The 115,343-nt window shown below is 49.6% G+C and carries 103 protein-coding genes, 3 tRNA genes, 3 rRNA genes and 2 pseudogenes (1 of these 111 running past the window's edge); 60 read left to right on the top strand and 51 right to left on the bottom strand.

Annotated elements, in window-relative coordinates; genetic code table 11:
* Positions 1-310, top strand: the 3' end of a protein-coding gene (thyX, locus tag SIB79_RS00555) for an FAD-dependent thymidylate synthase (protein WP_011130917.1). 323 nt of this gene lie to the left of the window's left edge; the window shows 310 of its 633 coding nt (coding positions 324-633); its start codon lies off the left edge, out of view; its stop codon occupies positions 308-310.
* 232 nt (positions 311-542) lie between these two features.
* Here thyX and SIB79_RS00550 read toward each other — a convergent pair whose 3' ends face one another.
* A complete protein-coding gene (locus SIB79_RS00550) occupies positions 543-1,496 on the bottom strand; it encodes an NAD(P)/FAD-dependent oxidoreductase (RefSeq protein ID WP_063402907.1) in 954 nt (317 codons plus the stop codon).
* 288 nt (positions 1,497-1,784) lie between these two features.
* On the opposite strand from SIB79_RS00550, the gene SIB79_RS00545 reads away from it, so the two are divergent.
* The 3 genes from SIB79_RS00545 (at position 1,785) to SIB79_RS00535 (ending at position 4,959) form a co-directional block, all read left to right on the top strand.
* On the top strand, positions 1,785-2,123 hold the full coding sequence (locus SIB79_RS00545; protein WP_063402908.1) for a hypothetical protein: 339 nt from the start codon (positions 1,785-1,787) through the stop codon (positions 2,121-2,123).
* Positions 2,124-2,296: 173 nt separating this feature from the next.
* On the top strand, positions 2,297-3,682 hold the full coding sequence (locus tag SIB79_RS00540; RefSeq protein WP_063402909.1) for a sodium/glutamate symporter: 1,386 nt from the start codon (positions 2,297-2,299) through the stop codon (positions 3,680-3,682).
* 755 nt (positions 3,683-4,437) lie between these two features.
* Positions 4,438-4,959 (top strand): pentapeptide repeat-containing protein, encoded by a 522-nt coding sequence (locus SIB79_RS00535; protein ID WP_236072487.1) that lies wholly within the window; start codon positions 4,438-4,440, stop codon positions 4,957-4,959.
* Positions 4,960-5,466: 507 nt separating this feature from the next.
* Here SIB79_RS00535 and SIB79_RS00530 read toward each other — a convergent pair.
* From SIB79_RS00530 to SIB79_RS00520, 3 genes are all read right to left on the bottom strand, one after another.
* On the bottom strand, positions 5,467-6,258 hold the full coding sequence (locus SIB79_RS00530) for a metallophosphoesterase (RefSeq protein WP_063402911.1): 792 nt from the start codon (positions 6,256-6,258) through the stop codon (positions 5,467-5,469).
* Positions 6,259-6,482: 224 nt separating this feature from the next.
* Entirely contained in the window at positions 6,483-6,761 is a 279-nt protein-coding gene (locus tag SIB79_RS00525; RefSeq protein WP_413681122.1) for a transthyretin, read from the bottom strand.
* Positions 6,762-7,795: 1,034 nt separating this feature from the next.
* Positions 7,796-10,606 carry an FAD-dependent oxidoreductase gene (locus tag SIB79_RS00520; protein WP_196757565.1) on the bottom strand — a complete coding sequence of 937 codons (2,811 nt, stop codon included), beginning with the start codon at positions 10,604-10,606 and terminating at the stop codon, positions 7,796-7,798.
* A gap of 758 nt (positions 10,607-11,364) precedes the next feature.
* On the opposite strand from SIB79_RS00520, the gene SIB79_RS00515 reads away from it, so the two are divergent.
* The 3 genes from SIB79_RS00515 to SIB79_RS00505 all read left to right on the top strand — a co-directional run bounded on the left by SIB79_RS00515 (position 11,365) and on the right by SIB79_RS00505 (position 14,162).
* Positions 11,365-11,814 (top strand): SHOCT domain-containing protein, encoded by a 450-nt coding sequence (locus SIB79_RS00515; RefSeq protein WP_155724548.1) that lies wholly within the window; start codon positions 11,365-11,367, stop codon positions 11,812-11,814.
* A gap of 730 nt (positions 11,815-12,544) precedes the next feature.
* Positions 12,545-12,658, top strand: coding sequence for a chlorophyll a/b-binding protein (locus SIB79_RS00510; RefSeq protein WP_081215614.1), 114 nt, complete (start codon positions 12,545-12,547; stop codon positions 12,656-12,658).
* 1,234 nt (positions 12,659-13,892) lie between these two features.
* Positions 13,893-14,162: a hypothetical protein gene (locus tag SIB79_RS00505; protein WP_063402929.1), complete on the top strand. Its 270-nt coding sequence runs from the start codon at positions 13,893-13,895 to the stop codon at positions 14,160-14,162.
* 322 nt (positions 14,163-14,484) lie between these two features.
* Here the strand turns inward: SIB79_RS00505 and SIB79_RS00500 are convergent, their stop codons facing one another.
* Complete coding sequence (locus tag SIB79_RS00500) at positions 14,485-14,814, bottom strand: hypothetical protein (RefSeq protein ID WP_236072489.1); 330 nt, start codon at positions 14,812-14,814, stop codon at positions 14,485-14,487.
* A gap of 1,190 nt (positions 14,815-16,004) precedes the next feature.
* On the opposite strand from SIB79_RS00500, the gene SIB79_RS00495 reads away from it, so the two are divergent.
* Positions 16,005-16,451 carry a cupin domain-containing protein gene (locus SIB79_RS00495; protein WP_413681121.1) on the top strand — a complete coding sequence of 149 codons (447 nt, stop codon included), beginning with the start codon at positions 16,005-16,007 and terminating at the stop codon, positions 16,449-16,451.
* 456 nt (positions 16,452-16,907) lie between these two features.
* Here SIB79_RS00495 and SIB79_RS00490 read toward each other — a convergent pair whose 3' ends face one another.
* Complete coding sequence (locus SIB79_RS00490) at positions 16,908-17,222, bottom strand: hypothetical protein (RefSeq protein ID WP_063402918.1); 315 nt, start codon at positions 17,220-17,222, stop codon at positions 16,908-16,910.
* A gap of 1,322 nt (positions 17,223-18,544) precedes the next feature.
* Here SIB79_RS00490 and SIB79_RS00485 point away from each other — a divergent pair.
* From SIB79_RS00485 to SIB79_RS00475, 3 genes are all read left to right on the top strand, one after another.
* Entirely contained in the window at positions 18,545-18,781 is a 237-nt protein-coding gene (locus tag SIB79_RS00485) for a hypothetical protein (protein ID WP_041384596.1), read from the top strand.
* 274 nt (positions 18,782-19,055) lie between these two features.
* Positions 19,056-20,354 carry a cytochrome P450 gene (locus SIB79_RS00480; RefSeq protein ID WP_063402920.1) on the top strand — a complete coding sequence of 433 codons (1,299 nt, stop codon included), beginning with the start codon at positions 19,056-19,058 and terminating at the stop codon, positions 20,352-20,354.
* 3,368 nt (positions 20,355-23,722) lie between these two features.
* Positions 23,723-24,049, top strand: coding sequence for a DUF805 domain-containing protein (locus SIB79_RS00475; protein ID WP_063402923.1), 327 nt, complete (start codon positions 23,723-23,725; stop codon positions 24,047-24,049).
* 2,041 nt (positions 24,050-26,090) lie between these two features.
* Here SIB79_RS00475 and SIB79_RS00470 read toward each other — a convergent pair.
* Complete coding sequence (locus SIB79_RS00470; protein WP_063402924.1) at positions 26,091-26,873, bottom strand: FkbM family methyltransferase; 783 nt, start codon at positions 26,871-26,873, stop codon at positions 26,091-26,093.
* Positions 26,874-27,518: 645 nt separating this feature from the next.
* On the opposite strand from SIB79_RS00470, the gene SIB79_RS00465 reads away from it, so the two are divergent.
* From SIB79_RS00465 to SIB79_RS00440, 6 genes are all read left to right on the top strand, one after another.
* A complete protein-coding gene (locus SIB79_RS00465) occupies positions 27,519-27,731 on the top strand; it encodes a hypothetical protein (RefSeq protein WP_155724549.1) in 213 nt (70 codons plus the stop codon).
* 30 nt (positions 27,732-27,761) lie between these two features.
* Positions 27,762-27,902 (top strand): hypothetical protein, encoded by a 141-nt coding sequence (locus SIB79_RS00460; RefSeq protein ID WP_155724550.1) that lies wholly within the window; start codon positions 27,762-27,764, stop codon positions 27,900-27,902.
* Positions 27,903-28,722: 820 nt separating this feature from the next.
* On the top strand, positions 28,723-30,354 hold the full coding sequence (locus SIB79_RS00455; RefSeq protein ID WP_155724551.1) for a carbamoyltransferase C-terminal domain-containing protein: 1,632 nt from the start codon (positions 28,723-28,725) through the stop codon (positions 30,352-30,354).
* A complete protein-coding gene (locus tag SIB79_RS00450) occupies positions 30,342-30,617 on the top strand; it encodes a hypothetical protein (RefSeq protein ID WP_413681120.1) in 276 nt (91 codons plus the stop codon). The genes SIB79_RS00455 and SIB79_RS00450 overlap by 13 nt, the downstream gene beginning before the upstream one ends.
* A 168-nt stretch (positions 30,618-30,785) precedes the next feature.
* Complete coding sequence (locus SIB79_RS00445) at positions 30,786-31,397, top strand: hypothetical protein (protein WP_063402758.1); 612 nt, start codon at positions 30,786-30,788, stop codon at positions 31,395-31,397.
* A gap of 20 nt (positions 31,398-31,417) precedes the next feature.
* Complete coding sequence (locus tag SIB79_RS00440) at positions 31,418-31,738, top strand: hypothetical protein (protein ID WP_413681119.1); 321 nt, start codon at positions 31,418-31,420, stop codon at positions 31,736-31,738.
* A 515-nt stretch (positions 31,739-32,253) separates the two neighbouring features.
* On the opposite strand, the gene SIB79_RS00435 is transcribed toward SIB79_RS00440, so the two are convergent.
* On the bottom strand, positions 32,254-32,526 hold the full coding sequence (locus SIB79_RS00435) for a hypothetical protein (RefSeq protein ID WP_063403090.1): 273 nt from the start codon (positions 32,524-32,526) through the stop codon (positions 32,254-32,256).
* Positions 32,527-32,672: 146 nt separating this feature from the next.
* On the opposite strand from SIB79_RS00435, the gene SIB79_RS00430 reads away from it, so the two are divergent.
* Both SIB79_RS00430 and SIB79_RS00425 read left to right on the top strand, forming a co-directional pair.
* On the top strand, positions 32,673-33,017 hold the full coding sequence (locus SIB79_RS00430; RefSeq protein ID WP_063403091.1) for a hypothetical protein: 345 nt from the start codon (positions 32,673-32,675) through the stop codon (positions 33,015-33,017).
* A gap of 66 nt (positions 33,018-33,083) precedes the next feature.
* A pseudogene (locus SIB79_RS00425) lies at positions 33,084-33,442 on the top strand (carbamoyl-phosphate synthase); the annotation flags it as partial.
* Positions 33,443-33,557: 115 nt separating this feature from the next.
* On the opposite strand, the gene SIB79_RS00420 reads toward SIB79_RS00425, so the two are convergent.
* The 4 genes from SIB79_RS00420 to SIB79_RS00405 all read right to left on the bottom strand — a co-directional run bounded on the left by SIB79_RS00420 (position 33,558) and on the right by SIB79_RS00405 (position 37,775).
* Positions 33,558-36,056, bottom strand: coding sequence for a tetratricopeptide repeat protein (locus SIB79_RS00420; RefSeq protein WP_063403092.1), 2,499 nt, complete (start codon positions 36,054-36,056; stop codon positions 33,558-33,560).
* Between the two features lie 359 nt (positions 36,057-36,415).
* Complete coding sequence (locus tag SIB79_RS00415; protein WP_063403093.1) at positions 36,416-37,198, bottom strand: transposase; 783 nt, start codon at positions 37,196-37,198, stop codon at positions 36,416-36,418.
* A 74-nt stretch (positions 37,199-37,272) separates the two neighbouring features.
* Entirely contained in the window at positions 37,273-37,599 is a 327-nt protein-coding gene (locus SIB79_RS00410) for a hypothetical protein (RefSeq protein ID WP_236072531.1), read from the bottom strand.
* Entirely contained in the window at positions 37,599-37,775 is a 177-nt protein-coding gene (locus tag SIB79_RS00405; RefSeq protein ID WP_155724580.1) for a hypothetical protein, read from the bottom strand. Before SIB79_RS00405 ends, SIB79_RS00410 begins: the two co-directional genes overlap by 1 nt.
* Before the next feature lie 95 nt (positions 37,776-37,870).
* Here SIB79_RS00405 and SIB79_RS00400 point away from each other — a divergent pair, with 95 nt between their 5' ends.
* Complete coding sequence (locus SIB79_RS00400; protein WP_413681118.1) at positions 37,871-38,107, top strand: hypothetical protein; 237 nt, start codon at positions 37,871-37,873, stop codon at positions 38,105-38,107.
* A 78-nt stretch (positions 38,108-38,185) separates the two neighbouring features.
* Positions 38,186-39,310 carry a THUMP domain-containing class I SAM-dependent RNA methyltransferase gene (locus SIB79_RS00395; RefSeq protein ID WP_063403094.1) on the top strand — a complete coding sequence of 375 codons (1,125 nt, stop codon included), beginning with the start codon at positions 38,186-38,188 and terminating at the stop codon, positions 39,308-39,310.
* 584 nt (positions 39,311-39,894) lie between these two features.
* Here the strand turns inward: SIB79_RS00395 and SIB79_RS00390 are convergent.
* Together SIB79_RS00390 and SIB79_RS00385 are read right to left on the bottom strand one after the other, a co-directional pair.
* Positions 39,895-40,281 carry a phage holin family protein gene (locus tag SIB79_RS00390; protein WP_063403095.1) on the bottom strand — a complete coding sequence of 129 codons (387 nt, stop codon included), beginning with the start codon at positions 40,279-40,281 and terminating at the stop codon, positions 39,895-39,897.
* Positions 40,281-40,745 carry a DUF883 family protein gene (locus SIB79_RS00385; protein WP_063403096.1) on the bottom strand — a complete coding sequence of 155 codons (465 nt, stop codon included), beginning with the start codon at positions 40,743-40,745 and terminating at the stop codon, positions 40,281-40,283. The genes SIB79_RS00390 and SIB79_RS00385 overlap by 1 nt, the downstream gene beginning before the upstream one ends.
* Positions 40,746-41,124: 379 nt before the next feature.
* Between SIB79_RS00385 and SIB79_RS00380 the strand changes: the two genes are divergently transcribed.
* Together SIB79_RS00380 and SIB79_RS00375 are read left to right on the top strand one after the other, a co-directional pair.
* Entirely contained in the window at positions 41,125-41,292 is a 168-nt protein-coding gene (locus SIB79_RS00380) for a hypothetical protein (protein WP_155724581.1), read from the top strand.
* 267 nt (positions 41,293-41,559) lie between these two features.
* The gene (locus tag SIB79_RS00375; protein ID WP_196757581.1) at positions 41,560-41,697 is read left to right on the top strand and encodes a hypothetical protein; all 138 of its coding nucleotides are present in this window, start codon (positions 41,560-41,562) and stop codon (positions 41,695-41,697) included.
* 100 nt (positions 41,698-41,797) lie between these two features.
* Here SIB79_RS00375 and SIB79_RS00370 read toward each other — a convergent pair whose 3' ends face one another.
* Positions 41,798-42,013 carry a Nif11-like leader peptide family natural product precursor gene (locus SIB79_RS00370; RefSeq protein ID WP_063399182.1) on the bottom strand — a complete coding sequence of 72 codons (216 nt, stop codon included), beginning with the start codon at positions 42,011-42,013 and terminating at the stop codon, positions 41,798-41,800.
* A gap of 391 nt (positions 42,014-42,404) precedes the next feature.
* Here SIB79_RS00370 and SIB79_RS00365 point away from each other — a divergent pair, with 391 nt between their 5' ends.
* The 3 genes from SIB79_RS00365 (at position 42,405) to SIB79_RS00355 (ending at position 47,592) form a co-directional block, all read left to right on the top strand.
* On the top strand, positions 42,405-42,761 hold the full coding sequence (locus SIB79_RS00365; RefSeq protein WP_063403098.1) for a hypothetical protein: 357 nt from the start codon (positions 42,405-42,407) through the stop codon (positions 42,759-42,761).
* A gap of 51 nt (positions 42,762-42,812) precedes the next feature.
* Positions 42,813-46,421, top strand: coding sequence for a chromosome segregation protein SMC (gene smc / locus SIB79_RS00360; RefSeq protein ID WP_063403099.1), 3,609 nt, complete (start codon positions 42,813-42,815; stop codon positions 46,419-46,421).
* 61 nt (positions 46,422-46,482) lie between these two features.
* The gene (locus SIB79_RS00355) at positions 46,483-47,592 is read left to right on the top strand and encodes a PRC-barrel domain-containing protein (RefSeq protein ID WP_063403100.1); all 1,110 of its coding nucleotides are present in this window, start codon (positions 46,483-46,485) and stop codon (positions 47,590-47,592) included.
* A gap of 13 nt (positions 47,593-47,605) precedes the next feature.
* Here the strand turns inward: SIB79_RS00355 and msrB are convergent, their stop codons facing one another.
* The 3 genes from msrB to SIB79_RS00340 all read right to left on the bottom strand — a co-directional run bounded on the left by msrB (position 47,606) and on the right by SIB79_RS00340 (position 49,486).
* Positions 47,606-48,040 carry a peptide-methionine (R)-S-oxide reductase MsrB gene (msrB, locus tag SIB79_RS00350; RefSeq protein ID WP_063403101.1) on the bottom strand — a complete coding sequence of 145 codons (435 nt, stop codon included), beginning with the start codon at positions 48,038-48,040 and terminating at the stop codon, positions 47,606-47,608.
* A 47-nt stretch (positions 48,041-48,087) separates the two neighbouring features.
* Positions 48,088-49,389, bottom strand: a complete 1,302-nt coding sequence (locus tag SIB79_RS00345; RefSeq protein WP_063403102.1) for a hypothetical protein — start codon at positions 49,387-49,389, stop codon at positions 48,088-48,090.
* A 15-nt stretch (positions 49,390-49,404) separates the two neighbouring features.
* Positions 49,405-49,486, bottom strand: a tRNA-Leu gene (locus SIB79_RS00340).
* Positions 49,487-49,609: 123 nt separating this feature from the next.
* Between SIB79_RS00340 and accC the strand changes: the two genes are divergently transcribed.
* Positions 49,610-50,956: an acetyl-CoA carboxylase biotin carboxylase subunit gene (accC, locus tag SIB79_RS00335; protein WP_063403149.1), complete on the top strand. Its 1,347-nt coding sequence runs from the start codon at positions 49,610-49,612 to the stop codon at positions 50,954-50,956.
* An 18-nt stretch (positions 50,957-50,974) separates the two neighbouring features.
* On the opposite strand, the gene SIB79_RS00330 is transcribed toward accC, so the two are convergent.
* Positions 50,975-51,295, bottom strand: coding sequence for a YggT family protein (locus tag SIB79_RS00330; protein ID WP_063403150.1), 321 nt, complete (start codon positions 51,293-51,295; stop codon positions 50,975-50,977).
* Between the two features lie 88 nt (positions 51,296-51,383).
* Here SIB79_RS00330 and psbX point away from each other — a divergent pair, with 88 nt between their 5' ends.
* The 4 genes from psbX to SIB79_RS00310 all read left to right on the top strand — a co-directional run bounded on the left by psbX (position 51,384) and on the right by SIB79_RS00310 (position 53,636).
* The gene (psbX, locus tag SIB79_RS00325; protein ID WP_011130957.1) at positions 51,384-51,503 is read left to right on the top strand and encodes a photosystem II reaction center X protein; all 120 of its coding nucleotides are present in this window, start codon (positions 51,384-51,386) and stop codon (positions 51,501-51,503) included.
* A 104-nt stretch (positions 51,504-51,607) separates the two neighbouring features.
* Entirely contained in the window at positions 51,608-52,588 is a 981-nt protein-coding gene (locus tag SIB79_RS00320) for a Ycf66 family protein (protein WP_063403103.1), read from the top strand.
* A gap of 38 nt (positions 52,589-52,626) precedes the next feature.
* On the top strand, positions 52,627-53,133 hold the full coding sequence (locus SIB79_RS00315) for a hypothetical protein (protein ID WP_155724583.1): 507 nt from the start codon (positions 52,627-52,629) through the stop codon (positions 53,131-53,133).
* Positions 53,130-53,636, top strand: coding sequence for a hypothetical protein (locus SIB79_RS00310; protein WP_063403105.1), 507 nt, complete (start codon positions 53,130-53,132; stop codon positions 53,634-53,636). Before SIB79_RS00315 ends, SIB79_RS00310 begins: the two co-directional genes overlap by 4 nt.
* A gap of 17 nt (positions 53,637-53,653) precedes the next feature.
* On the opposite strand, the gene SIB79_RS00305 is transcribed toward SIB79_RS00310, so the two are convergent.
* The 3 genes from SIB79_RS00305 to SIB79_RS00295 all read right to left on the bottom strand — a co-directional run bounded on the left by SIB79_RS00305 (position 53,654) and on the right by SIB79_RS00295 (position 56,290).
* Positions 53,654-53,812 carry a chlorophyll a/b-binding protein gene (locus SIB79_RS00305; RefSeq protein WP_063403151.1) on the bottom strand — a complete coding sequence of 53 codons (159 nt, stop codon included), beginning with the start codon at positions 53,810-53,812 and terminating at the stop codon, positions 53,654-53,656.
* A gap of 107 nt (positions 53,813-53,919) precedes the next feature.
* Entirely contained in the window at positions 53,920-55,923 is a 2,004-nt protein-coding gene (locus tag SIB79_RS00300; RefSeq protein WP_063403106.1) for an ABC transporter ATP-binding protein/permease, read from the bottom strand.
* Positions 55,924-55,948: 25 nt separating this feature from the next.
* Positions 55,949-56,290, bottom strand: a complete 342-nt coding sequence (locus SIB79_RS00295) for a histidine triad nucleotide-binding protein (RefSeq protein ID WP_063403107.1) — start codon at positions 56,288-56,290, stop codon at positions 55,949-55,951.
* A gap of 61 nt (positions 56,291-56,351) precedes the next feature.
* On the opposite strand from SIB79_RS00295, the gene SIB79_RS00290 reads away from it, so the two are divergent.
* Positions 56,352-57,917 (top strand): YifB family Mg chelatase-like AAA ATPase, encoded by a 1,566-nt coding sequence (locus tag SIB79_RS00290; RefSeq protein WP_063403108.1) that lies wholly within the window; start codon positions 56,352-56,354, stop codon positions 57,915-57,917.
* A gap of 511 nt (positions 57,918-58,428) precedes the next feature.
* Here the strand turns inward: SIB79_RS00290 and SIB79_RS00285 are convergent.
* Positions 58,429-59,160, bottom strand: a complete 732-nt coding sequence (locus SIB79_RS00285) for a DUF3747 domain-containing protein (RefSeq protein ID WP_063403152.1) — start codon at positions 59,158-59,160, stop codon at positions 58,429-58,431.
* 267 nt (positions 59,161-59,427) lie between these two features.
* Complete coding sequence (gene def, locus SIB79_RS00280) at positions 59,428-60,033, bottom strand: peptide deformylase (protein WP_063403109.1); 606 nt, start codon at positions 60,031-60,033, stop codon at positions 59,428-59,430.
* 66 nt (positions 60,034-60,099) lie between these two features.
* Between def and SIB79_RS00275 the strand changes: the two genes are divergently transcribed.
* The gene (locus SIB79_RS00275; protein ID WP_063403110.1) at positions 60,100-62,058 is read left to right on the top strand and encodes an alpha/beta hydrolase family protein; all 1,959 of its coding nucleotides are present in this window, start codon (positions 60,100-60,102) and stop codon (positions 62,056-62,058) included.
* On the opposite strand, the gene SIB79_RS00270 is transcribed toward SIB79_RS00275, so the two are convergent.
* From SIB79_RS00270 to sufB, 4 genes are read right to left on the bottom strand one after another with little or no spacing between them, the layout of a single operon-like run.
* Entirely contained in the window at positions 62,055-63,359 is a 1,305-nt protein-coding gene (locus SIB79_RS00270) for a SufS family cysteine desulfurase (protein ID WP_063403153.1), read from the bottom strand. The two genes, SIB79_RS00275 and SIB79_RS00270, sit on opposite strands and share 4 nt — an antisense overlap.
* Before the next feature lie 7 nt (positions 63,360-63,366).
* On the bottom strand, positions 63,367-64,617 hold the full coding sequence (locus SIB79_RS00265) for a SufB/SufD family protein (RefSeq protein ID WP_063403111.1): 1,251 nt from the start codon (positions 64,615-64,617) through the stop codon (positions 63,367-63,369).
* On the bottom strand, positions 64,617-65,405 hold the full coding sequence (gene sufC / locus SIB79_RS00260) for a Fe-S cluster assembly ATPase SufC (RefSeq protein ID WP_063403112.1): 789 nt from the start codon (positions 65,403-65,405) through the stop codon (positions 64,617-64,619). Before sufC ends, SIB79_RS00265 begins: the two co-directional genes overlap by 1 nt.
* A gap of 49 nt (positions 65,406-65,454) precedes the next feature.
* The gene (sufB, locus tag SIB79_RS00255) at positions 65,455-66,897 is read right to left on the bottom strand and encodes a Fe-S cluster assembly protein SufB (protein ID WP_063403113.1); all 1,443 of its coding nucleotides are present in this window, start codon (positions 66,895-66,897) and stop codon (positions 65,455-65,457) included.
* A 374-nt stretch (positions 66,898-67,271) separates the two neighbouring features.
* Between sufB and sufR the strand changes: the two genes are divergently transcribed.
* Positions 67,272-67,919: an iron-sulfur cluster biosynthesis transcriptional regulator SufR gene (sufR, locus tag SIB79_RS00250; protein WP_063403114.1), complete on the top strand. Its 648-nt coding sequence runs from the start codon at positions 67,272-67,274 to the stop codon at positions 67,917-67,919.
* A 67-nt stretch (positions 67,920-67,986) separates the two neighbouring features.
* Here sufR and SIB79_RS00245 read toward each other — a convergent pair whose 3' ends face one another.
* The gene (locus SIB79_RS00245; protein ID WP_196757582.1) at positions 67,987-68,178 is read right to left on the bottom strand and encodes a hypothetical protein; all 192 of its coding nucleotides are present in this window, start codon (positions 68,176-68,178) and stop codon (positions 67,987-67,989) included.
* A 59-nt stretch (positions 68,179-68,237) separates the two neighbouring features.
* On the opposite strand from SIB79_RS00245, the gene SIB79_RS00240 reads away from it, so the two are divergent.
* From SIB79_RS00240 to SIB79_RS00225, 4 genes and pseudogenes are all read left to right on the top strand, one after another.
* A complete protein-coding gene (locus SIB79_RS00240) occupies positions 68,238-68,378 on the top strand; it encodes a hypothetical protein (RefSeq protein ID WP_155724585.1) in 141 nt (46 codons plus the stop codon).
* 147 nt (positions 68,379-68,525) lie between these two features.
* Positions 68,526-69,623 (top strand): DUF4912 domain-containing protein, encoded by a 1,098-nt coding sequence (locus tag SIB79_RS00235; RefSeq protein WP_063403154.1) that lies wholly within the window; start codon positions 68,526-68,528, stop codon positions 69,621-69,623.
* A gap of 16 nt (positions 69,624-69,639) precedes the next feature.
* Positions 69,640-69,816, top strand: coding sequence for a hypothetical protein (locus SIB79_RS00230; RefSeq protein ID WP_011824978.1), 177 nt, complete (start codon positions 69,640-69,642; stop codon positions 69,814-69,816).
* Positions 69,817-69,846: 30 nt separating this feature from the next.
* A pseudogene (locus SIB79_RS00225) lies at positions 69,847-70,173 on the top strand (phospholipase D-like domain-containing protein).
* A gap of 72 nt (positions 70,174-70,245) precedes the next feature.
* Here the strand turns inward: SIB79_RS00225 and SIB79_RS00220 are convergent.
* Positions 70,246-70,884, bottom strand: a complete 639-nt coding sequence (locus SIB79_RS00220) for a hypothetical protein (RefSeq protein ID WP_155724586.1) — start codon at positions 70,882-70,884, stop codon at positions 70,246-70,248.
* Between the two features lie 239 nt (positions 70,885-71,123).
* On the bottom strand, positions 71,124-71,909 hold the full coding sequence (locus SIB79_RS00215; protein ID WP_063403118.1) for a hypothetical protein: 786 nt from the start codon (positions 71,907-71,909) through the stop codon (positions 71,124-71,126).
* A 623-nt stretch (positions 71,910-72,532) separates the two neighbouring features.
* Between SIB79_RS00215 and SIB79_RS00210 the strand changes: the two genes are divergently transcribed.
* On the top strand, positions 72,533-72,940 hold the full coding sequence (locus tag SIB79_RS00210) for a hypothetical protein (RefSeq protein ID WP_063403119.1): 408 nt from the start codon (positions 72,533-72,535) through the stop codon (positions 72,938-72,940).
* 172 nt (positions 72,941-73,112) lie between these two features.
* On the opposite strand, the gene SIB79_RS00205 is transcribed toward SIB79_RS00210, so the two are convergent.
* The gene (locus SIB79_RS00205) at positions 73,113-73,487 is read right to left on the bottom strand and encodes a hypothetical protein (RefSeq protein ID WP_063403120.1); all 375 of its coding nucleotides are present in this window, start codon (positions 73,485-73,487) and stop codon (positions 73,113-73,115) included.
* A gap of 113 nt (positions 73,488-73,600) precedes the next feature.
* Here SIB79_RS00205 and SIB79_RS00200 point away from each other — a divergent pair, with 113 nt between their 5' ends.
* Positions 73,601-75,259 (top strand): alpha-D-glucose phosphate-specific phosphoglucomutase, encoded by a 1,659-nt coding sequence (locus SIB79_RS00200; protein WP_063403121.1) that lies wholly within the window; start codon positions 73,601-73,603, stop codon positions 75,257-75,259.
* 2 nt (positions 75,260-75,261) lie between these two features.
* Here the strand turns inward: SIB79_RS00200 and SIB79_RS00195 are convergent, their stop codons facing one another.
* The 3 genes from SIB79_RS00195 to SIB79_RS00185 are packed head-to-tail and all read right to left on the bottom strand — an operon-like array spanning position 75,262 to position 80,125.
* Positions 75,262-75,546, bottom strand: coding sequence for a hypothetical protein (locus SIB79_RS00195; protein WP_063403122.1), 285 nt, complete (start codon positions 75,544-75,546; stop codon positions 75,262-75,264).
* A 4-nt stretch (positions 75,547-75,550) separates the two neighbouring features.
* Positions 75,551-78,988, bottom strand: a complete 3,438-nt coding sequence (locus SIB79_RS00190; protein WP_063403123.1) for an efflux RND transporter permease subunit — start codon at positions 78,986-78,988, stop codon at positions 75,551-75,553.
* Positions 78,989-78,997: 9 nt separating this feature from the next.
* Positions 78,998-80,125 (bottom strand): efflux RND transporter periplasmic adaptor subunit, encoded by a 1,128-nt coding sequence (locus SIB79_RS00185; RefSeq protein WP_063403124.1) that lies wholly within the window; start codon positions 80,123-80,125, stop codon positions 78,998-79,000.
* Positions 80,126-80,176: 51 nt separating this feature from the next.
* Between SIB79_RS00185 and SIB79_RS00180 the strand changes: the two genes are divergently transcribed.
* Positions 80,177-82,384, top strand: coding sequence for an AAA family ATPase (locus SIB79_RS00180; protein ID WP_063403125.1), 2,208 nt, complete (start codon positions 80,177-80,179; stop codon positions 82,382-82,384).
* Between the two features lie 83 nt (positions 82,385-82,467).
* Here SIB79_RS00180 and SIB79_RS00175 read toward each other — a convergent pair whose 3' ends face one another.
* From SIB79_RS00175 to SIB79_RS00165, 3 genes are all read right to left on the bottom strand, one after another.
* Positions 82,468-83,151: a hypothetical protein gene (locus SIB79_RS00175; protein ID WP_063414270.1), complete on the bottom strand. Its 684-nt coding sequence runs from the start codon at positions 83,149-83,151 to the stop codon at positions 82,468-82,470.
* A gap of 200 nt (positions 83,152-83,351) precedes the next feature.
* Positions 83,352-83,846, bottom strand: coding sequence for a thymidylate synthase (locus SIB79_RS00170; protein WP_236072536.1), 495 nt, complete (start codon positions 83,844-83,846; stop codon positions 83,352-83,354).
* A gap of 29 nt (positions 83,847-83,875) precedes the next feature.
* The gene (locus tag SIB79_RS00165; RefSeq protein WP_063403128.1) at positions 83,876-84,529 is read right to left on the bottom strand and encodes a 4'-phosphopantetheinyl transferase family protein; all 654 of its coding nucleotides are present in this window, start codon (positions 84,527-84,529) and stop codon (positions 83,876-83,878) included.
* A gap of 2 nt (positions 84,530-84,531) precedes the next feature.
* Here SIB79_RS00165 and bcp point away from each other — a divergent pair, with 2 nt between their 5' ends.
* The gene (gene bcp / locus SIB79_RS00160) at positions 84,532-84,999 is read left to right on the top strand and encodes a thioredoxin-dependent thiol peroxidase (protein WP_063403129.1); all 468 of its coding nucleotides are present in this window, start codon (positions 84,532-84,534) and stop codon (positions 84,997-84,999) included.
* Here the strand turns inward: bcp and SIB79_RS00155 are convergent.
* On the bottom strand, positions 84,977-85,732 hold the full coding sequence (locus tag SIB79_RS00155) for a type III pantothenate kinase (protein WP_063403130.1): 756 nt from the start codon (positions 85,730-85,732) through the stop codon (positions 84,977-84,979). The two genes, bcp and SIB79_RS00155, sit on opposite strands and share 23 nt — an antisense overlap.
* Positions 85,690-86,490, bottom strand: a complete 801-nt coding sequence (locus SIB79_RS00150; protein WP_063403131.1) for a phosphoadenylyl-sulfate reductase — start codon at positions 86,488-86,490, stop codon at positions 85,690-85,692. Before SIB79_RS00150 ends, SIB79_RS00155 begins: the two co-directional genes overlap by 43 nt.
* Before the next feature lie 72 nt (positions 86,491-86,562).
* Between SIB79_RS00150 and SIB79_RS00145 the strand changes: the two genes are divergently transcribed.
* From SIB79_RS00145 to SIB79_RS00120, 6 genes are all read left to right on the top strand, one after another.
* Positions 86,563-87,732 (top strand): NAD(P)/FAD-dependent oxidoreductase, encoded by a 1,170-nt coding sequence (locus SIB79_RS00145; RefSeq protein WP_063403132.1) that lies wholly within the window; start codon positions 86,563-86,565, stop codon positions 87,730-87,732.
* Positions 87,729-89,405 carry a GTPase HflX gene (gene hflX, locus SIB79_RS00140; RefSeq protein WP_063403133.1) on the top strand — a complete coding sequence of 559 codons (1,677 nt, stop codon included), beginning with the start codon at positions 87,729-87,731 and terminating at the stop codon, positions 89,403-89,405. Before SIB79_RS00145 ends, hflX begins: the two co-directional genes overlap by 4 nt.
* A gap of 2 nt (positions 89,406-89,407) precedes the next feature.
* Entirely contained in the window at positions 89,408-91,228 is a 1,821-nt protein-coding gene (locus SIB79_RS00135) for an SLC13 family permease (RefSeq protein WP_063403134.1), read from the top strand.
* Between the two features lie 105 nt (positions 91,229-91,333).
* Positions 91,334-92,737 carry a TrkH family potassium uptake protein gene (locus SIB79_RS00130; RefSeq protein WP_063403135.1) on the top strand — a complete coding sequence of 468 codons (1,404 nt, stop codon included), beginning with the start codon at positions 91,334-91,336 and terminating at the stop codon, positions 92,735-92,737.
* A 24-nt stretch (positions 92,738-92,761) separates the two neighbouring features.
* A complete protein-coding gene (locus SIB79_RS00125; RefSeq protein WP_011824937.1) occupies positions 92,762-93,466 on the top strand; it encodes a potassium channel family protein in 705 nt (234 codons plus the stop codon).
* 5 nt (positions 93,467-93,471) lie between these two features.
* Positions 93,472-94,611 (top strand): anhydro-N-acetylmuramic acid kinase, encoded by a 1,140-nt coding sequence (locus SIB79_RS00120; RefSeq protein ID WP_063403136.1) that lies wholly within the window; start codon positions 93,472-93,474, stop codon positions 94,609-94,611.
* A gap of 42 nt (positions 94,612-94,653) precedes the next feature.
* Here SIB79_RS00120 and SIB79_RS00115 read toward each other — a convergent pair whose 3' ends face one another.
* On the bottom strand, positions 94,654-94,953 hold the full coding sequence (locus SIB79_RS00115; RefSeq protein ID WP_011130998.1) for a ribbon-helix-helix domain-containing protein: 300 nt from the start codon (positions 94,951-94,953) through the stop codon (positions 94,654-94,656).
* 208 nt (positions 94,954-95,161) lie between these two features.
* Here SIB79_RS00115 and SIB79_RS00110 point away from each other — a divergent pair, with 208 nt between their 5' ends.
* Together SIB79_RS00110 and SIB79_RS00105 are read left to right on the top strand one after the other, a co-directional pair.
* Positions 95,162-95,503 carry a hypothetical protein gene (locus SIB79_RS00110; protein ID WP_063403137.1) on the top strand — a complete coding sequence of 114 codons (342 nt, stop codon included), beginning with the start codon at positions 95,162-95,164 and terminating at the stop codon, positions 95,501-95,503.
* Between the two features lie 61 nt (positions 95,504-95,564).
* Entirely contained in the window at positions 95,565-95,795 is a 231-nt protein-coding gene (locus SIB79_RS00105; RefSeq protein ID WP_011131000.1) for a hypothetical protein, read from the top strand.
* Here the strand turns inward: SIB79_RS00105 and SIB79_RS00100 are convergent.
* On the bottom strand, positions 95,773-95,967 hold the full coding sequence (locus tag SIB79_RS00100) for a hypothetical protein (protein ID WP_074161309.1): 195 nt from the start codon (positions 95,965-95,967) through the stop codon (positions 95,773-95,775). The two genes, SIB79_RS00105 and SIB79_RS00100, sit on opposite strands and share 23 nt — an antisense overlap.
* A gap of 79 nt (positions 95,968-96,046) precedes the next feature.
* On the opposite strand from SIB79_RS00100, the gene SIB79_RS00095 reads away from it, so the two are divergent.
* Positions 96,047-97,771 carry an ATP-binding cassette domain-containing protein gene (locus SIB79_RS00095; protein WP_063403138.1) on the top strand — a complete coding sequence of 575 codons (1,725 nt, stop codon included), beginning with the start codon at positions 96,047-96,049 and terminating at the stop codon, positions 97,769-97,771.
* A gap of 116 nt (positions 97,772-97,887) precedes the next feature.
* A complete protein-coding gene (locus tag SIB79_RS00090) occupies positions 97,888-98,076 on the top strand; it encodes a hypothetical protein (protein ID WP_074161310.1) in 189 nt (62 codons plus the stop codon).
* 124 nt (positions 98,077-98,200) lie between these two features.
* Here SIB79_RS00090 and SIB79_RS00085 read toward each other — a convergent pair whose 3' ends face one another.
* A complete protein-coding gene (locus SIB79_RS00085; protein ID WP_063403139.1) occupies positions 98,201-99,388 on the bottom strand; it encodes a trypsin-like peptidase domain-containing protein in 1,188 nt (395 codons plus the stop codon).
* Between the two features lie 330 nt (positions 99,389-99,718).
* Here SIB79_RS00085 and SIB79_RS00080 point away from each other — a divergent pair, with 330 nt between their 5' ends.
* The 8 genes from SIB79_RS00080 (at position 99,719) to SIB79_RS00045 (ending at position 107,445) form a co-directional block, all read left to right on the top strand.
* A complete protein-coding gene (locus tag SIB79_RS00080; RefSeq protein WP_063403141.1) occupies positions 99,719-99,994 on the top strand; it encodes a DUF2973 domain-containing protein in 276 nt (91 codons plus the stop codon).
* Between the two features lie 57 nt (positions 99,995-100,051).
* Positions 100,052-100,435: a hypothetical protein gene (locus SIB79_RS00075; RefSeq protein ID WP_036911765.1), complete on the top strand. Its 384-nt coding sequence runs from the start codon at positions 100,052-100,054 to the stop codon at positions 100,433-100,435.
* A gap of 212 nt (positions 100,436-100,647) precedes the next feature.
* Positions 100,648-103,209 (top strand): ATP-dependent helicase HrpB, encoded by a 2,562-nt coding sequence (gene hrpB, locus SIB79_RS00070; RefSeq protein ID WP_063403142.1) that lies wholly within the window; start codon positions 100,648-100,650, stop codon positions 103,207-103,209.
* Positions 103,210-103,313: 104 nt separating this feature from the next.
* Positions 103,314-103,460: a high light inducible protein gene (locus SIB79_RS00065; RefSeq protein ID WP_063399100.1), complete on the top strand. Its 147-nt coding sequence runs from the start codon at positions 103,314-103,316 to the stop codon at positions 103,458-103,460.
* A 116-nt stretch (positions 103,461-103,576) separates the two neighbouring features.
* A complete protein-coding gene (locus tag SIB79_RS00060) occupies positions 103,577-103,762 on the top strand; it encodes a hypothetical protein (protein ID WP_041374662.1) in 186 nt (61 codons plus the stop codon).
* The gene (gene xseA, locus SIB79_RS00055) at positions 103,752-104,909 is read left to right on the top strand and encodes an exodeoxyribonuclease VII large subunit (RefSeq protein ID WP_063403143.1); all 1,158 of its coding nucleotides are present in this window, start codon (positions 103,752-103,754) and stop codon (positions 104,907-104,909) included. Before SIB79_RS00060 ends, xseA begins: the two co-directional genes overlap by 11 nt.
* On the top strand, positions 104,906-105,238 hold the full coding sequence (xseB, locus tag SIB79_RS00050; RefSeq protein WP_063403144.1) for an exodeoxyribonuclease VII small subunit: 333 nt from the start codon (positions 104,906-104,908) through the stop codon (positions 105,236-105,238). The genes xseA and xseB overlap by 4 nt, the downstream gene beginning before the upstream one ends.
* Positions 105,239-107,085: 1,847 nt before the next feature.
* Positions 107,086-107,445, top strand: a complete 360-nt coding sequence (locus tag SIB79_RS00045; RefSeq protein WP_063403146.1) for a DUF2834 domain-containing protein — start codon at positions 107,086-107,088, stop codon at positions 107,443-107,445.
* A gap of 105 nt (positions 107,446-107,550) precedes the next feature.
* Here SIB79_RS00045 and SIB79_RS00040 read toward each other — a convergent pair whose 3' ends face one another.
* The 8 genes from SIB79_RS00040 to SIB79_RS00005 form a co-directional block, all read right to left on the bottom strand.
* A complete protein-coding gene (locus tag SIB79_RS00040; protein ID WP_011131011.1) occupies positions 107,551-107,907 on the bottom strand; it encodes a hypothetical protein in 357 nt (118 codons plus the stop codon).
* 1 nt (position 107,908) lies between these two features.
* Complete coding sequence (locus tag SIB79_RS00035) at positions 107,909-108,145, bottom strand: hypothetical protein (RefSeq protein WP_011131012.1); 237 nt, start codon at positions 108,143-108,145, stop codon at positions 107,909-107,911.
* Between the two features lie 60 nt (positions 108,146-108,205).
* Positions 108,206-109,150 (bottom strand): YihY/virulence factor BrkB family protein, encoded by a 945-nt coding sequence (locus SIB79_RS00030; RefSeq protein ID WP_063403147.1) that lies wholly within the window; start codon positions 109,148-109,150, stop codon positions 108,206-108,208.
* Between the two features lie 179 nt (positions 109,151-109,329).
* Positions 109,330-109,446: ribosomal RNA gene (gene rrf / locus SIB79_RS00025) — 5S ribosomal RNA — on the bottom strand.
* Positions 109,447-109,553: 107 nt separating this feature from the next.
* Positions 109,554-112,430: ribosomal RNA gene (locus SIB79_RS00020) — 23S ribosomal RNA — on the bottom strand.
* A gap of 491 nt (positions 112,431-112,921) precedes the next feature.
* Positions 112,922-112,994 (bottom strand) — tRNA-Ala (locus SIB79_RS00015).
* A gap of 9 nt (positions 112,995-113,003) precedes the next feature.
* Positions 113,004-113,077 (bottom strand) — tRNA-Ile (locus tag SIB79_RS00010).
* A gap of 182 nt (positions 113,078-113,259) precedes the next feature.
* Positions 113,260-114,744 (bottom strand): 16S ribosomal RNA (locus tag SIB79_RS00005).
* Together the 16S, 23S and 5S rRNA genes with 2 tRNA genes alongside form the textbook arrangement of a ribosomal RNA operon.
* Positions 114,745-115,343: the final 599 nt, after the last annotated feature.

Here is a 115,343-nt window from a genome sequence, read left to right as displayed (position 1 = left end):
CAGCATCGACGATCTTGATCAAGAGACAGTATCAAAACTGAGTTCAAAAGCGAACTTATTGTTTGAACAAAGTCGCGACCTATACCAAGAGATGCTTGCGGCTGGTGTAGCAAAAGAATGCGCAAGAGAAGTTCTTCCACTAGCAACTCCCACAAAAATCTATATGGCAGGGAGCGTTAGATCTTGGCTTCATTATATCGATCTGCGCTCCGCACATGGCACCCAAAAAGAACACCAAGATGTTGCTATCAAGTGCCGAGAAATACTCACAAAAGAGATGCCTTGCGTCTGCAATGCAATGTGGCCTTGAAAAGAAAATATTAAAGCCCGGATTGATATCACCAGAATTACCAGGGTTCAAATTTAATCTTTAGCCAGCATATAAGTCAATTAAATTAATCGCCTTAAAGATGACTTCTCATTCATCTTACTCTACACAAAAACTCATTCTTCAAACTCTAAAGTCAATTTCCTGATCGAACAAATCATCAGCCATGCAGAAAAGATCTGCAAGGCAAGGCCTGGTCGAAGGTGCGTTCTCATTAATGCACCCAATCAACACGAATCCCCTTGCGGCTATTCAGGAATCGATCGATCGCCATTGCTGCAATACAACCGTCTGATGCGGCCACTACTGCCTGCTTAAACGGGGTGTTCCGAATATCACCAATAGCCCATACCCCTTCCACTGTTGTGGCCATGAAGTCATCTACCACAACGCCACCATCCTCTTTAAAAGCCACCTGATCACCTAAGAAATCAGTGATTGGCTTAGAGCCACTCATGTAAACAAACACACCTTCAACCGCCAAGTCCTGCTCTGTCTCCTGAGTCCGATTTTTCAACTTGATGCCAGTCACGCCAGCATCATCTCCCTCGATCAACATCAATCTTGTGCGGCTCCAGTGTTGAACATTGGGCTGAGTCATCAACGCTTGCGCGTGCGCGTCATCTTCCTTGGGGTCACTCGTGGTAAGCCAATGCACTCTCGAGGCGAACTTGGTCAGCACCTGTCCTTCCTCAACAGCCTCTTTGTTTGCCCCAACAACAGCCACCTCACGTCCTTTATAGAAAGCACCATCACAGGTAGCGCAATAGCTCACGCCGCGGCCAAGGTACTCTGCCTCTCCCTTAAATGATGCTGGGCGCCCCAAAGCGCCAGTCGCTACAACCAGCGCCCTTGCCTTAAAAGTCCCTTCAGGGGTATACACCGTTTTCCACTCACCATTTACGTCCACACCAAAAACCTGGGCACGGCGATAATCACTGCCGAAAGAAACGGCCTGCTCACGCATCAAAGCCAGCAGCGCTTCACCACTCATCTCACTGGAAACGCCTGGATAATTAGCGATCTGATGAGTGATAGCCAAGGCGCCTACATCAGGATTCTTATCAAGGATGACTGTCTTCAAATCGGCACGCGATGTGTAAAGCGCGCAGCTGCAACCAGCTGGGCCACCACCCACGATCACCACATCGGCTTCGATTGTTTCCAAGGGGCAAAGGTCTCCAGCAGGGTGTCAAAGCTGCTCTGAACAGCTCATCAGCTTCAGATCAGGATGCGCCGTTCTGACAACAATCCCAAAAGCCACCCCAACCCTACTGAGTTCAACAGGTGATCTGTCTTAAAAGAAATGCCTGTTCTTTGGGCAATGCCATACCCCATCACTGGATTGGGAGCTTGCAAGTCGATAGCCCCTCAAGCGCTTCGCGATACCCTCCCCTTACTCATTTCCCCAGCTTGGTCGATGAGAATCGGCACAAACACACCGAGATGACAACTGATGAGCACTCCACCTAACGATCGTTACACAGCTACGCGAATTGAGATCTCACTTCAGGAGGAGGTCTTGGGTTGCCTCGATGACTATTGCGATGTTTACGCTATAGACAGGAGCATGGCCATCGGACATCTGCTGCAGGGCGCCCTGCATAGTGCTCTACCTGACCCTGATTGGTTAAAAGAAGACAAGCCACTCACTGCAAACGCCTCAGCCAACAGCGGGGATTCAGCATCGAGAACTAGCCCAGCAGAAACAAGTACAGCAACACCAATGGCTCCCCGCAATGAAGCACTCGCCGCCAATCCACTCATACAAAAGCGACACAACACTCAAGCCTGAGCAGGCACAAGCTCTCGATTCCAGCCATGCAAGCCAAAAAGGAGCGCTGAAATTAAAACCCTTGACATACAACAGTCATGGCTTTCACGATGGCGCAATACATATCGAAGTTCTCCAGAACACAAAACACCATCTGAACCGCTGCTTTGATCTAAAGCCACTAGACGGCTCCCATGGTTAACGGCTTGCAAAGCCTGCTCCATGCCACTCAGCCAACCAATTTGTGGCTGGCCCTAATTCTGCTGACTTTGCTGGCTTTGTTGCTGAGCTTGGGGCGAAGGCTCGAGCCTGCCTTGCGACTGGAGCGACTAGGCCTGCCTATTGCCCTGTTGGCCGGCACAGTAGGCCTGCTGCTGGGGCCCTATGGCCCCCTCCCCCTGCTGCCACTGAGCGTAACGGACATCTGGACTGAAGTCCCAACAGCGTTGCTTACCCTGGTCTTCGCCACCTTGATGCTCGGGCGCCCCCTCCCGAAAGGTCAAGGCTTATGGGAGCCCGTGGCATCCCAGGCCATGCTGGGAATGATGCTCGGTTTTGGTCAATACCTAGTAGGGGGACTAGCGGTCCTACTGGTGTTGATTCCCCTGTTGGGGGTTGATCCGCTCATGGGCTGCCTGATTGAAGTGGGTTTTGAGGGCGGCCATGGGGCAGCGGCCGTTATGGGTGAAAGCTTTCGCGAACTCGGCTTCCCTGGTGGCCAAGATCTTGGCCTGGCAATGGCAACAGTGGGCCTGCTCACATCAACCCTTCTGGGCAGTGTCCTGGTGATTTTCGGCCGTTGGCGTGGATGGGTTGCCCCCCATGGCCCCACAGAAATCGGAGACACAGGAGCTATTGAAGAAGAAACGAGTTTTGGCGAACAACTTCGCCTGCTGGCCGTCAATCTTGGCCTGGCTGGAGCCGCTGTGGCTTGCGGCGTGTTGATGCTCGAAGGCCTGCGATTATTGGGCCCTTGGCTGGGGGAGTTCTACCGGCAAGTCATTCACGTCTTCCCAGTCTTTCCTCTTGCACTAGGGGGTTCACTACTGATCCGACTAGCCCTGGAAGTCTCAGGCAAAACTCAATGGGTATCACAGTTATTGCAACGTGAAATCGGCATCCTGGCCACCGACCTGCTGATCACCACCGCAATGGCAAGCCTGAATCTGCCGCTGCTGCAACACGACTGGCTTCCGCTAACTGTGTTGTCTGTGACAGGGCTGGCCTGGAATCTATTGATCATGCTCTTTGTGGCCCGGTTCACACTGCGAGAGGAATGGTTCGAGCGCTCGATCACCGAGTTCGGACAGGCCACTGGAGTAGCTGCGAGTGGCCTTTTGCTGCTACGACTGGCCGATCCCCGCAACCTGACAAAAGCCTTACCTGTGTTTTCGATCAAACAATTGATCCTGCAACCAATTCTCTCTGGTGGGGTGATCACCGTTGTAGCCCCTCTAGCAGTAACTCGATTGGGACTGCTTGGCTGGACAGAGCTTTGCGGCTTTCTTACTGTCATATGTATTGGATTAGCGGCAATCATCAACATCACATCATCATCAGAATCAACAGAAGCTGTGTGAATAGCGATGACAGACCAATACACATTTGCTACCAATATTTTGACGCAATCTGCTAGTTTCTATACCTCCATGTAGCAGAAATCTACACTGTAATGGATTAGAGACTCATCATTGCCAAGAAAGAACTCTCTCAACGATTCACAAGGCCATCGGCATGAAGACGTAGAGGAACATCTCAATAAAGAACACGATCTAAATACTATAGAAAATACCTCCCCCACAGAGAAGTGATAGCTTCAGAATCATGAATTTACAACCGCAAGGAGCATTGCTACCAACCATTAAAAATGGAACTTGAGAATGAAACAATCATGATTGCAGAGCTGCCTAAAGCTATCAAATCCAACGCAAGGTAGCTTTTGAGAATTAGCTTTGCAATGATAGGTCTTTTTGCAAGAGAAATAATCGTAGCTTCTTGCAATGCATAGGAAAGAACCAATGTTTATTTGCTGGCCGTGATAAACATTTAAGCATCAGAGAGAGGCTGAAACGAGCGTCAGAATCACTTATCAAATCAGACAACAAACAGTAGCCAGACCAGGCACGGGAAGTAGCAAGAGTTACCTTAAACCGTAGATATTTTACGTTAAACTAGCACCTTGAATACAGCAATTATTTGCTTCCAATGAGATATTAATAGTGGCCAGATGGTTCTACGATGCAAGCCAATGTGGAAGATTAAGTCTTCAGTCCTGCGATCTCTACTACTGGGAATACTCATCCCAATTACCGCTTCTATTTATCTGACCCTGCCCTTGGCAGCTGATGCCACTTATCCAAGTATGTGGGAGAATGATCAGGGTGGAGCTGATCCATCGATGCTAGAGACTAGGAAGAATCTAGATGCTCTCAGCAAAAAGTATCCATTTCTCGAACAAGTTGAAGATGGCAAACCCTTAACAGCGGAATTTGTAAAATATGATCTTGCTGGTTTTGATTTAAGCGAGGCTGATCTGCGTGGATCAACATTCAGCGTAACGTCTCTGAAGAATGCCAATCTCCACGGTACAAACTTAGAGAATGTACTGGCATACGCCACTCGCTTTGACAATGCAGACCTCTCAGAAAGTATCCTACGCAACGCGAATCTAAGGAAAAGTGAATTCGCTGGAGCTTTGATAGATGGAGCTGACTTCACTAACGCCATGCTGGACAGGCAAGAACAAAAAGCTCTCTGCGCAAGAGCTAAAGGCAAAAATTCAAAAACTGGAGTGGATACATATACAAGCCTTGATTGCTCTGGAATCTCAGAACGATTTATTCCCGCCGGCAGATAGATAGATGATTGGAAAAATGATTAATCAAAACAAAGAGCCCTCAACGGTACTAACCGGGAAAGAGTTAAAATAAAAATCATAGCCTATCTTCTATTCATCAAGAATAAGTGGTTACTCGGCAAGACATGTATCAAATAGAGAGCTAATAATCAGTTTGTTCAAGTCTGAGAGGCAATACTCGCTTGATTTGCATCTGCCATGTGCTACCAAAGATTATTTCTCTAAGGTTTTGGATTACTATCTTAACGCAAAGACCACTGCAGGAAGAACTTATTCTTTAATAGATGACAGTCTTAATAGATGATTGGATGAGATCTTCTCTTGCATCAATAGATGTATGATTATGTCTACACACTCCCACTGCGGGATCGATTGCATTTGAGCATCTTATCAATAGATCACAGACTTGATCTCTGCAGCAATAACTGCATTGCGAGTCAAGAATTAATTGATGTCTTAGAAAGATATATTAGGACTCACAACATAAGGGCATCGATTCTGCTCTGGTTATCGACCCACATCAGCCTGGTCAAGATCGGGATATGACCATCGCAGGAGCTTTTCAAAAAAGTTGCCCCTTTCATCCAACTCAATCAAACGCCCACCAGGTTCATCTTCTCGACCCAGAAGGCATGGTTGTACAGCCTTAAAACTGCAAAGAGTGGAAGGGCAGCCAAGCACCAACACATCTTTACGCCCAGGCAATCCCCCTTGCCAGTGCTGATGGATATGACCACATACCACAGCGCATAACTCTTTTACAGGAGTGAGTAGCTTGATCAACGCCTCACCATCCACGAGACCAATGGCATCCAACCAGGAAGAGCCAATCGGCAAAGGTGGATGATGCACCGCCACCACTAATGGCCTGCCAGATTGCTCAAAATCTGATAAGCGCGCATCGAGCCATTGCAATTGTGATTCACCAAGTTGACCTGCTGTTCGACCTGAGACATGGCTACTAAGAAGAATGAGACGAACACCATCCACATTCAAATCTGCTGGGGCTGTAAAGGCATGGCGTCCAAGAGCCGCCTTGATGAACAAAGGGTTGTCATGGTTGCCAGGAAGAACAGCAACCTTTATTGATGGAGAAAGATTCTGCAATTGATGACGCAATAAAACATACCCACACCAGGTTTCATCATGGCAAAGATCACCAGTAATCAAAAGCAGATCCGGGGAATGAGACGCTCCATGTTGCAATGCATACTGAAAATTCAACAGAGGATTTTTACCTCGCACCAATCGTTGATTAAAGGCAACAAGATGAGGATCACTAAGCTGTACTAAGCGCATTTATTGTGGAGCGGATCTTCGCAGCGGTTTTGTCATGGAGGCTATCTCCCTTGTTCAAGCATGAGAAAAACCAGAAGCTGGTTTCTGCCTACTCGTAGATAGCTTACGTAAAATACTTGCAGCAACTATCAGGGAGAAAGCAAGGTTTTAATAAAGGTTTTTGGAATTCTAAATCAACAGGGATGACCTGGCTAGCATTAGCTTTCTGGCAATACAATCATCATTTAATGAGCTGGAGTGAATCGGGCAACTGATGGTGGCCTTACCTTAAGGAGATGCTGCCAGATATGCCTGCAAGCATCGTAGGCAAGGATCACTAGAGTGACGTTAATGGCCACGAGCTGGATCAGAAAAAGACGGAGCGGACCATGCAGGTATCGCCAATAGAAGATGCCAAAGGTGCGGCCTGTCACATAGCCACCTCTCACCATCAAGCGCATCAGGCTCTTCAGGCTTGAAAGCAAAGCGAAGTCAACTAAAAGGGTCATGACCACCTTTGACATAAAGACCATGCCAAGGAGGACGATCAGGGCTGTTGAAATTTGAGTGAAATGAATCATGAGCAGTTACCTCACATTCATCTTATTCCAGAACGGATGCGCAAGAGAAAATAAACCAGTTAGGTGGTTCATCAGTGGCCGTGGACTGCTGTGTAGCCTCAATCGCTTTCCAATGACTCCTTGCCTGCTTTTTATTGAGCTGACAAGGGCTTATTGACAGTTCGAGGCCAAGGCTGATTGAGTAGAAAATCAAGGCTTTGTAAGTGAAAACTTGAACATCAACAAAGTGTTTATTCTGATCTCTAAATCAAAGCCGAATCACATGGCGAAAGGCTAAGTGCTTTCATACTAATATGAAAGCCATACTCTGTCTATTGCAATCATCACCTTGCATTACCATTCTTCCTATAGTTTATCTTATAATACGTTTAAAGGTAGTGCCTGAAAAATCTGACTAAAGTTCCTTCAAAGTCACTGTAGGCTACAAAAGTCATTTCGAAGAATAATTTAATATAGCAATGGAATACACTAAAAAGCTTTTAGGCAAGTCGGATTATCTCTTGGCTATGAAGGAAAATGATCCTTTGGAGAAATTACTTATGGGGGGCAATAATTAGCAGAAAGAATATGAAAGAAGCCAAGCATTTCTGGAGACTCTCTCTCCATTCGGCGCATGATAAATCTTCTTTAAAATCTCATCATTATCAATAGTACGTATCAAATTCATTCAACCATTGGGAATATGAAAAGATCTACGATGCTCAGCCTCTTCTTTTGCTACCTGTTTGAGCTCTACATCAAACTCAACCTCTGATTCGATCCGTATGCACCACTGAAATAATTCCCGTTCAGCTCGGAGAAAGTCGTCTTGGCCTTCAAGCATCGATACACTAATAAAGCTCATATCGGTGATAATTAAAAAGATCGCAAAAAATTATTCAAGACGAAGAAGCGTCGGCTCATGTTGATTGACCTCTAAAATATACTCCATCTTCAATAATGCTATGAGTTAAAGCGTGAAATGTCTATTCCATGAATCAAGATTGCTTGATCATGAAGGCATGATTAATTTCTGCTGCTGCCTTGCGACCATCTCTAATTGACTGATGAATGCTACTGGAGCCTCTAATGATATCTCCACCGGCGAATACATTGACGTGACCCTGAACCTGTAGTGTGTCTAAGTCAACCAAGGCATCAACGTCAACCAAAAGGCTTGTACTTAGATGGTCCCTTAATTGAGCCTCAATACGCTGTTGTTCCAAACCTGCCATGATCACCTGATGAGAAGAACTACAGATTTTAGAGAAAGCTGAAGGATCTATTCTGGAGTGAATCTCAATTCCAAGTTCTTGCATTTCATTTAAACGCTTAGCCTGAGATTTCGATTGAAGTTCAGACTGCTCGTCAATCAGATAAACCTTCTTTACACCGTTTTGAATTGCCAACTTTGAGATATCCATAGCAAGGTAGGTAGCGCCAACTATTGTCAAGGTCTTCCCTCTAACAATAGTTGGCTCCTGAGTAAATTGGTCTAAAAACTTCAACCCATGAATCAAGTTAAAATCGTGATCGACATCTTTAGTCTGAATTTGCTTCTCTCCTAGACCACAGGCTAAAAAGAGTGCATCATATTGAAGCCTAAGCTCAGCAATTGTAATGTCTTCTCCTAAAGATTGACCAAAATAAATCCTAATAGAAGGTAATAATAGGTTTGATATTTCACGATGTAATACTGACAGAGGAATCCTTGATGCTAGAGCAATCGATTTCAACGTCCCTCCAGCTTCGCTTTCCTTCTCGTAAATGTCTATTTGGTAGCCCAAACGCGCCAAATAATGTGCACATGTTAGGCCAGCAGGCCCAGCCCCAACTATAGAAATTCGCTTACCATTATCCGGAGCTGCCTCTGGTATGTAGTTGGGGACTTTCTCGCATACATAGCGATTTAATGACTTAATGGGAATAGAAGCGTCAGGACATAACGATTGCGAACATGACGAGCCACAAAAATCGTCTGATTGAGAAAGGTAAGAGGTTGTTTCTGAAAATGGATTAACGGCACGTAAGGACTGGGCAGCACCTAGCCAATTGCCGGCTGCGACAAGGCGAGCGATATGGGCTTGATGAGTACTGTCTGGACCCGCACGAACGCAGCGCGGAGACAAACAAGATCGGGGCTCTAATTCCACAGTTTTTATCTTCTGATGGTCAGGAATCAAATCCGCAGAATGTTGTTTTTGAGATAGAGAGGCTTTAGCAAAATGCACATAATTTTTAGGATAATGCTTTAATGGTAGATATTGAGGTTGACGAAGATCCTTTAAAATGGCATTGACTGCACTTATTGCGGACACAGTCACAGACACTACGCCGATCCCTTGACTGGTGGAATCGCCTACACAATAAAGTCCTTTCCAATCACTGCGAGCGGCCAGCCGACTCATATAGCTTTGGCTCATATTAACCTGTGGACCACCAATAGAGCCATGACTTTTAAGGGTATAGCGCTGAATCGTCTGTGGGGTAGCTATTTCCTGAACCAAGATATGTTTTTTAAGTTCTGGGAAATAATTCTTTTCTAAGTAATCAATAATTGCGGATGCTTTTTTCTGCTTTTGATCTCGATATGTACGGTTATGATATTTATCCTTACCATCGGTTGGCAGTGTGATCTCTGGAGTAGATTCCGGTAGAAATATACAGAGTGTATGGGTCCCTGGCGGAGAAGCTTCAGGATCCAACATCGAAGTGACGTAGACTGTCAGATAACTTGAAGAGCCATTGTCATTAAAGGGCAGTATTTGTGTAGGCTTAATCGTCGGGGGGACAGCTTCTACTTTAACACCAAGATAAACACAAAATACACTATAACTTGGCCTAAATTTCCCTGCCCACTTTCTTTTTCTGCGGGAGATATGCTGCGAATCGATCAACTTACCATAGAGATTCCAGACGGTTGTGTTTGAGATTACTGTATGAGATTTAATCTTAAGGCCATTTTCAAGCTGACAGCCAATCGCCTTCCCATTCTTAATTAAGATCTTGTCAATGCGATTACGATATAATATTTTTCCACCATATTTATGAATAGCTTTTTCTAGCTTATTCGCCAGAGTCTGTGGTGAGCCTTGAGCATAATAGCAACCACCTGTGTAAGATTCCACGTGGATCATTGGGCCGGCGATGGCAGGTGTCTGATCCAATCCACAAGTGGTCATATTTTGATTTAAAAGCGTAAATAGTTTGAGAATCTGCGGATCACGTGTGAAGCGTCGAAATAGTTGCTCTTGAGTTGAAAGCAGATAATTAAGCAACCTTCCCAAATAAAAAGGTCGCGTAAACATCAAATTGATGCCATGTTGCGGTGGCGTTTCCGCTGGCGCAAAAAACTGACCACCATAGCTATCCAATGACTCATGATAAAAAGATTCGAATTCACTTAGTAATGCTTTGATTTGTTCTGATTGGTGTGGAAAACAAGAACACATTTCTGCCCAAAATCTTTCCCGTTGTGTATACATAGAGACTTTAGTTTGCTGATCTAGATGGATAGTGAAGGTTTCATCCATCGGCACAAGAGTAATGTCTTCCTCCAACTCATTCATCACAAATTGATGTGGGTTGTAGCCTTTTTCTCCAAACCCAAAAAAGAGAGACGCTCCTACATCAAATGTAAACCCTTGACGGCGAAAGATACTCGCGCATCCACCAGGGAGATAATGCTGCTCTACAACCAAAACTCTGTAACCACGCTTAGCAAGAAGTGCCGCTGCAGTTAGTCCACCAATCCCAGCGCCAACTACTAATACATCATAAGAGGGCAACAAAATATCGCGGTCAAGCACGTGCATTAGTCAAGGGATACACAAGCCAAGTAAATTATCTCACTATTTTATGAAACATTCAGGCTACAAGCGCAAAACGTTGCATGCAGCTTGCAAGCAACAGATGCATAAAATTCAAACGCTCTCACAAAATCACTTATTACTGCGCACTATAAAAAGCATGAGAGGTCAATCAAGGCCTTATTTTGTTCTAGCTTCAGGAGTTGAGATGCTAATCAACCCTGAAGAAGGTGAATTTTTAGCAACGACTAGATAAGGGAATGTATTGATGCGAATATCATCTAAGACTGCGCGAATAGACCAAATATGCAAGAACGTTGATTTCAATTTCTCAGCAATAGTTTACTTGCATATATGTTTGCAGCCAGAAACATATTGGCCGCGCAAAGAGTTCAGGAATGATCAGCCAACAATTGAGCAAAGAGTTAAAACAACTTAAACGCTTATGAATAACAGTAATTTCAATTCAGCATCTACTGCCTGCTCTACTATTCTTGAGTTACTTCACTATGCAGAAAGATAATAAAGATTTTGTGCTATTAAATAGTTCTTGATCAGGCTAAATGGTCCATCCAATCTCAGCCAAACAAATCCTAGCTTTCAGAAAACGTCAACAGGACACTGGCTGGGGTTATGCATTGTCTTCTGCTTGGGTTCCTCTTGTCCAGATATATTACGCCATATCCAGAAGATCTATCACCCCAATAATTTATGGGATTGCAGGAACAGCACTGATATGCATAATCATTGGAGCATGCATGAATACTTTCGGAGTCTCAGGCCAAGGGCCTTCCTCAGAACAATGGAAAGTAGTCTTCTATTTAACTACATATGTTGCTGGACCATTCCTGTACAAATCGGGAATCCGTCAAGCCAAACGAGAAGCAATGCTAATTCTCATGCGAAATGGAATTACTAAAGGAAAGCTGCGTAGACCATGGAATCCATCAATGCTTCGTCTAAGTCTAAATGTAAAAGACTGGGTTCACGGCGAGGCTATCACCAAAACCAAAATGCCAAAGAATGAGAAAGCAGAAACGTTTTTACCAGAGCGGTCGGAAAAATATTTGGTGCGATGGTGGCTCTTTGTAACTGGAGCCAAACGGCCTTTTCAAAAGCTGGAAGAGCTAAAGCAGCTACATGAACAAGGCTTGATCAACAAAGAAGAATATAAGAGCTCGAAAGAAAGGGCTCTAAGAATCAAATAGATCTTACTATACAATTATATCCAAATAAATCACTAAGAATTGATGGTTTTCTTTAATAAGTCTAGCCTGACTCTAAATAATTTGAATTTTTGTTAATTATAGAATAATGGAATTCGACATGCCAGGAATTTATTAGACATTACTGAAAATACCTACTCATCTTGTGTAAACATTTAAAGCCAAGAAGATATCCTTTCTAGGATACCCTTCTTCGTCTAACTTTCAACAGACTCTAGATTTATCAGCGGAATTGACTGACTAACTTTAATCAAATTTTCCAGTTCTGAGTTGATTCGTCTCTGTTCTTTTCTCAAAGCTCTCTACACACTGGGACTCATCAAGGAAGACAGCTACTTGGATCTCATTCGAATGAGAGTTAGCCTTGGCATTGGTTGACTATATCAAGAGACTAGTAATTAACGAGTTAAGAGTACATAACCTCTGCAGATAACCCAATTTTAATTGCTGGATATACGCAATCCGCAATCTTCCAAGAAGAAATCGGTTTAGTCGAATGAAATCAAGATTGCAAGCCAGATCTAGCTCAAGCACATTGGTGTTGGATACTTTTAATGCCTTACTGAGCTAGATCGACGACCGATCAAACGAGTTGTCCAGTGCATTGACCTATTGACCCAGATTGAGAGACCTGTCTTCATGTAATAGAGATAAGCAGCAGCCTTTCTGCACCTACGGCTCTTCTCTTTGATCGTTAGGAGGGTTTTCCATCATGACTTTCGCCCGATTGAGCCAAGTCGAGATCATGCACGGGAGATTTGCAATGGCGAGCCTCACATCACTTGTGGTGATTGAAGTCATCAAGTTGCAATTGACCTCCTCCTAGCAATGCTCGCTGAGTTGTTTTAGCGCTGTTCCATCTGAACAAGAAGACCAAGCCCAACCCATGTGTTGATCAAACTACAAGTGAATGTGGCTGGATTGATTCGCAGTGAATCAACAGGAGCGCAACTAACTCTAAGGGTTTGAACGCATACCAAATCCACACAAGGAGTATCACTAATAGGACTGATTGATGGATCTAATTGCTTTAGACAGAAGTGCCGCACTAGAATCTTCAGCAAAACTTTCGATTGAGCAGCTACCAGAGCACTGGCTGAGCTGGGCGATTGGCCTTTTAATTGGCTTTGCGCTCGCATAAATCCTCAACTGGGCTGTATGACTCCACAGCTTGTAGCCCTCTACTATCTCCAACTTCAATCTAACTCTTTGCAAATTTGGAGATACTTGCCAACGCACTTATGAAGAAGAGGAGCAACGAGCAACTCAGAGTCGAGATTGTAAGTAGACCTTTACAATATTTTACTGAATACATGTGAATCAAAGCCAAGTTGCTAGCAGACATGAATCATGGTGTTGATCTTCCAAATTAGTGATCAGCTTTTGCAAGCACTTCATCGCAAAACTAAATTAATAGAGCAATCTATCCACATTCAGAGTTTGAATCCAATTTAAATGAGTGGTTAACAAAAGTAGCGGCCATTTCAATTCACATTTGAGCCACTTGCAAAGTCATGGCATAAGACAAAAGCTTGCTCTATTCATAAAAAAACCGACCCACTCTAGAGGGGGGGGTCGGTTTTTAATGTCGTTGAGTGATTAAGCGAAGCTTCTGAGGATTGGCACCTGGGGCCATTTGTCCAGGTGTGTGGCTGTCAACACTCCTTTAAGGGCACCTAGGACGATGCAGAGGAGGCTCGACTGGTTTGACGCACCAATAAACTTTGTCGCACCAGACGATCAGCCCACGATTTTTTGAGACTGTTGGAGCAGGGGCCAGAAGTCAGCTTGCTTCTGCTGCGTACTCAGGTGGCGTGTCGTCCAATTAGGCGCCTCCGTGTTCGATGTACATACCTTGGCCTTGTCAGCCATTGATGGCAATCAGTCTTAATGCTGATTGCAGACAGCTCTGATCCGGAGCAAAATTAAATTTTTGGGCTTTTAAGCACTGGTTGATCTCTAGATCAGCATCAATCGCTATGAGAACCAACCTCTGAGCAAAGAGGTTCCTCTTGAAAACGGCCATTCCCTTAATCTCTTTTCTGGATCTAGAGGAAGAGATGCCGAGGAAGCGCCGCAAACTCAGCAAGGGCATGGAAGCCGAGATCGCAGCGGCTCAAAGAAAGGTGGAGCTGGTGATGGCAATGATCTACGACATCGCCGATGAAGAGACACAAGGTGAATATTTATCCGGCTTTGAGCAGATCAACGCCGCAGCCTCTCACCTTTCAGAGAGCTATGTCTTGAAGGGCTTCTGCGAGGAGACAGAGGGGACCCTGGCCCTCTACAAGGGGCTACTGGAGCGTTTTGAGCAGGAATATGAGCTCTAGCCCTTTTCCACTTCACCTAAAGGTAACTGCGCAGGCCAACCAAGCTGACGCAGCTGCTCACTGCTGAAGTTCTGAGATTGATACAACTTCATCCCATATAACTTTAAAACTGAATTCTAATGGGGAATGATCCATTCCCTAAGGCATGGACAATTCAGAGAAATAGAACCAGAAAGAACACCTTTGCAGCAAGCAGGTGACATTTAAAGGCAGAAAAAGCCTAATTAATGTTGTTGGCTTCTCAATGTTCGCACGGCCGGCAATGGCCAAAAGCCAGTTAAATTTTTGCATGCACATGAAAAATAAGACATCGTAAAAGGATTCAACTAAACCAACAATAAATATCTACAGGAGAAGACACCGCTGCCATTGTCGATAAAGGACGCTTGAGCTCAGGGCGTTGCTCGTCTTGAATGAACACAAATACCATCAACAGCAAGGGTGCAATGAATGCTGCAGCGGCTACTAACCCAACGATCTGAGTCGGCCTAATGAATGGGACCTTGACTAAAGGGTCTCCACATTGGCCGCAGACCATCACACCATCCGCACGTTGCTGATGAATCTGGTAGCGACTCGAACAGAAAGGGCAGTGGTATCTACTCATCTGAATCTGAATCTGAATCTGAATCAACTCGAACCTGAAACTCAATACCCACGCATACGCCAATCGCAATGAGCAAAAGCCCTAACCAGACATTGAGAGGGGGGAAAGCCAAGGCTTTTCTCTACGAGGCTAAGTCGCACCATACCCCCTACACCCAATTCTCCTAGCAGCCTCGCCCTTAGAAACTATGAAAAAGAAGTGTTTGCTGGAATGATGCTCTGAAGCGGCCGAGTGTGACTCCGTCAAGATCTCCTCCGTAGAAGATGAGAAAAGAATCCGCCATTTGAAGTCATCCAACTTGAGTCTCTAATCAAGCCTGTGTGAGACTTGTACAACTTCTGATCTTGTGCATCAAGCGTGACAAGAAGTCCTGACCAACTTGTCAGCCTCTAGTGACTAGCTAATCTTATCCAGCCTTACTTGCGCAGTTCAAGGAAATAAAAATCAATCCATAACTGAGTATATCCATATTTCTTTTGCAATGTTCACATACAGCTCTATTAACTAGTAATCCATAGGCTTTATGGATAAAACAATAAAAAACTAACCATGTAATCTCTGACTATATATATTGAGAAGCAGTGCTAAAAGTTTAAAACATTTTAGTCGACTTTCAAGATGCGACTCTTACTATAGACAAGACAAAGATGATGTCTTCTAATAGTCAGTCGTGTGCTGCCGTCTCCTCATCGGTTCATAGAATTCCTTTCTTTGGCTTATCCTTAAATGGTTGGGCGCCAATATTGGGCGGTACGTTTTTACTCTTCTCAGACACAACTGCAGCTCCCATACCTCCCATTACTCCTTTGATCCAATTAATGAATCTTGGCAAGGGCGACTCCGCATCGCGCTTTTGATCAGTCATCATACATTTCCGACTGTTGAAATGCTACACGATCACCCTTGCCAAGGCAAAACCTTCTGAAGGATTCCTGATTCACATCATTACTGAATTCTGAATGTGCATCTTTACCGTTATTCATCGCACAAGTCCTCTTGAGTACGTTCTTCTCATCATTATAAATCAATCCTAAGGCAAAGGGGCCTAATGTCAAACTGATTCCGTGAGCATTAATTTACGTAACCACACAGGCCAACACCCTCATTCTTATTGAGACAAGTGAAATGACTGACGCAAGAAAATAAAAACGCCTACACCTCCCCCCACCTAGAACACTCTGACTACTCTGAGGGCATGAAAAAAACTCTTGGATCCATTGAAAGACAGCAGCATCTTGAGACTCATTGACCAATTCCAGTTATCCCCACATCCGGAGGGAGGCTGGTACCGGGAAGTCATCCGAAGTGATCTGACAGTAAAACGAAGTGATGGTCATCAACGCAATGGCATCACTGGGATCTTTTTTCTCTTAGGCAAGGAAGATAAAAGTTGTTGGCATCGTGTCGATGGTGCAGATGAAATCTGGATTCACCTCCAGGGAGCACCGCTCTCTCTTTGGCGACTAGATCCAATTAGCAATGAAATCGTCAGATTGAATCTGGATGCAGCACAGCCAATGCAGATGATCCCCGCAGGATGCTGGCAAGCTGCTTGCAGCCAAGGTTCCTATACCTTGGTGAGCTGCTGTGTTGGTCCAGGTTTTGACTTCGAAGACTTCAAAATGCTTCGAGACATTCCCAAGCAATGCTGGCCAGAGGAAGCCCTTCGTGAGCTGATTTGATGCTGACATATTCACCAAAGCGCCGATGCCTGAAGACTAAAAATTAAGCGGTCATTCCACTCATGGGCGTCCATCTAGCACCTCTAAGGTTTGCGTGTTGGAAGCGCAGTCGAAGGTTTACCACCGCCACATCACCCAGCATTTAAAAATTGGATAAGTGCAAAGCCAATCTATGAGGCAGACTTGCTTCCTCTTGAAGCGTCTCTAGCCGAAGAGCTCCGTGACCAAAAACCTTGGGTTAACGCAAACATCCATGCCCCAGGAACAGGACTAGCCTTGGCCCTGCTCGCCCTAACCCAAGTTCCAATTGCAACTGAGGCAATTCTCAGGGTTTTTTGCATTATTGAGATGCACAGTTACAAGGAATACGATGTTCCCAGGGCGACTCGCTTTTGCAACGGTGGCTAAAGGTTCGGGATCCCCTTGTTCCATTCCACCATTGTTGCCTAGTGGAACCTATGTGGAGCTCTTGCGCTCTTTAAGAAGGGCCTCTGGCGTGAAGGACCACTCGGGCTGCTTAGCTTTGAATGTTTTGGCCTTGAATCCGAATGTGATGCCATTGATGTTGACCAGCCCTTTGAACTCATAGAAATTTTTCTGAGCACTAACGATGAGGTACTTGTTGTCCCTGCAAGGTTCTCTGCCTTGTTCGTCTCTAACTCTTGTAACTTCAGCATCTTCTCCAAATTCTTGCTCAGCGCAGTAGGTGATGAACTGAGTGGTTGGCGTAGGGTCCATCAGCAAACTGTAGCCACATGTTGTGTCTGTCATTCAAGCTTTATGTTCAACACCACGCAATCGGAATAGAAGAGTCCACGACGAGCCCTTAAGGTGTTGCGGAAAAGCTAGATAACTTCCAAGAAAAATTGACCACCCCGAAGGATGAGTTAAAAACAAACAACTGCAACAAATGTGAACCGCCATCGGCCAAGAGCTTAATACTAAACTTTACCGAAGTCAGCATTGAGCACCAATAACAAATGGTTTTGAGACTTTTGAAATACTGAGAGTGGTCACCACAATCTGCAAAACAATCCTCAATCCCTTAGCCTTTCAATACCTACCTACCAACCACTTCATCATTAAGGCTTAGACTGATAATTATTATCTCAGATGCCATTATCACTGCGGAGCTTGAATGCAAGTTAATGTCATTAGAAGTCACTTCATTGGAAAGGCATCGCGATCACAAGCCAGAAGCTTAACCGCAAACATAACTCTCTATTAATATCAATACAGGCATACCCAATCGGATGCCACAGGAAGCAAGAAGAACAAACAAAAGCCAAAGGCACTGCCTTACTTGACCCCAAGGCCTCATCAGCCCGTTCAATTCAAGACAAAGAAGCCTGGCATAAGGGAACAATCAGCAATGATGACAATGAAGTTAAAGAACCTGAAAATTGGCTTCAATAAATAATCTCCCCAATCACTCGTCCTCATTGTAATCAGTCGGCATTAGCAATATGAAAATCCAAGCACTTATCATTAAGGCTATAATTGTTTCCACTACGCCGGGAGACACCTCTGGCAATTGATCCATCGCCCCAATTCTCCATTAGTATATCTAAAGCCAAAATCTTTTCAGCGAAAACGTATAAATCTCTAAAGACTATTAACGTTGCAGAGGTTTTGCTAGAAGCCCTATAACCACCCTCCAATCCTTTGCTTATTTCTTTGAGGCTTGGCCTGTTAGAGCGAGCTTATTGCGTTGAATCGATCCTGCATCCAGCCAAAGCACTATTGACATATGTGTCTTAAGGCTAATCAGCTTCTCTGAAGACAACACCAGATGAAAATGACCTCCTTGAGGAACTGGTTGCCAGAGGTGATCAAACCTACTATCCAAACAGAACTCTAGCTATCGATAAAAACAAATAATATGAGGCATAGATACAGTTGAAAACTAGTAGTTGATGCCTAGCAATGGATCAATACTATAAGGTGAGGAGATTGGTTAAAAGTTGAGTCTTGCGGTGCCGTCTAAGCCTCCATGCTGATTAAAAAGCCCATGAGTGTGGTTATTACTGCCTTCTGTATCCAATATTGAAGCAATTGATCTTCATAGGCTATTTGCAGACATTTCCTTATCCATGACTGAAGAGACCACGACAAAAAAGGACTGCATCAGCAAAAAGAGCTCAATGCTTGCTTATGGAGTCATTCAGATCACCGCCACCGTTGTCTCCGCAATCTCCCTTGCTGCAATTGCTCTGGGTGTCTGCTCCATCAAACAAGAAAGCAAGGTATTCAACGGCTGCGTAGAGGAAACCATCGCCACAGGCAGGAGCAATGCTGAGGCAGTTCGCTTCTGCAATGGAGGCAACTGAAAAGAAGCAGTTATTCCTCCTGCGCCTCTAATACAACCTGGTTCCATTTGAATGAGGAGTCTGAGGACGCAGACACCCTGAAAATGAGTCCTGGACTTGAGGGCAGCCAAAGCGGGTGCCCTTCTTCATGCCAAGGGTTTGCTGTTTTGTTCATTGGGACGAGTTGCGTAGACATTGAAGAGTATTGAAACCCTGTTTAGCTTCAGCATTTTTCATCGATTCTGCAAGGTTCGCTCTACCGCCCCATTAGCTTTGCTGTTGGATAGCAAATGTCATGGCGAGTTCTGATGATGCCAAGCTTCGCCCTCTTCCCAATACAGCTGCCCTGAGTGGGGTACTTGAAGCGTTTGCATTTTTTCGCGATCCAGCCTTTGCACAGAAGCGCTTTGAGCGTCACGGGAATGTTTTTGAAACATCACTGCTCGGACAGCCAATGGTGTTCATTCAGGGTGGGCAAGCGATTAGTGATCTCCTCGCTCAACCCAACGCAGTAGAAGGTTGGTGGCCGGAGAGTGTTCGGCAGCTGTTGGGCAGCCATTCGCTGGCTAACCGCAACGGAGCCTCCCATCGAGCACGCCGAAGGGTAATAGGCCAACTGTTCTCGGCCTCAGCACTACAGCGCTACAGCGCTGGCATCATCATCATGGTTAAGGATCTTGCCGACGAACTACAAGCTGCAACAACAGCTCTGCCTCTCGCAGAGAGAATGCGTCGTTTCGCTTTCTCGGTAATCGCCACGACGGTTCTCGGATTGGAGGGTACTGATCGCGATGAGTTGTTCGTTGATTTCGAGATCTGGACCAGAGCCCTCTTCTCAATACCGATAGCTCTTCCAGGTAGCTCCTTTGCCAAAGCGCTTAAGGCACGGGAACGGTTGTTGAAGAGGCTTCAGAAGGTGCTTTTAAAAGCCTCCAATGGCAACGGTGGTCTTGATCTGCTTGCTGGAGGCCTCGATGAAGCAGGTATTCCTTTAACGGACGAAGACGTGGTTGAGCAGCTTCTGCTGCTTCTTTTCGCGGGCTACGAGACCACGGCTTCTTCGCTCAGCTGTCTGATGCGGGAGCTCCTTCTCAACCCGCAAGTGGAAACGTGGCTGCGAGAGGAAATCGATGGACTTGACTGGCCTCCAGCACCCGAGCAGGCCACCACTGCCTACGACCAGGTCAACGCACCAAAACTTGATGCGGTCGTTTCTGAGGTCATGCGACTCACGCCAGCGGTGGGAGGTTTTTTTCGTCGCACTAAGTGCGCCTTGGCAATCGACGGTGTGGAGGTGCCAAAAAACCGTGTGGTACAGGTTGCTCTGGCAGCTTCTAACCGTCATGGTGCTGGCGATCTGGAAGCCTTTCGTCCCCAGCGCCACCTAGATGATGGCTGTTCAGCAACCCTGCTGCCTTTTGGGGGGGGAGAGCGAGTATGCCTAGGCAAACCACTAGCGGAACTTGAAATACGTTTGATGGTGGTCGGCTTGTTTCACCAGTTGCGACTTCACTTGATCCCTGATCAAGACCTCACTCTGCAAATGCTGCCTAGCCCTACACCCCGAGATGGCCTGCTAACGAAGGTGCTGTAAAAAGCTCCACAGTTGTTCTTGGTTTTGCTGCTGCTTTGCTGAAGATAGTTACACCCATCAAAACTGAGCAAAAAACCTATGAAACCAATAACCTTGCTTCTTATGCTCTGGAAAAGTGCTGAGCAATCATATGCTCAGCAAGAAAAAAAGGAAGAGTTAGCAAGCTCTTTATCAATGGATTGGGTGTCATCACTTCTACATATAAGCCCTTAAGAGGCATTGCCGATCGGAAGCACTTCAAGACTTTGTGCCAATCGAGGATTGGCAGTCAAAAAGCAAAAGCAGCTGCTGCGGATTAATTTAGATCAGGAGAAAGCACTGATCTGTTTAAGTTCAGATCAAATTATGTGGAAGACTGTCAGAACGTTGCCACACTGGTATAAGAAACCTCCCTGCGATGACCGAAGAAAAACGAAAATCCTCCGCTAGCCTCTTTGTTCCAGCCTTGACAGGTCTCGCCGGGATGGCGATCGGATTTCTATTCGCGCCAACAATCAACTACTGGGGATTAGTTCTCAAGCACGGACCAATCCTTACAAAAATCTCCGAAAATGCACTGAAGACGTGAAGTTCAAGGAGATTTGGATTGGCCCCCCATACCAGCCAATCAAAAAGCGTCAATAATAACTTCCCATGAGCCTTATCAAGGGCAACCTAAGTACTCACAAAAGAATAACGACCAGGGGGCCAACAATGCCTTCCTACGCATCATTCAATACTGTAGACAAATCACCCATAATCAAAGATTAAGTCAAATACTCAACATCGAGTTGCTGGCTCAAATCTTTCTTAGCCCACTTAAGCTTTAATTCATGCACCTTGGAATACCAAAAGCTTAACTAAGTTATCGCTGAACTTTTGAGATCGATTGCAGCGATTGATATCAGTTAGTAACAGCAGCTTCATCAATAGGATATCAAGAAATTTCTGCAAGTAGACATCAAAAGCCCCGTTATTATGCAGGTCTTTTCTTATTTGCTTTCTCTCCCTCAGGCTGTAATGACTTTTGGGTTTCATCCTTCACCGCTAGCGATGGGTCATCTTGAAGCCTTTGAATAAGTAGTATCCTATCTCAATCGCATCGATGAGTTTGAGCACAGTTTTTAGAAACATCCTTTCACCCTTATCTAGACGAAAGAACCCATGGATTGAGGCAAGCAGAAAGGGTATCCGAATTTTATATGTTTCGCCAGAATTACCATCAGCATAAGAGTTTCCGCTCTCTAAATAAACTTATGCCTCCAAATACTTTCCGCCTTGATAATCGTAGTATTTGGGAGCATATCGTTCTCACCTAGACATGCTGGCTAGGCAAATCCTGCTAAAGGAATGAACTCAACTGTCGCGCCGCTGGCAGAAGCTGTCGGCAGACCGCCTAAGTCTGCCAGCACTACCCTTGCCCGTAATCTGGCTGTGCTGGGCTGGCTCCAAAGCACTCATGTACTCGTGATTCGCAGGCGATTAATCATGCCGGGTTTTATCTCGATACAATCAAACAGCATTCGAATCAGCTATAGGGTCCGATTTAATTAAGACCGCAGCAAAGATCAGTTCTGGGGTGCTAAAATTCGTAAATTAATCGAGAAAGTCAAGAGCAAGTTCAAGCAGTCGATCGCCCGACCTCTCCCTATCCTCATTCACTCTGATCTGAAACCCTATCTGCCCTTGATCACTCCAAGAGCTACTCCAGTGGAGATGCCACCTGTTGCGGGAGCAAGACCTTGCTACTGGCTGATCAACGCCCAGGACGCCGTGTTCATCTGTTAGCTATGGACCAGCAAGACATAACAACGAAGGTTATGCGTGAAATTGCGTCTTAGAAGCGTGACAGCTTTTAGCAAGCGCAGCACTCGAGAGATTCTGAACAACGATCCATGGAAGCTGTTCAAGGCTTCTGTTCAGTGGGAGGTGAAGGCTTTGCCTAAGCCACCATCTGCGAGGTTGCCACAACTGCACGACTGATCAATCTCAATCACAAGAAGTCCCAGCCACTCCGCATACTGCGAAATCAATTGGAGTCAAGGCTTTTGGTTAGAAGCAATGATGACGCAAAGCCATCGCTGCTACATGCTCCTTTATCCATCTAGCAGAGAAGATCTTACGTTGCACACGGCTGAGGTTATACAATAGTAAAAATTTTTGCATGGCTAAAACTCTGGCTCCGTAATGCATCTTTCTCTGGTTACAAATTCTCGTAGACACGACTGCTGTAGAGAATGAAGCTATACTTTGTGCTCTTGACTTTTTCAGCCACTATCCGAAATTATATAGTCAGCAAGCAATTCCCAACACAAGATTTCAACCAATGAATACCAACAGAACCAACTTCCCAAAGAGAATAAGCAAAGGCTTTATCTCATTGACTACCTATCAAAAATGGGTCGTTATTTTACTCGGATGCCTTGTCTTGTCTCAGATTCCAACAGCAGTGAATCAAACAGCAGGAACATTTTCAGGCATTAGGTGTCGTCACGCCTTTGTTTGTGGTCGTATACAAGCCAGGTAAAGACAGCCCCGTAAAGATAACCAAGCCAATGAATCAGCTCAAGATTAAGAGACTATATATTAACAAGTCAAGGGAATACTAATGTCCCTTCAATAGCGTATCTCTTTATTGCTCACACCCTAAAGGGCAGAAAACTGATTACCTGAGTTCACAACACTGAGTATCATATCCATAACTTGCAATCTTTTGTCAATGAAAGAAGCTTTCATCCATCCCCTGATATCAAAATAAAAACCCAAGGTATTTAAGAGTTATTGATGCTTCTCGGAAGCCTGGATTTAAATCGGGCTAGCATTGAAAAAAGACAAGGAAAATCTTTGCCTCCACACCTTTGAGCGATTAAGTAATATTTATTGCAATAGTTTAATTGCAAACTAGGTACCCGCAGGCACAAATAGGTCTGCGAGGTTTACCGCTAACGACACCGCCAGTTAGCCTCAATCTTTTTCTCAGAAATGTTTTATCGATATAGATTGAGGCCTTCTAAGCTAATCAAGGCTTTAGCAGCCTTGATGGTTACTATAGAGTTATTACTTACAGATTTTCGTTCTGTTGTTCGTGTCAGGCTATGTCTGCAATGCAATCAAACGCATAAACAGCAGTCTCAGGATGAGCTATATATTCATCAAATACTCTAGGCAATAACCTGTTTCATCATACTAAGCAAAATGAAAATTCATTCATTCATTGCACGCTTATAAACAGGCTTCTTTCTTAACTGCAGATTTTTGTTCCATGAAAACGCAAAGGACCAGAGTCTAATAAAGGTAAATAATTTTATAAAACGTTTTTTGATCAGTGGGTGCATCAGTGATTGGAGAGGTGAAGGACCTACAATTGACTCATATTTTGACTTTGGATAGTGTCCGTTTTCAATCGCTACAGCACGTTCTGGACTCAGGGTTTTGACTTCAAGGGTCGAACCAAGCGCATTGACTACTGGACCATTATTCTCGTCAATGTTCTACTCGGTCTTGTTCTCAACCAGCTGCAAGGCGGTTTTTACTCGATTTACGCGCTTTTTGCTGTTGCAAGCATCATTCCTAGCGTCGCCATGCAGGTTCGTAGAATACGCGATACCGGCCGTCAGTGGAAATGGATTTTCATCGCTTTGATTCCATTCATTGGAGCCTTATGGCTGCTTTGGATTGTGATCAGCCCTTCAGCTGAGAATTCGCAAGAGGGATGAATCAAGGATACAGTTTGATCAATGGATCCTCAAAGGCCTTATTTTTAAACTTGGTGGAAATAGTTAGTTGTACCAAAATCCCATCTTCAAATCTTTACCTTTAAGTAGCTGCTAGCTCCAGAATTTCATCCAGCCAAGCCTGCAACTCCTATCCTGAAGGTTGAGCTTACTTAGAGCATGTTTATTTTGAAATCTCGCTTATGGTCTTTGGCAATATTAACTACATGATCAGCACTTATGCTTACTATTGACTGCTATTAAATTAAAGCCCCATCTTCAACTCTTAGATAGGGCACGCGCTTGAGATGCACCTGAGTAGCTATAGCGATACACCCTTGACACCGAATACAAAGTCAGACCTCTATTCAAAGGTGAATGCTGAAACTACAAAAGTGAACTGAAACCAGATTCCCTCATTGCGGTGATGCGTTCTCAATCCTCACCAAGCGTCGCTTGAGTGCTATCGATGCATGGGCTACACCTGGCAACAGATCGCAGATCGCTATCGCTGTTCAGCCAATCAGGCAAAGAGGTGGGCCATCGATTGATGGGTTGCCAAGTGTTTGCGGGGCCCGAGAAAGTAGGGCCCCTAAGCCACCTCTTCCAGGAATCCCGCCCAGGTCCCCTCGAGCCCAAGGGGGTTGTAGTGGCTTTCTTCAGGTCTAGATCTGGATGCTTGGGGAGTCATTGGTGCTAACCAGACAGCTCTCTTACTCCCTCTGCAAAAAGGCCTGGCGCCATTGTTCGTCGGGCTCAGCGCTCTAGATGCAAGGGAAAAAAGAAACCCCGCCAAAGGCAGGGTTTCAAGACTTCTCTTTGGGAGTGTTTCCTTGTTTCCACTCCGAGGAGAAGTCCTCCTCACAAATGAACCATAACGATCGCAACTGTCACTGTGCCAGTTGACCGTGTCAGTTCCGCAGCCGTCACTAGCTGTTCGCTTCGCGTTGCTGTATTGACGACTAGTCAGCTAAAGACACTACTTGCAGTGAGTTGGCTGGCAGAGCTCACTACGCTTTTTCTTTGTCAAAGCCTGCTCAGCTTGGTGCATTGCAACGAGAGAAGTTTCAATACGACGCAAATGTGCCTCTCGTATGGCTGTGTTCTTATCCAAAGTTAAAATACTGTTTGGAGTGCTTGTAGCAAGCTGTGGTTAGCGCTCTCAACTTGCAAACAATACAGAATTCTTTCGGGGCGACCATGAGCATGGATGCTTATCCATTTCCAGCAAGCAGCCAAAATGCTGGACTAATTAGAAAATGGCTGATACAGATAAGCATTTATCCCTGCTGACGCCTTGTCCCTGCTTGCTTAGACCTAGATCAGGAGTCCAAGGACGTAGAAACCCTGAAAACCTGTCCTGGACTTGAGGGCATCCAACGCGGGTGCCCTTCTTCATGTCAGTTGTTTGCTCTGCATATCAAAAGCTAAGCATGTCTTTGATCAGTCTGTGTTCGAACTCATCGATGGCATTGAGGCAGGTCACTGCGTTTTTAAAGAAGTTGCGTCAACTTATGGATAGCGGTGAAGGATGAAAACAAAAAGTCGTCACCGCCTCAGAGAGAAAAAGTAAATAAGAAAAGCCCTGCTCTCAGGAGGGCTTCACTGGCCAACAAGGGCAGCACGTGATCAGCCTTCTGTTGGCCATTCCTGGGGATACCGATAGGAGGGGTCTTAACACTGAGGAATTTGAGAGTCTTCTTCTATTATTTGCTTAAAAGCGACTAATTTTCAGCATAATTATTTCTTTATCCACGTGACCAAGGATCAGGTATCTGATTTAGGCGAGCATACCAGAGGTCCTACGGCATCTCGGTCAGCAATAACAAAGTTCTTCCACTTATTAGAAGCATTATCACACTCGAGCAACCACCTCTATATGAAATCAAACCAACAATTAGAGGCACATGGCCTCCCCTAAACTTAAAAGAGGTAAAGTCAGATTTGTAGTGATTAAGAGATCACAAAACAAACCATAACATTATAAATAAAGATGAGTATTGACAGAATTATCTTGAATGCCTAAGCGGGTAAATAGAATAAATTATCCAAAAACTCTTAAAAGACTTTTCGTATTACAATCAACATTGGACCAGATTTCAACAAAGGAGCCCATTACCAAGCGAAGAATATATCCCTCAGACAAGAGAATTTGAGCCACGTTTTCTCCTTTCTCGTTATTTTCAATTTCAATCACAGGAGGTCGGAAAGCAGTTGAGAAGAAACTTCTAACAACTATTTCCTCATAACCTTCAACATCTATTTTGACAAATGTCGGAGGTGCGCCTAGCAAATCGCAAAAAGAATTAATTATGTCTTGCATTGTCAAAACTGCAACTGGTAGTTTTTTTATCTTTGACCACCCACCAGACTCTGATACCAACCTCTGTAGCTGATAAGAATTCTGGTCGGAAACAAGAGACCCCAGTGTATGCACATCGGATGTTTGTAATGTCATAACATCACGGGCATCACCTACAGCACATGGCAAGAGGTAAGAATACTTTCTATTGGCAATTATTGACGGGATTAGATTAACATTTGGTTCAACAAGCATCCCCCTCCATCCCATTTTTTCCAAAAGGAAAGTAGAGGATCCATTGACTCCATCATTAGCCCCAAGATCAAGAAATAATTTAGGTGAATCAACCGGGGCAAGAATCTGGACGGCAACATCCTGTCCACATTGAGAATTAATGGAAACTTTGCCATCATAATCAGCAGTCGTGAACAGACATCCTTCTTTCCAGTGAAAAGGAAACGAAGGGTGGTCTTGAACCAAAAAGCCAGCCGGCACATTAATGATTCGCTTAAGCAAAGTAATCATAACAGCCGGGCTACATGTTTGCCATTTATACCTTTCTTTAGACTATTTCCAAGAACCTTATCCAAAATTCCTATAACGTAAGAAAAATGTCCAGAATCCAGAATAAATCAAATGAAGAAGCAATCATCGACCAAAATATATTTAGAAGATATTACGAAATTCTATTCGAACTATTTTTGATGCTTGCTATAGTCTACGAAAGTGGAAACTAAATAATATTATCTAGCTTAATTAATATTTCCTTCTTGCACACCACAAAGCAAGTTGTTTGGCGCCACTGTGAAAATTTAATTGGAATAGTAAACCTGCACTTTTCACAAAATAGCAAATAAAAATGTTTACAGTGAAACGTCCAGGAAGGTATTCGTTTCTAAAAGACCTCTTGTGTTCAAACACATGCAGAGTCACTAAAATTACGCGAGTGAGAGTTAGAAGGATAAACATAATCAATAACTAGTTCAGCGAAAAGCAGACGGTCGTATCGATCAGATCATTAATAACTTCAAAGACACTGGAGCTCTAGATCAAAAAAAATAAGAGCTCTACCGGATCATGTTCACTTACAAGATTTAAGAGGAGCAGCTAGCAACTGAGATCTGGGAACAAGAGCAACAACGACAACAAGCAGAAGAACCTTTACGTGAAATGACAGATGAAATGCTCGATGAATGGCTAGAGGGGATTAGAGAAGAGACTCAAGACAAAGAAGATCCCCCAACGCCTACTCCCTTACTGATGACTGTTAAACAACCACGTCAGCGCATCACACCAGAAGAGCTAATCATCAACCGCTCTTTGATACTCCTGACTGAAAATTCTTCAAAGCACTTGAAAGAAACAACTACCCCCGTACTCTAATAGGAGAGACAAACTAGACATACCAATACCATGACGATACTCACGACAGCCAAAGAAAAGCTTTGCATCTCCATGCTCAGCAAAGGCAGCATCTGCGAGAAGATGCTGCTAGAAGCACAAGAGGGTAAAGACACAGAGGCAATCAAATACCTCTACCTACATGACACTTGACTGATGAACAAGCTTGAGAGAGTGCTCTGCTCTTAAGGACAACAAACCATTCACAAAAGACATAACAGTTCCTTAGTTCACTTTGACTGTTGGCAAGGGAACAACCATCTCTCATATAAGGTCTTTAACTAACTGTTACACCTACGCAAGTAGTTGAAGAATCAAGACCTCACTTAGCTTAGCCGCTTAATACAACCCAATTGCTGCAGTTGATGTCAACCAATAACAGCAACCAAAAATATTCAGGCCATGAGTGATCTTTTAAGCGTTTGATTCCAGTGCAGCATTCCCTCCGTCTGCCTATATCTTTTGCTGGTAGCTACTGCTCTTACTTTAGTCAACACTCCTTCAGGTTGATCTCCATCTCGACTCGGTCTGCTTCAATACCGTCTTCTACCATACAGATTTCCTTAGAAACATGGGGCTCAACTTGTAGAAAATCCAGCAAATCACTTCGATTCCGAAAAGTATTGGCAGAATGTACAGACTTCAGCTTGAAGATCCCGCGGCTGCCATCAAAGCTCCCGCAATGTATTTGCTAAGTTCGCTCAGGCGCTTGTAGCCTCCATAAAAGACCTTCGTAAATGATGCTCAACCATAAGACTAAAGTCTAACTTGATCAATACTTCCTTCAGGAATCGGTAACATCAAGCGATGTAGGCTATGCAGGAAGTAGGCAAACCTTCATAAAACCCTTTTTAAATAGTTCCTCAAATGACTTATCATGGAAAGCCATTGCTCAACATCATGCCATGTTAATTCGGGCAGACGGCGGAAATAAGCTAGATATTATAAACTAAGATTAGAGACGATCATTCAAGTGACAAGAAACATTCTCCTTGGCGCACATGCAGGGCATGGCTCATCAATATGCCTATACGACATGGACAACAGGAAACTAATAGGCAACATAGAGTTTGAACGGATTACAAGAAAGAAAAACGATGGCTCATTTGGTGAAAAACTATTAATAGAAGCATTGGACAGATTCAAGGTGGGAATCAATGACATAGCTGCCATTGCTAGTGGATACTGTGGCAATCCTTATTCAGAATACAAGAGTCCAGAACTTGGGCAATGGATAAATTTTGAATCTAAAATAAATTTTTCTGGCAACACGATACCCCTTCTCAAAGTACATCATCATTACTCGCACGCACTGTGTGCTCTTGCCGCTTCATCACCTGAGGCTAAAAGGATACTTGTAATGACTGCGGACGGTTGGGGAGACGATACCAATTTCTCTGGATGGTATTTTGACAAGGAGAGTAACAGAGCAAAACCTTTGGTTACTGACTACAATAACCGTGCACCTGCATGTATGTGGCATGTAATATGTAATAAGAACTATGGATTTGAATCACAAAAAGGACCTGGGAAATTGATGGCACTTGCAGCTTATGGAGAAAAGAGTCAAAAAATATATAATCAATTAATTGCTTATGCTACGTTTGGGGCGACTAAAGAAGGGGCAATCGAAGAATTCAATCTTGGGGAAGATCTTAGGAACAAAGAGGCCAAGCGAAGTCAAGATATTGCTCACAATCTGCAGCAATATACTAATGACTGGATGCATGGAAAAATCGACTACATACTGCACCTCGCAAAGAAGCTAAATCTCGAATTTGATGAGTTCGGCATATCAGGAGGACTAGCGTTGAACATAGTGGCAACATCAGCAGCCTGTAGAATGCACGGGCTTAATAAAGTAGTCATTCCGCCTTTCCCAGACGACAGTGGACTTGCATTTGGCCATTGCATTGCTGCCGTACATTCAATGGGAAGGAGATACGAGGAGCTATCAAATTCCTTTACTCCATACATGGGGCCTAAATACACTGAGGATTTTATCTTAAAGGTATTACAAGAAAATGTAGCTAATATAATCTACGACAAGATAGATTCAAGCGATGAATACTGTGAACGGTTTTCATCTGATCTCCAAAAACGATTTGTATGCTTTCGTTATCACGAAAATTCAGAGTCTGGGCCAAGAGCATTGGGAGCAAGAAGCATTCTCTACGATCCATCTGATCCTCAAGGGCGGGATATGATCAATAAAATTAAAAATAGAGAGTGGTATCGGCCATTCGCGCCCATGATTCTTGAAGAATACATGGAAGAAGTATTGAAAGATCCTCTTTACAGCTCACATTATATGACAACTTCATCTCACATCACAAATGAGTACAAGACGAAATTCATATCAGCAATGCATGTAAATAGCACATGCAGGCCTCAGTCAGTGTCAAAAGAGCGAACGCCATTACTGTACAACACAATCAAGACTTTCTATGACAAAACAAAAATACCTGGATTGCTGAATACATCCTTTAATATCAATGGTCCAATCGTGGAAACACCAAAAGAAGCTATGGAAATATTTCTTAGCTCAAAAACAAAAAAGAAAGTATTATACGTCAACTTCTTTAGGGTGGAGTGCAGCAGCTAACAGATGCATTTATTTTCTACATAACGATTCGTAAGCAGAATATTTGGGAAGGTTTATTGGTGGTTTGGCTAGTCATCGTCGATTCCGCCCGTGCTGTAGCTCGCAGCATGAACGTCGACGAGAACCATGCTGAATTCGGGAAACGGGTGATCCGCAAGATTGCCAAATTCATCAATGACTGCGGCAAATCCGGGGTCATCATTCACCACAACAACGGTTCAGGCAAAGCCAGTGGGACCAAAGATATCCCCGCGGCTGTCTAGGGTCTTTTTAACCTCAAATCAGTTGAGGGTGACGAAGAACTACGCACTCTGCAGACCGATAAGAAACGCGAAACCAGCATCCTTTGGCAACTGCGACTTCAGCGCAGTGAACTGATCGAAGGTCTGCCAAACGGTTGGACCTGGAAGCTGGAAGCAGATCTAAGCCATATGGCTCCAGAGCAGAAATGGCGTGATCGATTCCAGAACCTTCTCAAGCAGCAAGAACAGCCCATCGGACTGCGTGATGCCGCTGAGCTGATGGGTTTGTCATCCGATGAGGAGAAGACTTTGCGCAGCTCCGTCGGACGCGACACAGCTTGCCGAAGGTGGCTGACACAGAAACCACGACAGGGAGTTCCTGGTCTGTATTTCATGCCGCACGAGTTCAGGAATGGCTCTAATCACCTCCAACAAAAACACCAAAACAAATCAGGGGTTCAAACAAGAGAGACACACCCCTTAAAGAAAGGAGTGGAAATGTTGGAAGTAGGAGTAAAACCCTTTGAAAGAGAAGGGATTAAACCTCAAACAAACCCTAAAACACACATCCAAGCTCCAACACCTGAGGTCGATCAGCTCCAACAAAACACCCCACTTTTCTCAGGGGTGTCTCTCTCTCCCCCCATCCTCAACGGTCACACCGACGCCGTTTGGGAGGTCATCGACAACAACCCCGGGCTTCATCCAGCTCGACTTGCTAACAAGATCTATGCCGAAACGAATGTCGAGATCAATGGCAGTCAGGTCCGTGCATTACTGCAAAGCCGACCCCTGAACTAATTACTGTCAGAATCAACAGCATGGGTAAGAAATGCACCAAGTACGAAAAAGAAAAGCGCATCCTGCAATTTGTACAGATGCTCTCTAAAGGTGCTGTCAACTCAGAGTTGATTCAACACGCTGCCTCAGAGTGGGGTGTCGATGAACGCCAAGCACGGAACTATCTGCATGAAGCACGGCAGGTTGTCATTGATGACGTCAACCATGACCGCAAGATTGTTGTCGCTGAGATGGTTCACATGATGAAAGCCGTGATGAAGGAAAGTTTTCGGACAGGACAGCTGAATTCAGTCATTGGAGCTGCCAATACGTTGTCGCGTGTTGCCAAGCTTGACAGGTGAGTAGCGCAGAATATGCAAAGAGCTATGAAGTCATCAGATTATCCATACCTCAGTCGATACCCCTCATAGTTTTTTTGGAGCTTGATCAGTCGTTCCGTGATTTTGTAATGTCTCACGACAGCCCTCGAATTAACAGATTCAAGAAGATCCATACGAGCAGTATTGAGATAATTCAAGAAATATTTTGGACTACATCCTGATCCGCCATGCCAGGAATGAAAGTCCGAATGTATATGACTTTCGACAACCAGTATGTTCTCATGAAGATCTGCAAGGTCTGGCCTATTGGACTTGTCAAATCAATGATGACCATCAAGATCTAGCTGTCTACCCGTTGCTTTACTACTACCTGTAAGTTGACATCTGTACCCTGAAGATTTTTTGGCATTAAGGACAACATTTGCTATTCGGTTGGGATCACTCTTAATGCGTTTTAATTCACGCGTAAAGCAATCTTCGACAACTTCGCCAACTGCCTCTACTCAAGCCTTCCTTGATCTTGAAATACTTGAATTTTATTTCATGTCTAAAGCAATACTGGCAAGTCCTTTTTGACTCCAAGCCTTTGATTCGTCATCCGTCAAAATGAAATGCTTTCCTATCTCAATGCCCTCTTGTCCATCCAGTGAATCATTGTGGGTTAGTCTATGAACAGCATTGTTGAGTCCTAGTCCATTTGTTTGAAGTATTTTTATCGTTGTGCGCCTGTTGAAAAAAGCAAGATCCCCAATTTTTTCCACTAAGCCACCAGCTTCTATTAATTCTTGCGTGATCCTTCTTTTTACCAAAAGCCTCTTGCGTCACCTTTTTCGATATGTAAGTGCCTCCACAACACCTTCAGATCAATGAAAAAGCGTTTTCTTATTCCCCTAATAGGTGTTAGCGCTCTAACCGGCCTCACCAAATTGGATACTTCGGTGGACCTTCGGATGCAATGAAGGCTGACTATCTTGCAGATGCTGAGCGTTGTATCGAACTCAAAGGCAACACTCAGAGGTGCTCTCAAGTGAACGCGCAGTGGCTAACAGATGCGATGGCCGCTTCTGTTGAAGTCGCAAAAAAACAAGACGCTCAGCGTGTTAATGCAGAAAACGCTAAGCGCAACGCCGAGCAACAAGCTGTTCGACAGCGTGTTGCCAAAATCAAGGCCGAAAAGGAGGCCAAATTCAAGGCTGAGGGCTGGTTTGAGGTCAGCGTAGGCATCTATGGACGCTGGTGCACTAAGACCTGTAATCAAGCAGGCTTAATAGGCAATCAGTCTTATTTTTGCTGCAGTTGATGTGGACTGATAGCTGCAACCAGAAACCTCCCAGACAATGATTAACTTTTTAAGCGTTCAATTCCAGTGCAGCGTTCCCTTCGTCTCTTTATCGCTTACTAGTGCTACGGCTCTTGCCTTAGCCAACACTCCCATCCAACCAGTAGCTGCTCAAGAGGATGGCAGTGCAGATGATCTCGGCGTCATGGAGATCAACCTAAAAGACGCTGTGCAGTTCAACTGGGGTTTTCAAGGGGCCTTTGCAAGGAGCCGGAACACCCAATCAAGCTGGTATTGGTGCGTTTCTTCCCATTGCCGTTGGCGACAACAGCGTCTTCTTCCTTGATGCTTTAGCCAACGCGAACTTCTCTGACCGTGAGGGTGAAAGCAGCATCGTTAATACCGATGTCGCTGGTACCACCATCTCCACATCAACCAGGCTTGGGGTATGTGATCGAACTCAAACAATAGTTTTTGCAATTATATGACTTTGGTGGTTAACGAATGACCCTTCGCGGAGTCTCCCTTGTCAGACAAGGGAGCGTAGAGCAAAAAATATTATTAAGGACTAACACAAGGTTTATCAATAAACCTACTTATTGAGACTTTATTCAGTAGATTATTGGAGTTTGTAGATATTTGGACAATAAAAAACTTTGCATGATTAGACTTAAAATCGCTTGACATGAAATTATGCGAAATCAAATTTGCACTATATTTGCTCACTTTCCTGATTGAGCCAAAAATGTTTTTCAGAAGCACTTTGCTTTGGCTAAAAGGTTCTCCCAATGCCCACACATTTGTAACAATTTCAGCATTCTTGTACTCAAAAGACAGGGTTAATTCTTTTGGGTGAATAAAAAAAGGAATCTCAATCAATGAACAGCAGGTATTCTCCTCAATCAGCTTAAGAGGTTCTGGGATTTGTTTGTCGAGTTGAAAATATTTAGAATTTTTCCAGTCTGAAATACTACTTAGTAAAATCGTACATTGGCAAGATAAGTTTTTTTTAAAAAACTGTTTATTGACTGATTTTCCTTTCTGGATTGCATCTGTTAGTCGTTTCTTAAGTATATGTTGTATTAGAAGACCTGTTTTATGGGGTGGCGTATATAGGTGATAGTAGTCGCTATACAACGAATTTCGCTCATGAAATGTAAGTTCGTCAACTCCTATGTCAAAGAGAGTTATAAATTTAAATAACTTTTTATCGCACTCCTCCCTAAGCCGATCATTCATGTAGCTACAAATATTATTTCTCTCAGATATGCTAGTCGTTACAGAATATTGAGCAAATGACTTTCCGCCTCCACAATGAGGTCCACTCACTATGATTTCGTATCCCTGCTTTTTACATATATCTATGAACTCCATGTAGTTGTTAATCGCAGCATCACATACTTCTTGGGGTGAAATATTCCTATGGTTGCTTATTTTATGAATATGCATTCTAAGGTCTACTTCTCCAAAGTCAAAAACAAGTATTGTTTCCTTTGGGTTCTTATTGCTCAATGCTTCCCTTATCCTTATATTCACCCCTGTTCGTGATTTAGGATTTGATATTCCATACATTGTCCCACCATGAGTCCATACGACTTGAACACCTGTTATGCCATCAAATAACTTTGCATGGCTTACTCCAAACACAACAACTTCTTCATTCTGTAAATTTGATTTGCTTTTATATTCTCTGCTATTACCAGCAATCTCCTTTAACACTACGTTCTGTCCATCGCTGCCAAGTTTTTCATCTTCAACTTCGATTTGATTGATAAATGAGATTAGGTTTAGCAAAATAGGTGGAATTCCTTGTTTTTTTATGCATTCACAAATTGTTTGTATTGCTTCTTGTTCTATTTGTTTTGTATGATTCTGATCAAAGTTACTTAATGGAGTTAGTGAACTGCAGATGAATTCCTGCAAGCCTATATATTCGCCTTTAAATCCAGTTTTCAAGAGATGTTGTATTGCATTATTGGGATTTTTAATTTTCCCCATAGACTTCCAGTATTTCAGGAAGGCTTCTGCGGACTCAATGAACCTACTTTCATTATTTAAAAGCTTCGCAAGAGCTAAATAAGAAATACAGTCTTCTCTTAGAATGAGAGAAGACTGTAAAGCCTCTATTCCCATCTTATGCTGGCCAGAAATGGTATATATGTACGCAAGTCCTTTGTATGTTCCAGGGTCTTTTTTAATATTAATCGACTTTAAGAACTTTTCTTCCGCTAATTTAAATTGACCTTCTTGCGTAAGAGCAGATCCCCATCTGTTCAAAGTATCGTGATCTAGACTCATATCTTTTATTTTTTCAAACTCTTTGATTGCTTCTGGGCATTTGTTCGAAAGAGTTAGGCAATGCGCAAGCCCTTTATGGTTCTCATCATTCTCATGAATTTCAATAGATTCAGAAAATGCCTCTATCGCCTTTGCAAGGTTCTCGGTATTGACATATGCCCACCCAAGATCAATCAAGTCTTCCCAATCCTTAGCGATTTCATTTGCTGCTACAAATGCCTCTATGGCTTTTTTATATTCCTGCATAAAAATCATTGCCTGTCCTATTCCTTTTAGACTTAATCTATTAATTTCCATCTGAAGAGATTTTTCGAATGAATCAACTGCAAGCTGATATTTTTCTAAGCAGAGCAGAGACCATCCATGTATTGTCCATGCTTCCTGGCTGTCTTGCAATTCAAGTGATTTTCTTAATGCTTTGACCGATGATTCGTACTTAGTTAAATTATAATATATTTTTCCAAGACATTTGTAACCATCCCAGCTTTCTTGAAGTATCAATGATTTTTTATATGCATCAATTGCTAGTTGATCTTGATTTATATAAAAAAGAGCCCTCCCAAGGAGTTCGTATGAAACATAGTCTTCTTTCAATGCAAGGGATTTGCGGAATGCATCAATCGCTTCTGCGAATTGATTTGTGTTGTATAGCGAATGTCCTAGGAATTGATATGATTTCCAGTTTTCTTTTAGTGAAAGTGCTTGGCGTAATACATTAATTGCTTGTGGATAGTTACAATCCTTGTAATAAGATTCCGCCATCTGTATCAATTCAGATGACCTCTGGGCACTGATGCTTGAGCATGAGATTGACATCTTGTGCATTTTTTCATTCAATATAGTTCATTCGCTTACGTGCTTATTTGTAGTCCAGTGACTGGTTGGATGGGAGTGTTGGCTAAGGCAAGAGCCGTAGCACTAGTAAGCGATAAGGAGAGACGAAGGGAACGCTGCACTGGAATTGAGCGCTTAAAACGGCATCAATACCTGGCACCATTGACTTGCAAAAAGTTGCCTTGATGTTTTATTTAGCAGGCAACAACCAGCAATAGTTTTTCGTATTCATCACAAATTTACCTTTAAATCCTTTTGCCCTAAAACTACTTATATTCCTAACTTAATCACCACAGCCTGAGAGTTTGATCTCCATCCCTGATTCCATTTGTTTTTCTAAATTTCACCGCAATCTTATGCCAATCCTCAGGGATTTGATTAAGCCTTACATCCCAATCCCATGGCAATCGTTGTTGACCTGGAGAAACCCTTTGTTTCTTACTTCTAGTTCTTGCACTGCTCACTAACCTTTTAAGCATGCGGCTACCCCAATGGCACTTGGGAGCAGCTTTGCCGTGATGGCGATAGCGCTGGCAGAAACGCTCATAGCGCTTGGCACATCCATCGAGCGTTGCCGAGAGCTTTAAAAAGGCTGGCGGCCATTCACTGATCCCGTCTGATTGCAACCTGACGTAGTGGCCATAGTTGGAATAGGGGTCATAAAAGCCTTTCCTTACCCCAGCAGCTTTTGGATTGGCATGGATATACCTCAAGGTGTTCAACTCTCTTCTGTGGTCTTTTGGGTGGATAGGCGTTGAGAAATACCTGGCCTCCCAGAAGTGCCCACAACGACCGCTCAAGCGGTGCAAGGCCATGGCGGAGTACCAAGCAAACCAATGCATCAACCTCGGCAGCTCCTTGGCATCGGTTGGCTTAACGAGCAAGTGAAGGTGGTTAGCCATCAGGCAGAGCCCATCAACCCTCACGGCAAATTTCTGCTTGACCTTTTTAAGTACCGCCAACAACACATCACGCCTAAGGGTTTTGGCAATCAAGAACTGCCGGCTATTGCAACGCAGCGTGATATGGAAACTGCAGCCAGATGGCAGTAAGCGTTTGGCTCGAGCCATGGGCTGACGGCATCAGAGCTCAATCATCAACAAGGAAATAACGAATAGCTGATCACTAGAACTAGAACCCCTAACTATTTGCTCACTCCTAACCCACATAACTTGTCGAGTTGAGCAACAGCCCCAACAACAGCACCGGGATTGTTCTGCTTTAAAGCAACCCTTGCGCTCTCCATCAGTAGATGAATGGCTTGAGCAACAAGATCTGTTCTTTGGATATTCGCCTGATCGATGTCCTCACGGATCAAGGCATAGGCCTGTTGAACAGTCCGTTGAGAGGTGCGGCGACTCACCCCCTTGCTCTGTGCCAGATACGCCACCACCGCTGTGCAGCTATAGCCCTGCAAAAGCATGGAATGGGCTGCCTCAACCCGATCAACGACTGCAGCTCTTTTGGCCATCAGAGAAGGCCCCAAAGATTAAGCGCGGAATTGAGCGCCTTGGTGGTTCTTGTATCTAGATCCAATTCAGCGAGAGCAGCCTTGAGGCGAAACCGAAAAACCTTCTGATCAAGTCTTTGGTTCGCGTAGTCCAGAACGCTGATTTCAGATGGGACAGCTGCCGAGGAAGTACCCATTAAATTTGTCCTGAAATACAAAAGGGCCGAAAACGCCTTTTCCAGGCCCTTGTCATAGCAAGAAAAGAGGGGCCCTCTCAGGCCCCGTGGGTCATTTGGGTGATAAGGCTGACCTCACCCCATCTCCCTTATTAGGGTCAAGCGGCCACGAGGGCAGGCTGACGGGAGAAACGAACGATGTTGTTCGCAGTTACGGATTTGCTCTTACCGAGCAGGCTTCAGTCACCCTCCTCATACCCCGTCGAAACCATTGCAGCCCCAAGACACCTAAAAGAGGAATGGAGCTGAGCGGAATCGAACCGCTGTCCGAGACACTGGTGTGGATCACCTAGTCCGCCAAAAGGTGGACACTTCCATTCTGACAGGGATGCTGTTCTGTCGCTCAACAATCCGTGGGGTGTAAAAGCTCAATGCAAGCGATCGCCGTACTCCCCCAAGGATTAGAAGAAGAAGGCGCCAAAGAGCTCAACACTCTTGGGGCCAAAGCTGTGCGCCCGCTCAGACGCGCTGCTGCTTTTGAAGCCGACATGGCCTGCTTCTATCGGCTGCATCTCCAAGCCCGCCTGCCATTTCGCCTTCTCCGAGAGATTGCCCAATTCCCTTGCCGAGGGCCAAAAGAGCTCTACGCCGGTGTGCAATCAGCCTTCAACTGGGAGCGCTGGCTGCATCCCTCAATAAGCTTTCGCGTTGATGTCACAGGCAGCGGCCCTGGCCTCACTCACAGCCACTTCACAGCCCTGCAAGTAAAAAATGCGCTAATCGATCTACAACGGCAGCTATGGGGTGAGCGATCTGATATCGATCTGCAAGACCCTGCTCTCTGTTTGCATCTCCATCTCAGTCGAGATTGTGCCGTCCTGAGCTTGGACGGTTCAGCTGGCAGCCTGCACCGCAGGGGCTACCGAGCTGCAGTTGGCGCTGCGCCTCTCAAAGAAAACCTTGCCGCCGGATTGATCAGACTCAGCGGCTGGGATGGCAGCGTGCCCTTAGTTGACCCCCTTTGCGGATCAGGCACCCTGCTGATCGAGGCCGCAAGTATGAAGCTTGGCCTTGCACCAGGAATACAGCGTTCCTTTCTCCTGGAAGGTTGGGCAGATTTCGATCCTCAACTCTGGAGCGAGGAACAAGCACGCGCCAAGCAACGAGAACGCAGAGACCAATCGCTGCCAGTGATCATTGGTTGCGACCGAGACCCCAGCATCACAACACAAGCAAAAACCAATGTGGCCGAGGCAGGCCTCGACCATGTTGTAGGCATTCAAACCTGTGATTTTCGCGACATAGAACTGCCAACACAGCCGGGAGTGATGGTCTGCAACCCTCCCTATGGCATCCGAGTTGGCCAAGATCAAAACCTAACCGCTCTCTATGAAAGCCTCGGTCAGTACGCGAAAAAACATGCATCAGGTTGGCAGCTATGGCTGCTGAACGGCAATCCCAGCCTCAGCAGATCACTACAGATGAAAGCGAGTCGGCGGATTCCAGTCAGCAATGGCGGCATCGAATGCCGCTGGCTGAACTACGCCATTCGCTGAACCGCAGGGAAACTTGATCTATCAGCAGCAATCTTTAGATTCCCGGCACTTTTTTAGGCTCTAATCATCCAATAAGGACCAAGAGGTATCAAAGAAAACATCAGCCAGCAATCTGCCAAGCTGTTGCCCTAAAATAAAAGACAAGCTCAACTGGAAAGATGCTTAGCCACCTCTTAACTCCTACCAACCTAGTTATTTTTGCTGTTGCATTTACAATCAAACTCCTTGTGGCTGGCTACGTAATCTTGAAAGTACGCAAAAGAATTGCATGATCACTTGGCTGTTCTTAGGAATGATGGTGCGAGGTGATCTTAAAAATAAAGCCCTAGAGCTAAGAAGAAGATAGTTTCTCTTTGGAAATTAACTTCATACATCAAATCTTACTGTGCTTATTCATCCATCTTGAATTAAAAGCCTGAAAAATAGGAGTGGTGACTCATTGAAGACTGATTAGATCTGTTCATGATGGTTTGATTTGATGCCATCTTTGCTGATTTTCGACTCTCATACCAAGAACTCCAGTCCAAGCAAGAGAGTGCATTGCTATTCAGATGGCTCGAATAACCACTTCGCCACTCGCTGAATCACTGGCGACCGAGCACCGCTCGAGTGGTTTTCGACAAACCCTCCAAAGTCTGTGGCAAATACGGCCCTTTGGCGAGCTGACCACCCATGCGCAGGCTCACTCCTGCCAAAACAACATCAAGAACTGCCATAGCCAGCAAACCCTTCATCAGGCTCCAGCCCCAAACCTCCTGCATCCAAAGCACCAAAGCCACTTCCACTGCCAACAGCGCCAGAAGCATCAACGTGCCTCCCATCGCCAGGAAAACGCCTCCACTAATCAAACGGCGTTTCTCTCGATCCACCTCCTGCAAAGCAATACGCACATGCAGATCCATGACTGAAGCAGCAATCGCCGTCACGCGCGCACCCGCTCCTGATCCGCTTGAACGTTTCTCATCGCTCATCAGGACCGCCGACCTCCGGCGAAAATAACTCCAATCAGTACACCGATTCCAGCAGCCATTGCAACAGCAAGCAACGGTCGCTGCCGCACAGGACGTTCAATCCGCGGCCGCATTGTGCTGTTCAGCTCATCGAGAAGCTGCTCGAGCTGCTTCTCCAATGGCTCCAGGCTGTCGGCCAGATTCCTGGTGCGGTCACCAGCAACCTGAAACAGGTCCTCCAGCTGATCACGCACACCATGGCTCGTCAATCCCGAATGCTGTGAAATCACACGAACCATTTCGTCAAGGCTGCCTCGTGTCGCTTCCAGTGTGTCCCAAGCCAAATCTGGCCAATACTCTTGGATCGTGGGCAACAAGCTTTCAAATCGTTCACGGAACCTCAGTTCAGAGGGGTCTGCAGGACGCGAAGGCTCAGTGTTGACTTGGGTCTGTTGATCGCCGGATGCGGAATTCTCTGATTCCATGAATTCCAGACGGTTGATCTCAGCCTAGTTAGGCCTGTGCGAGAGCGAAACCCCCTGTAGCTGGAATGCATCCAAGCCTGCTGCCTGAATACCAACTGCCACTGCAAACATCACCCACCTCCGAGCAGTGACATTGAATAAGCGTCATTGATTTGCAGAGGATCTGACCTGCCCAAACGTTGATCAACAATCCTTGGACATCTCAAAACTCAAAGCATCCTGAGCACTACCCCTTGAAACGAATCGCCCGTTCCAGAACGGCTCCTCTAACAAAGCTTTCGCTCAACTTGCCAGATATGGTGTAGCTATCGCTACTACCATCTCCAGATCTAGTGCGTTACAACTCCTACATGATCACAACTCTGCATTAATGGAGTCTATGAGCAATTCTGTAGCCGAACATCCAGGGACTTTGCAACCTATCGTTCCTCCTCGCCTAGAGCGCATCCGGCAGCAAATCAGCATCCAAGAGCTTGAACTAAGCCTGGCTCGCCTTGGCTTCACCCCACCAACCTCTAATGAGCTATCTGAAGGAATCTCGAGCTAAAATATCTACTCAACCAGCACGACAATCTTGCCTGCATCGATGAGCCAGACTTGCCTCGAATCAACTCCAATATTTGCTTGCTGTCTATAACCACTGAATCAAGCGGATCGATAGCCCTAGATCTTTTGCACCCCACAGCAATCAGACTGAAACATCCTTGCTAGCCCTTGATCGTGTTCAAAGAACGTCTAGCAAATACACCCATTTGCTCAAGCCCATGAGCTGACCTCTGGCAACATGATGATGATCTCCTTTAGATCAATCCGCGTGGCTGGCAATCTCGGCAGAGATCCTTCTGGAGCTTTGCCAAGTTTTAGCGGAAGCAAAGGAGATGCAAAAGGTAGTAGACAAAATAAAGAGATGCTAGGCAAAGCAAAAGAATGCCAAAGTTCCATCCAAAAATGATAACTCTAGATCCTTATAACAATGAAACTTATCCCTAAACTTCTACTCTCCTTCTCAAAATTAGGCCTCAGATCAAATCAACAAGTCTTCCAAGAAAACATTAATTATATTCTCCAGGTACGTCCTGTTTTCTAACAGTCACTCGGTCCACCTTTTGTCCAGAGATACGAAGAAGCTCGTCACCTGAAAATTCATAACCAAGGCCGCTAGCAAGATTTGCTACCTCATCCGCCGTAGAAGCACTTAAGACCTGCTGGCGCAGGTCAGCATCATCCTGCATTTTGACAAGAAAGGCTCGGAGTTGCTCGAGGGACAAAATTTAGAGGACAAAGGCTTCAATCCATGATATTCAAAACCATCCTGCGATGCTAAAAAGATCAAGTTTTACAAGGTCAGATAGCTTGAGCATCCATTTGCAAAGAGACATACCTTAAGGCTGCCCAAATCCGGTACCAAAGCAAGGGCAGTCAATGTAATCGCTGGTTAATATGATGAAAACCACAGAGAACGTATATAGCCAGCCGCGAGTACAACATCAATCATTAGCACTGATCAATTGCACTTCTGCTCTTACGAAGAACAGAGGGATGTGAGCTATTAAAGATCGCAAACATCAATACAATGCTGATCAATACTTGCTCTATTCCTATTCCTGATTCAACTAAGCTATTGCAATTAGGTTTTTCTCTCTGAATAGATTCGTCCTATTGGAACATCGTGGAGCGCCGAACGATCCGCTCGGATGTCATTTTGATTTGCTCTTGGAAGACGGCCCGGCATGCAGAACCTGGCGATTGCCGCAGATCCCACGATTAGATGGTCCAGCAGTAGAAGCCATTCCTATATCTGTCCATAGGCTGGCTTGGCTGGACCATCATGATGCCGCCGTCTCAGGAGGACGCGGTTGGGCTAAACGCATCGTCGGCGGACTGTTCAGCGGCTCTCTGCCGATCAACTGGGAAGATCGCTTGAGTGTGCGCCTACAAAGCACTAATCTAGAGGGGCACTTGGAGATCGAACACAGACTCTGCCGGATCAGATCCAAACCGGGTGCCAACCCTTGAGCTTCAAAGAAAATTCGGTAAAGTTGACTTGTTGAGAGCCCGTGCAACCTGTTGGTTCACATCAATCAGGTTGGGCTTACGCAGTTCAAGTCCTTTGGGGGGTCGATGACCATCCCCCTCGAAGAGGGCTTCACAGTCGTCACAGGCCCCAACGGTTCGGGCAAGAGCAACATCCTCGACGGCGTTCTCTTCTGCCTTGGTCTTGCCACAAGCAGGGGTATGCGAGCAGATCGACTGCCTGATCTTGTCAACAGCCGAATCCTTCGAGCAGGCAAGGCCGCTGAAACCGTGGTCAGTGTGCGCTTCGACCTCAGCGACTGGCAGCCCGATCCAGCCGAGGCAGGTCTGGAGCCACCAGAGGAAGGTCCTTGGATCAAAGCTGATCAAAAAGAGTGGACCGTCACCCGCCGCCTGCGAGTCATGCCTGGCGGCTCCTACAGCACGAGCTACAGCGCCGATGGCGAACCCTGCAACCTGCAGCAACTTCAAACCCAGCTGCGCCGACTGAGGATCGACCCAGAAGGCAGCAATGTTGTGATGCAGGGCGATGTGACCCGCATCGTCTCGATGAGTAACCGCGATCGCCGCGGCCTGATCGACGAACTGGCTGGTGTAGCACTCTTCGACAGCCGCATCGAACAGACTCGCGCCAAGCTCGATGATGTTCAAGAGCGGCAGGAACGCTGCCGGATCGTGGAACAGGAACTGCTGACCACACGGCAACGCCTGGAACGAGACTGCGCTAAAGCCCGCACCTACCAGGAACTCCGGCAGCAACTTCAATTGGGGCGGCAGCAGGAACTGATGCTGGCCTTTGAAACAGCCCAGCAAGGTTTGCGTGATCTTCAAGCCCGGCAGCAACAGCTTGGCGAGCAAGAGGTACGCGACGCTGCGAACCTCCAGGAGGCCGAAGAAAAGCTGGCCAAGGCCGCCGCCAACCTGAAGACTCTGCAAGAGAACGTGAAGGCCCTCGGCGAAGACCAGTTGCTAGCGGTGCAAGCCGAACTGGCGGGATTGGAGACCCAGGCTCGTGAACTCGAGCGCCAAGCAGAGCAACACCAACATGAAGGTCAGCGCCTCCAAGGCGTTCGCCAAGACCTAAGCAACCGCCGCAAACAACTGCAACAGGAGGCTCACAGTCAGACCGAAGATCCCCATCGCACGGCCTTAGAAGATGCTGAAAAGAACTGCAGAGATGCCGAAGCCGCTGTAGAGGTCTCCCGTCGTCGCCTTGGAGACGTTGCCGGCCGCTCTGGTGCTTGGCTTGAGCAACAACGGCAGCGCAGCTCTCGCCGTCAGGAACTTCAATCCACCCTTACACCACTGCAGCAGGAGCAACAACAACTTCAAGAACGCCTGCGACAAGACGAAGAGCGGCGCGTGGAACTCGAAGCAGAACAGCAGCGTGACGGCACCGAAGACCAGCAGGTACAGAAACAACTGGATCAACTCGAACAGGAATGGCAGACACTCCTCCAGAACATCAGCGACAAGAAAGAGCAGGTTCAGCAAGCCGCTGAAGTCCTGGCAGTGCAGCAACGTACCCGCAGTCGACTAGAGCAAGAACAAACCCGCTTGGAAAAAGATATCGCCCGGCTAGAGAGTCGTCGCGAGACCCTGCAGGAGAGTCGTGGCACTGGAGCTCTAAGGCTGCTGCTTGAAGCCGGTCTGGAAGGCATCCACGGCCCCGTTGCCCAACTTGGGGAGGTAGACGATCGCCACCGACTTGCTTTGGAAGTCGCTGCGGGTGCACGACTCGCTCAAGTCGTCGTAGACGACGATCGCATTGCCGCCAAAGCCATCGAACTGCTCAAAAGCAGGCGAGCCGGCCGGCTCACCTTCTTGCCTCTCAATCGCATCAAAGCACCTGCAGCTAGCAGCAATAGCGCCCTCATGCGAGGGCGAAAGCCTGACAACGCTGATAGCAGCACTGGCCTGATCGGCAAAGCCTTTGAGCTGGTTCGTTTTGAGCCCATTTATGCCGAGGTTTTTGCCTACGTCTTCGGCGAAACTTTGGTCTTTGGCAACCTGAAATCTGCCCGGCTGCAGTTGGGACGAACTCGAGCCGTAACTCTTGATGGAGAACTGCTAGAGAAGAGCGGTGCCATGACAGGCGGCAGTTTTTCCGGTCGTAGCAACAGCCTTAGCTTTGGTAGCAGCAACGAGGGAGATGAGGCCGAACCCCTACGCCGCAGGCTGCTTGAACTTGGAGAAACCTTGGTGGCCTGCCGCAGAGAGGAATCTCTCCTCAGCCAAGTTCTCGAGGAAGCTCGCCCCTGCCTCAGGAATCTTGAACAGCGCCAAGCCGCTCTGGAAGCCGAACGCAGCGCAGCCCGGCGCTCCCATGGCCCCTTGATGGAAAGACGTCATCAACGCTCTCAAAAAGTGAAGGAGCTACAAGCTCATCAAGAACAACAGCAGCAACGACTGAATGCTCTCATCGAAAAGCTCTCTCCCCTCACCCTTGAACTGCAGCAACTTGAACAACATGAGCAGGAAGCCCAAGCGGATGGCGATGCAGAGACCTGGCAACGATTACAAGCGGATCTTGAAACCGCCGATGACGCACTTGGGACAGCCAGAACGAATCGGGACCAATTGCTGACTGCCCAGCAGCATCGCCACCTTGCCCTCGAACGCCTAAGCGATCAACAAAAGGGCCTGGAGGCTGAGGAAAAAAGACTGCAGGAAGCTGTCCAGGCGCTGGCAACTGCCCATGCTCAATGGCGTGACCAGCAGCAAGAACTGCAAACGCGAAGACAAACACTAGAAAGCCAACAACAAGACCTACAGACTCGCTTTGGAGAACAACGGCGCGCCAGGGATGCTGCTGAAGCAGAAGTAGCAAACCAGCGCCAAGGCCTACAAGAGGCCCAGTGGAACCTGGAACGCCTCCGACAGGATCGCCAAGCCCTTGCCGAAGAGCTTCGCAGCGGCGGCCTCCGACTCAAAGAACTCCAACAAGCCTTGCCAGACCCTCCCCCGGAGATCCCCGCAGAGCTTCGCAGCGCAGGACTTGAGGCCCTTCAAGCCGATCTGCAGAAGCTTCAAAGCCGTATGGAAGCCCTGGAACCAGTGAACATGCTGGCCCTTGAAGAACTCGAACAACTCGAACAACGCCTCGGGGATCTGGTCGAAAGGCTTGAGGTTCTCTCCCAGGAGCGAGAAGAACTCCTGCTCCGCATCGAGACCGTCGCCACTCTTCGCCAGGAAGCCTTCATGGAAGCTTTTGAAGCAGTTGATGGTCATTTTCGTGACATCTTCGCCAGCCTCTCTGAGGGCGATGGCCACCTGCAACTCGACAACCCTGACGACCCCCTCGAAGGCGGCCTCACCCTGGTAGCACATCCCAAAGGCAAAGCAGTGAGACGCCTTGCGGCTATGTCTGGTGGAGAAAAATCGCTTACGGCGCTCAGCTTTCTGTTTGCTCTTCAGCGCTTCCGCCCCTCTCCCTTCTATGCCCTCGATGAAGTGGACAGTTTCCTTGATGGGGTGAATGTTGAACGCCTTGCAGCTCTGATCGCCCGCCAAGCAGAACAAGCCCAGTTCATGGTTGTGAGCCACCGCCGACCAATGATCGGCGCCTCCAACCGCACCATTGGGGTAACCCAGGCCCGTGGGGCTCACACTCAAGTCGTGGGATTACCCAATGCAGCGTGAGCTGTTTCCTCAAGCCCTTGAGTCAAAATGACTCGATTCGCCCCCTGTTGAGGGCCTGCGTTTGACGACAAACCCATCCCTGAACGATCCACTGGACAAGGTCCCTAGCGACCGCCTCTGGCTGCGCTCCGAGCTCATGGGAACCCACGTGATCACCCGTGATACCGGACGTCGCCTCGGCGTCGTGGGAGAAGTCGTGGTCGACATTGATCGCCGCGAAGTGGTGGCCCTAGGCCTGCGAGACAATCCCCTAACGCGATACCTTCCCGGCCTCCCACGTTGGATGCCACTTGATCGGATCCGTCAGGTGGGGGACGTCATCCTCGTGGATTCCTCTGACTCACTCAAAGAAGGTTTCACCCCAGATCGCTACAGCCGAGTGATCAACTGCCAAGTGATCACAGAATCTGGCCAGCAACTAGGCAGAGTCCTGGGGTTCTCCTTCGACATCGAAACGGGAGAACTCACCACCCTGGTGATTGGAGCAATCGGTGTGCCCTTATTGGGTGAAGGGGTCTTGAGTACCTGGGAGATGCCGGTAGACGAGGTGGTCAGCAGCGGCGCAGACAGGATCATTGTCTATGAAGGCGCAGAAGAGAAGCTCAAGCAACTGAATAGCGGCTTCCTCGAAAAACTCGGCGTTGGCGGCCCCAGCTGGGAAGAACAGGAGCGAGAGCGCTACAGGATGAATCTTGTGCCAGTGGAAAACCAGCTCAACTCAGGACAGCCCACTGAACAGGAACAGCGCCGGCTCCAACCTTCCACCACTCAAACCTTTGAGCCGGAAGAAGAACTTGAATACGTTGAACTTGAAGAGCGTCAACAGGAAGTCATCCCCCAACAGCGCTATCTCGATGAAACACCCTCAAGCTCCCCAACGCGCTACCGCAATGACAGAGAAGAAAGAATGACCTTCGAAGAACCTCCTGCCTATGAACAAAGGCCAGTCTTCGAAGAATCAGCGGCCTATGAACCAAGACGAACCTTTGAAGATCAACAACCCCAGCGACCAAGACCAGCCTCACGTCGACCTGTTCAGAGCCTTGGTGATCCTCTCGATGTGGAGCCCCTCGACTTTTCAGGACGTGATCAAGCTGGCCGAGACCGAGATGCAGAGGTAGAGGAGCCCCCACCGCGCCGTAATGGCACCGAACTGGACGACCCTTGGTGACCTTCGATTCAAATCAAACCTCTGCCTCCTCGGAAAAATCAAGCGAAGCGCTGTTCACGCAGTACCTCTGACCGGTAGGCGCTGGTCCGTCGTTAAAGACATGGCCCAGATGAGCCCCACAACGAGAACAGTTGATCTCAGTACGCTCCATTCCATGACTCGTGTCCCGATAGGTGGTAATCGCACCTGCCTTGACTCCATCCGAAAAGCTCGGCCATCCAGTGCCTGAATCGAATTTTGTCGCTGAGCTGAAGAGTGGGGCTCCACAACAGACACAGCAATACATCCCTGCTGCCTTGTGGTTCCAATAAGCACCTGTAAATGCTCGCTCTGTGCCTCCCTTACGGGCAACCTGATACTGCTCACGAGTCAACCTGGCCTGCCATTCTTCAGGGCTGAGCTTGATCCAATCCACTGAATCGGAAGCGGAGGAATCAGACCTGGACATGGAAGGGAAAAGAAGAGGACCTGCAAGACCCTAAACAGCCTTCGAATCTAAAAAGCACCGAGAGCTTTGGGCAGCAAACGACGCACCTGCTGAACCAGAGCAGACACAGCCCCAGGTTGCCCACGCAGGCTGCGCAGATCCTCGCGCAGCCCACTGAGCCGTTCAGGAGATTCCAGCCAAGCTGACGCCTCATGAGCAATGTCCTGTGGCGAAATTGAGCCCACTCGCTCCGGAACCACCATGCGTCCAGCAGAGATATTGGGCCAAGCCAGGAATCCATGACGACGCAGCCGCCATGCACTGAGCAAGACACCAATGCACCAACGCAATCCAGGGAGACGAGCCAGCAAACCAATCCAGCCATCCCATGCCTGCATCACAGCCAAATGCTGGGTGGGCACGATCACAATCATTGGCAAACCAAGCGCCCCCAATTCGGCCGTATTTGCCCCCACAGTGGTGAGAGCTAAATCACATTGGCTCAAGGGACCATGCGCAGGATGGTCCTCTTGGAGATAGATGACCGTGCCGGCCCTGGTGATCAATCTTCGCCAAGGCTGATCAAGCTCAGCTGGCCTAACCATGGCAATGGCTGAGCGATAGGCAGCAGCAATCGGATTGCTCGAACTCATAAAGCTTTCCAACTCCTTCACGCTTGTGGTGGGTGCAACAGGAAGCAAAAACCGACATCCAGGTCGCAGCCGAGCCAATTGATCAGCCGCCTCCAAAAGGAAAGGAACCCCCACGCAGAGCTTGGCCCGTTTAGACCCCGGCAATAAAGCAACCCAGTCGCCTTGTGGCAGCGGAGCTTCAGCTCTTGCAAGACAAGACAAATCCGCCATCAGGTCTCCCACCACAGTGCAACGGTCCCAGAAACGACGTGGCAGCTGATCCCGCACTTTGGGAGACATCGCAGCAATGCAGTCATTCCAACGAGGCCAGCGGGCCACCCACTCGGCGTAGGTGAGATGGCGGTAGCCCAAGCGGCCTGAAAGAAGCACGCTCCAGAACTGATCTCCCCCCAGGAAAACCACCACTCCTTGGCGAGGCCATGGCCCATAGCGTCGGGGAAAGAACAACAAATTCCAAAACTGCTTTGCTGGCGTGATCTGCTCAAACTGAATCCATCGCCTAGCCGCATCAGCCTCCTGTCCTGTGGCATTCGGGCAAGGCACCAACACCAGCCTCAGGTCAATAGGCGAGCGTGCAGCGCGAGGACGCATCAATATGCTGCGATGCAGGCTCTCAGCAATGGGTCTAACCCAAGTCGCTAATTCCCCTGGACCATTGGAAACCAGAACAACCGCCAGCGAAGTGTCCGGAATGACAGCTGGAGGGAGTGAGGTCAAGTTGTAAGGAAAGAATGCGGATGGCGAGACTTGAACTCGCAAGGCCGAAGCCACACGCCCCTCAAACGTGCGTGTCTACCAATTCCACCACATCCGCGTGGCCGACTCAACCTCGCGGGCTTCGTCGATCGAGGATCATACCGGCCAATGGTCCAACGTTTTGCAAAGTGGCCTGGCAAGGAGCGCTGATACGATCCGCCCAAAGCCTGATTACTGCGGGATGACCATCGGCAAGGTGCTGATCGCCAACCGCGGCGAAATTGCCCTCAGAATTCTGCGTAGCTGCAGAGAGCTGAATATCCCCACAGTGGCTGTTTACAGCACCGTGGATCGCAATGCGCTGCATGTTCAACTTGCTGATGAAGCCGTCTGCGTTGGCGAGGCCCCTAGCAGCAAGAGCTATCTCAATATCCCCAATATCCTCGCGGCTGCAACCTCCCGCGGGGTCGATGCAATTCATCCTGGCTATGGATTTCTAGCCGAAAACGATCGATTCGCCGAAATCTGTCGTGACCATGGCATCACCTTTGTCGGTCCTTCACCCCATGCAATCCGCTCCATGGGAGACAAGTCGACCGCTAAGGCGACCATGCAACAAGTCGGTGTTCCGACTGTGCCAGGTAGCGAGGGCTTGCTCGCAAGTCCAGAAGAAGCAGCTGAGCTAGCGAAGGGAATGGGCTACCCAGTGATGATCAAAGCCACAGCAGGTGGGGGGGGCCGGGGCATGCGCCTGGTCACCACGCCAGACCAACTGGAAAACCTCTTCAAGGCCGCCCAAGGAGAGGCCGAAGCGGCCTTCGGCAACCCTGGGCTCTACATGGAGAAATTCATCGACCGGCCCAGGCACGTCGAAGTGCAGATCCTCTCGGATCGACACGGCAACGTCATCCACCTCGGCGAGCGTGACTGCTCCATTCAGCGACGTCATCAAAAACTGTTGGAAGAATCCCCCAGCCCAGCCCTCACCCCCGCATTACGCCTGCGCATGGGTGAGGCTGCGGTGGCCGCCGCAAGGAGCATCAACTACGAAGGCGCTGGAACCGTGGAATTCCTCCTTGATCGCAAGGGTGACTTTTACTTCATGGAAATGAACACCCGTATTCAGGTTGAGCATCCCGTCACAGAAATGGTGACAGGCATCGATTTGATCGCAGAACAACTGCACATCGCCGGAGGCGATCCCATCAGCATCAAACAAGAGGACATCCAACTAAGAGGCCATGCCATTGAGTGTCGAATCAATGCTGAAGACTCCACCCACAACTTCCGCCCCTCACCAGGGCAAATCACAGGCTGGTTACCACCAGGAGGACCAGGGGTACGCATCGACAGCCACGTCTATACCGGCTACGACATACCGCCTTTCTATGATTCATTGATTGGCAAGGTGATCGCCTGGGGGCATAACCGAGACGCGGCACTCAAACGCATGAAAAGAGCACTCAATGAATGTGCTGTCACAGGTATCCCCACCACAGTTGCATTCCATCTCGAACTGCTCAATCGGGAAGAATTTCTGAGAGGAGATGTTCACACCAAATTTGTCGAACAGGACATGCTCGACTGACATTCCTTTCGCTCAATCTCAAGCAATGGCCTGGCTCTTAAGCAGCATCTGAGAGAGCAGTCCTTGCTGGCCAACCAACAACTCCCTCAACAAACTGATCAATCCAGCCCATATCACGGGCGTGACATCCACTCCACCAATGGGAGCCACCACACGGCGGGTCATCGCCAAAAGAGGCTCCGTAGGCCAACTCACCAAAGGCCAAAACCCCTCGCTGAGATTTACCTGGGGATACCAAGAGAGCACGATCCGAAAGATAAATGTCAGCGTCCAAAACGCAAGCGAAAAGGCCAGAACCAGATGCAGCGTTGGCAGCGCTTGAATCAGAACTGGTGTCACAAAGCTCAAAGCATCAGCAGTTCCATCGTAGAAAGTCACCCCTGATCATTAAGATCATGATGGCCTCGCCCAAGTCAGAACCACTGCTATGACCGCTTCTCTCGCCAATTATCTAAGCAGCCTCGTTTGGGCCGCAGTAATCGTGGTAATACCAGCTGCCGTTGCCCTTGTGTTGATCAGTCAAAACGACCAGATGTATCGCAAGTGATCGGGTTGACCGAAACTTCAAAGCACCCTTGGCGCACTTCGTAGACTGAGCCCAACGAGGTTGGTTTTCAACCTCCTGTTCAGGCGTTTTCAGGGGGCGCAATTGTGGTCAATGCCAGTCTTAACTGGGGCAGCATTGTTGGAATCGTGCTTGCAGTAGGCGGTGCTCTGCTGTATTTCATGCGATCGTTCAAGCCTGCCTTAGCACGTGACTACGACGTCTTTTTCGCAGCCATCGGCCTCCTTTGTGGAGGAGTTTTCTTTTTTCAGGGGTGGCGCCTGGATCCGATCCTGCAGTTCGGCGTGTTCCTGCTAGCCGGAACCACAATGTTTTTCGCCTACGAAAGTGTCAGGTTGAGAGGCGTAGCTGTCGAGGGGGCTCGGCGTTCCTCCTATTTCGATGATGAACCAGCCCCGCCTATCAACCAGGGTCGAGGCGGTGGCCTAAGGGGTGGCTGGGATGAACCCTACGACCGCTTTGAGGAACCCCAACCGGTTCGAAGACGCTTCTCCAGTCGAGACAACGACGATGCTGATCGCCCTCAAGAAGACTTATACCGGCCTCGCAGAACCACAAGAGCTGCAATACCAGAACAAGCAGAAAGCCGTCGCCGCAATAAGGAGGACGAGTCCTGGCGCGAAGACTCAGAACGCTCTCGTCGCATGGCCCGATTCGGCCGCCAGGATGATGAACAAAACAATCGTCCTGACTTTGGAGAACGGCGCAATGTTCGCCAAGATCAGCGCCGGGGCAGCCGTCCCTCAGCCAATCAACAAACCACCAATCGAACCCAATTAAGCAACGAACCAAGGCCTACGACTAGAGGGGGCTACGCCTCATCAAGAAAACCTGGTGTACCTCAGGGGTCTCAGATTCGTCCCGAGGCTGAAGATGCGGCCTACTCTCCTGCAAAGTCCAGGTCGACAGGATCCAGGCCCACAGCATCAAAACCCTCCCGACCACAAGGCAATCCCTCAGCCACCAGAACAGAAGCGGCGCCTCCTTCATCATCAACGCCTGAGCCAAGACGCTCAACTCCGCGAAGTTCAAGACCTCGCGACAACAGTTCCCGTTTTGACGACTGAAGCCCATTGCCAACAACCTGCAGCAACTGATCCTGCTTTTGGGGTGCCTGGGCCTTGGGAGCTGCATCAATTCGATTGAGAGAGCACCCGGTGGCCTGCTTCAGCGCAGCCAGCAAGACCCTGCCCTCAGCGGCAATGGCGAAATGCTGGCAGTGATCGTCGATCAGCGAGGCAGGCCAACCGTTCAGCTCCGCGAGCTTAGAGACGGAAAGATCCTGCCACTACGCCATTTCTCCCGTCACCAACCTCACAGTTCTCCCTCCCTGAGCTGGAATGGACGCTATCTGGCAGTGATCACGCAAAAAGGCAATCGGCGTCTAACGATCATCGAAGACCGTCTAACCGGAAGAATCCACCCGCTTCCCCTACCGGGGGGGAGAGATCCTGTGAGCCTCAGCCTGTCACCAGATGCACGCCAGTTAGCTCTGCAAGTGGCCGATCAGGGCCATTGGCGCGTAGAACTTTTCGATCTATCCCAAATCCTTGAGCCTGATCCAATCAGAGGGCTGAAGCGCTCAACTCCAACGAAAGAGGGTAAACCGTGAAATATGGGCTCTTACGAGATCTGCCGAGTTGGCTTGTAACTCTGCTTATTTGCTTTGGGCTGGTTGCTTGCGGAAGAGAAGCATTGAGGCCACTGCAAGGCATCAATCGCTCACTGCTCCAATCCGCTAGCAGTCGTCGCCAACCGGCCCTTGGCAAGCGTTGGTTGGCCACTCTGGCCAACCATCAAGGAAAAGAAAGAATTGAATTGATCGACCTACGAAGCCGCAGACCGGTACTACTTCCAGGACTGAATCGACCTGATGCTCAGCCAATCAGTGTGAGCGTGAGTGCCAATGGCGAACGCCTGGCGCTGGTAAGACAGCGTGACGACCAAACGGAACTGTTGCTCTATCACCGCAGTATGGGTACTGTTCATCGGCTTGAGCTCAGCGCCAAAGGGATCCCTCGCCATGTGATTTTGGATGGATCTGGTCGGCTTCTAGCAGTTCAAGTCAGCCGAGATGGTCGTTGGGATGTGGACCTGATCCGTTTGCCAAGCTGATTCGAAAACACAACCACTCATGGCAGCAAACCGGCCCAATGAAGGAAGGTTTCGCGACTCACCACTTCGATGAGCAGCACAGCGGCCAATCCAATCATCGCGAAACGCCCATTGACCCGTTCTGCATAGGCACTCCAACCAAAAGCGGGGGGATCTCCCGTAGTCGCACTGTTGATGGGTGGCTGGACCTCTGAACTTTCAGAACCCTGCTCGGATCCCTCGAAGACAGCCTGTTCGCTGGGAAGGTCCTGATCGCCCGGAAGGTTTTGCTTTGTTGAGGTCATCAAACCAGGTCAGGATCTTGAGACAATAGATAGGTGGCGGTCGGGATCAAACGCCATTTGCCATTCCCTAAAAGTTCAAGCACGGAATCGTGGAAGTCGATAAGGGTCGAGCGATGACCGACGCTGATGACAGCCAAATCACGATCCTCGAGAAGCTTGTAGAGATGCTTCTCGATCTTGACATCCAAAGCACTGGTCGCTTCATCAAGAACAACAAAACGAGGCGCATTCAACAGCAAACGTCCAAAAGCCAAACGCTGCTGCTCTCCCAGCGAAAGGATCCGCGGCCAATCTTGCTTGACATCAAGATCTGGATAGCGCTCAACGATCTGAAGAAGCCTGACCTCCTCCAAAACTGCTTTCAATTGATCGTCGCTAAAACGATCTTCATCAGCTGGATAACAAAGCTGCTCGCGAAGTGAGCCCAAAATCATATAAGGCTTCTGAGGGATGAATAACAAGTCACCCGAGGCAGGTCGTTGAACACTCCCCTGACGTGGATTCCAAAGACCACTAATCATGCGGAGCAAAGAAGTCTTACCACAGCCTGATGGACCAACCACAAGCAGCTTCTCTGACTCCTCAACATTCAAACTCAGGTCATTAATAATCTGCTGACCTCCATTAGGAGGATATAAATCGGCGTGCTGAATCAAGATGGAATTTCCACTAGAGAAAGTCGGCGAATCAACAACAGCAGTCTGCCGACTAATCTTCTCAACCTTCGATTGAAAGCCTTCCAAACGACTAACACCGGCCGTAAATTGAGCAAGCTCATCAATTCTATTGACCACAAAAAATAACGAGCCCTCAACCATATTAAATGCGAAACCTGCTTGAACGAAACTTCCATAATCAATTTCGCCCGCAAAGTACGGGACCGCCATAATCACATACGGGAAGAAAACCCCTGCATAAGTCGACGAACGCTGCATAGCGCTAATAATCACCTGCCAAACAATCAGCAGGTTAAAGTTTTTCACCACAGATCCAAGCCTTCTTTGCGTCTCTTCCTGCTCAGGCTCTTCCCCTGAATAAAAGGCAATTGACTCTGCATTATTACGGATATGAACCAGTCCATACCTAAAATCAGCTTCAAAGCGCAACTGGTCAAAATTAATTTTGACCAGTTTTCTCCCAGCCACAATCAAAACAGCAGTGGCAAAAGAAGCATATCCAAATAAAGAAAATGTCAGCGTCCTGCTAATACTCCAAAGGATAAGTATATTCAGAGAGAATGTAAGAATCGCATCAAATACGCCAATGGTAAATTGAAGACTCTGTGCCGTAAACGAGCGCGTATCATCTGTAATGCGCTGATCGGGGTTGTCAACGTCCGTAGCCTGCTCGTCATTTGGGTCTAATACGTAATACGCACGATTACTCATGAAGTCAGAAATCAGGCTACGAGAAAGCCAATCCCTCCAAACGATCCCGAGCTTCAATGTGAAAAAGATCTGCGAAACTCTTATTGGTAGTGCAACAACAAAGCAACAGGCATAAATGATTAAAATCCGGTAAAAACCGCTTTCCTCTCTTTCAACGAGAGCATTGGTGAGATCCCTAGCAATAAATCCAATACCCGCATTAATGCCATTCACAGCCAATAGCATCAGAACAATGACAGCAAGCATCAACCAATGCAGCCAGCGTTTGTGACGCAACTGCTGACGCATGCCAAAAAAACTGCCTGCTCCAATCACGAACAAGCCAGAGAATGCCCAGCCCCACCAGCTCGACCAGATCGTCTTGATCGTGCCAGCAACGCCTCCGAAATAGTTCTCCGTTAGAACTGGCTGAAGTCTTTCAAGGACTGCAATCAGCCCCGTAAGGGCAACGAGGACAAGTCCACCAACGCAAAAAATCAGCGCAACCAGCAGCCCAATAAATTGCCATCCGTTGGCTTGGTCGAGCGGCAGAAAGAAAGGCTGAGCAAGCCTCTGGAACTTGCCGAGCTGATTAGAGAGGCCCTTCAGAGCCCCCCTCCTGGTAGTGGTTGTCATCGCCTCATTCTTGCCAGTTCAAGCCTCAACCGGGAGGCCAGGCCAGCGGACGGCCACCTATCACATGAACATGAAGATGAAAAACGGTTTGCCCGGCCTGACTACCACTATTGATCACGGTGCGAAAGTCATCAAGGCCCTCCTGCTTGGCCACCCTGGCTGCCACCAGCAGCAAATGCCCCAGCAAGTCCATGTCCGTGGAATCAGCGGCCCGCAGGCTTTCCAGCGGTTTGCGGGGGATCACCAGCACATGAACCGGGGCCTGAGGCTGAATATCGCGAAAGGCCAGACATCTCTCATCGCTATAAACCTCATCACAAGGAATCTCACCGCGAAGCATCTGGCCAAAAATAGTGTCACCAGCCATTGAGTCACAGTCTGAGGATGGGACGGCTTGGGCATGAAATCCATGCACCGTCTGATTACAAATGCTGGCACGTTGCCTGAGTGGTTCTCTGCATGGCATTGAGGCCCTAGCCGTCACCGTGGAAGTGGATCTATTGCCTGGGCTGCCAGGGCTGCAACTGGTAGGGCTACCCGACGCCGCCATACAGGAATCTCGTGAGCGAGTGCGATCAGCACTCCGCAACAGCGGCTTTCGCGGGCCACTCGTGCGAGTCGTGGTGAACCTGGCTCCTGCCGATCTTCGTAAAGAGGGACCTTCTTTTGATCTCCCTATCGCCCTGGCCCTATTGGTAGCCAATGGCCAGCTAGATGGTCCGTTGCTTGCCAATCTCTGCTGCGCTGGAGAACTCGGACTCGATGGCAGCTTGCGGCCCTGCAGAGGAATCCTTGCCATCGCCAACCTGGCCGCCGCGCAAAACGTACGAGCGCTAGTGGTGCCATCAGCCAATGCAGCAGAAGCAAGCCTTGTGCCTGGCTTAACAGTACGAGCTGCTGATTCCCTCAGCGAGGTTGTGGATCTATTGCACCAACCCCAACCACTAGCACCTAAAAACATCTCCAAAGCGGCCGTCACGGCAAAAATCACGCGCAGACCAAACGATCAACTTCATCCACTGCTTGGTTGCGCCTTGGGCCATAAAGCCCTTGCCTTGGCTGCCGCCGGGGGCCATCACCTCCTGATGGTGGGGCCACCTGGCTGTGGGAAAACCCTTTTGGCTCAACATTTAGCCCAGCTGCTGCCGCCGCTCACGCGCCAAGAGGCCTTGGAAATCACCAGTATTCACTCTGTAGCAGGAATGCTGAAGAGCACTCCCCAGTTAATACAACAGCGACCCTTCCGGGCTCCCCATCACAGTTGCACGATTGCTGCACTCGTTGGAGGCGGTGCAAACCCCAGGCCAGGAGAACTAAGCCTCGCCCATGGTGGTGTGTTGTTTCTCGATGAACTAGCTGAATTTCCACGCAAAGTTCTCGACCAACTTCGACAACCACTCGAGGAAGGAGTCATTCGTCTGAGTCGAGCCAGGCAGACATGTGCCTTCCCTGCTCAAATCACCCTTGTAGCAGCAACCAATCCCTGCCCATGCGGGTGGTTTGGAGATGCAGAGCATCCTTGCCGCTGTAGCCAATCCCAACGCCAGCGGTATTGGAGCCGCCTCTCTGGCCCCTTATTGGATCGCCTGGATCTACAACTGCGTCTGAAGCACCTACCCGCAGCTCAGCTGCGCAAATCGGTTACCGGCTTCACTCCCACTGATCTCAATGATCAAGAGTTAATAGGCATCGAGCAGATCTTGCGCGCGCGCGCGCGGATGTTTGTTCGCAATCCTGATGGCAAGCTCAATCGTGACCTCTCGGCCCAGGATTTAGGGCAAATCGGCCAGCTGGATGAAAAGGCTCTAGAGCTCTGGGAGCAAGTTGTGAATCACCGCAGACTCAGTGCCCGCAGCGGTCTAAGGATTCTTAGAGTCGCTAGGTCTCTGGCCGATCTTCATGATCAAGACAAAGTCAATAACAATGCGATAGCGGAAACAATGTGTTTGCGTAGTTTTGATTGTGGCGATGCCAAAGAAGACTTCTCCAGCTAATCCCCTTCGCCTTAAGTAATCAGCCGTATCAAGCTTATTCCTACAACGCTAAAATCGAATCAGATGGAGTTGGTCATTAATCTTCGCCAAGATCATTCAATCTATATTCAAGCCCATAGGCAAACCATTTATTTACACAAGCCATTAACAATGTGCACCATAGCGAAGAGACCATTGAAGTGATTTTAGTTACGTCATAACAGGCAATCAGGATGCGAGTAATTTCAACAGGCAACCACCCCCAAATCAACTCAAAAAAATTACTCTACCTACCAAAACTCACGCCAATGGAATGCACTGTGGCCAGCATATTTCTGATTCTTACAAATGTCATTCTCCACAGAAGTTTCGCGAAGAAAGGCACTCTTTAAGCTAGTAAAGTCCATACTCTTAGATACTTGACTCTAAAACGGCGCCGACAAGTCAACTTCGCCAATTCTCTCCAACAATGGCCTAGTTCATTGCGCAAGCAACAAATTTTTAGCCAGGCAGAGTAACAAGCTGAATCTACTTATCGATCAAGAGATTCAACAGTTGAGGTCTCAGGGGTTATTTCTTCAACAGTTACCTCCTCAACGACTATTTCCTCAACATCTACCTCCTCCTCTGCAGTTACCTCCTCAACGACTTCCTCAACTACGACTTCCTCTGCCGTGACGCCTTCATCTGAACTTCCAGGCCAAGTTTCGCTGAACACATACAGATGGCCAAGCGTACGTTGCCCATATTGGCGACGCATCAATTGCCAACCAGGCTCGAAGTTCAACTTAAGGAAATCACTGCTAGAAGCCCCAGCCCCACCAGCCCTGGCCACGATCAGGGCTGGGCTAGAGGTATCCCTAGTGGGGATGGCTAACAAATGCATATCCCCATCAGTCCTTACCACACTCAAGCGATAGTGAGTTCCTAGGTCATCGCCCCCTATCCGCAACGAATACCCATTGCCGTCAATGTATCGATTGCAAATCCCGGTGAAATCAAATCTCGCAAGCAGAGGATCAACAACAGCCGGCAAGCTTCCATCGACTGCAAAACAGGCTCGTTTGCTACTGCGTTGTTCGTAGATATTCAACTGCGACCTTTCACCCTTGCCAATCGGGGCACCCACCAAAATGAATCGGCTCTGATCAACAGGGGCTGCTGTAAAGAGAGATCCCTGCGCCTGGACAGATGACGACCATCCAGTCAGGCCCGTCGCACCTACCAGGACCAGAGCAACTGCAGAGGGGAAATAACGAGCCATCAAGGCCTGCAAGATTCTGATCGAATCGTAAAAGTCTGCCGAGCAATCGGCTGCCCCCTCAGGCCGGTTTGTTGAGTCGAATCATGACCAACAGTGAATCCACCATGCCTAAAGCTGCAACCAGCAGAACCTTGCCAGTCGCTAAAGCCACAAGAGATGGATTTCAAGCGCTTCAAAGCAAGGCAAAGAAAGAACGAATCAAAGCGCGACGCCAAACAGATAAGAAACCGTCAAGGAAAGCATCCTCAAAGACTTCAGCCAAAGCATTCAAACCAGCGGACGAACATCAGCCCGCTTGAAGCCATGCTCCTTTAACTCAAGGCTGAGCTCATTCTCATCGGTGACCCTGTCTACAAAAAGGACACCTTCAAGGTGATCCATCTCGTGCTGGATGCAGCGAGCCATCAGGCCGTCGGCCTTCATTTTGCGTGGTCGTCCCATCTCATCGCGAAAACTGAGCACGATCTCACTAGGCCGCACCACATTGAGATAAACGCCTGGGATGCTTAGACAGCCTTCCTCATAGGTTTCAACAGTTGCACTGGAGCTAATGATCTCGGGATTAATCAACACCACTGGCGGGGTTGTAGGGGTTTCCAGATCAAGGTCAAGGACCAAGAGCTGTTTATGAATTCCCACCTGCGGGGCAGCCAAACCAATCCCCCTAGCTGCGTACATGCTGCGAAGCATGTCCCTCACCAAGTCCCTCACAGATTCATCAACCTTGCCAATCCGACGAGTGGATTGCCGCAAAACCCCATTGCCCAAAGTGTGAATTTGAAGAGGCGGATGATCAAGCGGCTCCTTCGGGACTGCAAGAGACCCCTTGGTTTTTTCGGCCGTACGTGCCAGCTGAGCGAAGCTTCGAGCCAAAGAAAAGTCTCAGCATCAGTTGAGTGAGTTTAGGCAACTCCACCGCACATCAGACCCCAAACCGCCATGGAAAGCACAAGCCATCACCAGCGAAACCCGAAGCAAACCACTCAACCTCTTTCTGCCAAACGCGCTCTCGGACAAACACCCACCCTCAAAGAACCGCGCCTGATTGATGACTGGGTGCTTTGGCTGGAGCAACGTCCTCAGGAGAATGGTCGCACCACTGCCCTTATCCGTCCCTGGGGTCAATCTGACCACCCCCCCCAAGAGCTGACACCTGCCCCAGCCAATCTGCGTAGTCGTATTCACGATTACGGAGGAGGGGTTCTAGCAACAGCCTGCCAAAACAACCAGCTCCTGATGGCCTGGATCGATGATGCCGATGGCTGCCTCTGGTTCCAGCGCTGGCAGGGCCTCAACCAGGCCACAAAAGGTAAGAAGGCATTATCTCCGCTCAAGCCGCCGCTTCGCCTCTCAAAACCAAACGATGCCCAACTTGCTGATGGTCTGATTGACCTCCCACGACAGCGCTGGCTCGGAATCATGGAAGCAGACAAGCGGGACTGGCTGGTGACCTTCTCCCTCAACCATGAGAACCAGGCTGCCACGGTGTTGCATCGCCCTGCTGATTTTGCTGGTTACGCGATCCTCAGCCCCAATGGAGATCAACTGGCCTGGGTGGAATGGCAACAACCGGCCATGCCCTGGGAGGCAAGCCAACTCTGGTGGGCCAGCCTCGACACTGCGGGTTTGATCAAAAGCTCGGCTTGTCTAGCTGGTAGCAGACCACTTGATCACAAACAAACATCCGTCTTCCAGCCCCTTTGGCTACCCAATGGAGAGCTGGTTGTCAGCGAAGACAGCAGCGGCTGGTGGAATCTGATGGTGGCAAAGCTGACGATTGACCCCACTGTCCAACCCACTTGGCGACGCCCCTGGCCGCTTTCAGCCGAAACAGGCATGCCGCAGTGGGTTTATGGCATGAGCAGCAGCGCATGGGATGGAGAGCAAATTCTGACCGCCATCTGTGACCAAGGTTCTTGGAGGCTGAGCCGCTTGGCCGATGATGGACAGATCAGCACCATCAACCAACCTTTTGATGATCTAAATGGTCTGCAGGCACAGGAAGGTCGAGCCGTAGCCATCGCTAGCAATGCCACCACGAGCCCTGGGCTACTAGAGCTCAACCTCAACTGTGGCAGCTGGAAGCACACCCCAGCCAGTGAGCCTTTACTGAATGCTGATGCGATCAGCGTTGCGGAGCCTATCTGGTTTGAAGGCTGCCATGGGCAGGCAACCCATGCCTGGTATTACCCGCCAATCAATGGCAGCAAAGGCCCTGCGCCACTTCTTGTCAAAAGCCATAGCGGCCCTACCAGCATGGCCAACCGCGGTCTAAGCCTGAGCATTCAGTTCTGGACATCCAGAGGCTGGGGAGTGGTGGATGTGAACTATGGCGGCTCCACTGGATTTGGCCGTGCATACCGCGAACGCCTCCGGGGAGGCTGGGGCGAAACAGACGTAACGGATTGCGCCGAAGCCGCACTGGCACTAGTGAAATGCAACAAGGCAAACCCAACACAAATCGCAATTGAAGGAGGCAGTGCCGGTGGATTTACCACCCTGGCCTGCCTTTGCTTCACCGATGTCTTTCGCGCTGCTGCCTGCCGTTATGCAGTGAGTGATCTCACCGCCATGGCAGAGGACACCCATCGATTTGAAGCTCGATACCTCGATCACCTGTTAGGCCGTTGGCCCGACCAAAGACAACTTTACGAAAACCGCTCACCTCTCCTGCATGCCAACAAGATCCAATGCCCAGTAATCTTCTTTCAGGGACTTCAAGACAAAGTGGTTCCTCCAGATCAAACAAAACGGATGGCCAATGCCTTAAAAGAAAATGGCATACCAGTTGAATTGCACATTTTTGAGCAGGAAGGCCACGGCTTTCGCGACAGTGCTGTCAAGATCAAAGTCTTAGAAGCAACAGAGCAATTCTTCCGCCGCCACCTAAAGCTCTAGCTGTGCTCTCTTAAGAAGCCAATCGTCGCAACCAATTCCTCAGCAAAACGATCGACTTCTTCTGGTGTGTTGGTGAAGCTCAAGCTGGCACGAGCTGATCCAGGGATCCCATAGTGACGATGCAAAGGCTGGGTGCAGTGGTGGCCACTACGAATACAGATCCCTGCTGAGTCAAGCAGGGCACCAATATCATTGGGATGCAAGCCATCCACTGTGAAAGCCGCCAGGACCGCCCGATTAGGCTCCTGCTGAGGAGTTGGGCCCAGAATCGTCAACCCATCAATGGCTTGGAGGCGATCAAACAAGTGCAGCGTGAGCTGCTGCTCCCAAGCGTGAATACGATCTAAGCCAACCTGGTTCAGGTAGTCGAGAGCAACGCCCATACCAATCGCTTCCCCAATAGCAGGGGTACCTGCTTCAAACTTGTAGGGAAGATCAGCCCAGCTGCTGTGGTCGAGATAAACGTCATGAATCATTTCGCCACCTCCGAGGAAAGGCGGCATGGCATCAAGTAACTCCTCTCGAGCCCAAAGAAAACCCATCCCGGTAGGACCGCATAGTTTGTGGGAAGAACCCACGAGAAAGTCACATCCAAGCCGAGACACATCAACAGGCATATGTGGCAAGCTCTGGCAAGCATCCAGCAACACCAAAGCACCAAAGCGATGAGCTTCTGCAGTGACCTCAGAGATCGGGTTAAAACAGCCCAGCACATTGCTCAAATGAGCCAGGCTGACCAAACGAGTTCGCTCGGAGAGTTTGTGCCGAAGATCATTTAAATCAAGCTCCCCGCAATCGGTGAGGTCGACAAAGCGCAGCACGCAACCTGTTCGCTTGGCAAGCATCTGCCAAGGAACAATGTTGCTGTGATGCTCCATCAAGGTGAGCAACACCTCGTCACCTTCATGGAGGTTGGCATCTCCCCAAGTGCGAGCCACCAGGTTGATCGCCTCACTCGCATTCCTTGTGAAAACGATTTCCCGCGCGCTTGAGGCAGCGATGAAATCAGCCACCTTCTGACGTGCTCTTTCAAAATCCTCGGTTGCACGAACACTCAACTGATGGGCACCACGGTGCACATTGGCGTTGTCATGGTCGTAGTAATGCTGTAAGGCATCCAGCACCTGCCGTGGCTTCTGACTTGTCGCCGCATGGTCCATGTAAATCAAGGGCTGACCTAAGCAGGCGGTCTGGCCTAGTAGCGGGAAATCCGCTCGCGTGAGCTCTGCCAGGTTCGCTGAAGTTTCTACAGCTGCCATTGCCAAAGGCATGCTCTGCTCTGAACTAACGGAAGAGGTCATGATCGGCTCAAACCCCATCCAACAATCGAGCTAACGGCTGCCAGGCCTGTGAAATAGATGGGAGCATGCAAATCACCTCATCACAAAACGCACGCAGTAAAAGCTGTGCGGCTTGATCAGGTGAAATTCCGCGACTTTGAAGATAAAAAAGTGCCTCCGGCTGAAGCCGGCTCACTGTGGCCCCATGGGCGCATTTGACATCGTCAGCAACAATTTCCAACTCAGGCTTGGTGTCAATTCGGGCCCGATCTGAGAGCAACAAGCTACGACTTAGCTGCGCGGCATCGGTACGCTGCGCCTCACGAGGCACCTGCACCACCCCGTTAAAAACACTGCGGCCATGACCGGCTGCAACTACCTTGTGGAGTTGATCCAAGGTTCCTTCCGGGCCATTAAACCGCACACAGGAATGAGTATCAGCAAGCTGATTAGCCTTCACCAGTTGAAGGGCCCGCAATTGACTCTTGGCACCACCATTCAACTGAATCAATTGGGGCTCATGACGAATCACACCCCAACCTTGACTGACACTCACCAGGGAAACATCACTGCTTGGTTCCTGCTCAACAGCAAGATGAGCCAATAATGCAGCTTGAGGATGGCCGAAAGCTAGAAGGCCATGACGCAACTTGGCCTCACTTTGCAAGTGTGCTTCCACCAAAACGCTGGTGAGATTGGCACCTGAACTCAGCTGAACTTGTAGCAACTCAAGCTTGGCCTTTTCCTCAAGGAGCAAGAGCACCCGCACGGCAAAAGCACCCCGATCGACGCCGGCATCACACACCAATTCAAGAGGGCTATCCACTATCCCGCGAACCCGCAAGCCAATGACTTGTGAAGCGATGGCCTGATTCAACGCCACAGGCCATTGGCCTTTTGATGTCGCCAGGTTCAAAGTGTGCCCGAGAGAATGCTTGAGTTCCGCATCGCTAAGCGGCGACAGGCCCTTCGGGAGAGTCACTCCAGCGAAAGGATCCTGCCCCGTCCCTAAGACCAGGCGGGTCACCTGATCAGAAACACCAGGAGCCGATGGCTCACCTAGAGAGCAAATCTGTCGAGGCTCAAGTTCAGCGATGGGTGCAAGATCACAAAAACGCCATGCCTCCTGTCGACGATGAGGAGCAGAGAGGGTTTCAAGGTGATTGCGCGACTGAGCCTGGCAGGCAGCCATCGGACCTGATGGGGCTTCAAGACTGTGCAATAGCCGCTCACACCAGTCATCGAGAGCTGAGGAGTTCTTGATGGGGGCTTCCACCATCAGGTCATCTCCATTGCATCCAATTCAAGATCAACCCATTCATAACCTCGTTGCTCCAACTCAAGTGCCAGCGCCTTGTCACCGGAGCGCACAATCCTCCCCGCGGCCATCACATGCACGTAGTCGGGTTGAATGAGATCAAGTAGACGCTGGTAATGAGTAATCAACAGAGTGGCATTGTCAACATTTGCGAGTTGATTGACACCCCCAGACACGATGCGCAAAGCATCGATATCCAAACCGGAATCGGTTTCATCGAGAATCGCTACAAGAGGTTCTAGCAACGCCATTTGCAAAATCTCATTGCGCTTCTTCTCTCCACCACTGAAGCCCTCATTCACCGAACGGTCTAGAAAAGCTGGGTCCATCTGCACCAAACCGAGACGCTCACGCACAAAGTCTTCGAACGCAAAGGTGTCCAATTCCTCCAGGCCTTGTGCTAAGCGACGGGCATTCGTGGATACCCGCAGGAACTCAAGATTACTCACTCCAGGAATCTCAACCGGGTACTGAAAACCGAGAAAGAGGCCAATTCGAGAGCGCTCATCTGGCTCAAGAGGGAGTAAATCCTCACCGCGATAAAGAACACTTCCCTCGGTAACTTTGTAAGCAGGATGCCCTGCCAACACCTTAGATAAAGTGCTTTTACCGCTGCCATTACGACCCATCAAGGCATGAATCTCGCCTGCACGGATGGTGAGATTTACTCCATTAAGGATAGGCTGATCATCAACGCAAGCAGACAAGTCGCGTATCTCTATCAGTACTGGAGCATCGGGAGAAATCACTATAAGAAACGAAAAGAATTAGGAGAGGTTGAGCCAACGCAGAAATTCATTATCCAACCGAACCCTCCAATTTAAGAGCCAACAGCTTATCAGCCTCAGCAGCGAACTCCATTGGCAACTGACTAAAAACATCTCGACAAAATCCACTAACAATCATAGAAATTGCAGCTTCAAAATCTATGCCCCGACTCTGAAGATAAAAAAGCTGATCTTCTGAGATTCTGCAGGTACTGGCCTCGTGCTCAATACTGGCATCAGGCTGCTGACTGCGTATATAAGGATAGGTGTTGGCTCCAGCCTGGTCACCAATCAGCATGGAATCGCACTGGCTGTAATTCTTGGCATTGACAGCCTTTGGACCCATCTGCACCAGACCGCGATAGCTGTTCGCTGAATGGCCTGCGCTGATGCCCTTGCTCACAATTGTTGAGCGAGTACGAGGCCCTAGATGGATCATTTTTGTGCCAGTATCTGCCTGCTGACGATGATTTGTGAGAGCAACCGAATAAAATTCACCTACGGAATCAGCACCTTGCAAGATGCAACTTGGATACTTCCAAGTAATCGCTGAGCCTGTTTCTACTTGTGACCAACTAATTTTACTGCGCGCGCCACAGCAATGCCCCCGCTTGGTGACAAAGTTGTAAATACCTCCAACGCCATTCTCATCACCAGCATACCAGTTTTGCACCGTGGAATACTTGATCGAAGCATCATCAAGTGCCACCAACTCCACAACAGCAGCATGGAGTGTATTGGTATCAAACATCGGAGCTGTACAACCCTCAAGATAGCTCACAGATGCTCCCTCTTCTGCAACAATCAAAGTCCGCTCAAATTGTCCAATATCGCCAGAATTAATGCGAAAATAAGAAGATAATTCCATCGGACATTCCACACCTTTAGGGATAAAAACAAAAGAGCCATCGCTGAACACAGCTGAGTTCAACGCCGCAAAATAATTATCATTCGAAGGCACAACTGTGCCAAGGTATCTGCGAACCAATTCTGGATACTCATTCACAGCATCAGTAATGGAACAAAAGACCACTCCATGCTCAGCAAGCTTTTCTTTATAGGTGGTTGCAATCGAAACGCTGTCAAATACGGCATCAACAGCCACATTTGATAAGCGCTTTTGTTCACTAAGTGGGATACCAAGCTTATCAAAAGTTTCCAACAAAGTCGGATCGACCTCTTCTAGGCTATTTTTTTTCTCCTTCTGTTTAGGTGCCGCGTAATAAACAATATCTTGATAATCTATCGGTGGATAACCAAGGCCTGCCCAATCAGGCGTTTGCAATTTAAGCCAGTGGCGATAGGCCCTGATCCGAAAATCAAGCAGGAACTGCGGCTCATTTTTCTTCTCCGAAATCAAGCGAACCACATCTTCGTCAAGACCCTTAGGGATCTTTTCAGTTTCGATGTCAGTTACGAACCCATACTTATATGGCTCTGAAACAAGCTGCCCAACGTGGCTTTGGCTGGTCATAATTGATAGCCGATCAGAAGGGAGTGAAGGTTTTGAAACCCTCTAGACAAAGGCCTTGGCTTGTGAAATATGGAGGACCGCATCTGGCATGACATCGAGAAGGAGGATGGGCCGAGCAACTTAGGCACGACGACATGAATAAACAAGAAGCCGTTGAAGGCTCTCAGAAGAAACGAAACCAATAGGTTTCGTTTCCACAAGCCTAAGGCAAAAGGCCTTGAGGTGACTGGCCGCTTGGTGAAGCACTGTTCAAGACGCGACCAGATTGTGTCCATAGGATTGCGGCTTGAACCCTGCGTTGAACCTGATCTAACGCAACCTATGCCGCCACCTTCTGTTTCTGCGTGGCATGGTTATAGGAGCACTGACTATCCATGACCACAGAGGCGCAGGCACCTACCCGCGAAGCAACCCTCACTCTGCTATTGCGGCAGGGTGAGAGTAGTGCGGCAAACCTGGCTGCATCGTTGGGCATCTCAGTCCAAGCAATGCGACGCCATCTACGCAGCCTCGAAGACGATGGTCTGGTCGAGGCCAGCCCAACTCCCACAGGCCCAGGGCGTCCCTCGAACCTCTGGCAATTGACAGAGCAGGGACATCATCACTTCCCTGATGGCAGTGAGAATTTCGCCCTCGGCTTGATGGAGTCCATGAAAGCCGCCCTGTCTCCCGAGACATTTACGTCACTACTAAGTCAACAAGCACTCAAAAAAGCCAACCTCTACCGCCATCAGCTCGGCTCAGGGTCAATCCAGGATCGCCTTGAGAAGCTGGTGGAATTACGTCGCCAAGAGGGCTATGAAACGGAATGGCAGCCCGCCCCAGATGGTATTGGCTGGTTCATTAAAGACTTTCACTGTTCACTGCAAAGAATTGCAGAGGAGTATCCATCGGTTTGCGAGCAGGAATTACTGCTGATGAGACAAACATTCCCCGACTGCTTGATTGACCGAGTGAACTGGCGTCTGGAATACGGCAATTGCTGCGGCTTCCAAATCAAGCCAACTCAAGGTCATGACTGATCAAGAGACGTAGTAGGTGCATCCTCTCAACCTGAAAGTCCCTTGGGCAGATCCAAGCCAGGCTCAATCAAATCCGCGACAGCCAAAATAATTCCATCCTTCCTGCTACGACACCCTCCCAAACCAGCGCAATCGCTGGGTCGATCAGCGCAAGGTCACCAACACCGCAACCGTAAAACCTGCAAAGTGCAATTTTGCCTGCCTGATCTTGGTTGAGACCACTGCCATCGGAAGTACCCAAGGTCAAATCTTCTGCCAATCGCGTGAAGGCAGACCAGAGGAGCCCTTTCCCAGGATGCACTCACCAGCAAAGCACCTATGCATCTCATTCAAGGGGGAGGGAACAGCCCCGGAATGATCTGCATGGCCAAGGTGGATGTCGCAGCATTGAGCTCGGATCCATCCCAGCTCGAGAACAAATCAACAGAAGCTCCCATTCACGGCGAAGAGGAAAGCTGAGTTGTGGCTTAGTAGGTGCTCTCAATTGAGCGTCACCTGCAGATCCCAGTGCGGTCAGTAGATGCTGACCACCAGAGCTCTAACCACCCGTAAACGACCAATTGCCCACAGAATGTGATCCCAAACAAAAACGGAGTGTTTTTAGACGTGACCCAAGCCTTATCTTCTATGGCACGTCTCACCATCCGTCAGCTCCGCCAAGTAGCCAGCGATTTGGGCGTAACCCTTTACAGCCGCAAGACCAAGGAACAATTGCTCAACGCTATTAGTGTTCGTCAGGAAAAAGAAGAAAGTAACCGACTGGGGCTAGAAGCTGAACTCAACTCCCCATCCAGACTCAAGTCCGATACTCGAGTAGTTTTCCTGCCCCGAGATCCGCAATGGGCTTATGTCTTCTGGGAAATCTCCGAAACTGATCGCAAGCGAGCCCTATCGAAAGGGGCCAACCGGCTCTGCCTACGTTTAACCGACGTAACCGGCATCGATGACGACAAAGCACATCCCCACACACTCCAGGAAGTCTCTGTAGACAGCCACAGCAACGAATGGTACCTACCTGTTCCAATGTCTGATAGGGACTATCGAGTTGAACTCGGCTATCGCGTCGGTACTCTCTGGATGTCCCTGGCCTTTTCCTCTATAGCCAAGGTCCCAACACTCCACCCCAGCGAGCAAATCCTCGATCAGTTTGTTCCCTTCAGCCTTGAGGGCATCACAAGCAGTCCTGCACCCACCGCGACACAAGCACCACAGCTAGAGGATGATCCCATTGGCGACGCAATCGATAGCGGACTACACGAGCGGCTCTATCAGAGCGCTACACAGCACTTCCGCAGCAGCAGGGTCGGTTCGGAAGTCTTCCAAGAACACAGCGGCTTGGATAGCGATCAACGTGGTCTGAACGCTTCAGGCATCGGCCTTTGGGCCAGTGGTCGTAATGAGTCCGGACTGGGTGGAGTACCACCACGCCCAAAAACCTTCTGGCTTATTGCCGACGCTGAGCTGATGATCTACGGCGCAACAGATCCTTCTGCCCGCCTAACCATCGGCGGCGAAGACATTCCTCTCTCCAATGATGGAACCTTCCGCATCCAAGTTCCCTTCCGCGACGGAGAGCAGGTCTATGCGATTGAGGCCACTGCGGCCGACGGTGAGCAGAAACGCAATATCACCTTGAACTTCCAACGGAGAACACCCACCGATAACACAAACCCAGAAGACCAAGCAGTCGCAGAATGGTTTTAAATGAGCTACCCAGATCATGACGACGTTGCGTAGGTTTGTCGCCATCACTCCCCTCGCTGGGGCGATCATCCTCCCTCTCGTTGTACCCCTCAGCATGGCCCGTCTTGGTGTCGGTGCAGGAGTCCTCATGACGCTGATGGTGTCCACTATCTGGTTCGTCGCCATGCTGCGCACCGCAGAAATGCCCCATTAACAAACTGGGGCGAAATCAAGGTGGAACCCTATTAGCGGCTGGTTGAGGTCAAAAGGTGTGCAAGCAAGCCTGGAAGTGGATGCTCCCCGTACTTCTAGGGTGTGCAAGTTGCACCACAAGTTCGCGGTCATCGACAACAAAACCGTGATTACTGGATCCTTCAACTGGTCGCCTGCTGCTACCCACACCAATGATGAAACTCTGCTTGCGATTCACTCACCCGAACATGCTGCGCATTTCACCCGTGAGATGAATCGGATGTAGCGAAGTGCTGAGCTGGGAATAACGACACGGATTCGGCGGAAGCTTGAAAGGCAGCGTTCCAAGTGCGGGAGTGGTGTCCAGAGAGAGATCTAGGACAAGAAAGTACAGAGAAAGCTCAAATAGTCAATCGAGAGATTTTTATTACTTCCACTAGATAGACGGAAACTAACCAAATTCTAGGGCTTCAATCAATGCCCGTACCTGACAAACCGATGCCTGCCATAAAGAATAGTCAAACCTATTTATTAAATAAAACTTATAGCGAGAAGCAGAAGACATAGTGCATAAATCATTAGACTTAACTTCATCACTAGTGACATTTTTCCTCCTGATCCGCAACTTCTCCCAAACTTCTTCTGGACTATCCCCTTGAAGCCCTTCCTCAAAAAACGATGAATAAATAGAGCCAGAAGCGACTAGATGGGAGACAAAGAGATCTAAAAACTCGGTCGGAATCATCAGATCAAGAGGAACAGTAGACAAACGCGGACCATCAATAAAGTCATGACCAAAATGAGCCAAAATAAGTCTTGACTGCCTATTACGCGTAAACCAATAACATGACATTTCATACCTTCCTTGATCTAGGATAGCAGGGAAGTGGCTGGAATTCACTCCACTATTCATTATAAAATCAAAATATCTCTGTTCCCCTTTCGGCAAAATAGGCTTGAATTGATCTGAGAAGTTAGCTTCTTCGCCCAAATAAGAATCATATTGTAAATCAACAATTTCATTTAACGACAACCTTGAGTCAGAATCCTGGGGAAAATAATCACCAACCAAGCCAGAGCGAGAGGGCAAGCTCCACCGCAAGTTCGCCGTAATAGACAAAAAATTATCAAAGCCTCATTGAACTGGAGCACTTCTCATGCACACTCAACGAACTCACATTGAGAATAAATGCTCATACTTTTCTTAAGAAACATTAAGCCTAAAGATGGATAGGCTATAGCCTGGGCATCTCTAAGGGCTAAACACGGGTGAATACAAACTCGAACGGCAGCTGTTCAAATACAGGGATGGGACCGAATATGAGAGATTCAAGTAAAAACTGGCATTTGAATTTCATCGCGATCCTTTACACATGGAAAATCTAGAGCATGTCGCTGAAAACCATCAGCTAGATTCACGGGTGCCTTTACATGAGGAACTGTATACAAATTAACAAGCGTAAGCTCCATGCACTCAGGGTATACATTTAAACCATCAGCGTAGTAAACAGTATTATTATTTGGATGCACATGAAGCACTCCAAACACGCTCATCAGCCTTGCCAGAATAGCAGAAAAAAATCCGAAGCCTTCATCCGTATTGATATACCTAAGATCATGTATCTCAACCATAATTAAATCAAATCGCCGCATAAAATACATGTCTTCACTTTTAAATAATCCCCACTCATGACCCTCAATATCCATTTGCAAAATCAAATTATCCTGCGAAGTACCTACGCAAGCATTAACCCACTCTTGAAGCGAATACCACTTTTCACCATCAGGGAAAGCACGGCTTCCAAGCCATGCTTTTTCGAAAAAAATTAAATCTTGATACTCGTCACTGCCAGCCAAAGCGTCAACTGTTCCATCAATGGCGTAAAGAGGCTTTTTGAAAATTCTAACATAATCCAAATCAAAATCACACATTGTGGCGACACCTGGAGAGAAGCATGCGCTGGAACCCGCTATCAAGCTTCCAGGGCACAAATATCCACCATCATTATTTCCACCCAAGCGAATTAATGGCTCAAATACATTCACCACATTTTCATAAATCAAAGAGTAAAAGCCTTGTACCAAATCCCTCCTAAGGGCTGTTGGTTCCTGCATTTTAAAAAACTTATCTTAACTCTGCGAGAATAGCATGGTCCATATATAAAAGCTCTGCAAGATGATTGCAAAAAAATCGACAATATTTTTCACAGCAAACACCATCGGATAGTCTCACTTCAAGAGTATAGGGTTCGACGACAGCAAGTCTGACAGAGGCAAAAAGGCTCTGATCCTGAGTCATGCCCAAACAAAGTAGAAGCCAATATTGCTAATTATCTACTAAGGCCTAGATCATCTGCCTGATCATTTTCACTCTGTCAGTTTTGACAAGCAGCGGTCTCCCAACAAAATCGTGAGCAGATCCTTACCTAAGTCTTCCTGACCCTTTAAACAAATCGCAAAAATTAATCTGCCGATCATCAAAATTGTAAATCTTACCAATCCCTCATCATGCATCGAATCGAAAAAATCTATCCGCTAGAAAGATACAGAATTTATAATTACCGTCATCGCTGAACTAAATCTCTGCAGATGCTAATCTCACTGAAATAGAATTGGAAGAAAATTACGGGGCAAAGGCTTAGTTTATCTACAAATAATTTGGCAAAGTCCAGATAGCAAACGATTCACCGATCGCAAATCCTGAGCCACAATCAAAGCATCCAGGGCAGAATGCCACCATGAGCCCGCTCAAAATCCATCCGGCCTTGGCCATACTCGGCCTGTTTGCCATCTCTGCACCTGCTGCACGCAGCGATGTGGAATACATTCCGATCCCAACCAAAGAGGAGCTGCGCAGCATCCAACTTCAGGCCTATGCCTGCTCTCGAGACAATGATGCGGAAGCCTGCCGCAGCACCCGAGAATTGATCGATCCTTTACTAGACCACCCCCGTTTGCCATCCTCTTGCAAGGATGTGGTCTGGGATTTGCTTCAGGTGGCCAACAAGGTCCCTAAAAACAGCTTCCAGCGCAGGGATGCTATCGATCAGCCCGCTAAACGACTCTCCATCATTTGCATCAATCCAGCAAAACAAACAGCTCCTAAGCCTTCCCAACAAGGTGGCCTGGTCCCCCAACAAAGCTGAACCAGCAAGCACGCAGCAAGCAATTGATGTGGAGATCATCTTGATCAGCTGCTGCCTCAATGAAATGCGAATCTGCTGGCCTGTTTCAGGCTGTGTAAGAGCAACCCCAAATCCTGAACATCCAGGAGATGGCTTCCAGTCATGACCCTGAACTAATCCCTAGGCTCAACAATCAAGGTTCGACAGAATCAGTGTCGAGTAAATCCAACAAAGTCTCTGCTGTCGTCGTCATCTGAGCAAGACTGAACTCTCCTTCTTGAGAGGCAATTTGAGCCGCCAATTTGCACAATGAGGACGACCGGCCTGTTGCGCTGCAGCTCATGGTGAGATCGAGCAGGGCATTTGTAAGTTTGCCGCGCAGGCAGCTTTCACTGCCGGACCTCACAATCACAGCCTCAGCAGCTGTACGCGTGACCTGTTCGGCTTGCGGATAAGGGATCTGACGAATTCCTTTAAACGCCATCGACGGAGTTGTTAAAAGCAGCATGGCACCAGCTAAAGCCAGCCCATAGGCTTGGCGGCCCATTCCCCAACAACTGAGCTGCATCTCAGCTCCTCTCAATGATCTTTGCGAACACTAGCCGCGAGAACTGGAGGGGGCCAAAACAGGATCGATGATTGCGTTTGATTAGGTTCGATGAAGAACTGCCTTCGTCTCTGATGACCAGCTCGGCCCAGACGGGACCCACACAGCGCCAGGTCCATCTAGACACACCCTTCAACGACCAAAAACCAGGGACCTCCGGCCTACGCAAAAGCAGCAAGCAATTCGAACAAACCAATTACCTGGAGAGCTTCATTGAAGCAATCTTCCAAACCCTTCCTGGCGTTGAGGGGGGGACTCTGATCTTGGGGGGAGATGGTCGCTACGGCAATCACCGCGCCATTGATGTGATCCTGCGCATGGGTGCTGCTCATGGCCTAAGCCGAGTGATCACCACCACAAATGGCATTCTCTCCACGCCGGCAGCATCCCATCTCATCCGTGCCAATAAGGCCATCGGAGGAATCATCCTTTCCGCTAGCCACAACCAAGGCGGTCCAGATGGCGACTTCGGCGTCAAAGTCAACGGTGCCAATGGTGGCCCAGCAGCTGAATCACTCACAAACGCGATCTACGCATGTAGCCAGGCATTAGAGAATTACAGCCTTGTCGATGCAGACGTAATCCCACTTGAGACCCCCGGCAGCCATGCCATCGGTGGCATGGCCGTAGACGTGATCGACGGCGTTGAGGACTATGTAGAGCTAATGCAGAAGTTGTTCGACTTCGAGCGCATCAAGCACCTCATCAAAACCGACTTCCCAGTCGTCTTTGATGCCATGCATGCCGTCACTGGTCCCTATGCAAAACGGCTACTGGAAGGACTTCTCGGTGCCCCAACTGGCTCTGTGCGCAACGGAGTTCCGCTTGAGGATTTTGGTGGAGGCCACCCAGATCCCAACCTCACCTACGCCGCTGAACTGGCAGACCTCCTCCTCAATGGCAAGGCCTACAGCTTCGGTGCCGCCTGCGATGGTGATGGCGACCGCAACATGATCCTGGGCAGAGGTTGCTTCGTTAACCCAAGTGACAGCCTTGCAATCCTGGCTGCTAATGCCAACGTTGCACCGGCCTATGCCGATGGGCTTGCTGGGGTGGCCCGTTCCATGCCCACGAGCGCCGCAGTGGATGTTGTGGCCAAACAACTCAATATCGACTGTTTTGAAACTCCCACCGGGTGGAAATTTTTCGGCAACCTGCTTGATGCAGGTCGAATCACCCTCTGTGGTGAAGAAAGCTTCGGCACTGGCAGCAACCACGTGCGTGAGAAGGATGGACTATGGGCAGTGCTCTTCTGGCTACAGATCCTGGCAGCGCGACGGTGCAGCGTCGCTGATGTGATGACACAGCATTGGCGTCGTTTTGGACGCCATTACTACTCCCGTCACGACTACGAGGCGATTGCTAGTGAAAATGCTCATGGTCTTTACGACCGATTGGAGAGCATGCTTCCTCGACTAATCGGTCAACCATTCGCCGGGCGCCAAGTGAGCCAGGCGGACAATTTTAGTTATAGCGATCCAGTGGATGGCTCAGAGACACAATCTCAAGGTCTACGCATCCTGCTGGAAGACGGCAGCAGAGTCGTGGTTCGACTCTCGGGCACCGGCACCAAAGGTGCCACATTGCGCGTTTATCTAGAACGCTACGAACCTAGTCATGGCAACTTAAATCAAGATCCCCAGCATGCTCTAGCCGATCTAATCAATGGCATCGATGCGCTTGCCGAAATTCAAAAGCGCACTGGGATGCAACGCCCAACGGTGATCACTTGAGCTCAGCGCAGCCACCACTCCCGTGGGCGGCGGTGATACTCCGCCTCGGTGGTGCTTTGTTGCAGCTGGCGCATGCTTTCAATCACCACTGCTCCAAGAGCTCCAGATAGCGTGACCATGATGAAAAAAAGGTTCAGCCTCTGACTGTGAATATCTAAAGGAGTGTTTAAGATCACCGTACGCAAAAAGAGGGCAACAACACCTCCGAGCAAGAACCCCACCAGCAGCGCTATCAATACCCTCGTACCGCTGAAGGGCTTCTTTGTTATTGAGCGAGAGCGGTTCATTGGTTTATCCCTGCCCAAAGGGGTCTCCCGAATTAAGTAAATTGGTGCTGCCTTGTTCTGTATCACTAAAGGTGCCTACAAGAGCTTTAACAACGACGTAAAAGACAGGCACAACAAACAGCGAAAGGAAAGTTGCAACCAAAAGGCCACCGAATACAACCGTGCCAAGAGAAGCTTGGCTGCGGGCTCCTGCTCCGCTAGCCAAGACCAACGGCATAAAGCCAAAAAGAGACGAAATAGCAGTCATAATGATGGGCCTCAGTCTCGACTTGGCTGCCTGCCTTGCTGCTTCAAGGGCCGTAACTCCCTCAGCCATGCGTTGATTAGCCAAATCAACAATCAAGATCCCATTTTTAGCAGCTAGACCAATCAACATCACAAGGCCAACCTGTGCATAAATGTTGAGAACCTCGCCACGCAATGCCAGAAACAACAAGGCTCCAAGCATTGCAGTAGGAACTGTCATCAAAATAATCAGAGGGTCTGCATAACTCTCGTATTGAGCTGCAAGCACGAGATAAACCACCAAAATTCCCAATGCAAAAATCACAACAGCTAGTGCACCAGCTTTTACTTCCTCTCGAGATATCCCTGTCCAATCAAATCCGAGGCTCTTAAGATTCTGAGCTGCAAAAAGCTCCTTCATACCATTAATTGCCTGCCCCGAGCTCTTACCAGCAGCAGGTGATCCTTCTATTTTTATCGATCTGTAAAGGTTAAAGTGAGAGATCACACTTGGCCCAACAGAAGGTTCAACTGTTAAAAATTCCGAGAGCTGAATCTGCTCACCCGCCCGATTCTTAACATAAATTGAAGCTAGATTTTCAGGTGCAGACCTTCCCAATTCATCGGCCTGAACATAAACACGGCGAACCTTACCTTCCTGGAAGGTATCATTAACATAGGCACCTGCAAAATTAGCACTAAACACACGCATTGCAGAGCTGAAGTCAACATCAAGAGAGGCCATAATGTCCCTATCGACCTCAACTCGTAGCTGCGGAGATTCAGGCGAGAATAAAGTCCTTACACTACTCAACAATGGATTTGCTTTCGCCTGCTGAATAATTTGACCAGCTGAGGAAAAGAAGTTGTTTAAGCCATAAGCACCTCCACTCTTGTCAAGTAATTGGAACTCAAATCCACTACCAATGCCGTATCCAGGAATCGCAGGCGGCTCTACAACAAAAATCCTCGCGCCATCAATAGCCCCAAAAAACTTCTGATTTAGGCGTCCAACAATTGCATCGGCGGATTGATCACGATTTTTCCGCTCATCCCAATTACGCATCCCAATAAAAAACAATCCTTTATTAGGGCTATTGCCATCAAAACTTGCTCCACTAAAAATTGCTGCTGAGGTGATATCGGGTTCGCTGCGCAATATCCCAGCAACTTGCTGATTAATCTTCTCGGTGACCTGAGTCGACACACCTTCTGGGGCCTGCAACACGCCAATGGCATAGCCCTGGTCTTCAATAGGAACAAATCCACCTGGAATCGCAGTAAAAGCAACACCGGTCAGCAGAACGCCTACCGCAAGAATTCCCATCACGAGAGAACGACGACCAAGAACCCACTCGAGCAGATCGGCATAGCGCTGCTCAAAGACGGAATAAATGCGATTGAAATGACTAAAAATCCATGGTGTATACCAACCCAAGCTCAAGCCAAGGCCAGCGAATAAAACGACTGGCAAGGGATTTGAAACTCCTGCGATGAAAAGGCCAATCACAGCCCCTGCAACAGAGAATGGCAGCCTCAACGAACGGCCAGTCAAGCGAGACAGCACAAAGCCAAGAGTTGCAGCCATTGCTGTAGGAATCAAGGCCAGCGCCGCACCACCACCACCAACTAATAGTCCGTATATAAACCCAATGACTGCACCAGAAATTGCATATGTATTGCGTCCCGGAGCGGTGCATTCCCGGCCCAAAAGCAAGGCAGAAAGCATGGGAGAAAAAGTTAAAGCATTAAAGGTAGAAATCGCGATAGCGAAAATAATCGTTGCTGCAAACTGCTTGTAGATCGAACCCGTAGCGCCAGGGAAAAATAACACTGGCAAAAACACTGAGAAAAGAACCAAGGATGTAGCAATAACTGCAGAGAAAAGCTCATCCATTGTTGACTTCGCAGCGTCCAAGGCAGTCATCCCTGATGCCTGCTTGGTTGAGGTATCTTCAATCACTGTGATTGCATCATCAACCACTAATCCTGTAGCAAGAACCAATCCAAATAAGGTGAGCTGGTTGAGCGAAAAGCCAAACCCTAAAACCAGAGAGAATGTGCCTAAAAGCGCAACAGGGATGGCAATACCAGGCACCAAAGTAGCTTTCCAATTCTGTAAAAATACAAACAGAATAAGAACCACTAAAATGATCGCATCCCTAAGCGAATTGGTCACTCCATTAATTGATGCATTAATAAAGTCTGTATTGTCATAGATTTTCTCCATCTTCATGCCGACAGGCATTTTGGCGGTAAATTCTTCGAGAACATCTTTTACTCCATTGGAAACCTCTAGAGCATTACTGCCACTCAATTGATAAACAGCCATACTCACAGAAGGGACTCCCTGCAAATCCGTAGCGCTGTTGGAATAGCTTTCACCACCAAGCACAACACGGCCGACATCGCTGAACCTCACTAATCCGCCATCCCCTGTGGTCCTAACGACCATATTTTCAAAGTCTCCAATGCTCACAAGGCGGCCATTTAATTGCACAGGAAAAGTAAATATCTGCCCTTCTGCAGATGGTTCACCTCCTACATTCCCAGCAGGAACCAAACGGTTCTGGCTTTCAATCGCCCCCATTACATCCGCTGAAGTCAGGCCAAAAACCTCAAGCTTTTCATTATCCAGCCAAAGCCTAAAAGCAACCTTACGGTTACCAAAGTAGGTCACTTCACCTACTCCCTTAACCCGCTTAACTTCGTCCGTTAGGCCCAGATCTAGCAGCCCACTAATCGTTTCTACACTATATTCAATATTACTTGGATCTTCGCTAACAAAATTATAAAGAAGCAAGATGGAATTGGAAGCCTTATTAACACTAACCCCTGCCTTGCGCACTGCTTCCGGCAACTGTGGCTCTGCCAGCGCAACCCTGTTCTGAACATTAACTTGATTAATGTCGCTATTACTACCACTTTCGAACGCAACAGCAATCGAGCTCACCCCATCAGCCGAGCTTGAGGAAGTTAAATAGTCCATATTCTCCACACCATTAATCTGCTGCTCCAGCACACTGGTCACACCCTGTTCAACCGATTCAGCATCGGCACCGGTGTAAATTGAATTTACTTTTACTGTTGGCGGAGCAATATCCGGAAGCATTTCAACTGGCAAAATAGGGATAGATATCAGTCCAGCAATGACAATCAACAAACTGCAAACTGTTGCTAAAACAGGTCGAGTAATAAAGTTGTTTGATGCAGACATCTATTCGCCTCAGTTTTTAACAGAAATAGGCATACCATGTCTCAATTTCAAAAGATTTGTTGTGATCACCTGCTCGCCAAGTTTGAGCCCTTTTGTAACTGCATAGCGCTGCTTCTGTAATTTTCCCAACGTCACAGGGGTCTGCAAAGCAAAACGTGTTGAGGGGGGTAACTTACGAAGTTTATCAAGAGAAACATTACCAGAAAAAGCTTCAAGCTCTTGGAAACTTCCCACTCGATAAACAAAGCTCTGGCCCGAAGTTTGTGTTACCGCAGCAAACGGAACAGACAACTCCTCTCTAGCATCCAATTGAACCCGCGTTCGCAAGCGCTGGCCATTTCGCAGCGATCCATTACCATTCTCAAAGGCTGCCTTCACTAGTAAGCCCTGGGTAGTTCTATTTACAGTCGGGCCCACAGAATTAATTTCACCAGTCGCCATCACATCTGACAATCCAGTCTTGCTGAGAAATACAGGCAAGCCAATCTTGATCCGATCAGAGAATGTGGCAGGCACCTCAACTCGAGCGAAAAGCCTGTTGTTTCTGATCAATTTAGTGAATGGATCACCAGAACGGATAACATCTCCAACCTTGACATCAACATCAGCCACAATCCCTGAAATTGGAGAACGCAAATTGCTATATGCAAGCGTTGCTTCTGTGGCTTTTACCTTTTCTCGAGAGGCGATGTACTGGGCCTTGTATTCATCTCGGTCCAATGCCGAAGCAGCTCCTTGAGGGACCAAAAATTCATATCGTTGCCAATTGAGTTTGTTCTTCTGCTCCTGAGCTTTGAAATCTGCCAATTCCGCACGGATCTGAGCTTGATCAAGCACAACCAACATCTGACCAGGCTGAACCTGATCACCCTGATCAATCTTTAACTCAATAATTCGACCAGAAGCTTGTGCAGCAAGATGCACCTCCTCCTTGGCCTCCAAGGTGCTCACCGTATCAATATCGTCCGTGAATTGAGCCGTCGTCACAGGGGTCTGGCTGACGGTAATCGGCGAGAAAGGTATTTTCGCCTTGCCACAGGCGCAAAGCAACAACACCGTAAAAACGACAAGAGCGCGCTGCTGATTCGGCACTAATGACTTGTTCAACAGCCTGATTATGGAAAGTTTCCAGCTCACAACAACAAGTCACCCCCTAGCGCAAGAATTGTCTACCAATGCCAGAGCTCATTGGATCAAGATCTGTTCACATACCAGGGAGATCAGGAGCTAAAGCGCCATGCACCACTAGCTGATCGCCTGCGCCCTAGAACCCTGGAGGAATTTGTTGGCCAGGGTTCGATCCTGGCGGAAGGACGTCTCCTACGCCGAGCCATTGCTGCCGATCGTGTAGGTAACTTGCTGCTACATGGTCCTCCAGGTGTTGGTAAAACCACCCTGGCCAGGATTATCGCTGGCCACACCCGTGCCAACTTCAGCAGCCTCAATGCTGTTCTGGCAGGAGTCAAAGACCTTCGCCAAGAAGTAGACGCAGCCAAGCAGCGGCTAGAGCGACATGGCTTACGCACCATTCTGTTCATCGACGAAGTACACCGCTTTAACAGTGCCCAACAAGATGCCCTGCTGCCCTGGGTAGAGAACGGCACCGTGACACTGATCGGTGCCACCACGGAAAACCCCTATTTCGAAGTCAACAAAGCGCTAGTAAGCCGCTCCAGGCTGTTCCGACTACAAGCCCTCGAGAGTGAAGATCTTCATCGCCTCCTGAAACACGCTCTTCAAGATTGCGAGCGGGGCTATGGCGATCGTCAGGTGATGCTCAGCACAGCAGCTGCAAACCATCTCGTCAATGTCGCCAACGGCGATGCTCGCAGTCTGCTCAATGCTCTCGAGCTCGCTGTGGAGAGCACCCGTCCCAATGAGCAGGGCTCAATCCATATCAACCTTGCCATCGCTGAAGAATCAATTCAGGAGCGGGCAGTTCTCTACGACAAGCATGGGGATGCCCATTTCGACACCATTAGTGCCTTCATCAAATCCCTACGAGGCTCAGATGCCGATGCAGCTCTGTTCTGGCTAGCGCGCATGGTGGAGGCTGGTGAAAACCCACGCTTCATCTTCAGACGCATGCTCATTGCCGCTGGAGAGGACATTGGCCTCGCTGATCCCCAGGCGATCGTGGTTATAGAAGCCTGTGCTGCAGCCTTCGAGCGAATCGGCCTACCGGAGGGTCTCTACCCCTTGGCACAAGCCACCCTTTACTTGGCCTGCGCCGAAAAAAGCAACAGTGTGCTGGGTTTCTTCGAAGCCCTGCGCACGGTGCGGGAGGCCCAGCATCAAGACGTCCCCAGCCATCTCCGCGATGCCCATCGTGACGGAGCAGCCTTTGGAGATGGTGTCGGCTACCGCTACCCGCATGCTTTTGCGGAACACTGGGTTTCACAGCAATATCTACCCACCTCCCTGCAAGGAGAAGTCTTCTGGCAACCGAGCCAAAAAGGCTGGGAAGGGCGCCGGCGCCTGCTCATGCTGGAACGAAGGGCAGCACAGCTCGCCGCAGCAAGCGAATCAGCCCAGGAGAACCCATTGCTCGTTAGCAGTGGTCCAGAAACACCTGAACTCGAGAGATGGGTGCAACGCCAGCTCAGCCAAGATGGAGAACGCCTAAACCACCTGCGCGAACGCCTCTGGTCTGGAGTGACTTGCCAACGCCACCATCGAGTTCTGATGATCGGCGGACACTCCTTGCTCTGGGCACTCGATCCGCTTCAAGCAGTGCCTGAAGGCGGTGTCACAATCCTCTGCGCAACAGCGCAAGATCAGGCGCGCCTAATAGCTCAACTCGATCTGCTCGACCCCATCATCCGCCCTGAACTGATCGATGGAAGCAGCGAAGCACTCCAAGACTTACCAGCAGAACATCAGTTCGAATGGATTGGGGGACGTCTCTCCAGCCAAGACATTGCAGTTAAAGAACAAAAGAAGCTTTGGAGCCTGATCAGCCAGCGATGCAACGATGAAACCGGCCTAAGGCTCCTGATCAGCCATGCAGACATCGGGCCGGCCGAGGCCCTACTGCAATTACTAGAGAGCAAAGGAGCCAATCCCGCGGAGAGGAATCTGCTAGCACCACTCATCGCTCGCGAAAAGATCTGGCTTGAAAGCCAGCGCCTCGATTCCCTCCTTGCACAAAACCTGAAGGAGTGCGGCTGGCAGCTGACCTGGGAGAGATGGGAGGAACTCCTGACTTTGCAGGTGGATGAGGGCCTTGAGCATCGCTGGCTCAGCGAAGGGCGACCCTACCGAGACCTAGTAGCGAACAATGCATCGTTAGAGGTTCTGGAAAACCTCAAGCTCATTCTCAAGCGCACGCGAGGACAACAACTACCCCAACGCCTGATCCATCAACGCATCATCGGCAGCCGCAGACTCCACTAACACTGCCACACCATCGGGAAGACCAACAGCAATAAAAAAAGCCCCGGCGATGCCGGGGCTTGAGAGTTGTGATCAAAAACGGATCACCAAAGGCCACGAATGGGCGACGAGCTGTAGGACGACAAGTCGTTAGAAGAAGTCTGACCTGTTGTCTTGCCGCCATAAATCCATCTGGGAGCAAGCTGATTGGCCTGCACACAAGCGGGAAGGAAAACGTACCAAGACAACAGGGAGGTGCACTGAGCGTCACCCTGGCACTTGCCATCTGCACAAACATTCTGACTGCCGTCAAAGGTGCCACAGGTGTCGGCAAGACGGAAAGCAACAGGCAGGTTTGCCATAATCCCCTGTGAAGAGATGCTGCCATCAGCAGAATCAGCAATGATGGCTGCACGAAGGCCCTGCACAGCCGTAGCGGTCATCTTCCAGTAAGGGAAGTAGCTCTTGGTCTGATTCTTAAGGAAGACAACCCCATCATCGGAGTAAAGGAAACGAGTCACGTCGATCACGTCGACGTCATAGGTTTTGGTCATACCCTGCTGAATTTCATCAGCAGACCAACCTGAGCGGTCAATTCCTTGATCAAGAGCCCGATCAAGATTAGTCTCACCAGTGCTCAAGAAAGTTTCAAAGTCGTTGGAGGTCGTGGTCCAAACAGCACCACCTGAGTTCCAGCGAACAGGTGAATTGGTACCTGCCTGCGCGGGGATCGCTAGGACCGACAAAGAGGCGCCGGCAAGCAAACCGGCAGCAAGACGAGTGAACACGGACGATTGAGAATAGATATCTAAATTAAACTAGCTGCTAAAGATAGATTCGCCAACACAGCGCATTGCCCTTTCCCAAAATCAAACTTTTGGCAGCACTTCAGGCCGTAATCAAACTGGTATTGAGCCAAGGCTGAAAGATCGAGGATCTCATCGTGCCCCAATAATCAAGCGGCCTAATCAAGTTGATGTCGCAATATTCAAATGTTTTTCAAAGGCAAAAATGCACTCCATCCATCAGGACAACGACCCAAAAAGGGTTGTTTCAACCTGGAAACATTGCCTCTGCAATGAAGTCTCTCGAGCCTAGTTCCGCTGCTGTCACGACGCACAATGGCTAAATAGGCTTCCTCACCATGTTGAGGAGCCAGCCACAACATAGTGAGGTTTTTTGATCGTTGCACATGTGCGATGAGAGGTTCTCCGACAGTCAGGCCCAGCTCATCCAACGACGAGGCAAACTCACCCCAATAGAAACGTGTCATCTGAGCTCGGGTGAAAGACAACAACAACGCTTCGGCCTCGCTGCGCAGGTTGAGAGTGGCCTCCCGTTGTGCCAAGCGAGACGTCACATCTTCACCACTCGACCAAGTTCCAGAAGCCATGAGCGCCTGCTCCTGATGCATCCCCAACAAACCCATCACTGCCAAAAGGGCTGCGGCTACAAGCGATGGGGCTTTCTGTGAGCTCAGCATGCCGAACATGAGCGTCTCAACAATGACCCTCAAACTAAGCAGAGCATTGGGGAATTAGACATCGCACTTAAATCACTCACCACCGCCATGCTCCAAATGTTGTGATTAATTCGATGCACATCGACCTGATGCCCCAATAGCTCATGAACAGCAAACGCAGAGTCGACCCCACAACGCCAATGAATCAGATCCGCCGACAGGCTGCCCCGCTGCCATTTAATCGCTGCTTCTTTAATTAGCCATTGCTCAAGCACGGCATCCCGCAAAGCCTCACCCCGCAAATGGCAGAGAGCTGACTGATCGTCAGCACAGAAATAACGACGTGCAAGCAACTCCGCAGCAATAGGACGGTCACTACGCTCCAAATCCACCCCGACCCGTTGAGGAGACCAACCCACCAGCAGTGCATCTTGACAGTGACTGAAGCTGATGTATCCCCAGCCATTTGCCAGCTCTGGAGGTTTGCCTGGAGGGGCCTGCAATGGAATCTCAAGTGCAGACACTTGCCAGAGGTCAGCGAGGGCATCACGTACATAGCCACGAGACTGTCTGAACTGCCTTGATCTCCGCGCAGACAATCGCCCAGCCCATTGGTCCTCCTCCGGACTGATAGGCATCAAGGGAGCCTGCATCGGAAATAACCACAACGCCAGTACGCTTCGGCTATTGAGTTGAAGCGGCATCAATGACCCTGCAGATTGGTAATCCAGCACCAGATTTCAATCTCCCCAATCAGGATGGCACCCTCGTTCAGCTGGCATCACTAAGAGGTCAACGGGTTGTGATCTACTTCTATCCGAAGGACGACACCCCTGGATGCACGAAGGAAGCCTGCAATTTCCGCGACCAATGGGAACGCTTCGAGGCCAATGACATCAAGGTGCTTGGTATCAGCAAAGACGGTGCTACATCCCACACCAAATTCATCAACAAGTATCAGATTCCTTTCACCCTTCTTAGCGACGCGGAACCCTGCCCAGTGGCCAGCTCCTACGAAAGCTATGGGCTCAAAAAATTCATGGGACGCGAATACATGGGCATGATGCGCCATAGCTTTGTCGTCGATCCAAAGGGCAATCTGGAACTGATTTATCTAAAGGTGAAAGCCGCAACCATGGCCGATCAAATCCTCAAAGACTTGGGGCTCGACTAATCCGATCGTGCACGTCAACCATCCCCTCCAAGACAAGATTCGGATGATGCACCACATCAAGACCCCTCTGACTGAGTGCTTCCTGAAGAACCGAGGCATCACCTCCACATAACCAAAGCGGTAGTGCAGCCTCACGCTGAGCCTCTAGAAGAGTGCCAAGCAGTGCCTGGAGGCTGCCCCGACGCATGGCCTCGGCCGTGGCGAAAGGAAATGGTTCAGCACTAACTGAGCCAATGCCTGGATCAATCAGACCTTGGGTCCCCTGCGCCATGGCACGTAGCTGCAGACGTAAACCCGGCACCAACTGTCCACCAGCAAAATCACCAGCGGCCGTCACTCGCGTCAAGCTCAACACTGTGCCGGCATCGGCCACAAGCAGGCCTGAAGACGACATCCCACTGGTGTGAGCTCTTCTCAACGCACCCCAGGCCGCCAAAGCTCGATCAATGCCGAGCCATGCAGGCATTCGGGTTAAGGGCACATCCCCCAACCCCAAGCGCCGGTTCGGATCCAAGGCAACTCCCGCAGGGATCGGACCAACAGCAGCCCATGCCAAAAGAGGGGCCTCAAGCGTTTGAAGCTTGAGCGGATTGGGAACGCTATGGCAAAACTGCCATTCATCAGCCTGATACTCAGCCCAATGCCAGCGACTGTTGCCAATCAAGAGGCAATGCCTAACAACCTCCACCTTTAGATGCCTTCGCCCAACACACCTGGGAGGTGAAGGCCGCATTCCTGCTTAAGACCTCCAAAGCGTGTCTCCCGTCCAGACGCCTCCCCCCCATCGGGAGCACTGGAATGCCAATCGCCGACCGTGGAGTAACCCTTTTCAAACAGAGGATGCTGCGGCAACTGATGCTCCTGCATGTAATAGAAAACCTCCTTGGGAGTCCAGTCGAGTAAAGGCCTCAATGAAAGGCGATTACGAATCAGATCCAAAAAAGCCATTGAGCGCCGATAGTCGGTCTGATCACTGCGCACACCACTGGCCCAGCAATGCACATGGAGATCATCCAGAGCCTGCTCGAGGGGCTCCACCTTGCGAATACGGTGATATGTCTCCAGATCCTTCACCGAACCTGTCTCCCAGAGCCGGCCATAGATAGCCTCCATCCGAGCGGGAGACATTGGGCTTTGAACCACCTTTAAATCCAACCCAAGCTGACGCGTGAGCTGATCCGCATAGGAATAGGTCTCTGCTGGTAGATAGCCCGTATCCACCCAGACCACAGGGACCACCGAACCACCATCAAGACCATGGAGCATGTGCAGCAGAACAGCTGATTGAATGCCGAAGCTCGTTGTAAGAACAAAGCCTTGACCAAACTGTTTCAGTGCCCACTCAAGACGCTTCTGGGCAGAAAGATTGGCAAGGTGTATCCGTGCATCTTCCAGAGGCATCTCGAGAGTCGAGGCAACCTGCACACTCGGAGATTGGCCTGCCGCAGTAGACGTGGCAATGGAAACCGTATCAATGGAGCCATCAGTCATCTCCCCATTCTCCAATGTCGCCGTCCACAACAGAGTGTTTAAGGTTCGAGAATCATCCCAGGCTCATCGCGCATGATCCCCAACCGGTCAAACGCCAATGCCGTGGTGGTTGTCGGAGGCGGATTTGCAGGGCTAACGACCGCGCTCGCTCTCAGCCACTGCCAACCTCGCCCCCCCATCGTGCTGATTGAACCGCGCCAGCGGTTCGTCTTTCTCCCCTTGCTTTACGAACTCTTGAGTGGAGAGCTTCAGGCTTGGGAAGTCGCACCTCCTTATCACTCTCTACTCAGTCACCGCGGTATTGCCCTTCTCGAAGACCGGGTTGAAAGCATCGACACCAAAGCAAAAACGGTCACCACCAGCTCAGGACTCAAGCTCAACTACGCACAACTAGTACTCAGCACTGGCTCAACTCCAACAGATTTCGACATTCCCGGGGTCCGTAAACACGCCCTGATGTTTCACCGTCTAAACGACGTTGACGTGCTGCGACAACGAATTAAAGAACTTCAATTACGTAGAAATCCTCGTCAGGGCCTTGTGATTGTTGGAGCGGGACCAACTGGCGTGGAACTGGCCTGCAAGCTGGCAGATCTCCTTGACGGTGCTGCTGAACTCCACCTCATTGAGCTTGGCGAAAGGGTTCTGCCCAGTGCGAAAGCCTTCAACCAAGAACAAGCCGAGCGAGCACTCAGCAAACGTGGTGTTCACGTTCATTTGCGCACGCAAGTTCGAGCCATCTCGACAGACCAGGTTGAACTCCTAAGCAAACAAAAAGAACCTGCCATCAGTTCAGCAATAACGCACAGTGGTCTTGTTTGGACAGCCGGCACAAGAGCAGTCATACCAGCACTCAGCCCCGACTTTGTCCTTACCGAAGCAAGACTGCCTATCGATTCGTGCCTACAAGTGATAGGACTCAGTGATGTGCTTGGCCTTGGCGATGCCACTTACAACAAAGACCACTCCTGGCCGTCCACAGCCCAGGTCGCACTTCAACAAGGTGAGCTCGCGGCTCGAAACGTGATGGCACTACGAGCAAGCAGTCCTCTCCAGCCTTTTGAATTTAAGGATTTTGGCGAAATGCTCAGCCTGGGAGTAGGAGAAGCCTCCCTCACCGGCATGGGTTTCACACTCGCAGGTCCTCTGGCTTTCCAAATTCGCCGGGGTGCCTATCTAACAAAACTACCTGGATTGTCTCTAGGCCTGCGCTCAGGCGGGGCCTGGTTGCTCGGACATTGAAACAAGCCCACCTCGCTGGCCGCACCAAGGGACTACGCCCTTCACAACAAAGACAATTAGAACGCCTCAGTCACCGCCGGCATCCCGAAAGGGAAGGCGCCGATCAGCTAACTCTAGAACGGCTAGCTGAACAGGTGATTGAGCTATGCCAACCACTCCATTTAGTGCTTGATAGCCGTGGATTGTGCCGCCTTCTTTGGGTCGGTCCTCTCGATGGATCCGGCCAACTTCTCGCCCATCTTCCTGAATCACCCCGTCGCAAGAGCGCTGGATGGCGCTTAATCAGCTGCTCTCTAACGCTTCAGCGAAACAACCTCAGGCCAGAACAACATGATGCAATCGTGGCACTCGATCTAGCACCGAACTCCTGGCTACGTTTTGCCCCCACAGCAGATCGAGGAGGTCGCAGGATTGCTGCCCTCTGGCAACCAGACCCAAAGGAGATCTCGGGATGGAGCTTGATCGAAGCCAACGGACTAAGCGAGCTCTGCCAACACAGCCAAGGATCAACCGCCAAGCCAGAAGTCAACCCCCTACCGTCAAAGGACAGTAGGGAACGGGTCCTACTACTGACCCTTACGGGACCAGAGCAAAGCCGCAGCGAACGCGACCTTGCTGAGCTCGAGGGGTTGGTACGCAGTGCAGGGGGGCATCCTGTAGCAGTTGTGCGACAAAAGCAGGGGGCTCCTAATCCTCAGACCCTCTGGGGCAAGGGGAAACTACAAGAGACCGCCTTGGAAGTTCGGCGACATAGCGCTTCTCTAGTGATCACAGACCGTGAGCTCAATCCTGTTCAGGTCAGGAATCTGGAGCGCTATCTCGACTGCCCTGTCATGGATCGCAGTGAATTAATCCTAGACATCTTTGCCCAGCGCGCCTCTAGTGCAGCAGGCCGCCTTCAAGTGGAACTAGCCCAACTTCGCTATCGCATGCCAAGGCTAATGGGGCGAGGTCGCAGCCTATCCCGTCAGGGAGGTGGCATCGGCACACGCGGGCCCGGCGAGACCCAACTCGAGAAAGACCGGCGGGCGATTACAAGGCGCATCGAGCACTTGTTACGTGAGGTACGGCAACTGCAAAACCATCGCGCCCGACTACGCAACCGCAGGGAAGGTCTGCCAAGGGTTGCACTCGTGGGTTATACCAATGCAGGGAAATCATCCCTACTCAATGCTCTCTGCAGTCGAAACGAGCACAGCAAAGTGCTGGCAGAGAACAAACTGTTTGCAACCTTGGATCCAACCACCCGACGATTATTGATTCCTCAGACAGGTGGAAAACCCCTCGAGCTTCTTATCACAGACACTGTGGGCTTCATCCGTGAACTGCCAGCGCCATTAGTGGAAGCCTTTCGGGCCACTCTGGAGGAAACTCTTGAAGCCGATCTCCTCCTAGTGGTTGTGGACTTGTCAGACACAGACTGGCAAGCCCAACTGGACACAGTGCATCAGTTGCTTAATTCCCTTGGCGCAGAATCAATCCGGCAGGTGATAGCCAATCAAATTGATCGCTGTGATAGCAGTGCACTTGAGACAATCCGCAGCATCGACCCGAAGGTGATTTATCTCTCCGCGGCCTCAGGTGCCGGGCTGCAAGGACTCAAACACTGGCTGAAGGACCAATTCTGGGGTCACAGAGCAGAATCGGCCCCTCTGCATTCTGTAAATACCTAACTATGGCTGTGCTGAGCACCGCTATTCAAAACCCCCAAGCCCTCATCACCCTGGCGGTGTTGTTGCTGGCGGTGGTGCTCTTCATCAGCGGTGCCCTTGCACCTGAACTCACTGGCCTGCTGAGCATGGCACTGCTGATGGCCACAGGTGTCCTAACTCCCCAACAAGCCCTGGCTGGATTTGGCAGGCCTGCCCTGATTACGCTAATGGGCCTGTTCGCCGTCTCTGCAGCCTTATTCCGCAGTGGTGCCCTGGATCGCGTGCGCGAACTGATCGCATCCGAGCGCATTCGCAGCCCACGCCGGTTGATTGCCTTGTTAGGCCTAGTGGTCGCTCCCATTTCGAGTGTCCTCCCCAACACACCCGTCGTCGCCTCGTTGCTACCTGTCATCGAAGCCTGGTGTCATCGACGCCGGATCTCTCCGTCCAAGGTTCTGCTGCCACTATCATTCGCAGCGCTTTTCGGCAGCACACTCACACTGCTGGGGAGTTCAGTGAATCTGCTGGTCAGTGACATCAGCGAGCAACTGGGCAATGGATCTCTAGAACTGTTCAGCTTCACAGCCATCGGCGTGCCGATCTGGCTCGCCGGAACCACCTATCTCATGCTTGCCCCTCAGGCCCTGTTGCCAGACCGTGGCAGCAACAGCGATGAACTAGGAGACAACAAAGACCAGACCGGTTACTTCACAGAGGTCACCATCCCTCAGAACTCGCAACTGGTAGGACAATCCCTACACAACAGTCGTTTACAACGTCGTTTTGATGTAGACGTGCTGGAACTGCAAAGAGGTCGAGAACGACTCCTACCGCCCCTGGCTGATCGCAGACTGGAACCTGGCGACCGACTGCTTCTCAGGGTCACCCGCGCAGACCTACTTCGTCTCCAACAAGAACACAACGTACAGCTAGCAACAAGAGAGTCGATCGCTCCGTCCTCACTGTCCCCATCTGGCCTGGGCGAAGGGCAAAGAACTGTGGAAGTCCTCCTACCGGCAGGTTCAACTTTGGCTGGTGCAAGTCTGCGTGAACTGCGATTTCGGCAACGCCACAACGCCACAGTTCTTGCTCTGAGGCGTGGTCAGCAAACAGTGCAAGAGCGTCTTGGACAAGCTGTTCTACGCGAAGGCGATGTCTTACTGCTGCAAGCCCCACTGGACTCCATTCGCGGCCTACAAGCCAGCAATGATTTGCTGGTCCTTGATCAACTGGAAAACGACCTGCCCACAGTGCGCCGCAAACCACTGACCATCGCCATTGCTTTGGCCATGCTGATCATGCCGACAGTGACTGCCCTGCCACTGGTGGCAGCGGTCCTCCTTGCTGCAGTCGCGATGGTGGCAGGAGGATGCCTTCGCCCAGGGGAACTTCAGCGATCAATTCGTCTCGATGTGATTCTGCTGCTGGGGTCGCTCTCCAGCTTCAGCGTGGCAATGCAGAAAACTGGCCTGGCAGATGCTCTGGCAAGCAGCTTTGAAACCTTGCTGAATGACTGGTCCAACTACTTAGCTTTACTAGTCATCTTTCTGGTCACCACGCTCCTCACCCAGGTGATGAGCCCAGCCGCATCCGTTGCACTACTTGTCCCAGTGGCCATCCAACTCGCACCTGGACTAGACCTTCTACCCAATGCACTGGTCTTCACCGTGCTATTTGGTGCAAGCCAGTCTTTTCTGACCCCAATGGGGCATCAGACAAACCTGATGGTGTTCGGTCCTGGGCGTTATCGATTTCTGGATGTAACCCGTTACGGAGCTGGCCTAACAGCCCTGATGACCGTGATGGTTCCTGGGCTGATCCTTTGGCATTTCGGCGGATCTTGAATACAGCAGAACTGTGCCACCATTTGCAGAATCTGGTTCTATCCATCTGGGGAGAATCCTCAGGACAACCTTTGACTCTCGTCGCGATAAAGCGGAAACCCATCGGTGCCATTTCCTAAAGCCGTCCATCGCACACAGGATTTGTACCGTCGCCTAACGGTTCCTCAATTCACTGTGGTCACAGGTTTGCTGGTGATCATCGCTGGGACTCTAATTCTCGCCACTCCGGTCTGCTCTAACGCCAAGGTGGGCTTGTGGGAAGCATTTTTCACGGCGACCTCAGCAGTGACCGTGACTGGACTTTGCATTATTGATATCGGCCAAGATCTAACCAACGTCGGCCAGGGGGTTCTTGCAGCGATGATCCTTGCAGGTGGCCTTGGGCTGATGGCTATCACCACCTTCTTACAAGGTTTTGTGGTTCGCGGAACTGAACTGAGATGCAGGCTTGATCGAGGCAAAACCCTCGATGAATTCGGAGTTGGCGGCGTAGGCACGACTTTTCGAGGCATTGCCCTCACCGCAACAGTGCTGATCCTGATTGGCGCGATCGTGCTCTACATCTTTGGCTTCAATGACATCACCAACCATGGAGAGCGACTGTGGGCTGCACTTTTTCACAGCATCTCTGCCTACAACAACGCCGGCTTCGGCCTATGGTCTGACAGCCTGGAGCACTACCGCAGCAATGCGGTAGTCAATATCGTGATCATCGTCCTGATCGTTCTTGGTGGACTGGGATGGAGAGTCACCAGCGATCTCTGGAGCAATCGCAAACAACTACAACGCCGCAACCTCAGTCTGCATACCCGTCTGGTCATTCGCACATCCCTGATCCTGATCCTGATCGGAACCGTGGGGCTAGTGATCACTGAATCACTAAGCCAAGACCACTTCCTCTCAAGCATCGGTTGGTCTGAGCGACTGATGAGCTCGCTATTCGGCTCTATCAGTGCCAGAACCGCTGGATTTACCACCGTGAACCTCTCTCTCGAGAGCATTTCCGATTCAGGGCTACTTCTGCTAATGGCACTGATGTTCATTGGAGCTAGTCCCGGAGGTACTGGCGGTGGCATCAAAACAACCACCCTGGCCGCCTTAATGGCCGCCACCCGTTCAACCCTGCGTGGCCAAGACGATGTCGTCATCCGTAATCGTCAGATTTCCGACAAGGTGGTCTTGAAAGCCGTCGGCATCACAGTGGCATCCCTGCTTTTCGTGCTTGTGATGGCCTTATTGCTGGGTATGTCCAGCAGCCTGAATGGAGAGCAAGCCTTCACCTTTCTAGAAATGTTATTCACATGCATTTCAGCCTTTGCCACTGTGGGGTTCGATGTTGGCGTCACCCAGAATTTGAGTCATTTCGGACAACTCGTGCTGATCGTCGGCATGTTTGTCGGACGACTCGGCATCCTTCTGCTACTCAGCGCAATCTGGGAAGCCGTCAACAAAGATCGGCTCCACCGTCAAAATCGCATCGGCTATCCGCGAGAAGATCTTTATGTCTGAACTTTGGTTTGCTGAGAAAACACAATGAAAGAGTGGTGGAACTGGTCACCCCAACAAGGCACCCCTCAGCTTGGCTTTGCGGTAGTGGGAGTAGGGCGCTTCGGGAGCGCCGTCTGTCGTGAACTCATGCAAAACGGTGCAGACGTGCTGGCGGTTGACCGTTCAGAACGATCTATCGAAGAGCTGCGACAACTGGAGCCGTCGATCGAAGCAAGAGTTGTGGACTGCACTGACGAGGAATCGATGCGAGAAGCAGGTGTGCTCGAAATGGGCACCGTTGTCGTGGGCATCAGCGAACCGATCGAAGCAAGCATCACAACCACGCTGATTGCCAAGGACAGCGAGGGCAGCAAAGTGCAACAGGTGATTGCCCGAGCCACCAGTGACCTACACGAAAAGATGTTGAAGCGGGTTGGCGCTGATCGGGTGGTGTTCCCCTCGAGGATGCAGGGGGAGCGGCTAGGTCTTGAATTAGTGCGGCCCAACCTGATGGAACGCTTGGAACTTGATGACCAAACCTGCATCGAAGAAATCAAAGTTCCCGATCTGTTTGTTGGACATTCGCTACGAGATCTCAACCTACGCAAGAACTACCTGGTAAACGTTCTGGCAGCTGGACCAACCAAGGGACTGCACGTCAACCCTCCCGCAACGTATGTGCTCGAAAAAGAGCATGTGCTTGTCGTCATGGGATTGGTTGACGACCTCAAGAAACTTCCCAAAACCTGACTTCAATGCGCGTACTGGGGCTGATGAGCGGCACCAGTGCTGATGGTGTTGATGCAGTACTCGCTGAGTTCAGTGGTTCACCATCTGAACCAAAATGGTCGCTACTAAATCTTGTCTGCATCCCCTACCCAGAGGATCTTCGCCAAACAGTTGTCAACGCAGGACAAGGCATCAAACTCAATAGCCGTGAATGGCTCGAGCTATCTGAGTCCATCACCGAGGTTCATGCTCAAGCAGCTCTGGCCTGTGACCCCAGCGCACAAGCTGAGCTCGTGGGTTCTCATGGTCAGACTGTTTGGCATCGTCCTCCTCAGAAGAATCATCGCGGCGCCAGCTGGCAAATCCTGCAAGCCCCTCTACTGGCTGAACTGCTCAAGCGCCCTGTTGTTCATGACTTCCGAGCCGCAGACCTGGCACTAGGAGGCCAGGGAGCACCTTTGGTACCTATGGCTGATGCCGCACTGCTAGGTCGAGTAGGGGGCTGGCGTGGGGTGCTCAATCTTGGAGGGATTGCCAATCTCACCCTGATTCCTCCCCGGAGTGGTCCGGATCGCCTTGCTTCAGTTATGGGCTGGGATTGCGGCCCAGCCAACAGCCTGATAGATCTTGCTGTTGAACAGATCAGCAAAGGCAAGCTTGCCTTTGATCATGATGGAATCATCGCTGCCAGTGGACATCCGCATACGACCACGATCGAACGCTGGCTGAAGGAAACCTTCTTCCAACTCCCTCCTCCCAAATCAACAGGCCGGGAGCAATTTGGGCTTGCCGATCTAGAGCAGCGCCTCAAGGAACTCCCCAAGATGTCGAGGGCCAATCGTGTCGCCACATTGACCGCTTTCAGCGCAGCCGTTGTGGCACAGGATCTGGACAATCTTCACCTTAGAAATCTGGTTCGCCCCCTGGAACTCATTGTTGCTGGTGGTGGAAGCCGAAATCCTGTGCTGATGAACGAACTCAGACAACGCTGCCGTGGCGTGCGACTCCTCAATAGCGATGAGCTAGGCCTCAGCGCTGAAGCCCGAGAAGGTCTTGCCTTTGCATTACTTGCCTGGTGGCATTGCCTCCAGTACCCAGGCAACGCTCCGGCCATAACAGGGGCCAAGCGTGCGGCAGTTCTTGGTGTGAGAGCTGATCCAGCTTGATTCGCCAAGCAGTTCATTGAAGAACTACGAAGACCACCAAACTCAAGAGGGACGATAGAGGCGGAGACGGCGCGGAGCGCCTCTTAAACGCCTGGGCTGTTGAGCTTCAAGAGCCGATCGAAAGCCTTCTGTACTCGCTAACGATGGAGCTGAAACGACCGAACTCTGCTCCTGCTCGTAACGCTGAATACCCTGCTGAATAAGCACTTTGGCCATATTGCTAACGGTGCGGGACTCAAGCTCGGCAAGAGCTGTTAGGCGCACACAAAGCTCTTCAGGCAACACAACCTGGACTCTCGGAGACTTGGGCTTCCCACTGGATGAGGTTTGACGGGTAGCCACGACCCTAAAAAAGTAAGTCCTACTTACAAGTGTACAGAGGTGTGCAAGGATAGTATCCAGCACTATGCTGAGAACACAGTTCGGAATGGTCTATTCCGATGACCCAGTTCAACAATTCCATGGCCCGTCGAAATACCCAATGCTTTTTCAGCCCTAAAGCTCAAGTACCCCCCTCATTCGACTAACAACCAGACATCAGGATTGCCCCATGGACAAACCCACACTTCCAACTTCAACTCGCTTCAATCCACCTCAACAAGCCAACAGCCCTATCAATCCAAACAGCCCTATCAAATCAAGCAAGGGTCGGCGTTTAAGCCGAAGCCAAGAAAATAGCGATGTGCTGGTATCAGCTGTAATTAGCAGCTATCTGCTCACACATCTCCATCAAGTCTTGCAAAGGGCGGAATACGGCGCCGCTCAGGACGGACGCGAATCCCAGGCCAAAAATTTCGCCCAACTGCGCAAAGTCCTCTGCATGGATGCCCGCAGCATGAAAGACGCATCAGCAACAGGCATGACAGAAGTTGATGTAGAGCAAGCAGCATGAACCAAGAATCAGGTCAAATCACTTCAGGCTGAATACAGTTGCAACAGACACTTCCCTTCTGATGAGCAGCAACGCTGCAGTGCTCTACGAACGTATTCAGAACGATCCCGAACACACCAAAGCCCTATTTCGCCAGGCACTCCAAGATCCTCAGGGAGCCTTGAAGGCAATCTGCGATCTGGGGCACAGCATGGGACTCCCTGTCACGCTTGACGAAGTAAAAGCGCACTTGGCCAGCCTCGATGACGCTGACACCAAGCAATGGCTCATCAAGGCACGGGGGGGGCTTTAAGACCAGGCTCTAATTCACGCGAGCGACTTTCTTCTACTTGTGAGGGATTGACGTTTTGCATGCCTCGACGGTCGTAACCGCCACCCCCTGCCAAACTCCAAAAAAACCAGTAACTAGGGATCGCTAGGCCAGCAGCAAGCACAACAGCCGTAATTTGTTCGAATTTCACCATGGCCGGTGATCCGGAATGGATATCCTCCAGTCTGCCCGTATACGAAGCGGGATGATGTTCTTGCGGTTGCTTTCCCTCGGTGCTGCGACTTGAGCACGTCAACAAGGTCTACCCCACGCATGAAGTCCTCAAGGATGTCACCTGGGAAATCAAGCCCGGAGACCGAATCGGACTGGTAGGTGTCAATGGGGCTGGCAAATCCACACAGCTCAAATTAATCGCGGGACTCGAAGAAGCCAGCAGTGGCCAGATTGTGCGCCAGGGGAACCCACGCATCGCCTACTTACAACAAGAGTTTGATGTTGATCCCTGCCGCACAGTGCGAGAAGAGCTCTTTCAAGCCTTTGGTGAGGCCGCTGCCGTTGTCCATCAACAGCGACTCGTAGAAACCGCCATGGCTACAAAGCGGGCTGCAGAAGACAGCGTTTTTCTCGACAGCCTGATCAAAGACCTAAGCCGTTTACAGAATTGCTTTGAAGCCCTACACGGCTATGAGCTTGAGGCTCGAATCGAAAAACTACTACCAACACTCCATTTCACATCAGATGGGGCCGATCAACGGGTAGGGGACTATTCCGGGGGATGGCAAATGCGAATTGCTCTCGGCAAGATCCTTCTTCAAGATCCTGATCTGCTCCTGCTCGACGAGCCCACAAACCATCTGGACGTAGACACCATCCAGTGGTTGGAGGACTATCTGCTCAAACAGACCGCCGCCATGGTTGTGATCAGCCACGACCGGACGTTCCTCGATCGGATCTGTACCCAAATCGTGATTACTGAGAGAGGCATTTCGCGCACCTATCTCGGTAACTACACAGCACATCTTGAGCAGAAGGCACTCGAAGAGGAAGCAACTCAAGCTGCGTTTGAACGCCAGCAGAAAGATCTCGCCGCCCAACAGGCCTATGTCGATCGATTCAGGGCAAGTGCCACGCGCAGCACCCAAGCCAAAAGCCGAGAGAAACTCCTCGAGAAAGTAGAGCGAATCGAAGCTCCAGTTAAGAGTGTCAGCGGCCCGAGCTTTCGCTTCCCAGATGCTCCACGATCCGGCCGACAGGTGGCTCTGATCGAAGACCTCAGCCACAGCTACGGAGACAAGATTCTCTTCCTCGGCGCCCATCTGGAGGTGGAACCCGGCGATCGGATTGCTTTCATAGGCCCCAACGGCGCAGGCAAATCCACTCTGCTGCGTCTGATCATGGGCTTGGAAGTTGCCGATGACGGCAGGGCTTCCCTCGGAGAACACAACGTGATAGCTGGCTATTTCGAACAGAACCAAGCAGAAGCTCTGGATCTGCAGAAAACCGTCATCGACACAATGTTTGAAGCCGTCCCGGACTGGACCCAAACCCAGGTGCGCTCTCTACTCGGCAGTTTCTGCTTGAGTAATGATGCTGTTTTCAAAAACGTCGAAAATCTAAGTGGTGGAGAAAAGGCTCGCTTAGCCCTAGCCCTAATGCTGGTCAAACCCTGCAATTTGCTGGTACTCGACGAACCAACAAACCACCTCGACATCCCTGCCAAACAGATGCTGGAGGACGCACTGCAGGCTTACGAAGGCGCCGCCCTGCTGGTCTCTCATGATCGCTACTTCATTTCCCGTGTAGCCAATCGCATCGTAGAATTACGCGATGGCGAACTGATCCTTTACCGAGGCAACTACGCTTATTTCCAGGAAAAAAAATCAGAGGAACAAGCCGCAGCCGCTGCGGCAATGGCCCTGGCAGAAAAAGAAGTCAAGCGCTTAGCCAATCGCGATCGCCAAAGAAAGCGTCAAGCCAGAAAAAAAGGCGCGGCTTAAACCCAAAATCTATCCGTTTGGCAAAAAAACTTTAAAGAAGGTTAGGCAGGAAGACTCATTTTCCTTTGAGCACAGCAAATATGTGCATAAGCTGACTTCACAGCCATGTGTACTTGATGACAAGCGTCCCTACCCAACGTGCCGAAGACCTTCATATCTCCAAATCGACTAGCGACGCAAACCATGAGCACGAGCAAACTTGGGATGCCGTTGAGACCTACTTCGAATGCATAACCACCTGCTCGCTGGATGACGGTGAATGCATCACCCGTTGCGTGGAGCAGTTACGAGACACTGACGAATGAATAGCTTCTAGCCCCAGCCGCAAAATGAGATTGCATCACTCCCGCTCATGGGCTGAACATGTCTTAGATCCTTTTGTAGAACCTGAGACTGGACTAGTCGGGAGTAGTGCACATAACAACAGGGTCAAGGTGCCTGCATCGCCGTCAGCTCCACTGGTGTAACCGCCAGCTCAATCCGACTGTCGCCCCGGATTAATCCAAAAGTGATTGGTCGCCCAACTCCATGACGATCAATCGCGCTCACGACCTCAGCAGGCCCATCAATCGGTAACCCTTCCACCGAAAAGATCACATCATCAACCTTCAACCCGGCACGCGCTGCAGGCCCGCCCGGCACCAAGGAACGAATCACAGCACCAGGAGAGTTGGCTTCCCCAGAACGAACAGATGGCACCGGCGAGAGACCTACACCCACCATCGGATGACTGGCCCGTCCTCGCTCCACCAGCTGCTGGGCGATGGTCCTAGCCCGATTAATAGGAATAGCAAAACCCAGCCCAGCTCCTGGTCCAGAGCGAACGAGTGTATTGATACCCACCACATTGCCCTCAGAATTCAACAGCGGTCCTCCTGAGTTGCCTGGATTGATAGCAGCATCGGTCTGAATTAAATCCAACCGCTTGCCAGAGATCCCTAGCTGAGAGACGTTGCGGTTGAGGTTGCTGACGATTCCCAACGTCACCGTATTTTCAAGGCCAAAGGGGTTGCCAACAGCTATGGCCCAATCCCCGACCCGAAGCTGGTCCGAGTCTCCCAATGGGGCTGTGGGCCAAGGCCCCGAGCCATCCAACTGCACTACAGCCAGATCTGTAATCTTGTCCTGACCAACCAGTCGCCCAGGCACCCTTCGACCATCTGGCAATCCCACCATCAGCTGATCAGTCTTCTCCACGACATGAGCATTGGTGAGAACCAATCCTTCCGCCGAAAAAATCACACCACTTCCCTGCCCTCGTTCTATCCGCGAGCGGGGAGCGACTCTGCCAGGCAAACCAAAGAAATGTTGGAACAGCGGGTCTGCTAATAGCCCCTGAGGCAGACCAGCCATGCCCATAGAACGGACCGTCCGACTCGTCTCAAGAGTCACCACAGCAGGGCCGCTGCGAGCCACGGCATCCGCTACAAACGACTGCTTGGATAAGGATGTCGCGGCTGATGCCGCCTGCAGCGGTTGAGGGGAAAGTCCCGACAACACAGGCAGACAAACCAATCCAGTGCCAAGCAGAAGACCACCACGGAAAACCCTGCTCAAACCTGAAGATTGGCTGGATAACCGCAGCTCTGCGGAGGATTCCTCAAGTAACGCAGACATTGGCCAAACGACAATCAATTCATGACTTTGACCGTAGACAGAGCTCTCTCAAACAACAGTGTCAATCCTTGACAGAGCTGTGACCAAATACGCCTGAGCTCGTCTTCATGAAGCTTCATCCCCCCACGGAACAGCTCAACAAGCTCCAAACTGAATGAACTGTTGCAACAAATCCTGGGCGCTAATCCGCCCTTAGCCTGAGTTTCGTGAAGTTTGAAAGGCCTGAGCTTTGCCAGAGCCTCGTGATTAGCACGATCATTCAAAGGCAAGCAATGATGAACGCAACGTGGCGACCACCCAATCGCCTTTATCGCAAACCATGAAGCCATCATGGAGAACCCCTTGTTCCCGATCCTTTACGGCGCTGCCTTCCTGATCCTGCTGTGGCAAGCCTTCCGCGTGATGGGGAAGGGTTTCGGCGCCGCCCAGCAACCCATACGTAGCCAACCAATTAGGAAGAACTCACAAAGTGATCGCACCGGTTTGGTGACCGTTCACCCTGAATTACTAGACCAGGAAGGCCGCCTCACAGAAGAAGAGCTCCTCACAGTTCGTTTCTCAGGAGACAACGAGCCACCCCAGTCAACAGAAACTCCTGCTGAATAAATTAGAAAGTCAGTGTCAAAGGCTGGCACTGGATTGGACTCGATTGGGGAAGCCCTGGTGGATCAAAGAACGCGCATCGTGGCTGCAGTCATCAAAGCAGTGAAGTTGCCTCCGCGGTTTCGACTGCGGCTGGTCAAAGAAGATCCCGTTCGGCTTGAACTAAGCCTCACCCCTGCTTACGGCAAACAGCCGATCCAAGTGGGATTGGTCGAGTCTCTTGACCTGGTAGCTAGGCGCGATCGAGAAGGACGCATCCCTAGAGACTTGCAGGGGACATGGGATTGGACGGTCCGACACGGCGACGTAAGCACCGGGGGATGGAATCCCTTTCTCAAGGAAGCACTACAAACCATGTTTGAAACAGGGCTACCAGCCATCGTTTACGAAGAACTGACAGGCGAGGACTATCACCCCGTTGACGGTACCCGCCACGTGCGCTGACTGTGAAGGATGTGAAGCCCTGCGAACTACAAGGGCTACAAACAGGGACAAGGGGCTAGACCAGTACAGTTCCGGCTCTTAAGGTTTTCTTCATGAGCAGCCTGCAGCTTTCGACGGCGCCTTTAGTGAGGCTTCTCTTTGCAATAGGAGCCCTAAGCAGTCTGATGCTGCTAGCTCTTCTCAATCTGATCAGCTAACTCTTTCTTTGCAGCTTGGGAGATCTCCCGATCGACTCGCTGCTAACGCAGCTCTGCCACAGCCTTACTGCAAGTGCCACAGTGCTGCTGCAAGCGCCACCAGGGGCAGGGAAAACCACCAGAGTGCCGCTTGCGCTTTTGGGTGCCCTTGATGGTCACACCCCTCTTCCAGGCAGAATCTGGATGCTGGAACCACGACGATTAGCTGTCAAAGCAGCAGCCTCGCGACTAGCCGCAAGCTTGAAAGAGCCATTAGGGGAGCGCGTGGGCTTCGCTATACGACATGAACAGCTGCGCTCAAAACGAACTCAATTAGAGGTCATTACAGACGGCTTGTTTCTACGTCGCCTTCAGCGTGATCCAAGCCTAAACGGCATTGATTGCGTGATCTTTGATGAATTTCACGAACGACGGCGAGACAGCGACCTCGCCCTGGCCCTTTTGCTGGAAGCCCGACCGCTGCTCCATCCAGAGCTACGGCTTCTGCTCATGTCTGCAACGCTCAATCTTGGCGAATTACAAGATCGCCTACCAGAAGCAACCCTTCTACAAAGCGAGGGGAAAGCCTTCCCCGTCGCGACCCATCATCAGACACCCCGCCCAGACGAACCGTTACCCCATCAGGTGATGCGGGCCATTACGGCCCATGCCCTACCTCTGAGCGAAGCAAGCGATCGCACCAGTTCACGCCCCACCGTGCTGGTGTTCCTGCCTGGACAACGTGAAATCAAACGCACCCAAGAACTACTGGCGGCTCAAGAAAGTCTTACGCATTGGAATCTTGCCTATCTTCACGGGCAACAGCCTCTGCATGTGCAAGCGCGGGCATTGCTTAGGGCTGAATCACCTTGGATAGGCAAGATCGTCTTAGCAAGTTCTATCGCGGAGAGCTCACTCACCCTCGAAGGGGTTCGACTGGTCATCGACAGCGGCCTGAGTCGGCAAAGTCGCTTTGACCCCAACACTGGCATGGAGGGACTTGAGACAGTGCCCTCTAGCCTGGCAAGCGCCAATCAACGCCAAGGGCGAGCCGGACGCCAAGGTCCAGGCCAATGCGTTCGACTTTGGTCGCTAGCAGAACAACTGCGCAAGCCCGAACATGCACCTCCAGAAATACTTGTTGCCGATCCCATGCCCGTGGTGCTTGAGCTAGCGGCCTGGGGCGCTGGCTTAGGGGAAACCCTGCCATGGATCGACCCCCCACCTCAATCAACGTTGCAGAAGGGAAGGCAACAACTGATCAATCTGAACGCCCTCAACCATGACGGACGGATCACAACGCTAGGCCGCCAGCTATGCAAACTAGGCATACACCCCAGGCTAGGGATCCTGTTGCTCCAAGCCCAAGGATGGGGATGCGCAGCCCTGGGAGCCGAACTAGCCGCTTTACTGGGTGATCGAGATCCCCTCAACAGCCATCATGTTGGCTCAGACCTGAGGACTCGTCTGGATTGGTTACGTCAGGACCAGCGAGACATTCATCGATCTGCCAGACAAGCCCATCAACAGATGCGCCGTCTCAGCCAAAGGCTGCTTGATCAACTCAAGACCATTAGGCAAGACGATCAATACAGCAAAGAAGCAAATAAAGACCTCTCAGAACATGCCCTGGCAGCACAACTAATTGCCACAGCCTTCCCGGAATGGTTGGCCTTGGAACGACCAGGGAAAGCCGGACACTATCGATTGCGACAAGGACGCGGCGCCATTCTCCGCCAGCATGACCCTCTCAGATCTTCTCCTGCCCTAGCAGTTGCAAGGGTGGATCTTGGCCAGGCCAACACACTCATCCAGCTCGCAATCCCCCTCTCGATGCAATGGGTAGAGACGCTGAGCCAGACAGATGGGGAATGGAGTGAATCAATGAGCTGGGATGAAAAAATCTCGCGAATACGAGCAGAGCGACTGTTGAAGATCGGCGAACTAGTAATCCAAAGGGAACGCCTCCCACAGCCAGAACCCGAACACTGCCGCAAGATCCTGCTCGATGTCTTGTGCCATCAGGGTCTAGGGCAACTCCCCTGGGGCCGTCGCAGCCAACAACTGCGTGCACGCCTGGAACTCGCCCACCGCCACCTAGGCACCCCCTGGCCACCTCGCGACCTTAAATTCCTTGGTCATCAGCCAAGTTCATGGCTCAACCAACCGCTGTTGGGTTGCCATAGCTTGGATGAGCTGGGTGAAAAAGGGCTAATAGAAGCTCTCTGGGGAGAGCTCCCCTGGGAGATGCGCCAGACACTAGACATCATGCTACCAAGCCAACTAACCATTCCCTCTGGTCGGTCTGCTGTTCTCAACTATGGCGATGGAGAGGTGAAATTATCGGTAAAGCTTCAAGAAATGTTTGGCTGCGAAGACGGCCCAAAACTGATCAATGGCAAGCTTCCCGTGACCCTTGAACTGCTCTCTCCAGCAGGGCGTACTCTGCAGCTCACAAGAGATCTAGCAGGCTTCTGGAGTGATAGCTATCAGGACGTGCGCCGCGAAATGCGCGGTCGCTACCCGAAGCATCCCTGGCCAGAGAACCCGCGAGAAGCCCAAGCAACAGCCAGCATCAAAAAGCACATGGCCGGATGAGATGAAAACAAGGGGAAAGTTACCTAAAAACGGGAATCCATTGTCATGAAGACGGTCAAGCCATCTCCATGCTTTGTTACATTGATGGGATCTTGGAGTCACCAATGGCCGACAAACCTCAGCCCCGTTTCGGCTTCGTCAACTTCGCAGAAACCTGGAACGGCCGTCTAGCCATGATGGGCGTCGTCATCGGCCTCAGCACCGAACTTCTGACCGGCCAAAGCATTCTCTCTCAGATGGGCCTTGGCTGAATGTCATTGCAACCCTTCAAGCAGTAGCAGCCATATGAGGTGATCACTGTAAATCGACAAAGTTTGCGTAAAGCGCACCCTGCAATAACGATGGGCCACAGTAGAGAAACGTTGGAGTGATTAACTTGCCCCCACTCTTCGTCAACAACCGACGCGATGGCGCAAGGCTGCTGAGCAGCGCCCTGGTGATTTTCACAATCGCATCCACCCAACTGGATCATGCCTGGGGGCAAGCTGTTGCTGCTCTTAGCGTCGTGATCTGCCTCTACTGGGGTATGGCCTACCGACGCCTTGACCGCTGAATCCCTTCCAAACTATTCAGTCCGCGATCTCAACGCGGCTATTGGCACTCTGCTGGAACGTGGCTTTGCACCCCGATTTCTGGTGGAAGCGTCAGTCTCCAAGCCACAGATCAAAAAAGGTCATCTCTGGCTAACTCTGACTGATGGCAACGCAAGTATCACGGCCGTGGCTTGGGCTTCCAAGCTGCAGCAACTCACCTACAGGCCTGCAGAAGGGGATGGGGTAACGGTTGTCGGCAAGCTCAACTTCTGGGCAACCCGAGCAAGCCTGGCCGTGCAGGTCATAGACATGCGTCCGTCCCTATCGACGGTGCTGCGTCAGTTCGAAATTGTGAAAGCCCTGCTATTGAAAGAGGGCATCATCGACGAATCAAAACGGAAAGCGTTACCAAAATATCCAGAGGTTGTAGCCATCTTGACCAGCGTGCCCAGTTCCGCCCTGGCAGACATGCTGCGTACAGCAAAAGAGCGCTGGCCTCTAACTCAATTGCTGATCATTCCAATTCCAGTCCAAGGTGGTGTAGCAAAACAAATCCAATCCGTTTTACGTTCTCTGGCTAATCAACATGATGAGCTGGGGATTGCAGCGATCGTGCTGGCCAGAGGAGGTGGCAGTCGTGAAGACCTGATGGTGTTTGATGATGAAGACCTATGCCGTGACCTGGCCAGTTTCCCAATACCGGTGGTGACTGGACTAGGGCATGAGGATGACCAAACAGTGGCTGATCTGGTTGCTGACCATAGAGCCGCGACTCCAACCGCAGCGATGGTGGCCCTGTTGCCCAGTCGGGAGTCAGCTCAAAATGTGCTGATGCAACGCCGTCATCGACTTAAAGACCATTGCAATTGGCTCATTCGCAAAGAACGTGAGCGGCTTGTAGTGCGAGGTAAAGCGTTGGAGTGTCAACAACCGCTGAAACAGATAGAGCTTCAGCGCATTCACTTAAGCCAGAAGCATCAGCTCCTCCAAGCTCTATCACCAGAACTCTGGTTGATGCGCGGTTTTGCCATCGTGAAGAACAAGCAAGGTAAAACTCTTCGAAGCGTGGGTAATGTATCTGTGCTGGACAATTTGACCATCCAGCTCAGTGATGGCCAGATCAATGCCACCGCAGAAGCAATTAATCAGCAAAGGCTCTCGACATGATAAAAGCCACTTCATCATCTGAGAAGACACCAAAAGATTCCGGCTCTAAACAGCAAAAGCACGCCATCAATACTGCGCAATCAACGCTAGATAGCATGCTGAAAGAATGGCGCCAAGATGCGAAATCACTCAGCTACGAAGAATCTCTACAAGCGCTCGATTTACTCCTTACTCAATTACAGAATGACAGCGTTCCTGTAGAAGAGCTCCAAAGACACTACTTACAAGGGAAGGTCTACCTTGAGCACTGTGAAGCACTGCTTAATACCGTCGAACAAAGCGTGCTTCAGCTCGATGCGAGTAGCCTAAAAGCTGATTCAGACACATAATTCAGCAGAGGTTTACACTTTAGACCAGTCTTAACTCCAATTTTCTTGAGCCTACTTGCCCAAAGAAATGACAAGTATATTGCGACCTCTTAAGAATTTTACCTTATAAGTTCCGGTCCATCCACCACCGCTGGAGCTGATTCAACAGCCACAATATTACCCTTAGAGCTATGCATCGAGCGATGCGAATAGCATGCCAGCGCCCTCTCTTATCTTTAAAGCAACTGATCCATATAAAACCTGGGGGATCAGACTTAATGACGCAAATTCCATGGTCTTTGGCTTAGCAAGAGTCATGACAATCACCACCCAATCAACAAACCGGATCTCAAAAGCGAGTTCTCACGTACTTGAGAAAACTAACATTTTCCCATAGGCCTTAGGACTAGCTTTATAAACTGATTCCGCAAATGTTGTCTTGTGACTAAAACCTAATATGGCAGCAAGAGGCATGCGGCCGGTAATCAATCCACGCATAACCAGTAAAGGCAACCAAAACCATATCACAAACTAGTCGCAATAGGTTGTCTGATGTTTTTGCAGGCTTAAATTCAATCGCATTCGAATCATCTATTTGGGCCCTAGAAAATAAATATCACTTTTCAATGCTTACAATGCCTCAATAAATTACTAATTGAATAGCCTGCAATTACTGAAGACTGTCCTCAGAGAAGGTGCTGAATCATTCGAAAATAAAAAACTACTATTAATACTTTGAGGAGGCAACAGTTACGCACTTAGTCATCAGTCAAGACCTGAGTCATTAACAATACGAGCCACAATCACTGAAGATAACTTCTAGCAATTGCCAAAGAATCGCGCCTCCTATTGCCTGAAAAGATTGCTCAGTTGTTCACAGCATAAGCAATCTAAATGCCTTAATAAGTATTAGGGGCTGTCACTCCAATGATGCTGTTTGACCCTAGCAAGAAACAGATTTTCTCAAGAAAGTCGTGCTCAAAATCATTTCACTCAAAAATTCTTAAATGTCAAAATCAATAGCACCCTTAAAGGATCGCTACAATGGTTTCAGCTGAAGCAAATCAATGGGCATGGTTCTCAACTACATACTCTTGACCTTTATCAGTTGGCCATTTGTAGCACTGGTAGCAGGTTGGTGTTGCCAACCGTTATTTCCAAACAACAAGGCCTTCGACTTACAAAGGAATAGTGGCCGTACAACATTCGCCACTCGATCGCTGATCATCTCTGCTGTTCTCTCAGCAATTGCCTGCTTCATCGATTTACCGCTCATCAGCCAGCCTTCAAGTTTAGGCCTTTAAAGAAACAACTTCATGCCTCTCCTTAACGACGACTGAAAATCAAAAAAATTCGATCTCTGCTTTGATTGGCAACGCCACTTAAAAACATAATCATGAGGCAGCATTCGCTTTGAGCTTGGCTATGGAGAACAGACATCTGTAATCATTGAAAGTCATCTGTTTACGCTGAAAAATCATGGGCCAAGAGAATCTTTCAGCCAAAATTCAACTCGAGCCATATGATCTAAATGCCAACTTCAATTCCATAAAGACAATTGACAAAAAGCATCTACCCTAACTTGATTGAAACTCCAAAACAACAAGCAGCTCTAACCACTTCAAAGCCATACATTGTGGCCACAATTAGTTAAGCTAATGAATGGGTATCTTAGGGCATTGCTAAAGTAAAGCAAAAAAGATTTTTCCAAGACTTTGCCACGTGTTCTTCAGGCCGAGCGCATTGAGCAGCAGTTCACCTATATGAAGTCACTGGCGACACTCAGACCAGTAATCATACATATACAACTAATCTGTGATTTCACATGGCTTCTTCACTAGGGTTGCAACTATCACATCACGAGTAGCATGAAAGTACCAAATAGTTTGCTGCAATGGGTCTACTTGATCCTAGCAATCACTGGAGCGATACTTCCTACACTAGCCAACATCGACTTTATGCAGCAATACGGCCCAGACTTTGATATCAGCTTATTTGTAGCACTATCGAATGCAAATCCTGCAGCTCAATCTTTATCCCGAGATCTGATCATAGGTGCTAGTGTTATAACCATCTGGATCGTTGTAGAGAGTCGACGACTTCAAATGCGACACCTGTGGATCGTGCTTTTAAGTAGCATCACAATTGCCTTTGCATTTGCCGCACCATTATTTCTCTTCCTGCGTGAACGTCGGCTACAAGAAATGGCAAATCATGCTGAGAACTAGAAATACACTGTTGATAGCTCTAATTGATTTTTTCAACCTCTGATCCAACAAAAACACGCTCCTCAATAAGAGCGGATAAACACACTGATTAGTGTCTAAAGATCATCAACCCTCTGAACCAGCATCTTCAGCCGTAATATCAATTGTGGCCGCACTAGCAGGGGTAGAAATCCCTCCATCATCTTTAAAATCACCTAACTCTGAAGTATCAGACAGCCCTGCACCACAGACAGGACACTGACCAGAGCTGCCAAAAGTGCGCAATCCGCAAGCCTGACAAGTCACCATGCGGGACTGAAGAACACGCCAACCCAACCAACCAAAGCCAGCTAGCAAAAACGGTAAAACCAAAGCGACAAGCATTAACCCACCAGCTAGATCAAGCAAAATCCGCCCGGCTGCAGTGGGCAACAGCAAGATCAGCAGAAGGGCCAACCAAATCAGAGGAGAAGGCCTGGCCATTTCAACGCTGGAAGCGGGCGTCCCGCTCCATCCAAGACTCCAAGGCTGCTAAGACTTCGATCAAAGCCCAGCTTCCAAAAAAAACTCCGGCAACCAGGGCTACCACAAATCCGATCAGCAGCATTACAGGCACGGCCAAAAGAGTAAGACCTGTAATCAGCACAACCGCACCTATCGCCATACTCAATAGAGCCATGCCTGCAAAGGCCGGCGGCAACCGGGCAGAGCGTGCTCGCATCAGAGAAGGCACAACAATCAATTAAAAATCAATTTTATGCTGACTGAAGACGTTGTGAAATCAGCTTTTTAGCGGGTTCGGTTCTCCCCATTGATGCCGACTCCTACTTGCAAGAACCACGCTCCAGCACTGCCCAAAGTAAAGGATCACACCGACCATCCAAACCCAAAAGGTGAGAACCAGAACACCACCGATGAAGCCATAAGCCTGATAACGCGTGCCCAGCGAAAGAATGCTGCGGCTAACGACCAGGTTGAGGATCGTCAAAAGCGTACCAATCAAAAAAGACCCAGGGACAAGAGGCCTGAGTGGGACACGTCTACTAGGTAGCAAAGCCTGCAACAACAACGCCATCCCAGAGAGACCGAGTAATGGCACAACGAACTGACCTACCTGAAGCACAGGCACTCGAGACAACAAAGCGGCAAGCCATGGTGTCGTGCGCATCAGCTCATCCCAAACAGCACCTGGGATCATGCGTAGATTGACGCTGATCTGATCAGCAACAACAAGCAGCCCGACCAGGATCACGACCACAAAAGCCTCAATTCGAGCACGCAGGAAGCGGGTTAGCTGAACAACAAATGGTGCAGGTGTTGAAGGCAGGGGCAACAGGTCTCGCCAAAGACGATCAGCACCACGCTGCAAAGTTAAATAGGCGTTACCAGCAGTCACCATCAGAAACACAGCTCCGAGCAATCCTGCACCAAAGCCTTGTTTGACAAGTTTGACCAATGTTGATTCCACCAAACCAACAACAGAAGGTGGGAGAACCTGCGCAGTAAAGTCAACAATTTGCTGATCAAGACCATGCTGACGGCCAAGAAACCAAGAGGCCACAGACAGCGAGATCAACAGAATTGGGAAAAATGACTGCAACGTGTAATAAGCAAAAGCAGCACTAAGATCTACACAATCACAACGCATCCAGCGAAGGTAGGCCCGCCACAAACTTGCGACCAACCATCTAGCCCAACGTTTCCAACGAAGCTCCACGCTTGGCATTCATCTACTGCTAATAACGCTAGCGCCAGCCAATCAAAGACCTCAGGAATGTATTTGATTATCTTCTTTAAAAATCACACTGGCTTAGCCATCAAAAAAGCCACCCCTGCGGGTGGCTTTTTCTTGGTAAATCAACAACTCTTTCGCAAGATTGATGATCTACATGTGGAAATGTTTTTACCTGGCATTGAGCTATTTTCTCAGAGGGCTACCCCTAAAATATCGTCGCCGCTGATGCGTTTCACAACCGAGTTCGAGATGGATCGGAGTGGTTCCACATCGCCATGAACACCAGGATAAAATCATTCCCAAGGAGTGAACCTTGAGAACTGCATAGGTCATCATCCTTGTGAATGATGCTCTGAATTGAATAAAACTTGTTTCTCGGGCAAGAACCAAATGGATGGTCAAGCCCTCGGTCTATTAGTACTCCTCCGCTGCATCCATTACTGGACTTCCACGTAGAGCCTATCAACGGGTGTTCTTCCCGTGACCTTACTGGCTTATGCCATGGGAACACTCATCTTGAGGTGGGCTTCCCACTTAGATGCTTTCAGCGGTTATCCACTCCGCACATGGCTACCCAGCGTTTACCGTTGGCACGATAACTGGTACACCAGAGGTGCGTTCCTCCCGGTCCTCTCGTACTAGGGAGAAATCCTCTCAATGTTCCTGCGCGTACACCGGATATGGACCGAACTGTCTCACGACGTTCTGAACCCAGCTCGCGTACCGCTTTAATGGGCGAACAGCCCAACCCTTGGGACCGACTTCAGCCCCAGGTTGCGATGAGCCGACATCGAGGTGCCAAACCTCCCCGTCGATGTGAACTCTTGGGGGAGATCAGCCTGTTATCCCTAGAGTAACTTTTATCCGTTGAGCGACGGCCCTTCCACTCAGAACCGTCGGATCACTAAGGCCGACTTTCGTCCCTGTTCGACTTGTAGGTCTCACAGTCAAGCTCCCTTCTGCCTTTGCACTCGTCGACTGATTTCCAACCAGCCTGAGGGAACCTTTGCGCGCCTCCGTTACCTTTTAGGAGGCGACCGCCCCAGTCAAACTGCCCACCTGATACTGTCCGCTCCCCGGATAACGGGTGAACGTTAGAACCCTAGCTCTGAAAGAGTGGTATCTCACCATTGACTCAGTAGCACCCACAAGCACTACTTCAACGTCTCCCACCTATCCTGCGCATTCAGAGCCCGGGCACAATACCAAGCTACAGTAAAGCTTCATAGGGTCTTTCTGTCCGGGTGTACGTAGTCCGCATCTTCACAGACAATTCTATTTCGCCGAGCCTCTCTCCGAGACAGCGCCCAGATCGTTACGCCTTTCGTGCGGGTCGGAACTTACCCGACAAGGAATTTCGCTACCTTAGGACCGTTATAGTTACGGCCGCCGTTCACCGGGGCTTCAGTCGCCAGCTTCGCTTACGCTGACCGGCTTCCTTAACCTTCCGGCACTGGGCAGGCGTCAGCCCCCATACATCGTCTTGCGACTTAGCGGAGACCTGTGTTTTTGGTAAACAGTCGCCTGGGCCTCTTCACTGCGACCAGCTCTCGCTGGCACCCCTTCTCCCGAAGTTACGGGGCCATTTTGCCGAGTTCCTTAGAGAGAGTTATCTCGCGCCCCTCGGTATTCTCTACCACCCTACCTGTGTCGGTTTCGGGTACTGGCAGTTATGCCTTAACGGGTATAGGGCTTTTCTTGGAAGCATGACATCACCAACTTCGCTGCCGTAGCAGCTCGTATTCACGCCTTAGCTCAGAACGTTTTCGCCGCTCCTCAACGCCTCGAACGCTTAAACCAGTAACCAACATCTGGCTTGGCTAGCCTTCTCCGTCCCCCTTCCCAAAACATAACCGGTACAGGAATGTTGACCTGTTATCCATCGACTACGCCTTTCGGCCTCGCCTTAGGTCCAGACTAACCCTCCGCGGACGAGCCTGCCGGAGGAACCCTTAGGGTTTCGGGGCATGGGATTCTCACCCATGTTTTCGCTACTCAAGCCGACATTCTCACTTCTATGCAGTCCACGCCCGCTTACGCTAACGCTTCGCCCCACATAGAACGCTCCCCTACCATTTAACAAGTTAAATCCGCAGCTTCGGTACAACACTTAGCCCCGTTCATTTTCGGCGCAGGATCGCTCGACCAGTGAGCTATTACGCACTCCTTTGAGGATGGCTGCTTCTAGGCAAACCTCCTGGTTGTCTGGGCAATCCCACCTCCTTTATCACTTAGTGTTGATTTGGGGACCTTAGCTGGCGGTCTGGGCTGTTTCCCTTTCGACTATGGAGCTTATCCCCCACAGTCTGACTGCCTAGTTACACACAGGGTATTCAGAGTTCATCTCGATTAGGTACCGCTCTCGCAGCCCGCACCGAAATGGTGGCTTTACCCCCCTGCTGGAGCACTAGACGCTACGCCTCAACGTATTTCGGGGAGAACCAGCTAGCTCCGGGTTCGATTGGCATTTCACCCCTAACCACAGCTCATCCGCTGATTTTTCAACATCAGTCGGTTCGGACCTCCACTTGGTATCACCCAAGCTTCATCCTGGCCATGGTTAGATCACCCGGGTTCGGGTCTATAAACACTGACGATCGCCCTATTCAGACTCGCTTTCGCTATGGCTCCACCATTTCCGGTTTAACCTGCCAGTGCCTATAAGTCGCCGGCTCATTCTTCAACAGGCACACGGTCACCCGATTTAGTCGGGCTCCCATTGCTTGTAGGCTCATGGTTTCATGTTCTATTTCACTCCCCTCCCGGGGTTCTTTTCACCTTTCCCTCGCGGTACTGTTGCGCTATCGGTCACACAGTAGTACTTAGCCTTACGAGGTGGTCCTCGCGGATTCACACGGAATTTCACGTGCTCCGTGCTACTCGGGATACAGCTAGCTCAGTTCAGTTTTCGGTTACGGGACTTTCACCCTCTGTGGTGTGCCATTCAAACACTTCTCCTAACATCCCTGATACACATTGCTGTCCCACAACCCCGATGGTCGAAACCATCGGTTTAGGCTCTTCCCCGTTCGCTCGCCGCTACTTAGGGAGTCGTTTTTACTTTCCTTTCCTCCAGCTACTAAGATGTTTCAGTTCGCTGGGTTGGCTCGCACCAGCCTATGGATTCAGCTGGCCGTACTAGGGGTTGCCCCATTCGGAAATTCCCGGATCAAAGCGTGTGTCCAGCTCCCCGAGACTTATCGCAGGTAACTACGTCCTTCATCGCCTCTGTGTGCCAAGGTATCCACCATGAGCCCTTTGTAGCTTGACCAATTAATCTCTATAACGCTTCACGTAGTTGAATACGTATTCTTAGCAATTCACCTGGCTTCAATCTCAAACTTCTCCGGTTAAACTGAATTGTTTGTCATTGAAAATGGTTTGAATCACCAATCAAACTCTCGATGCCTCGATGACATCGAAAGAACGCTATAGAGTCTCGGCTCTTGACTCAAGAATCAAACATCATTCTCGTTCATCAACCTCAGCTCTCTGCTCGCGCAGATTGCATCAGCTGATTCACAAGAATCATGCATCCATGAGATGCTTTATTCTTTCCAGACTTACCTATGCAGTTGTCAAGGTTCTGCTGAACATCTCTGCAATTCTTGCGAATTACATTGAGCCCAGCATCCTATCAACCTCATCTCAATTGATTGAGTCCTGGAATGATAAGAAGCTAGGGTCTGCCAGCAAACTTAAATTCTAAATCACATCACACAACGATTCTCACCATTGGCTCGTTGTCAGAAGATTCGTCAGTGGAGGTTAGCGGACTCGAACCGCTGACATCCTGCTTGCAAAGCAGGCGCTCTACCAACTGAGCTAAACCCCCAACACCGAATGGGCCATCCTGGACTTGAACCAGGGACCTCACCCTTATCAGGGGTGCGCTCTAACCACCTGAGCTAATGGCCCAGGAGTAACCCTTGCGGGGTGTGACCTAGACAAGTTTAGGAACTAAAATCAATCATCAATCTCCAAGCTGATTACTCAGCTTTTCTTTGATTCTCAACTTGAGGTACCGATCGACCTAAGGTGACAGGATCATGGCCTAAGTATCAATAACTCAGACATCACGATCAGTTGTTGTCTCCCTGTTAGGAGGTGATCCATCCGCACCTTCCGGTACGGATACCTTGTTACGACTTCACCCCAGTCATCAGCCCCACCTTCGGCGTCCTCCTCCACAAGGGTTGGAGTAACGACTTCGGGCGTGGCCAACTTCCATGGTGTGACGGGCGGTGTGTACAAGGCCCGGGAACGTATTCACCGCAGTATGCTGACCTGCGATTACTAGCGATTCCTTCTTCACGTAGGCGAGTTGCAGCCTACGATCTGAACTGAGCCACGGTTTATGGGATTTGCTTGTCCTCGCGAACTTGCTGCCCTTTGTCCGTAGCATTGTAGTACGTGTGTAGCCCAGGATGTAAGGGGCATGATGACTTGACGTCATCCACACCTTCCTCCGGTTTATCACCGGCGGTCTCTCTAGAGTGCCCAACTAAATGCTGGCAACTAAAAACGTGGGTTGCGCTCGTTGCGGGACTTAACCCAACATCTCACGACACGAGCTGACGACAGCCATGCACCACCTGTCACTGCGTTCCCAAAGGCACTCTCTCGTTTCCAAGAGATTCGCAGGATGTCAAACCCTGGTAAGGTTCTTCGCGTTGCATCGAATTAAACCACATACTCCACCGCTTGTGCGGGCCCCCGTCAATTCCTTTGAGTTTCACACTTGCGTGCGTACTCCCCAGGCGGAACACTTAACGCGTTGGCTACGACACCGAGGGGGTCGATTCCCCCGACACCTAGTGTTCATCGTTTACGGCCAGGACTACAGGGGTATCTAATCCCTTTCGCTCCCCTGGCTTTCGTCCATGAGCGTCAGTTATGGCCCAGCAGAGCGCCTTCGCCACTGGTGTTCTTCCCGATATCTACGCATTTCACCGCTACACCGGGAATTCCCTCTGCCCCTACCACACTCAAGCCAATCAGTTTCCACTGCCTTGATGGAGTTAAGCTCCACGCTTTAACAGCAGACTTGAAAAGCCGCCTGCGGACGCTTTACGCCCAATAATTCCGGATAACGCTTGCCACTCCCGTATTACCGCGGCTGCTGGCACGGAATTAGCCGTGGCTTATTCCTCAAGTACCGTCAGATCTTCTTCCTTGAGAAAAGAGGTTTACAGCCCAGAGGCCTTCATCCCTCACGCGGCGTTGCTCCGTCAGGCTTGCGCCCATTGCGGAAAATTCCCCACTGCTGCCTCCCGTAGGAGTCTGGGCCGTGTCTCAGTCCCAGTGTGGCTGATCATCCTCTCAGACCAGCTACTGATCGATGCCTTGGTGAGCCATTACCTCACCAACTAGCTAATCAGACGCGGGCTCATCCTCAGGCGAAATTCATTTCACCTCTCGGCATATGGGGTATTAGCGGCCGTTTCCAACCGTTATCCCCCTCCTGAGGGCAGATTCCCACGCGTTACTCACCCGTCCGCCACTAACCCGAAGGTTCGTTCGACTTGCATGTGTTAAGCACGCCGCCAGCGTTCATCCTGAGCCAGGATCAAACTCTCCGTAGTAGATCAAACCCTCTCGCAATCAACCCTTACAGGCTCATCACTCAGTCTGATTTGCTTCACCCACTCATTCGCACTGGCGTACGACAAGCAGTTGTTGCCCCCTTCCTCTGACAGAAGGATTACAAGAGTGCACTTCAGAATCTCTTCCTTCTGTGACTTTCCAGGATCTCAGATCCGGTCGTTGCTTTCACCTGTCACACCTTTGACATCAATCCTCGCCCGTGAAAGCAAAAATTGATGCTGTAACAGGTTTCTGCAACTCATTTCTTTTGACGGGACCTCACACTCTCGTCGCATATCTGCTCAAACCTTTTGATCAGCTTTTGATCGCTGCTCATCGGGCCTAAACGCGACAAAAGCGTCAGTTCCTAAACTCTTAAGTTGTCCAGGTTCTGCTCCTCCACTCCCTTGTAAGGAGTGTCAGGCGCTGCGATCTTGCGATCGCTTCTAAAACCTACAACACCAGCGGATCGCTCCTCTGCTCTTGTAAGCGCCCACTGACGCCTCAAGCTTTCGCCATCAGCACCGCGTGGGTTGCGCTACAGGGCTCAGCCCTTCGCGCAGTCCAAAAACATAGCCCATTTCATACCCCTCTAGCA

Origin of the sequence: Prochlorococcus sp. MIT 1342 (genome assembly GCF_047304495.1) — a bacterium.
Lineage (GTDB): Bacteria > Cyanobacteriota > Cyanobacteriia > PCC-6307 > Cyanobiaceae > Prochlorococcus > Prochlorococcus marinus_D.
The sequence above is the reverse complement of the archived record's forward strand: the minus strand, read 5'-3'. Positions and strand labels throughout refer to the sequence as shown.

Coding starts and splice junctions, on each gene's coding strand:
- SIB79_RS00230 (WP_011824978.1), top strand. CDS start 69,640: ATGACGACGTTGCGTAGGTTTGTCGCCATCACTCCCCTCGCTGGGGCG.
- SIB79_RS00385 (WP_063403096.1), bottom strand. CDS start 40,745: ATGGAATCAGAGAATTCCGCATCCGGCGATCAACAGACCCAAGTCAAC.
- SIB79_RS00215 (WP_063403118.1), bottom strand. CDS start 71,909: ATGCAGGAACCAACAGCCCTTAGGAGGGATTTGGTACAAGGCTTTTAC.
- SIB79_RS00525 (WP_413681122.1), bottom strand. CDS start 6,761: ATGTCAAAGGTGGTCATGACCCTTTTAGTTGACTTCGCTTTGCTTTCA.
- SIB79_RS00285 (WP_063403152.1), bottom strand. CDS start 59,160: ATGGCTCGTTATTTCCCCTCTGCAGTTGCTCTGGTCCTGGTAGGTGCG.
- SIB79_RS00395 (WP_063403094.1), top strand. CDS start 38,186: ATGCAAGCGATCGCCGTACTCCCCCAAGGATTAGAAGAAGAAGGCGCC.
- SIB79_RS00465 (WP_155724549.1), top strand. CDS start 27,519: ATGACAGATGAAATGCTCGATGAATGGCTAGAGGGGATTAGAGAAGAG.
- SIB79_RS00410 (WP_236072531.1), bottom strand. CDS start 37,599: ATGGCCAAAAGAGCTGCAGTCGTTGATCGGGTTGAGGCAGCCCATTCC.
- SIB79_RS00200 (WP_063403121.1), top strand. CDS start 73,601: ATGACCAGCTCGGCCCAGACGGGACCCACACAGCGCCAGGTCCATCTA.
- sufR (WP_063403114.1), top strand. CDS start 67,272: ATGACCACAGAGGCGCAGGCACCTACCCGCGAAGCAACCCTCACTCTG.
- SIB79_RS00380 (WP_155724581.1), top strand. CDS start 41,125: ATGAGCAATTCTGTAGCCGAACATCCAGGGACTTTGCAACCTATCGTT.
- SIB79_RS00390 (WP_063403095.1), bottom strand. CDS start 40,281: ATGAGCGATGAGAAACGTTCAAGCGGATCAGGAGCGGGTGCGCGCGTG.
- SIB79_RS00470 (WP_063402924.1), bottom strand. CDS start 26,873: ATGATTACTTTGCTTAAGCGAATCATTAATGTGCCGGCTGGCTTTTTG.
- SIB79_RS00085 (WP_063403139.1), bottom strand. CDS start 99,388: ATGTCTGCGTTACTTGAGGAATCCTCCGCAGAGCTGCGGTTATCCAGC.
- SIB79_RS00145 (WP_063403132.1), top strand. CDS start 86,563: ATGATCCCCAACCGGTCAAACGCCAATGCCGTGGTGGTTGTCGGAGGC.
- SIB79_RS00440 (WP_413681119.1), top strand. CDS start 31,418: ATGGGTAAGAAATGCACCAAGTACGAAAAAGAAAAGCGCATCCTGCAA.
- SIB79_RS00415 (WP_063403093.1), bottom strand. CDS start 37,198: ATGGCTCGAGCCAAACGCTTACTGCCATCTGGCTGCAGTTTCCATATC.
- xseB (WP_063403144.1), top strand. CDS start 104,906: ATGATAAAAGCCACTTCATCATCTGAGAAGACACCAAAAGATTCCGGC.
- SIB79_RS00190 (WP_063403123.1), bottom strand. CDS start 78,988: ATGTCTGCATCAAACAACTTTATTACTCGACCTGTTTTAGCAACAGTT.
- accC (WP_063403149.1), top strand. CDS start 49,610: ATGACCATCGGCAAGGTGCTGATCGCCAACCGCGGCGAAATTGCCCTC.
- SIB79_RS00150 (WP_063403131.1), bottom strand. CDS start 86,490: ATGACTGATGGCTCCATTGATACGGTTTCCATTGCCACGTCTACTGCG.
- SIB79_RS00030 (WP_063403147.1), bottom strand. CDS start 109,150: ATGCCAAGCGTGGAGCTTCGTTGGAAACGTTGGGCTAGATGGTTGGTC.
- SIB79_RS00300 (WP_063403106.1), bottom strand. CDS start 55,923: ATGACAACCACTACCAGGAGGGGGGCTCTGAAGGGCCTCTCTAATCAG.
- SIB79_RS00170 (WP_236072536.1), bottom strand. CDS start 83,846: ATGCTGAGCTCACAGAAAGCCCCATCGCTTGTAGCCGCAGCCCTTTTG.
- SIB79_RS00545 (WP_063402908.1), top strand. CDS start 1,785: ATGAGCACTCCACCTAACGATCGTTACACAGCTACGCGAATTGAGATC.
- SIB79_RS00040 (WP_011131011.1), bottom strand. CDS start 107,907: ATGGCCAGGCCTTCTCCTCTGATTTGGTTGGCCCTTCTGCTGATCTTG.
- SIB79_RS00210 (WP_063403119.1), top strand. CDS start 72,533: ATGAGCCCGCTCAAAATCCATCCGGCCTTGGCCATACTCGGCCTGTTT.
- SIB79_RS00100 (WP_074161309.1), bottom strand. CDS start 95,967: ATGGTGAAATTCGAACAAATTACGGCTGTTGTGCTTGCTGCTGGCCTA.
- SIB79_RS00080 (WP_063403141.1), top strand. CDS start 99,719: ATGGAGAACCCCTTGTTCCCGATCCTTTACGGCGCTGCCTTCCTGATC.
- SIB79_RS00035 (WP_011131012.1), bottom strand. CDS start 108,145: ATGCGAGCACGCTCTGCCCGGTTGCCGCCGGCCTTTGCAGGCATGGCT.
- bcp (WP_063403129.1), top strand. CDS start 84,532: ATGACCCTGCAGATTGGTAATCCAGCACCAGATTTCAATCTCCCCAAT.
- SIB79_RS00490 (WP_063402918.1), bottom strand. CDS start 17,222: ATGACAGACACAACATGTGGCTACAGTTTGCTGATGGACCCTACGCCA.
- SIB79_RS00065 (WP_063399100.1), top strand. CDS start 103,314: ATGGCCGACAAACCTCAGCCCCGTTTCGGCTTCGTCAACTTCGCAGAA.
- SIB79_RS00090 (WP_074161310.1), top strand. CDS start 97,888: ATGACAAGCGTCCCTACCCAACGTGCCGAAGACCTTCATATCTCCAAA.
- SIB79_RS00505 (WP_063402929.1), top strand. CDS start 13,893: ATGCCGAGGAAGCGCCGCAAACTCAGCAAGGGCATGGAAGCCGAGATC.
- SIB79_RS00125 (WP_011824937.1), top strand. CDS start 92,762: ATGAAAGAGTGGTGGAACTGGTCACCCCAACAAGGCACCCCTCAGCTT.
- SIB79_RS00445 (WP_063402758.1), top strand. CDS start 30,786: ATGGCTCCAGAGCAGAAATGGCGTGATCGATTCCAGAACCTTCTCAAG.
- SIB79_RS00240 (WP_155724585.1), top strand. CDS start 68,238: ATGCATCTCATTCAAGGGGGAGGGAACAGCCCCGGAATGATCTGCATG.
- SIB79_RS00135 (WP_063403134.1), top strand. CDS start 89,408: ATGGCTGTGCTGAGCACCGCTATTCAAAACCCCCAAGCCCTCATCACC.
- SIB79_RS00430 (WP_063403091.1), top strand. CDS start 32,673: ATGAAGGCTGACTATCTTGCAGATGCTGAGCGTTGTATCGAACTCAAA.
- SIB79_RS00105 (WP_011131000.1), top strand. CDS start 95,565: ATGAGCAGCAACGCTGCAGTGCTCTACGAACGTATTCAGAACGATCCC.
- SIB79_RS00480 (WP_063402920.1), top strand. CDS start 19,056: ATGGCGAGTTCTGATGATGCCAAGCTTCGCCCTCTTCCCAATACAGCT.
- SIB79_RS00165 (WP_063403128.1), bottom strand. CDS start 84,529: ATGCCGCTTCAACTCAATAGCCGAAGCGTACTGGCGTTGTGGTTATTT.
- psbX (WP_011130957.1), top strand. CDS start 51,384: ATGACCGCTTCTCTCGCCAATTATCTAAGCAGCCTCGTTTGGGCCGCA.
- SIB79_RS00265 (WP_063403111.1), bottom strand. CDS start 64,617: ATGGTGGAAGCCCCCATCAAGAACTCCTCAGCTCTCGATGACTGGTGT.
- SIB79_RS00485 (WP_041384596.1), top strand. CDS start 18,545: ATGACTGAAGAGACCACGACAAAAAAGGACTGCATCAGCAAAAAGAGC.
- SIB79_RS00515 (WP_155724548.1), top strand. CDS start 11,365: ATGAATACTTTCGGAGTCTCAGGCCAAGGGCCTTCCTCAGAACAATGG.
- SIB79_RS00270 (WP_063403153.1), bottom strand. CDS start 63,359: ATGACCTCTTCCGTTAGTTCAGAGCAGAGCATGCCTTTGGCAATGGCA.
- SIB79_RS00290 (WP_063403108.1), top strand. CDS start 56,352: ATGCTGGCACGTTGCCTGAGTGGTTCTCTGCATGGCATTGAGGCCCTA.
- SIB79_RS00420 (WP_063403092.1), bottom strand. CDS start 36,056: ATGGCGGAATCTTATTACAAGGATTGTAACTATCCACAAGCAATTAAT.
- SIB79_RS00295 (WP_063403107.1), bottom strand. CDS start 56,290: ATGGCTGGTGACACTATTTTTGGCCAGATGCTTCGCGGTGAGATTCCT.
- SIB79_RS00110 (WP_063403137.1), top strand. CDS start 95,162: ATGGACAAACCCACACTTCCAACTTCAACTCGCTTCAATCCACCTCAA.
- SIB79_RS00540 (WP_063402909.1), top strand. CDS start 2,297: ATGGTTAACGGCTTGCAAAGCCTGCTCCATGCCACTCAGCCAACCAAT.
- SIB79_RS00530 (WP_063402911.1), bottom strand. CDS start 6,258: ATGCGCTTAGTACAGCTTAGTGATCCTCATCTTGTTGCCTTTAATCAA.
- SIB79_RS00405 (WP_155724580.1), bottom strand. CDS start 37,775: ATGGGTACTTCCTCGGCAGCTGTCCCATCTGAAATCAGCGTTCTGGAC.
- msrB (WP_063403101.1), bottom strand. CDS start 48,040: ATGTCCAGGTCTGATTCCTCCGCTTCCGATTCAGTGGATTGGATCAAG.
- SIB79_RS00155 (WP_063403130.1), bottom strand. CDS start 85,732: ATGCGGCCTTCACCTCCCAGGTGTGTTGGGCGAAGGCATCTAAAGGTG.
- SIB79_RS00120 (WP_063403136.1), top strand. CDS start 93,472: ATGCGCGTACTGGGGCTGATGAGCGGCACCAGTGCTGATGGTGTTGAT.
- SIB79_RS00205 (WP_063403120.1), bottom strand. CDS start 73,487: ATGCAGCTCAGTTGTTGGGGAATGGGCCGCCAAGCCTATGGGCTGGCT.
- SIB79_RS00460 (WP_155724550.1), top strand. CDS start 27,762: ATGACGATACTCACGACAGCCAAAGAAAAGCTTTGCATCTCCATGCTC.
- SIB79_RS00195 (WP_063403122.1), bottom strand. CDS start 75,546: ATGAACCGCTCTCGCTCAATAACAAAGAAGCCCTTCAGCGGTACGAGG.
- SIB79_RS00045 (WP_063403146.1), top strand. CDS start 107,086: ATGAAAGTACCAAATAGTTTGCTGCAATGGGTCTACTTGATCCTAGCA.
- sufB (WP_063403113.1), bottom strand. CDS start 66,897: ATGACCAGCCAAAGCCACGTTGGGCAGCTTGTTTCAGAGCCATATAAG.
- SIB79_RS00275 (WP_063403110.1), top strand. CDS start 60,100: ATGGAAAGCACAAGCCATCACCAGCGAAACCCGAAGCAAACCACTCAA.
- SIB79_RS00510 (WP_081215614.1), top strand. CDS start 12,545: ATGACTTTCGCCCGATTGAGCCAAGTCGAGATCATGCACGGGAGATTT.